This is a genomic window from Sphingomonas sp. ABOLE (assembly GCF_003950455.1).
GTDB classification, from domain to species: Bacteria; Pseudomonadota; Alphaproteobacteria; order Sphingomonadales; family Sphingomonadaceae; genus Sphingomonas; species Sphingomonas trueperi.
In genome coordinates this window covers 1-81580 of sequence record NZ_QQWY01000023.1, presented here as the reverse complement: position 1 = coordinate 81580, position 81580 = coordinate 1, and the positions used below count along the sequence as shown (strand labels likewise).

The window sequence follows — 81580 nt, the reverse complement described above, 5'->3', positions numbered from 1 at the left end:
CCCCTCCATCCCCGCCACCGCCGTCATCGCCGTCATCGCCGGAAACAGCGCCTTCGCCGTCTGCGCAGGGGCCAGTCCGAAATGCCGCGAGACCGCGCTCGCGATCAGCACGTCGAGCGCCGTCGTGGGCTTGAGGTCGCGCCCCTCGTACAGCGCCGCGTCGCTAAGCCCCGGCCAGTCGGCCTGCACCCGGCCGCCCTGCACCGCGCCGCCGAGCAGCATCGCGACCGAGCCGGTGCCGTGATCGGTGCCGCCGGTGCCGTTGGCCTTCACCGTCCGGCCGAACTCGGTCGCCACCACCACCAGCGTGTTGTCCCAATGCGGCCCCAGCCCGGCCTTGAGCGCCGCGACCATCGCGTCGAGGCCCTTGAGCTGCCCGCCCAGCCGCCCGCGCTGGCCCGAATGGGTGTCCCAACCGCCAGTCTCGATCATCGCGATCCGCGCGCCGCCCGGCGCCGAGAGCAGCTTGGCCGCCAGCCTGCCGGTGTCCGCCGCGCGTCGCCCCCCGTCGCTGCCGAGGTCGCCGGTGAGCATCCGCGTCGCCATCGCCTCCTGCCAGAGCGGGTGGAGCTGCTGGTCGCCTTCGTACATCGCGGTCACCCGGGCGAGCAGGTCGTCCGACGCCTTGGGCAGCGAGGAGGGCGCATAGCTCGCCACCTCGACGCTCCCGCGCAACGCCATCGGCACCGCGGCGGCGAGCGCGATCGCCTTGTCCTGCGCGGGCAGCTGGCGGAGCAGCCGGTTCATCCAGCCGTCCTTGAGCTGATAGGCCGAGGCGCCGCCGGTCTCGAGCACGTTCTGCCCGTCGAAATGCGAGCGGTCGCGATAGGGCGAGGCGACCGCATGGACGAACAGCGCCTGCCTCGCCTGGTAGAGCCCGAGCGTGTTCGCCATCGCCGGGTGCAGCGCGAACATGCCGTCCAGCCTGGGCGCGGTGGCGAAATCGGCGGCGAGGTCGCCGCGCGCGCCGGCATAGGCCGGGTCGCCCACGGGTGCCACGATATCCAGCCCATCGGCCGCGCCGCGCTGGATGAGGAAGACGAAGCGGCGCTCGGTCGGCGCGGCGGCGAAGGCCATGCGCGCGCCCAGCGGCGAGACCATCAGCGCGGTGGCGCCGGCGGCGAGCAAGTGGCGACGATGCAGCATCATGACGCTATCTCCGCAGGAACTCGGGCGCGACCAGCAGCAGTGCGACCCCCTGGCTGTTGCTTTCCGCCCGCGCGATCGCCTGAGTCGTGGCGGGGCTCAACGCCTCCGGGAACATCGCGGCGGCGCGGGCGCGCGGATCGATCTGGTCGCGGGTGCGCTGCGCCATCCGCTCGGCGGCCTCGACCCGGCGGAGCACCGCATCGGGCCCGGCCCAAGCGCCCGTCACGTCGTCCCACCCCGCCGGCGAGCCCGGCTTCCACACCGGCTGGCCGAGCTGGTTCATCAGCCCCGGCATGGCGTTCGGCTGGAGCTGCCGGGTGCCGAGCGCGCGCATCGCCGAAATCGACCATTCCCAGGGTGACTTGAACTTCACCGTCCCCGGCGCCCAGCATTCTGGCGAGGCAGTGAGGGTGCGATAGAGGCTCGGCAGGTCGCCCCCGGTCTTGCTGAAATTCGCCTCCAGCCGCGCGACGAGCTTTGGCGGCGGATCGTCGCCGGCGAAGTGGCGGGCGAGCTTGGTGGCGATGTGCCGGGCGGTGGCGGGATGCGTGGCGAGATGGTCGAGCACCGCGGCGGCCTGCGCCTCGCCCGCCTGCGGCCATGGCTGGCCGAGGATGGTACGCGTGCCCGGCTCGTGCAGCGCGTCGGCGAAGACGAAGTCGCCCGGGCGGCCGCTGGCACCGGTGAACTTGGCGACCGGTCCGCGACCGAAGCCGGCGACCGTCCAGCCGGTCATCGCGCGGGCGAACTCGGTGACGTCGGCCTGGCTGTAGCCGGTGCGGACGCCGAGCGTGTGCAATTCCAGGATCTCGCGCGCGAGATTCTCGTTGAGGCCGAGGTTGCGGCGCACGTTCGGGCGATTGGCGGCGCGGACCGCCAGCGGGCTGTTCGGCCCCACCGACACCGCCTGGTCGAGGAACAGCAGCATCGCCGGATGCCGCTCCACCGCGAACAGCATGTCGCGGAAGCTGCCCATCACATGCGGGCGGATCGCCTCGAACTCGAAGGCGCCGGCGAGGTTGGTCACCTCCATCTTGTCGCCCGAGAGGGCGAAGTGATTGGCCCAGAAATGCACCAGCCGCTCGGCAAAGGGCGCCGGAGACTGGAGCGCGGCCAACGCGCGGGCGGTGACGGCGCCATTGTAGAGCGCGCGGCTTTGCTGGGCGAACTGCTTGCGCAGCGCCTCGGCGGGATCGTCGCCGGTCTGGACGATCGGCGGCTGCGGCACCGGCGGCGCCATCGCCGCGGCAGGCCTGGAGGGTATCGATGGCGGCGGCGCTGAAGGCCCCGCGGTTTTCCGCAACTGCGAAATCTGCGCGCGATAGGCGGCGAATTGCGCGACCAGCGTGCCGCTGGCCGGCTGCCCCGTCATCGGCGGCGGCGCGGCGACATAGCGCTCCAGCTGCTGCACCAGCCACGCGCGCGGCTCGTCCCCCAGGCTATCGTCGGGGCGCGCACCCAAACCGAAGCGATTCAACGCGATACTCATACCCGCCATCGGCTACACTCCGCTGACCGGTGCGCCTTCTACCGCGCGATTGTCGCAGGAGTTTGCCAGCGCCGCTCCGCTCGTCGCATCGGCGAGCCGTTCGGCCCGTGCCCGAACAGTTGCGCAGACTGCAATCATGACCCCCGCGCTTTGCGGTTGCCGAATCTGCTGCAGCGCAACAAAACGTCTATCAAGAACATACGAAGGATGCCGATCTGGCTCTTTTGGCCCAACGAAGGAGAAAGATCGTGACCCGTTTCACCATCGCACTCGCCGCTACCCTGTTCGCCGCCGCGCCCGCTTTCGCAGCCGACAACGCTGACGCCCGCAGCTTCACCCGCGACGGCGTGACCTACACCTACACCTCGACCGTCAAGGGCGACGTGCAGATCCTCGAAGGCGTCGCCAAGCCGGGCAACCAGAACTTCCGCCTCGTCGTGCGCAACGGCTGGGTCGATGGCAACGCCGCCGGTACCCGCGTGTCGTTCCGCGTTCCCAAGGTGACCAAGGTGCAGGTCGCGTCGCGCTAAGCGACGCCCACCGGCTCCCGGAAAAACAAGAACCCCGCGGCCGCCTGGGCGACCGCGGGGTTTTCCGTTCTGGGGGGACGGAACTGAAACTTAGTGACGGGTGCCTGCGGTGCCGCGCCCGGCCTCGTCGGTCGCCGCCCTACGGGTCGGCAGATACGGGTGCTTGCCGGCCTGATGATGTGCCTGGGTGGCGGCGGGCTTGTGGTCCTTCATCCGCCAGGTAACGATCTGGCTCTTGCCGGCCGGCATCCAGACCCGCGCATGGGTTTCGTGGAGCGACTGGGCCGCCGCGGGCGTGACCACCATGATCGCGGACATCAGTGCGATGGGTGCAAGCTTCCCGATGACGTTGCTCATGATCGGTCGCATCCTCTCCTGCCCCGATCCTCTACCCGCCGGGCGTTGCGTCACACTTGCGCGGCTGTGACGAAAGATTGCCGCTGCTTCGGCCGCACGATCAGCAACACTTTATTACAATTCAGCCACGAATCGGCCATGCTGCAGCGCGAAGATGAAACATCGGCGCGACAGTCCCGTCCTCGAGAATGGGTCGCCGCACCGGCGCAGGCTGGAACTTTCACTCGCTACCGAGAGGGAAGTTTCCATGAAGATTCGTCTTGCCGCCGCAGCCCTGCTCGGCCTCTCCGCGCCCGCTTATGCGCAGGAAAACGCCCCGCCCCCACCGGTCACCGTCTCGGGCAGCGTCGCGCTCGTCTCCGACTATCGCTTCCGCGGCGTCTCGCAGACCGACAAGGAAATGGCGGTCCAGGGCGGTCTCACGGTCACCCATGAAAGCGGCCTCTACGGCTCGCTCTGGGGCTCCAACCTGTCGGGCTGGGGTACGTTCGGCGGCGCCAACATGGAGCTGGACGTGGTCGGCGGCTACAAGCTGCCGATCGGCGGCGGCGCCGCGCTCGACGTGGGCGTCACCTGGTACATGTATCCGGGCGGCGCCTCCAAGACCGACTTCGCCGAGCCTTATGTGAAGCTGAGCGGCAGCATCGGCCCCGTCTCGGCGCTGGCCGGCGTCGCCTATGCGCCGCCGCAGCAGGCACTCGGCAACTGGAGCAACACGCCCGAGAGCCGCGAGGGCGACAAGGAAGACAATCTCTATCTCTGGGGCGATGTCAGCACGGCGGTGCCGAAGACCCCGATCACGCTCAAGGCGCATCTCGGCTATTCGGACGGCAACAAGGGCCTCGGCCCGAACGGCACCAGCGTCGCGCCGACGGGCAGCTATGCCGACTGGCTGGTCGGTGCGGACCTGGCGCTGGGCAAGGTGGTGCTCGGCGTCGCCTATGTCGACACCAGCATCACCAAGCGCGACAGCGCATATCTGCTGCCCAATTTCTCCAGCACCAAGGACGGCTCGACGATCGCGGGCAGCCAGGTGGTGTTCTCGGTGAGCGCGGCGTTCTGACGGCAAAGGCACCCCTCCCGCGTGCGGGAGGGGACGGGGGAGGGACTGACGTGGCAGCATCGCTGCGGCGGAGCAGCCCCTCCCCTAGAGCATTTTCAAGTTGACCGTTTACGGTCAACGACTCGGAAAATGCGGCAATCGAAAACCTAGAGCGTCTTCGCCCAAGGTGAAAACGCTCTAGCCCCTCCCGCAAACGGGAGGGGAACGAACATCAGAACCCCTCCGGCAGGTCGATCGTGCCGCACACTTCCCGGTAGCGGGCGATAGCGTAGCGGTCGGTCATGCCGGCGATGAAGTCGCCGATGTGGCGGCTGCGCCAGGGCTCCTCCGCGGGCAGCGCCTCGCGCCATTCCGCCGGCATCAGGCCTGGGTCGGCGACATAGCCCGCGAACAACCCCGACACGACCTGCCGCGCCGAGGCCGCCGCCGCCAGCTGGCTCGGATGGTGGTAGAGATTGGCGTACATGAACCGCTTCAGCCCGCGCTCGGCGTCGCGCATCGCGGGCGAGAAGCCCGCCAGGCAGCGCCCGGCACTCCGCACGTCGTCGACCGTCTCCACCCCCGACTCCGCGATCCGCGCCCGAGTCTCGCCGATGAAGTCGTTGACCATCAGCCCGATCTGCGAGCGGATCAGCTCGCCGGTCAGCCGCTTGGCACCCACGCCGGGGAAGCGCGCCTGCACATCCGCCCAGGCCGCGGCGATCATCGGCACGGCCATGATCTGGTCGAGCGTCAGCAGCCCGGCGCGCAGCCCGTCGTCGATGTCGTGATTGTCATAGGCGATGTCGTCGGCGATCGCCGCGACCTGCGCCTCGAGCGAGGGCCAGCTGTCGAGCTCGAGCGGGAACTCGGCATCGGCCGCGGCCAGCGCCCATTGCGGTTCGTGGATCGGGCCGTTGTGCTTGGCCAGGCCCTCCAGCGTGTCCCAGGTCAGGTTCAGCCCGTTCCACGAGGGATAGGGGCTGTCGAGCAGGGTCAGCGTGCGCAGCGTATGGCCGTTATGGTCGAAGCCGCCCTTCCCCGCCAGCGCCGCCTCCAGCGCATCTTCGCCGGCATGGCCGAAGGGCGGATGGCCGATGTCATGCGCAAGGCACAGCGCCTCGGTAAGGTCCTCGTTCAGCCCCAGCGCGCGGGCGATCGCGCGGCCGATCTGGGCGACCTCCAGGCTGTGGGTCAGCCGCACCCGGAAATGGTCGCCATCGGGGGCGAGGAACACCTGCGTCTTGTGGCGCAGCCGGCGGAAGCTGATCGAATGGATGATCCGGTCGCGGTCGCGCTGGAAGGCGTCGCGCGGGCCGCGCGCACCGCCGCCCGCTTCGGGATGCAGGCGACCGCGCGTCCGTGCGGGCGTACAGGCCCAGGAGGAAAGCTGTTTCACCCGCGCGCCCTAGCCCAGCCGGACGGCCTTGCGAAGGGTCAAGGCGCGATCTTGCTGACCTTCTGCCCCGCCGCGCTGGTGACGACGAAGGCCGAGACCCCCTCCCCCGCCAGCTTGTTGACGAAGGCCTGCGCCTCGCCGCTCGTCTTGAACGGCCCGGTGACGATGCGGTTGGTCGCCTTGAACGGCATCCACCAGCCGCCGCGTGCCTTCAAGAGCTTGGGCGACTTGGCCGCGACGCCCTTCCAGGCACGGTCGACGGTGGATTCGTTGGCGCCGCTCGCCACCTGCACCCAGACGCGTTCGGGATCGGCCTTCTTCGGATCGGGCTTCTTGGGCTCGGACTTCTTGCCCTTGACCGGCTTGGCGTCCTCGTCGTCCGCGGGCTTGCCCCCCTTCTTCGTGCCGGGCCTGGTGGGCCTGGTGTCGGCCTCGTCCCCGGCCTTGGCGCCCTTGCGAGCGCCTGGCTTTGCCGGCCCGGCCTCTTCCTCGTCCGCGACGATCGGCCGCTTGGGCTCGGGCTTGGGCCGGACGGTGATCGTCGGCTTGGCCGCAACGATCGGCTTCGGCGCGACGGTACTCGGGCGCGCCGCCGGCGTCCGCTCGCTGGCCGGCACGTCGATAGTCGCGATGATCGAGGCGAGCGGCGAATTGGCGGGCGCGACGTAGCGGACCTCGGGCTGCGGCGCCGGGGTCGGCTGGACGATCGGCCGGGGCGCCGGGCTCGGCTGCCGCGTCGACGTCGGTTGCCGCACCACCGGCTGCGGCACGGGCTGGCTCGGCACGGTACGGGCGACGGGTGCCACGTCCGCCTTGGCGACCTGCACCGACGCGGTCTTCGGCGTCGAGGCACCGCGACGCCCGCGCATATCGGTGCGCACCGACATGGCGGCAGGCGTCACCGGCGCAGTCTGCGCGATCTGCACCGGCGCGGGGCCGGTATAGGCCGGCAGCGAGGGCGCCATCCGCGCATCGGCCAGCCGCGCCGGCGTCGGCGTCAGCTCGCCGAAATGCACCGCGAAGGCACGATCGGCGGGGCCCAGCGTCGCGATCCGGCGGAAGAAGGGCAGCAGGTTCTTGCCCGCCGCGCCCGGCAGCACCGTGCCCGCGATCTTCTCGGCCCCCGCGACATCGCCGTTCATCGCCAGGATGAAGGCGCGGTCACGCCACGCCGCGCGGTCCTGCGCCCGCAGCAGCGCATCGAGTTCGCGTTCGGCCCCGGCCCGATCGCCGCTGATGCCGAGCGACAGCGCATAGCGCCGCACCACGTCGTTCTCGCGCTTGGTCGCCAGCGCCAGCTTATAGTCGCGCTGGGCGAGCAGGGGCAGGCCGAGCAGGTCATAGGCGAAGCCGCGATCGGCGGCGAACTCGCGCGGATCGACACCGCGCTGCTCGGCCTGCTGGAACAGCTTGAGCGCCTCGCCCGGCCGCCCCTGCCGCACCAGCACCGCGGCGCGGTTGCTGGCGATCCGCGGGTTGGTCGCCTCGATGTCTTCCGCCCGCTGGAGCAGCGCCAGCGCGCCCGACAGGTCGCCCAGCCGCGTGCTCAGCCGCGCCGCCGCGACCAGCGCCTCGATGTCGCGCGGGTTCTCGGCGAGCACACGCATCTGGGTGGCGAGCGCGTCCGCATCGGGATTGTGCGCCTGCACCACTTCGCTCTGCGCGAACGCCGGATGTGCGCCGAGGAGCAGCGCCGACGCGAACGCGCCGATGCCGAGATGTTTCTTGCTGATCATGCTGGGCTAACCGCTAGTGCCGCGGCGCTGAACCGCCGCTGACGGGGCAAGGGGTGGCCCGGCGAACCGTGCCACCCCTGCGCCTTACTGGTTGTTCTGGCTGCGCAGGAACCGCGGGATGTCGAGCGGATCCTTGTCCTCTTCCTCGGTAGCCTTGCTGCCGCGCGAGGCCGAGGCCATGCGCTCGAACAGCGTGCCGCCGGTCTTGGGGCGCGGCCGGGTATCGGCATCCTCGTCGCCGCCGGTCAGCCAGCGACGGCGGCCGGCCGGTGCCTCGGACGCCGGAGCGGGCGCAGCGGCGGGAGCCGGGGCCGGCGCCGGGACCATCGCTTCGGCGCCGAGCAGCAGCTCGTCCGAAGCCGGGGCCGGCGGGGTCGGCTCGGGCGCCGGCGCAGGCGCGGCAGCGACCGGCTCGGGCGTCGGCGCGACGGGTGCCGGCGCGGGAGTGGCCTCGGCGACCGGGGCGGGTGCGGGTTCGGGCGCAGCAGGGGCCGGTGCGGGCGCCGCTACCGGCTCCGGCGCGGCAGCACCGGTGGTGCGGCGCGGGGTGGAGAAGGAGAAGACGCGCGGCTGCTCGGCCGGCGCCGCCGGGCGGTTCTCGACATTCGCGTCGATGCCGGTGGCGACCACCGACACGCGGATGCGGCCCTCCAGCTCCGAGTTGAACGCCGACCCCCAGATGATGTTCGCGTCCGGATCGACCAGCTCGCGAATGTGGTTCGCGGCCTCGTCCACCTCGAGCAGGCGCATGTCCTCGCCGCCGGTGATCGATACGATCACGCCCTTGGCGCCGTTCATGCTCACGCCGTCGAGCAGCGGGTTGGCGATCGCCTTCTGGGCGGCGATCAGCGCGCGGTCGTCGCCGTCCGCCTCGCCCGTGCCCATCATCGCCTTGCCCATCTCCTGCATCACCGAACGGACGTCGGCGAAGTCGAGGTTGATCAGGCCGGGCATCACCATCAGGTCGGTGATGCCGCGCACGCCCTGCTGCAGCACCTCGTCGGCCATCTCGAACGCTTCCTTGAAGGTCGTGTTCGCATTGGCGATCAGGAAGAGGTTCTGGTTCGGGATGACGATCAGCGTATCGACATACTTCTGCAGCTCTTCGATGCCCGCCTCGGCCGATTGCGCGCGGCGCTTGCCCTCGAAGGCGAACGGCTTGGTGACCACGCCGACAGTGAGGATGCCCATCTCGCGCGCCGCCTTGGCGATCACCGGCGCCGCACCCGTGCCGGTGCCGCCGCCCATGCCGGCGGCGATGAAGCACATATGCGCGCCTTCGAGCGACTGCTGGACCTGCTCGATCGTCTCTTCCGCCGCGGCACGGCCGATCTCGGGCCGCGAGCCGGCGCCGAGCCCTTGCGTGATCTTCGCGCCGAGCTGGATGCGCTGCGGCGCGACCGACTGCTTCAGCGCCTGCGCGTCGGTATTGGCGACCAGGAACTCGACGCCCTGCACCTCGGCGCGGATCATGTTGGCGATGGCATTGCCGCCAGCGCCGCCAACCCCGATCACCGCGATCTTCGGCGTCAGTTCGTCCACGTCGGGCGGAAGGAAATCGATACTCATTCTATGGTCTCCCGTGGCAGCGCACGCGCACGCTGCACAGCCTGATATTCTCTGATGCACGAAGCGAAGCGACGACTCCAGCCATCCCTAGCACCCCGGCATTCGCTTTTCTTCAATAATTCGCCCGGAACGCCGCGATCAACCGCTGGAAAAGCGCGCCCGGGCTCGCCCGCGTCACCAGCTGGTGCCGGCTGGGCTCCAGCGTGCGCAGGTCGATCGGATCGGCCGCGGCAAACTGGGTGAGCCCGGCCAGCGTCGAGAAGGCCGGGCCGGCATGCGCATTGGGCATGGCGAGCAAGCCCCGCGGGCGCCCGACGCGCACCGCGTTGCCCAGCGCCTGCTGAGCATAATCGGCGATTCCGGCCAGTTCGGCGCCGCCGCCGGTCAGCACGATCTGGCGGCCCACCGGCTCCTGGAAGTTGAGCTTCTTCAGCTCCTTGCTGATCTCGGCGATCAGCCGCTCCAGCCGCTGGCGGATGACCGTGTTGAGCGCCGCCTTGGTGATGCGCGGGCCTTCGGTGCCCTCGTCCGCGGTCGCCGGCGCGACGTCGATCGTCTCGCGATTGTCGCGCGGGGAGAGATTGGCCGAGCCGTGGAAGCATTTGGTCCGCTCGGCCCAGGCGCGCGCGGTGCCGAAGGCGGCGGCGATGTCGTCGGTAATGTCGGCCGAGCCCATCGGGATCGAGGCCAGCCCCGCCAGCACCCCTTGCGCGAAAACGGACACGTTGGTCACGCCCGCGCCGATCTCGACCAGCGCGACGCCCAGCTCGCGCTCCTCCTCGGTAAGGCAGGCAAGTCCGGTGGCGACGGGCGCCGCGATGATCGAGCGCACCTCCAGATGCGCCGAGCGGACGCACAGATCGAGGTTGCGGACCGGCGAGCCTTCGGTGGTGACGACATGCACGTCGACCCCCAGCCGATCGGCATGCAGCCCCAGCGGCCGCTTGACGCCGCCCAGCCCATCCACCGTGTAGCGGGTCGGCTGCGCGTGGAGCACCATCCGCCCCTGCGGATCGATCGCGCCGCGCCCGGCCTTGAGCAGATCGTCGATATCGGCCTGCTCGACCCGGTGCCCCCCCAGATCCGCTTCGACCTTGACGACGCTGGAGACCAGCCCGCCCGCCGAGAAGCTGACCCAGACATCCTCGATGTTGAACCCGGCGATCCGCTCGGCCTGCTCCACCGCCTCGCGGATCGCGATTTCGGTCGCGTGCATGTCGGCGACATAGCCGCGCTTGACGCCCCGGCTCTCACGCTGGCCGGTGCCGAGCACGATCAGATTGCCCTCGTCGGTGCGCTGCGCGATCAGCGCCGAGACCTTCGACGATCCCACGTCGAGCGCGGTGATCAACCCTTCGGGTGCAGCCTTCGCCATCAACCTTCCCCTGCGCCGGTGCCCGCCGGCGGCGGCGTTGTCGTCGTCGTCGTTGGCGCGGTCGGTGCCGCCGTCGGCGCGGAGGATACCGGCGGCGGCGGCTCGATCACGCCCTGCCGACGCACAACCAACTTGTTCGCGTCGCGCATGTCAAATCCGACATAGCCACGACCCAGCAGCCGCTGCGTGCCGTCGATCTGGACGAATTTCTTGAGCGCTGCGATCGCCTCGTCCTCGCCCTCGGGCAGCTGCAATTTCTCGCCCGAGGTGAAGAACAGGTCCCAGCGGCGATTGCCGACCCAGCTGGTCGCCTTGACCAGCGGCTTGAGGCCGGGCTGCGTCTCGAGCAGATGCTTGCGCGCGGCTTCCTGGGTGTTGGCGCCTTCGCCGATCAGCAACGGCAGATCGGGCATCGCCTCGAGGGAGACCGGCTCCAGCGGCACGCCCGAGGGATCGATCAGCATCAGCTGGCCATGGTTCTGCCAGACGGCGACCGGCGTGCGCTCCTCGATCGCGATGTGCAGCGTCGACGGCAGGCGGCGCGAGACGCGTGCGTCCTTCACCCAGGGGAACTTCAGCAGCCGCTGCCGCACCTCCTCCAGGCTGACCAGCGGCATCGCACGCGAGTCCTGGTCGAGCACCTGCTCATAGACCGTGGCGCGGTCCATCCGCTTCAATCCGTCGATCTGGATCTCGTCGACCTTGAGGCCGGCATCGCCCACCGCCTGCGCGAAGCCCACCCCGATCATCTGCGGTACGCCCGCGAGAATCCCGACGGTCAGCACCACCGCGGCGACCGCGCCGACGATGCTCCACGTGGTGACCTTGTGCAGCGTCTCCGGGCTGATCGGCAGCCCGGCGATCGCCTGGTCGAGCACGCCCACCCGCTGCGGCCGGCGCGCGGTGCCGCGCGGCTTCGGCTTCTCGCCGCGCCGGGTGGTCGCGCGCTGCGCTTGGGCGGGCCTGCGGCTCACAATGCCTCCTCGACGATCCGTTGCACGAGACTAGCATAGTCGATGCCCAGATGGCGCGCCTGTTCGGGCACCAGGCTGAGCGGGGTCATGCCCGGCTGGGTGTTGACCTCAAGCAGGAACAGCCCGTCCACGCCCTGCGTATCGTCCCAGCGGAAATCGGCGCGCGAGGCGCCCTTGCAGCCGAGCAGCCGGTGCGCGTCGAGCGCGATCCGCTTGCACGCTTCCGCCACATCGTCCGGGATCTTCGCCGGGAAGACGTGTTCGGTGAGGCCGTCGGTGTATTTGGATTCATAGTCATAGAAGCCGCTCTTGGGCTTCAGTTCGGTGACGCCCAGCGCCTGGTCGCCCAGCACCGCGGTGGTCAGCTCGCGCCCGCGGATGAACGGCTCGGCCAGCAGCTCCTCGAACTCCTGCCAGGGCCCGCGCGCATCCGGGTGAATCGGGTTGCCGACATTGCTCTCGGCGGTGACGATCGCCACGCCCACCGACGAGCCTTCGTTGACCGGCTTCAGCACATAGGGGCGCGGCAGCGGATCCTGCCGATACAGCTCCTCGCGCGACACCATCCGCCCGCCGGGCATCGGGATGCCGTGCGGCACCAGCGCCTGCTTGGTCAGCTGCTTGTCGATCGCGATCACCGAGGTCACCATACCGGAGTGGGTATAGCGGATGCCCATCAGGTCGAGCATGCCCTGCACGCTGCCATCCTCGCCCGGGGTGCCGTGGAGCGCGTTGAACACCACGTCCGGCTTGGCCTCGGCGAGCTTGGCGGCGACGTCGCGGTCCAGGTCGATCCGGGTGACGCGGTGGCCGAGGCTCTCCAGCGCATCGGCGACGCCGCCCCCCGACATCAGCGATACCTCGCGCTCGGCCGACCAGCCGCCCATCAATACGGCGATGTGGAGATTCTTCGTCATTTACCCGCAACACCCACGCGCTGAATCTCCCACTCCAGTTCGACGCCCGACTGCGCCTTCACGCGCGCGCGGACGTCCTCGCCCAGCGCTTCGATATCGGCGCTGGTCGCTTCCCCCAGGTTGAGGAGGAAGTTGCAATGCTTCTCGCTGACCTGCGCGTCGCCGCGGCGCAGGCCCCGGCAGCCGGCCGCGTCGACCAGCGCCCAGGCCTTGTGGCCCTCCGGGTTCTTGAAGGTCGAGCCGCCGGTCTTCGAACGCAGCGGCTGCGATTCCTCGCGCGCGGCGGCGATGCGGTCCATCTCGGCCTGGATTGCGTCCGAGGGCTTGGCGAAGCCGCGGAAGGTGGCGCTGACCACGATCGCGCCCTCGGGCAGGCTGCTGTGGCGATAGGTGTAGCCGAGATCGGCATTCCCTAGCGTACGCCGCTCGCCCGAGCGGAGGACGACTTCGCATTCGACGAGGATGTCGCAGGTCTCGCGGCCATAGGCGCCGCCGTTCATTCGCACGAAGCCGCCGACGGTGCCGGGGATCGAGCGCAGGAACTCGACGCCGCCGATGCCCCAGTCGCGCGCCCTGGACGAAACGAGGATGCCCGAAGCACCGCCGCCGCAGCGCAGGGTGGTGTCGTCGAGCTGCTCGACCGCGGCGAAGGCCTTGCCGAGGCGGATCACCACGCCGGGCACCCCGCCGTCGCGGACGATCATGTTCGAGCCGAGGCCGAGGCCCATCACCGGGGTGGCGGGGTCTAGCGCGGCGAGGAACGCGGCAAGGTCGTCGGCATCGGCGGGCTCGAACAGCCACTCCGCCGCGCCGCCGCTCTTGAACCACACGAGCGGCGCAAGCGGGGCGTTAGGGGTGAGTTTGCCGCGAACGGGAGGCATGTTCACAGACCGCGCTCCAGCACGCACGTTCCTCCCCGGGCGAAGCTCGGGGAGGGGGACCGCCGCCGCAGGCGGTGGTGGAGGGGCCGCGCCGTCAGGCGCGGAGCACGCTGCAACGGAAGGCCACCGCCGCTGTCGCGGCGGCCCCTCCACCACGCTGCTGCGCAGCGCGGTCCCCCTCCCCTGCGTTCGCAGGGGAGGAATGAAGTCATCGCCAGGCTCACGCTTCCCCCCGCGCAGCCGCGATCGCCGGTGCGAGACCCGCAGCCCATTTCGTGATGTCGCCCGCACCGAGACACACCACCATGTCGCCCTCGCGCACCACGCCGCCGAGTGCAGTCGCCAGCGCCGTCGCGTCGGTGGTCGCCGCTACCGCGCGGTGCCCGCGATGCGAGATCTGCTCGACCAGCGCATCGGCATGAACGCCCTCGATCGGCGCCTCGCCCGCCGGATAGACCGGCGCCACATACACCATGTCGGCGTCGTTGAACGCCTGGGCGAACTCGTCCATCAGATTGCCCAGCCGCGAATAGCGGTGCGGCTGCACCACCGCGATCACCCGGCCGCGCGTGCTCTCGCGCGCCGCCGCCAGTACCGCGCGGATCTCCACCGGGTGGTGCCCATAATCGTCGATGATCGCCGCGCCCGCGACTTCGCCGACCTTGGTGAAGCGCCGCTTGACCCCGCCGAACTTGGCGAAACCCTGCTGGATCGTCGCATCCGGAATGCCGAGCTCCAGCGCCACGCCGATCGCGGCCAGCGCGTTCTGGACATTGTGGCGGCCCGGCATCGGCAGCTCGATATTCTCGATCGAGCGGGTGGTGCCGTCGCGGTTGCGGATGATCGCCTCGAACCGGTTGCCCCCGGCATGCGGCGTCACGTTCACGCCGCGCACATCGGCGCTGGCAGCGAAGCCATAGGTGACGATCCGCCGGTCGCGAACGCGCGGGATGATCGCCTGCACTTCCGGGTGATCGAGGCAGAGCAGCGCCGCGCCGTAGAAGGGCACATTCTCGACGAACTCGACGAACGCCGCCTTGACCTTCTCGAACGAGCCATAATGGTCGAGATGCTCGGGATCGATATTGGTGACGATCGCATAGGTGCCGTCGAGCCGCAGGAAGCTGCCGTCGCTCTCATCGGCCTCCACGACCATCCAATCGCTGTCGCCCAGCCGGGCGTTGGAGCCGTACTGGTTGATGATCCCGCCGTTGATCACGGTCGGGTCCACCCCGCCCGCGTCGAGCAGCGCCGCGACCATCGAGGTCGTCGTCGTCTTGCCGTGGGTGCCGGCCACCGCGATGGTGGACTTGAGCCGCATCAGCTCGGCGAGCATCTCGGCGCGGCGCACCACGGGGATGCGGTTCTGATAGGCCGCTTCCACCTCGGGGTTGGTGCGGACGATCGCGGTGGAGACCACCACCACCGCCGCCTCGCCCAGATTCTCGGCGGCATGGCCGATCGTCACCGGAATGCCGCGATCGCGCAGGCCCTGGACGACGTAGCTATCGGCGACGTCCGAGCCCTGCACCTTGTAGCCGAGGTTATGCATCACCTCGGCGATGCCCGACATGCCGATGCCGCCGATGCCGACGAAGTGAATGGTACCGATGTCGGTGGCGACGCCCTTCATGCGTAAGCTGGCCTTCCGTTCTTGTTTGCTTTCTGCACCTTCCCCACCGGGGCGCGGGGTGCGTGGATCGATTCGACGAGATCGGCGAGGTCGCGCACCGCATCGGGCCGGCCGACGCCGCGGGCGCGCGCCGCCGCATTCTCCAGCGCCTTGGTGTCGAGCCCCAGCTTCTGCATCTGCTTGGCCAGTTCCTGCGCGGTGAAGGCGCGCTGCGGGATGGTCCGCGCGCCGCCGGCCTCGGTGATCTCGCGCGCATTGGCGGTCTGGTGGTCGTCGGTGGCGCTGGGCAGCGGCACCAGGATCGCGGGACGCCCGGCGGCGGTCAGCTCGGCGATGGTCGAGGCCCCTGCCCGCGCGATCACCAGATGCGCCCAGGCGAGCCGCTCGGGCATGTCGGGCAGATAGGTGGCGACCTCGGCGGGGATCTCGTGCTCCTGGTACTTGGCGCGGACCATCTCGATGTCCTCGATGCGCGCCTGGTGGGTCACCTGCAGCCGGCGGCGGAAATGCACCGGCAGCAGCGCAAGCCCGTCGGGCACCACCTGGCTGAGGATCGAGGCCCCCTGGCTGCCGCCGGTCACCAGCACGCGGAACAGCCCGTCTTCCTCCAGCATCGGATAGGGCTTCGCCCGCAGCGCCAGCACCGCCTCGCGCACCGGATTGCCGGTGAGATGCGTCTTGGCCTCCCAGCCGGGCTTCATCCGCTCGACCTTGTCATAGGACGTCGCGATCGCCGCCACGCGGCCCGCGACCAGCCGGTTGACCCGGCCCAGCACCGCATTCTGCTCGTGGATCACGGTGGGGATACGCGCGCCGAACGCCGCCAGCAGCGCCGGGAAGGCGGGATAGCCGCCAAAGCCGATCACCGCCGACGGGCGCAACTGCTTGTAGAGCTTGCGCGCCATCGCCCGGCCTGCCAGCATCTGCCGCGCCGCCTTGAGATAGCCGATCGGCCCGCCGCCCAGCCGTCCGGCGGGGAGCACATGCGTCTCGACGCCCTCGAACAGCCCCGGAAAGCGCACGCCACGCTCGTCGCTGACCAGCGCCACCTGATGCCCGCGCCGTGCGAGCTCCACCGCCAGCGCGGCCGCGGGCACCATGTGCCCGCCGGTGCCCCCGGCGGCGAGGACGTAACTACGGCGTTCGGTCATGCGGCTTTGCTCCAGCGGCCTGTGTAGGGCGAGCGCTTCAGATACGGGTTTCGGCGCGTGAAAGCGAGCAGCAGGCCATAGCCGATCGACAGCGCGATCATCGACGATCCGCCATAGCTGATGAAGGGCAGCGTCATGCCCTTGGACGGCGCGATGCCGGTGTTCACCGCCATGTTGATCAGCGCCTGCACGCCGAACTGCGAGGCGAGGCCGGCGGCGGCGAGCAGCCGGAACGGATCCTCCTCGTCGAGCAGCTTCATCAGTACGCGGACGACGATGGCGAGGTACAGCAGCACGATGATGCCGCAGGCGATCAGCCCGAACTCCTCGCCGATCACCGAGAAGATATAGTCGGTATGCGCCTCGGGCAGGCGGAACTTGATCTGGCCGCTGCCCGGCCCCGCGCCGAACAGCCCGCCGGCGGTCAGCGTGTCGTGCGCCATCTCCACCTGATAGCGATCGGCGAGCGCGGCTTCCTTGGTGGGGAACAGGAAATTGTCGATGCGGGTGCGCGCGGTGCCGTAGAACAGATAGGCCGCGACCACCCCCGCCACTGCCATGCCGCCCAGGCTCGCGATCGCAGCGGGCGAGATGCCGGAGAGCATCAGCAGGATCACCCACACCGTGCCGAACAATATGGTCTGGCCGAAGTCCGGCTGGAGCATCAGCAGCACCGCGATTAGCGCGGTGATCGCGCCGGTGACGATCATCACCGGCAGCTCGGGATCCTTGGCGCGGAACGAGAGGATCCACGCGGTCGAGACGATGAACATCGGTTTCAGGAACTCGGACGGCTGGAGATCCGAAATGCCCAGGCTGATCCAGCGCTTGGCCCCGTTCACCTCGTGCCCGATGATCGGCAGCAGCATCATCAGCCCGAGAAAGACGAGCGCGCCCGCCAGCGACAGCCGCCGCGCCAGCGAGGTGGGCAGCATCGAGACGAGGATCAGCACCGGCACGCAGATGCACACCCACATCAGCTGCCGCCAGAAATAATACATCGGCTGGACGATATGCGCCGCATCCGAATAGCGCCGCGCGGTCGCGGGCGAGGCGGCCGCGACCGCCACCAGCCCGATCGCGATCAGCAGCAGCGGCAGGAACAGCAGCACGCGGTCCACTTCCCAGAACCACATGCCCGCACGGGACTTGCTGGCGCGGCTGAGCTGGTTGGAGATGCGCGGTAGGCCGGCGTGCTTCTCTTCCACGTCCCCGGACTGGCGGCTCACCCGAGCGCCTCCACGGCGGCTCGGAAGGCGTCGCCGCGATGCTCGAAATCGCGGAACTGGTCGAACGAGGCGCAGGCCGGCGACAGCAGGACGGCGTCGCCCGACCGGGCCTGGGCGGCGGCGGCGTGCACGGCGGCCTCCAGCGTGCCGGACCGCTCGACGGGCATCTCGCCCTCCAGCAGGCCCGCGAACAGCGGCCCGGCCTCGCCGATCGTGTAGGCGCGCACGACATGGCCGAAGCCGGGGCGGCAGGCCTCCAGGCTGTCGGTCTTGGCGACGCCGCCGAGAATCCAGTGGATGCGCGGGAACGCCGCGAGCGCGGGGGCGGTCGATTCCGGGTTGGTCGCCTTGCTGTCGTTGACGAAGACCACGCCGTTCCGCGTCGCGATCCGCTCCATGCGGTGCGGCAGGCCGGGGAAGCTCTCCAGCCCCTTGTCGATCGCGGCGCGGTCGATGCCCAGCGCCTCGCAGGCGGCGATCGCGGCGAGCGCGTTCTGCGCATTGTGCGGCCCCTGCAGCGCCGGCCAGCGTGACTGGTCCATGCACACGCCGGGCGCGATCCTGGTCACGTCCTCGCTGCGGCCGGACAGCGCCACCTGCCGGGCGATGTTCGCCGAGGCCGCATCGCCGAGGCCGATGATCGCCGCATGCCCCTTGGACTGCATCGCGAACAGCCGCGCCTTGGACGCGGCATAGCCCTCGAAGCCGTCATAGCGATCGAGATGGTCCGGCGTGATGTTGAGCAGCACCGCGACGTCGCAGTCGAGGCTGTGGGTCAGGTCGATCTGGTAGCTCGACAGCTCCAGCACATAGACGCCGCCTGCGGGAAGCGGATCCTGGCCGAGGATCGGCAGGCCGATATTGCCGCCCAGCCGCGTGGGGATGCCCGCGGTCTCGATAATGTGGTGGATCAGCGCGGTGGTGGTCGACTTGCCGTTGGTGCCGGTGATGCCGACCACGCGGTGCGCGGGCAGATCGGCGCGCGCTTGCGCGAAAAGCTCGATGTCTCCGATCAGCGGCACGCCGGCCGCGCGGGCGTGCGCCGCGATCGGGTGCCGGTTGAGCGGCACGCCGGGGGAGACGACCATGCCGGCACAGTCGGTGAGATCGGTAGTCAGCGGATCGGCGAGCAAAAGCTCCCTCTCCCCTTCCGGGGAGAGGGTTGGGGAGAGGGGCAAGTGCGACGCGCCATCGACAGGCCCCTCTCCCCGACCCTCTCCCCGCAAGCGGGGAGAGGGAGACAAAGACTCCCGCGCCGCCTCGTTCGCATCCCACGCCAGCACCCCTGCCCCGCTGGCCAGCAGCGCGCGCACGGTCGCCGCGCCCGAGCGTGCGAGCCCGAGCACCGCGAAGCGTTTGCCGCGCCAGGCGGGGCTGGTGATCACCGCAGCTTGAGCGTCGCGAGACCGGCCAGCGCCAGCACGAAGGCGATGATCCAGAAGCGGATCACCACCGTCGGCTCCGACCAGCCGAGCTGTTCGAAATGATGGTGGATCGGCGCCATGCGGAACACGCGCTTGCCGGTGCGCTTGAAGAAGAACACCTGGATGATGACGCTCAGCGCCTCCATCACGAACAGCCCGCCGATGATGCCGAGCACCAGCTCATGGTGCGTGGTGACGGCAATCGTGCCGATCGCCCCGCCCAGCGCCAGGCTGCCGGTATCGCCCATGAACACCGCGGCAGGCGGCGCATTGAACCACAGGAAGGCGAGCCCCGCCCCGATCATCGCGCCGCAGAAGATGGCGAGGTCGCCCGCGCCCGGCACGTGCGGGATGCCCAGATAGGTCGCGTAGATCTTGTTGCCCGCAAGGTACGCGATCAGCATGAACGCCATGCCCGCGATCACCACCGGCATCGTCGCCAAGCCGTCGAGCCCGTCGGTGAGGTTCACCGCATTGCCGAACGCCACGATCGTGAACGCCGCGAAGGCGATGTAGAAATAGCCGAGATCCGGGTGCACCCAGCTGAGGAACGGCACGTAGAGCTGGGTATTGCCCTCGGCAAAGAGGATGATCGCGCTGGCCACGCCGGCGATCAGGAACTCGCCGATCAGCCGCACCTTGCCGGAGACGCCCGCGGTCTTCTGCTTCCGCACCTTGTCGTAATCGTCGAGGAAGCCGATCATGCCGAAGCCGAGCGTCACGAACATGCACGCCCAGACATAGGCGTTGCGCAGGTCCATCCAGATCAGCAGCGCCAGCGTCAGGCTGGTCAGGATCATCAGCCCGCCCATCGTCGGCGTGCCGCGCTTGGCGAGGTGGCTCTGCGGTCCGTCGGTGCGGATCGGCTGGCCCTTGCCCTGGCGCAGCCGCAGCCAGCCGATGAACTTCGGCCCGATCAGCAGCCCCAGCAGCAGCGCGGTCGCCACCGCCCCGCCGGTGCGGAACGACAAATACCGGAAGAGATTGAGGACGCCGGGAAAACCCAGCTGCTCCGCGATCAGATAGAGCATGATTGCCTTTCCGCCAGCGCCGCGACGATCGTCGCCAGCCGCACGCCGTTCGACCCTTTGATGAGAACCGCGTCGCCCGGCGCGAGCGTCGATTCAAGCGCAGCCTTCGCGGCCGCAGCATCGGCCACATGGACGAAATCCAGCCGTCCCTCAAGCGCGGCGGCCAGCGGCGCCATCGCTTCGCCCACCAAAATGGCACGACTCACCCCGGCATGCGTGATCGGATCGGCGAGTTCGGCGTGGAGGGCATCGGCGTGGGTGCCCAGCTCGCGCATCTCGCCGAGCACCGCGACCCTGCGCCCCGGTTCGGCGGCCAGCACCTTGAGCGTCGCGCGCATCGAGCTGGGATTGGCGTTGTAGCTTTCGTCGATGACGAGCGCGGTGCCGTCGCCGACGGACACGGTCATCCGCGCGCCGCGACCGGCAAGCCCGCCCATCTCGGCGAGCGCGAGCCCCGCGACTTCGAGGTCGCCGCCCACCGCATCGACTGCGGCGAGAATCGCCATCGCGTTGGACACCCAATGCTCGCCCGGCTGGGAGATGGTGAAGCTGAGCTCGCGGACGCCGAAGCGCGCCATCACGAAGGTGCCGCCGCTGCGCGCGCGCATCGTCTCGACGGCGCGATAGTCGGCGCCTTCGCCCAGCCCGAAGGTGACGATGCGGGTGGCATAGGGCCGCGCGGCGTCGAGCAGCCGGTCGCGATAGGGGCTGTCGAACGGCACGATCGCAGTGCCGCCGGCGGCCAGTCCCTGGAAGATCTCGCCCTTGGCGTCGGCGATCTTCTCGACGCTGTCGAAGAAGCCGAGATGCGCCGGCGCGATGGCGGTGACGATGGCGACATGCGGCCGCACCAGCCGGGTCAGCTGGGCGAGTTCGCCGGCATGGTTCATGCCCATCTCGAACACGCCGTAGCGGCTTTCGCGCGGCATACGGGCGAGGCTCAGCGGGACGCCGGTATGGTTGTTGTAGCTCTTCACCGAGCGGTGCGCGCAGCCGGGATCGATCCGGTCGAGCGCGGCGAACAGCGCCTCCTTGGTGCCGGTCTTGCCGACCGAGCCGGTGACGCCGATGATCTTGGCCGAGGACCGCCTGCGCGAAGCCGCACCGAGCGCGTTCAGCGCGCCGGTGGTATCGGCGACGCGGATGCCGGGACGATCGGTGGGGTCGGACACCACCGCACCGGCCGCCCCCTGCGCGAAGGCCTGGTCGAGGAAGCGATGCCCGTCGGTGCTCTCGCCCTTCAGCGCGAGAAACAGGTCGCCAGGGCCGACTTCGCGGGAGTCGAAGGCGACGCCGGAAACGGTGAAGTCGGCGGAGGCGGTGCCGTGCGTGGCAGCGGCGATCTCCGCGGAGGTCCAGAGCGTCGAGGTCACGCCGCGCACTCCCGCGCCACCGCGACATCGTCGAACGGCAGCACCATCTCGCCGACGATCTGGCCCTGCTCATGTCCCTTGCCGGCGACCAGCACGATGTCGTGCGGCTCGGCCATCGCGATCGCCGCCGCTATCGCCGCGCGGCGGTCGCCGATCTCGGTCGCCTCCGGTGCGCCCTTGAGGATCGCGCGGCGGATCTCGGCCGGATCCTCGGTGCGCGGATTGTCGTCGGTGACGATCGCCACGTCGGCGCCCGACGCCGCCACCTGCCCCATCAGTTCGCGCTTGCCGGGATCGCGATCGCCGCCGGCGCCGAACACCAGGATCAGCCGGCCGTCGGTATGCGGCTTCAGCGCCGCGATCGCCGCCTCCAGCGCATCGGGGGTATGGGCATAATCAACATAGACCGGCGCGCCATTGGCGGCGATCACCGCCCGCTCCAGCCGCCCGCGCACCGGCTGCAGCCGCGCGCAATTGGCGAGCGTTTCGCCCACGTCGCCGCCGGTCGCGATCACCAGCCCCGCCGCGGTCAGCGCGTTCGCCGCCTGATAGGCGCCGATCAGCGGCAGCCGTACAATGTGGACCTTGTCCTCCGCCTCGATCTCCAGCGTCTGGCCGAGCAGCGAGGGCGTGCGCGACACCAGCCGCAGCGTCTTGCCATGCTCGCCCACCGTGATCAGCCGGTTGCCGCGCATCCGGGCGAGATCCTCGACCTGCGGCGCATGCGGATCGTCGGCCCACACCACCGCGGTGCCGTCCTCGGCCAGCACCTCGGCGAAGAGGCGCAGCTTGGCGGTGAAATAGGTCGCCATGTCGCCGTGATAGTCGAGATGGTCGCGGCTGAGATTGGTGAACGCCGCCGCGCGCACCGGCAGCCCCTCGGTACGGTATTGCGACAGCCCGTGCGACGAGGCCTCGAACGCGACATGGGTCACCCCTTCGCGCGCGAGCCCGGCGACGTTGGACAGGAAGGTGACGATGTCCGGCGTGGTCAGCCCGGTCGAGACGCGCTCGTCCGCCGTGGTCACGCCCAGCGTGCCGATCGAGGCGGCGTGAAAGCCGGCCATCCGCCACAGCTGGCGGGTCATCTCGACGGTGGAGGTCTTGCCGTTGGTGCCGGTCACCGCCGCGGTGACCGCCGGGAACGGCGCAAAGAACTGCGCGGCGAGGTTCGCGAAGCGCGCGCGCGGATTGGCGTCGGCGATGTGCATCGCGCCTGCCACCTTCGCCTCGGGCCGCGCCACCACGGCGATCGCGCCCGCCTGAACGGCGGCCTCGATATAGTCCTCGCCGTTCACCCGCGCGCCTTCGAACGCGCCGAAGATCGTGCCCGGCGCCACCTTGCGGTGATCGATCGCGAATCCGGTGACGACCGCGTCGTCCGCGGTGCCGATCAGGGGTCCCAGTTTCATTCGGCAGTCGCTTTCGGCTCCGGGGAGCGATCGACGAGCGGCAGCAGGTCGCTTTCGTCGATGTCCTTGGCATTGTCGGGCGCGATGCCCAGAAGGGCGCCGGTCCGCGCGATCAGGCGCGAGACGACCGGCGCGACGGTCCAGGCCGCGGTGGTCCGCGGCGTAGTGGCATTGGCCTTGGGCGAGTCGAGCATGGCGACCACCACATAGCGCGGCGCGTCGACGGGGAAAGCCGCCGCGAAGGTGGAGACGTTGCGGTGATGGTCGTAGCCACCCTCGCTCGCCGCCTCGGCGGTGCCGGTCTTGCCCGCGACGCGGTAGCCGGGCGCCTCGCCCTTGCGGCCGGTGCCCTTGAGCACGATCAGCCGCAGCAGCTGGCGCATCCGGTAGCTGGTCGATTCCTGCAGCACCCGCCTGCCCTGCACCGGATGCTCGGCGTCCACCTTCATCAGCGTCGCCGGGTGCCAGATGCCGCCATTGACCATCGCGGCATAGGCAGCCGCGAGGTGCAGCGGCGTCACCGCGATGCCATGGCCATAGGCGGTGGTCATCACCGTGATCCGCCCCCAGTTCGCCGGCCAGAGCGGGCGCACCGCGCCGATCTCGATGCTCGGCCGCTGGTCGAAGCCGAGGCGGCGGAACATGTCCTGCATCTTCTCCGCGCCCAGCTCGTCGGCGATCCGCGCCGTCGCGATGTTGGACGAATAGATCAGCGTTTCCGGGATGTTGAGCCAGCGAAACTGCTCGTCGCCCGGATCGTCATGGATGGTGAAGCGGCCGACCTTCATCGGCGCGGTCGCATCGAAGCGCCGCGACATCGAGGTGATCGTGCCCGAATCGATCGCCGCTGCCACCGCGATCGGCTTGAAGGTGGAGCCGAGCTCGTAGACGCTCTGGGTCACGTTGTTGCGCGGCGGCGGCCCGACCAGCTGGTTGGGGTTGAAGCTCGGCAGCGAGGTCATCGCGACAACCTCGCCGGTGTGCACGTCGAGCACCACCGCGGCGGCGCCGCGCGCCTGCAGGTCGGTCATCGCGCGACCCAGCTCGCTCTCCAGCGCCGCCTGCACCCGCGCATCGAGCGACAGCGTCACCGGCTTGCCGCGCTGCGCCGGATCGCTCAGCCGCGCCTCCAGCACCTTCTCCATGCCGGTGACGCCATGGCCCTTGTCGTCGAGATAGCCGAGCACGTGCGCCGCCATGTCCGACTGCGGATAGAGCCGGTCGGTCTCGCGCTGGAACTCGATCGCCGGTTCGCCGAGCGCGTTCATCTGGTTGACCAGCTCGGGCAGCGCGCGGCGCTTGAGGAAGGCGAAGCTGCCGCCGGCCTTGAGCAGGGCATAATATTGCGCCTGGCTGCGCTCGGGAATCAGCTCGGCGAGCTTCTGCGCCAGCGCGGCCTTGTCGCCGATCACCTGGTTGGGATGGATCGCGATCGTCCAGGCATCGATGCTGCGGGCGAGCGGCGTGCCGTTGCGATCGACGATGTCGCCGCGCGCCGGGACCAGCGCGTTGGACAGGTCGCGCGGGCTGGCCGGCCCGGCCGACAACGCCAGAAAGGCGAGCTTGACGAGGATCGCCAGCACGCCCGCGCCGAACAGGATCGAGAGAATCATCAGGCGCAACTGCGCCACCGCGACGAGCGCCTCGCGCCCCCCGCCCGAACCCCGCGAACGCGCGGGAGGGGCGACGACGACGATCATCGCTGCGCCGTTTGCTCGCGCTTCGCCACCCGGCGGAGATCGCTGATCGTCGCGGCGCTGAGCAGCGGACGATCGGGCTGGGCCAGCCGGGCCTTGTCGATCTTGCGGATCAGCCGGTCGAGATCCTGGGCGGGCTTGGTATCGGACTGCGCCACGCGGACCACGGTCGACTTGACGGGTGCTGCCTTGACCGGCGCCGCCGACGCGGTCTGCACCGGCCTGGCCGCCACCGTCTTGACCGGTGCCGCCGCAGCGGTCGCCACCGGCTGGGCAGCCGCCGCCGTCTCCACCGGACGCTGCCCGGTCGGGATCACGAGCGCCGCGGTTTCCACCTTGGCATCACCGGGTACGGCCGGCACCGGCTGGTCGAGCGCCGCCAGCCCGCTGGCGCTCGCCAGATACTGCTGCGGCTGCGGCGCGTTCATCGCCAGCACGTCGCCGTTCCAGCGCTCGATCTGGGCCATGTTGGCGCGGGTGTCGAATTCGGTTTCGAGGCCACGGATGTCCTTGTGCGCCTGGACGATGGCGGAGTCCATCGCGCGCAGCTTCGCCCGTTCCGCCGCGCCGTGCGACGTCACCATATAGCAGGTCGGCGCAACGATGACGCCGCACAGGAACCAGCCAAGCCCCCGGAAGCCATAGACAGCCATCACACCTTATCCTCACCGGACCACGGCGCCGCCTCGGTCCGCCGCGCCGCGCGCAGCGTTGCCGAACGGGCGCGTGGGTTACGCACCAACTCCGCCTCGCCAGGGCGCACGGCCTTGGCGGGCGTTTCAAAACTCGGTTCCGCCCGCGGCCCCACCGCCGGGCGATGCCGCGAACCCGCCGGCGTGCTGCCGCTGCGTTCGCGGAAGAAGCGCTTGACCAGCCGGTCCTCCAGGCTGTGGAAGGTCACCACCACCAGCCGCCCGCCGGGCTTGAGCACGCGCTCGGCGGCCGCCAGCACGTCGGTCAGCTCGTCCAGTTCGCGGTTGATGTGGATGCGCACCGCCTGGAAGGTCCGCGTCGCGGGATCCTTCTTGTCGTGCGGGCGATGGCCGAGCGCGCGGCGCACCACCGCCGCCAGCTCCGCGGTGCGGGTCAGCGGCCGCGCCTCCACGATGAACTTGGCCACGCGGCGCGCGCGCGGCTCCTCGCCGAGGTGGAACAGCACGTCCGCGATCTCGCCCTCGTCGGCATTGTTGAGCCAGTCGGCCGCGCTCATCCCCTCCCCCGCCATCCGCATGTCGAGCGGCCCGTCCTGCTGGAACGAGAAGCCGCGCTCGGCCTGGTCGAGCTGCATCGAGGAGACGCCGATATCGAGCACGACGCCGTCCACCGGCGCCAGGCCGCGCGCCTCCAGCTCTTCGGCCAGCCGGCTGAACGGCGCATGGATCAGGGTGAGCTGCCCCGCGCTCTCCGCGACGATGCGGGCACCATTGGCGATCGCGGTCGGATCGCGGTCGAACGCCACAACGCTGGCACCCGCACCGAGCATGGCGCGCGTGTAGCCGCCGGCGCCGAAGGTACCGTCGACATGGGTTTCGCCGGGCGCAATCGCGAGCGCGTCCAGCACTTCGTCGAGCAGCACGGGGATGTGGGGCGCGTCGGTCACATCGCCCCCTTTTGCTGCATCAGGTACAGGCAGATTTCCTTGAGTTCGGGATCGGCGGTCTCGCTCGCGAGCAGTTCGTCGGGCGCCCAGATGTCGAACGTGTCGCCGCTGCCGACGAAGAACGCCCATTTCTGGATCTTGGCCTTGGCGCGGAAGAAGGGCGGCAGCACGAACCGCCCGCTGTCATCGTACGGCGCCTTTTCGACCATGCCGAAGGCGCGGCGCTTGGGGCGCACGCTGGGCTGCTCGCCACGATCGAGCGCCTGCTGGTCCAGCTTGTCAATGCGCTCGTACTTGGTCCGCGACCAGCCGGTATCGTGCGCGGAGAGGCACGGATCCTCCGCATGCACGCCGACGACGATCTGGCGGACGTCCGAATTGCGCTCGGCGGCAGCGCGCAGGTCTGCGGGTATGGCGACGCGACCCTTCTGGTCGACCGCCTGGAGCGCAAATCCTTCGAAGAGCTCCCTGTCCGCCACGCCAAACCCCAAGCCGGGCACGACTCTCCCGCCGCCGGAATCACGCGAAATCGTGTTCCTGCTGGTGCTGTTCGGGAGAAAGGGTTCGTGCCCCCCTTTAGTGTGCCCTTTTAATCACATTATAGGGCGGGAGACAACGGGACAGATGGGGACGGCACGGGAATTTCAGCCACTGATCGCCACCGCTGGGCGCTTTTCGCGATAATGTCCCTTTTTGTTCATGCTTCTCCCCTGCCCAAGCCATGCTTGATCCGGAAAAATGCTTAATGTGAAGGGGATGGCGCCAGCAGCCGGGAACCGATCAGGCCAACGCCGAAACTGTCATGCACGACCCGCAAGCACCGGAAACTGCGGCATTTTCGTCACCGCACCGAAAAGCCGGCGATATCGCGTCCCACGCCGTCCCCGAAAAGTGGGGCGATTTCCCCGGCGATCCCCGCGCTGCGATTCCGGTGGGGGCACCTCCCCGGCCGCGCCCGAGTCCCCGGCCTATTTGCCCGCGGCGGCGTCCTGCCGGTGGGCCTGCTCGCGCGCCTGGGCGGCGGGATCGTCGGTGCTGGGCGCGACGCCGAGCTCGGCGAGCGGTTCGTCATGGCTGCGATCGGCGGCGACATTGTCGACCCCGGTCAGGTTGGCGACCACCGCGGCGTTCGACGCGCCCGCCGCGCTCACCGGCGCCTCGCGGTTCGCCTGCGAGAACACCGCGTACGCCAGCACCATCAGCAGGACCACGGCCGCGAGTCCGGTCATGCCAACGCGGATGCGCTGCATGGCCTGGGCGTGATCCTGGGGTGGGCCGAGTTTCATGACTGTGGCATAAATGTAACGCGTGCAGCGGCGCTTGTCGAGCGGTGCCGCCGCGCGCGGCTCATGCCGCCGGTGCCGAGAGCCCCTTCGCGGCCAGCCATTCGTCGTTGTAGAGCGTCGAGAGATAGCGGAAGCCGGTGTCGCACAGGATCGTGGCGACGCGCTTGCCCGGCCCCAGCGCGCGGGCGAGCCGAACCGCGCCGGCGACGTTGATGCCCGAGGACAGGCCCAGGCACAGCCCCTCCTCCTTCAGCAGACGGCGCACCCATTCCATGCCTTCCTCGTCGGAGATGCGGAACTGGGTGTCGATCGGCGCGCCCTCCAGATTGCCGGTGATCCGCCCCTGGCCGATCCCCTCGGCGACCGACGAGCCCTCGCTGCGCAGCTCGCCACAGGCATAATATTCGTACAGCGCGGCGCCATGCGGGTCGCTGAGCGCGATGGTGACCTTCTCGTCCTTCGCCTTCAGCCCCAGCCCGACGCCCGCGATCGTGCCGCCGGTGCCCGCCGCGCAGGTGAAGCCGTCGATGCGGCCGTCCATCTGCGTCCAGATCTCCTCCGCGGTGCCATAGATATGCGCCTTGCGGTTGGCAGTGTTGTCGAACTGGTTGGCCCAGATCGCGTTGGGCGTCTCCTCGGCGATCCGGCGGCTGGTGTGGACGAAATGGCCCGGGTTCGAATAGGGCGCCGCCGGCACCAGCACCAGCTCGGCGCCGAGCGCGCGCAGCGTGTCCATCTTCTCGCGCGACTGGGTCTCGGGCATCACGATGATCGTGCGATAGCCCTTGGCGTTGGCGACCAGCGCGAGGCCGATCCCCGTATTGCCCGCCGTCCCCTCGACGATCGTGCCGCCGGGGGCGAGCAGGCCGCGCGCCTCGGCATCGTTGACGATGTAGAGCGCCGCGCGATCCTTCACCGAGGCGCCGGGATTGGCGAATTCGCACTTGGCGAAGATGTCGCAGCCGGTCTCGTCGCTGGGCCCCTTCAGGCGGACGAGCGGGGTATTGCCGATCAGCGCGAGCGTATTCTGGGAAACGTGCATGGCGGCTAGATAGGGCCCCGCCCCCGGCCCGTGCAAGCAACGCAATCTATCCGGCGACCCCGGCCTGCTTCAGATGCGGCCCCAGCCGCCCCGCGATCCACAGGAAGAACATCCGGTAATCGGAGACGAGCGACCAGAGCGGATAGGTGAAGGTCGCCGGGCGATTGCGCTCCACCCCGAAATGCGCCCCCCAGGCAAAGCCATAGCCGGCGAGCGGAATGGCGATCAGCCACCAGGCGTTCAGCAGCAGCCCGGCGGCGAGTGCCACGAAGGTCAGCGCGGTGCCGACATAATGCAGCCTGCGCGTCGCGGGCTTGGCGTGCTCGCGCAAATAATGGGGCCAGAAGTCCCGGTAGCGGGTGATCGTACGGGCCATGGGCGAAGCTTATGCCGTTTCCGCCACGGCGGGAAGCCCACCGATACGGAATGGGCATCGACGGCTTGCGCCCCAGTAGCGGACGCTATGCTTTCGGGTTATCGTGAGGCGTGCTTAAAAAGCTCGCCATAGCGATTCTGGTGACAACGTGGAGCTCTCCAGCTTCCGCGCTCTGTATTTATCGCGGCGCGGATAACGCAAAAACTACTATTGCTCAGGAGTTTAGAGACTCCCGATGGGTTGTACGTGCTCATGTCGTGTCAGTTGACTATCATTGGTCGGACGAAGATGAATCTTGGACACTCTACCGGCTTAAGGTTGTAAAATCATACAAGGGAAATCTAACGACTCGTTTCACGTTCTTCACTGAGCGTAACAGTGGTGGTTTTTACATGGATGGCAACGATGGCGGGCCAGACCTGGACAGGGATTATCTACTGTTCCTGACGCCGCAAGCTTTTGGAAAGGGCCAGCCAGCATCCGCTCGGGGCGCGTTGTGGGTCAATTACAACTGCGGCCAATCGAAGGTCTGGAACGAGGTTACAGCCCGTGAAGCTGCAGAGCTTGCTACGCTTTCTCGACACCGCTGATCGACGGCTTCCCACCCACTTCCCGCCCCGCGACACGCCGTCTACCCCCGCTCCCATGCCCGAACGCAAGCACAGCTTCCCGCCCGTCGTCGCGCCCGACACCCGGCTGCTCGTCCTCGGCTCGCTGCCCGGCGAGCGCTCGCTGGCGGCGGCGCGCTATTATGCGCATCCACAGAACCAGTTCTGGCAGCTGATCTCCCCAGCCGCCGGGCGCGACCTGGTGCCGCTCGCCTATGCCGACCGGCTCGACGCGCTGCGCGCCGCGCGGATCGGGCTGTGGGACGTCGTCGCCAGCGCGACTCGCCCCGGCAGCACCGACGCCGCGCTGCGCGACATCGAAGCGCACGACATCGCTGCGCTCGCCGCCACCCTGCCCGATCTGCGCGCGATCGCGTTCAACGGCGGCACCGCCCAGCGCCACGGCCTGCGCCAGCTTGGGACAGAAGCCGCACGCTACACCATCTTCGGGCTGCCGTCGTCGAGCCCGCTGCATACCGTGGGACTTGCGGCGAAGGCGCCCGCCTGGGCCGCACTTTCGGCCTATTCGCAGCCCCGTGGCCATGCGAACGCTTAGCAATAGCAGTACCAGCAGCGACTCCTTCGCAAATGGTCTGCGAGTCAGTAGCAATACGGAGTGGTGGCCCCAAGGGGCGAGGCATAGCCCTGTTGCACCACCATGCTGAACCGCCGCAGTGCCCTTTTCCGCTCCAGCGGCCCGGCCACCGACACGGCGGAGGATGCCCCCTCCTATCGCTTTCTCGAACTGCTCGCGGTCAGCGCCAGCGACCTGCTCCAGGCCGAGGATCTCGCCCCCGCGCTGGACCGCATCTTCGGGCTGATCCGCAACGAGGTCGAGCTCGACGTCTTCTTCCACTATGTCTTCGATGGCAACGGCCTCGATCTCAACGCCTGGGCCGGCATCACGCCCGAGCAGGTGACGGACTGGAGCCATGTGCCGATCGGCATCGCGATCTGCGGCGGCGTGGCGGAAAGCCTCACCCCGATGATCGCGCGCGACATCCAGCAATCGGACGATCCGCGGCTCGCCTATGCGCGCGACATGGGGCTCGATGCCTGTTTCTGCACGCCGCTGCTCCACAAGAATATGCTGCTCGGCACCCTGGCGTTCGGGCGCCGCGGGCGTGCCACCTTCACCGATGCCGAGGTCCAGTTCCTCCAGACGCTGGCCAGCTACGTCACCCTCGCCAAGCACCGGATTCGCGTCGATCGAGAATTGCGCGCTCGACTGCAGGAGCGCGACCGGATGCTCGCCGAGCGGGTGACGATCGAGCGCCAGATGCTCGAGCTCACCCGCGCCAGCGCGCTCGGCTCGATCGCGGCGACGGTGGCGCACGAGCTCAACCAGCCGCTCTCCGCCGCCGCCAACTACATGGCCGCGCTCCGGCTGTCGCCGGCGAGTGACGACCACACCCGCGACCTCACCGGCGCCGCCGAACAGCAGCTCCAGCGCGCCGGCGAGATCATCCGGCGCATCCGCCGGATGGTCCGCCAGAACGATCTGGTGCTGGAGGACCGCTCGGTGACCGCCAGCATCGAGGAGGCGCTCAACCTCGTGCGCGCCGCCGCGCCGCGGCTGCTGCCGCCGGTGACGATCCATGTCGCCGGCGCGGCCAATTGCGCCCGGTTCGACAATGTCCAGATCGTCCAGGTGCTCGCCAACCTGCTGCGCAACGCCGGCGAAGCCTGCCAGCGCCACGCGGACGCCGCGATCCGCGTCACCGCCGAGCGACAGGATCCGCACGAAGTCACCATCCGGGTGATCGACAACGGGCCGGGCGTGCCGCTCGCCCAGCGCGACCAGCTGTTCCAGCCGGGCCTGGGCAATGGCGGCAGCGATTCCGGCGGCGGGCTCGGCCTCGGCCTCGCCATCTCGCACCATCTGATCGAGGGGCATGGCGGCCGCATCTGGGCGGAGGAAACGCCCGGCGGCGGCGCGACCTTCGCCTTCACGATCCCGTCGGCGCTCGAAACCGGATCCTGACCGCAAGCGCGCCAGCGACGCCAAACCCCTTGCCGCAGGCGACGCCCGGATGGTAGCGCTATCTCGGATAGCAGCACGAGCTGCACATCACGACGAGAGGATAGGCTGTTGCGTCTTTCGCTGACATTTTCGACGGCTGCGGCCGCCATTGCGCTTCTTGCCGGCTGCTCGGGCGGCAATACGGCGCAGAACGAGACCGCGGCGAACGCCGCCGCCCCCGCCAACGCATCGGACGAAGCGCGCAGCCCGGACGGCAAGCGCTATCTCGCCCAGCCGCTGGTCAAGGACCTCTATTTCGCCGATCCCTCGGCGCACGTGTTCAACGGCAAGATCTATATCTATCCCAGCCATGACGTCGACATGGGCATCCCCGACGACGATCTCGGCAGCCAATATGCGATGCACGACTATCAGGTGCTGAGCATGGACCGCCCGGGCGGCCCGGTGACGGTCAATCCGGTCGCGCTCGACCTGAAGCAGGTCCCCTGGGCCTCGGAAAAGGCCTGGGCGCCCGACGCGGCGTTCAAGAACGGCACCTATTATCTCTACTTCCCCGCCAAGGATAAGCAGGGCGTGTTCCGCATCGGCGTCGCCACGTCCAAGTCGCCGGTCGGCCCGTTCAAGGCCGAGCCGCAGCCGATTCAGGGCAGCTATTCGATGGACCCGGCGGTATTCACCGACGACGACGGCCAGAGCTATCTCTATCTCGGCGGCATCTGGGGCGGCCAGCTCCAGCGCTGGGCGACGGGCAAATACGATCCCAATGCCGGCGACACCGACCTCAAGAAGGACGACCAGCCCGCCCTGTCGGGCAAGGTCGCGCGGCTCGCGCCGGACATGAAGAGCCTCGCCGAGCCGCTCCGCGACGCGGTGATCCTCGACGAGAAGGGCAAGCCCGTGCTCGGCGGCGACCATGACCGCCGCTTCTTCGAGGCGGCGTGGATGTTCAAGCGCGGCGGCAAATATTACTATATGTACTCGACCGGGGACACGCACTTCCTCGCCTATGCGATCGGCAGCAGCCCCTATGGTCCGTTCAAATACACCGGCCGCATCCTCGAGCCGGTGCAGGGCTGGACCAGCCATGGCTCGGTGTTCGAGTTCCAGGGCAAATGGTATCTGGCCTACCACGACACCCAGCTGACCAATAAGAACCACCTCCGCTCGGCCAAGATCACCGAGCTGACCTTCCGCCCGGACGGCACGATCGAGACGCTCAAGCCGTTCAAGGATTAAGGCGCGGCGCGCTGCCGGTCCATTCTTGGACCGGCAGCGGCCTGCGCGGCGGCGCCGACAACGCCTTGTTAAGCCGAGGCGTTTAGCAAAGCGGCATGATCGAAATCGCACCGCCGCGCCGCTTCGCCCATCACGCGCTTGCCGTGCTGGCCGCGGCGATGCTCGGCGCGACACTGTTCGCGGTGCTGTGGACGACGATGCTGGGCATCTCCGCGGGTGTCCGATCCCCCGGTCCGACCTGGCTCGCGACACTGGCCGTGGCGTTCTGGCTCGGCACCTTCATGATCATGCTGCCGAGCGCAACCATCGTCTTTTCGCTGCTTTGGCCGGTCACCCGTCGGCGGACGGCTGCCGCCGGCTGGATCTGCCTGCTCGCGGGCGCGGCCACCGGAATCCTCCTGGCGCCCTTGGCGAGCCCGAAGCTGCACGGCACCACGCCGTTGCAGCTCATCGCCTTCGCGCTGATCGGCGCGGGGGTGGCGGCGCTCTACCGGATACTGCTCGACCGGCTCGGGCGGAGCGGCTGATTTGTGGACACCCGAGCGACACCGACTGCGCTCGCGCGATCCATCGCGACGCTCCGATCATTCTCGCCGTATCCTAGCGGCCTTGCAATCAGACGATGACAGGCAGTCCAATGCTGTCCTCCTCGGAAACGATCACGTTCACCGGAAGTCGGTTGAAGCTTGTTCCTCAGGCAATCGTATTGATGGCCTTCATTCTTCCACTCGGCTTCCTCGGTGCTGGATTCGTGTTTGCAATTGGTCGCGAGGGCGCGACGCCGGCTTCGATCGGCGGAGGCGCATTGATGATGACGGCCTTGGCCTGGCTGATCTGGTTGGAGCTTGTGACACTTAGACGTATCGCGAAGCCAGATGTGCTCATGCTTGCTCCAACTGGCCTTCGCATGATCGTCGCTGGCAGAACGCGCACCATTCCACGAACGAAATTGGGGACGCCGGAGCTGCATAAACTTAGTGGTAGAAGTGCGGCCCGGTCGATCATCGTGCCCGTCGCCGGCGGTAGCAGAGTGGTGATCGCGGCAGAGGAATATGCAGTCGGGGTTCAGGATATCCTGAAAGCGCTAAACCAGACGAAAGCGGGGCTCCCGATCGATGCGCCCGAACATTCCTCTCAGGCGCCCTATCTTTACATCGCGATACCCGCCTCGACACTCGTCCTTGGTATTATGCTTGTCGGATTGACGGCCATTCTCGCCAACTGATCTCACCTTGGAGAGAAGCATCGCGCGGCAACGAACGGTACTGGCACACAACGCGCCCACAGCCGGCCATAACGTCCAGCCCTACGTTGCGTGGCCACCTCTGGCCTCTATTCCGCGCTGCTGTTGTTCCCCGCCTCGTACGGCACCGCCATCGCTTCGTTGTACATCTCGCGGCGGACGTCATCGATGTGCATCCTGTGCGCGCAGCCCTTCAGCACCTGCGCCCCGATCCGCACCTCGGCCGCCAGCGGCGCGCGCTCGGCGCAAGGTCCGGGGCGCAGCGTGATCGTCACCGGCGCGCCATCGGGGGTCTGGGTGGGATAGGTTGCAACGCCCTGCGCCAGCCGCGGCGAGACGGGATAGAAGGGCATCTCCTTGGCGCCCTCCTGCTGGAACTGGATGCGGCCGGGAGCGAGGTCGAGCGCCCAGTCGCGGCCTTCCAGCGGACGGATCTGCAGCGGGGTCGACAGGTCGACGCCGCCCAGCATCGGGCCGGGCTGCACCGCGGCATTGGCGGGGTCCTCGGCGACATTCTCGGTGGGCGTGCCGCCACAGGCCGCGAGCAGCGCCAGCGGCATCAGGGTCCAGCCCCGCATCCAACGGATCCTCCGCTTCATGTGCATGCTCTCCTCGGCCCTTCTTCCTGCGCAGTCGCGCGCGGCGGGTCAAGCACGGTAAACGTCCCCTTTCCGATCGCCTCTGCAACCTCCACGAATGTCCCGCATGTCCCATAGCGCGCAATCATGCGTCTGTTTCGTTGCGGCGCACCATTTCGTGTGACTCTGTACCCCCTTTTCACTTGACGATGATTACCACCTAAGGAAAAGCACCCTACGCTATGAAAAACCCCTCCCCGATCGCACTCTCCGCCGTGGCGCTGCTTTCGCTCGCCGCTTGCAACAACAAGCCCGAAGTGGTCGACAGCCGCGCGCCGGATCCCATGGCTTCGCAGCTTGCGAACGCCGCGCCGGTCGAAACCCCGCCGTCGATCGAAAGCTCGGTGAGCTTCCGCTGCCAGCCGGGCAACACCCTGCTGTTCGTCGACTTCTTCTCCGGCGGCAAGATGGCCAGCCTGCGCGAGAAGAAGGACTCGATGAAGTCGACGCTGCTGAAGGCGCCGGAAGCCGGCAAGCCCTTCACCGCCGAGGGCGGCTACGTGATCGACGGCAACGCCAAGGCGGCCAAGATCACCCTCGCCGACGGTTCGACCCACAGCTGCAAGGCGTAAGCCTGCACCTCCGCCCCGAAAACAAAGCCCGGCGGCTATTTCCGCCGGGCTTTTTTCATGCCAGCTAGAGGCCGGAGGTAAAGCGTGGCAACGATCGCAGTGTACAGCCTGAAGGGCGGCGTCGGGAAGACGACGCTGACGGTCAACCTGGCCTGGGCGTCCGCGATCCGCTCCTCGCGCCGCACGCTGCTCTGGGACCTTGATCCCCAGGCCGCCGCCACCTTCCTGCTCAGCGGCGACGAGGCCGGCCGCCATCAGGCGCAGGCGATCTTCTCCAAGGACGTCGCCGCCGCCAAGCTGCTCCGCGCGACCGCCATCGACCGGCTCGCGCTGCTGCCCGCCGATACCTCGCTGCGCCAGCTCGACCATCTCTTCCATGCGCTCGACAAGAAGAAGCGACTGCGCAAGCTGCTCGACGAGCTGGCGCAGGATTTCGACCGGATCCTGCTCGATTGCCCGCCCGGCCTCACCGAGACGAGCGAGCAGGTGATGCGCGCCGCCGACCTGATCGTCGTCCCGGTGGTGCCCTCCCCGCTCTCGCAGCGCGCCTTCGCGGAGGTCGCCGCGCACCTCGCCCAGCGCGGCGCCAGGGTGCCGCTGATGCCGGTGCACGCGATGGTCGATCGTCGCCGCAAGCTCCATGCCGAGGCACTGGCGCGCCAGCCCGACTGGCCGGTGATCCCGATGGCGAGCGTGATCGAATCCGTCGCGGTGCGGCGCGCGCCGGTGGGCGCCTTCGCACCGCGCAGCGCGGCGACGCGGGCCTTCGCCGAGCTGTGGCAGGCGATCGAACGAACCCTGGCCCTGCGCGTTCGCTGACCATGGTCCAGCGCCGCTCGCCCCCCAAGGAGCTCGACCCCGCGCTGGTGCTGCGCGCCTATGCGATGGGCGTGTTCCCGATGGCCGATGCCCGCGACGCCGGCTCGGTCTATTGGGTAGAGCCCAAGCTGCGCGGGGTGCTGCCGCTCGACGGCTTCCACCTCTCCCGCTCGCTGCGCAAGGTGGTGCTGTCGGATCGCTTCACCGTCACCGTAGACCGTGATTTCGCTGGCATGATCCAACTTTGCGCCGAAAGCGCGCAGGACCGGCCCGAGACCTGGATCAACGGCGCGATCGAACGCGCCTTCATCGAACTCCACCACCTCGGTTACGCGCATTCGATCGAATGCTGGGAGGGCGACCGCCTCGCCGGCGGGCTCTACGGCCTGGCGCTCGGCCGCGCGTTCTTCGGGGAATCGATGGTCACCCGCGTGCGCGACGCCTCGAAGGTCGCGCTGGCCCATCTCGTCGCGCGGCTGCAGGCCGGCGGGTTCCGCCTGCTCGACTGCCAGTTCATCACCGATCACCTCGCCTCGCTCGGCGCGATCGAGATCCCGCGCGACGATTATGTGGCGTTGCTGGGTGCAGCGCTCGGCGATTCGACCGGCGCGGTGTCGTTGCCGCCCTCGGCCTCGGGCGACCTCTTCGCGCTCGACGCACCGGGCGACGACGCCGGCACCGTGTCCGGACCGCTGTCGCGGAAGGTCATCGCGCAGCTCTTGGGCCACACATCGTAGATCGGGTGCTGGACGACGTTGAGCGCCGGCTGTTCCTTGTAGAGCCAGCCGGAGAAGACGCGGTGCCAGCGCTGGTCCTCGCGGCGCACGTCCATCTGCACGAAGGCGCCGGTCAGCCGGTCCCGTTCCCAGGGGGCGGTGCGCTCGCAGGCGCGCAGGCGGACCGTCACCTGCCCGTCGATGCGCGCGGCCTGGCCGGGCTTGAGCGTGATCTCGCGCTCGACGCCGTTGCGCTTGTTGAGCACGCCGAGCACCGCGACGCGCGCGTCCATCGGCGTCGCGGCGGCATCCATGGTGGCATTGTCGGGGCCGGTCGTGACGGTATCGACGCCCTGCGCGTCGCCGCTGCCAGTAATCACCAGCTCGTCACCGGCATTGTCGCTGGCAGCGCCGTTGCCGCTTCCGCTACCCGAACATCCGGCCAGCGCGAGCGCGAGCAGCGCCGCCGCAGCCTTCATGCGTCGGGGGTCCAGGCCTCGTAATCGCCGGTGGCCTTGGCGCGGTGCGCACCCTTTTCGAGCGCGCCCGGCGGACGATAGGCCAGCTCGGTACCGGTGAGGTTCGGCTCGGCAGGCTTTTCCCAGGCGCGGACCGGCGGCAGCGACTCATCGGGCGTGCCGTCGATCTGGTGGGCCAGCCAGCTGAACCATTCCGGCGGGATGCGGCTGGCGTCGTTGGATCCCTTGTAGATCACCCAGCGGCGCGGAATGCCGTTGGGATCGCGCCCGCCCTCGAAATAGAGGTTGCCGAGCGAATCCTCGCCGACGCGCTTCTTGCCGCGCAGTCCCATGCGAGTGCCGAACGTGGCGCCGTTCCACCAGGTGAAGATCGGAAAAGGAAGTCCCATGGCTCTGCCCGATACCGCCAAGCGCAGCGCTCGGCAACTCCCCTCAGCGGCTCAAAGCGGTCTTTCGACCGCGACCGCCAGCGGGCCCTTTTCGCCGTCGACGATGCGGGCGCGCAGCGGCTGGCCGGGCTCGACTTCCTCGACGCCGGCGCGGCGCAGCGTTTCCATATGGACGAAGATGTCCGCGGTGTCGCTCGCGCGGACGAGAAAGCCGTATCCCTTGAGCCGGTTGAACCATTTGACCGAGACCGGCTCGAACGGCCCCGCCTCGCCGATCAGCTTGAGCCGCTCCACCCGCTCGGTGGGGCGCTTGACCGGCTCGACCGCGGTGCTGAGATCGACCGAAAGAACCGACTTTGCCTGCAGCCCCCGCTGCCGCTGCACCGCCACGCATTCGATCCGCGCGCCTTCCGGCACGCTGCGCCGGCCATGGTCCTGCAGGACCGAGAAATGGATCAGGATGTCGCCGACACTGGGATCGTCCGCGACCAGAAAACCGAAGCCGCGCGTCACATCGAACCATTTGATGACGCCGCGATAGACCCGTTCGCCCGCCTCGGAATCGTCCCCGAACCGAAGTCCGCCTTCGGATGTCTCCGGAAAGTGTTCAGACGCTAGCTGTTTTTCAGCACGCATTATCGTTACCCCCACGCCCGTAACATTAACACAGCATTAGCGAGGAGGGGAATCGCTTTGTGCGATCAGGAATGTCCCTCCCCGGGCAGCTCGTCCGGCTCGTCCCCCGGCTCCATGGTCAATATTCTATGCACAATCTCAGGCGGATGGCCCGCCCGTAAAAATGCAGCGACTTGCTTTTTGCGAAGATCGCGATCCGCAGGGGTAGCAGCAAAAGGTCCGAATCGGCGGCGACGTGCAAAAATGATCGCGCTGCGGTACGCCTCCGCCTCGATCGCCTCGGCGAGATCGGCACTGTCCTCGGCGTCGATGCCGTCGTGGCGCAGCGCCATCTCCACCCGGCGAACGCCCAGCCCGCGCCGCCCCATCGACCGCACCCGCGCCTCGGCGAAGCTGCGATCGTCGACATAGCCGCGCGCGGCCATCCGCTCGGCCACCGCCATCGGGTCGGGCGGGCACTCCCCTTCCCATCCGCGCTCGCGCAGCTTACGCGTGAGATAGGCGGCGAGGCGCGCGCGCGTGGTGGCGAAACGCTCGACATAGCGGAGCGCCAGCCGGTCGAGATCGGCGGCGACGAGCGGTGGCTTGGAACGGGACGGTTGGGGCATGCGCCTTGATTGTGCCACACTGCCAACCGATTTTGAACGATACTGCGTAGCAGAGCGCATACGGAAAACTGCGTTGTGGGGGCACAACGACCTGCTACCTCACAGGGGCATGAGAAAAAGAATGGTATTGGACGAAACGGGATCGCTCGAAACTGTGGAACTGGCAGCGCTTGCGCCCACGCCCACGCAAGACCGTCTCCCGCGCCGTTTCGCTGATTTCGAAACGCTGGGTGCCGCGCTCGATTACGCGGCCCAGGGTGTGCGCGGACTGAACTTCCACGATGCGCGGGGCAAGCTGGTGCGGCCCTATCGCTTCGCCGAACTGCGTGCCGACGCGCTCGAACAGGCGCGCCGCCTGATCGCCGCCGGCATCCAGCCGCAGGACCGCATCGCGCTGATCGCCGAGACCGGACCGGAATTCGCATCGCTGTTCTTCGGCGTGATCTATGCCGGCGCCTGGCCGGTGCCGCTGCCGCTGCCGACCAGCTTCGGCGGCGCGCAATCCTATATCGACCAGCTCCGCGTCCAGCTCGAAAGCTGCGACCCGACGCTGCTGATCTACCCGCCCGAAATCGGCAGCATGTGCGCCGAGGCCGCACGGCTGACCGAGGTCGCCGCCACCGACTGGGACGCCTTCTCGGCCAAGCCGGCGCCCGAGGCACCGCTGCCCCAGGCCAAGCCGGACGACATCGCCTATCTGCAATATTCGAGCGGCTCGACCCGCTTCCCGCACGGCGTCGCGATCACGCACCACGCGCTGCTCAACAATCTCGCGGCGCACAGCCATGGGATGGAGCTGGTCGACGCCGATCGCTGCATCTCCTGGCTGCCCTGGTACCATGACATGGGCCTGGTCGGCTGCTTCCTGTCGCCGGTCGCCAACCAGGTCTCGACCGATTACATGAAGACCGAGGATTTCGCCCGGCGCCCGCTCGCCTGGCTGGACCTGATCAGCCGCAACGAAGGCAACAGCATCTCCTACTCGCCGACCTTCGGCTACGACATCTGCGCCCGCCGCATGTCGAGCCAGACCAAGGCGAGCGAGCGGTTCGATCTCGCCCGCTGGCGCATCGCCGGCAACGGCGCCGACATGATCCGCCCGGACGTGATGCAGCGCTTCGTCGATGCGTTCGCCGATGCCGGCTTCAAGGCGACCGCCTTCATGCCGAGCTACGGCCTGGCCGAGGCGACGCTGGCGGTCTCGATCATGCCCCCGGGCGAAGGCATCGTCGTCGAGCTGGTCGAGGAAACCCAGCTCTCCGGCGGCACCGCCCGCGCCGATCGCCCGCAGCGCTACCGCGCGGTGGTCAACTGCGGCAAGCCAGTGCGCGACATGGCCGTGGAGATCCGCGAGGAAGACGGCACGCCGCTGCCCGAAAAGGCGATCGGCAAGGTCTGGTGCAAGGGCCCGTCGGTGATGGTCGGCTATTTCCGCGACGAAGCCGCCACCGAGGCGTGCATGTCCGACGGCTGGCTGGATACCGGCGACATGGGCTATATGTCCGACGGCTATATCTACATCGTCGGCCGCGCCAAGGACATGATCATCGTCAACGGCAAGAACCACTGGCCGCAGGACATCGAATGGGCGGTGGAGCAGCTGCCCGGCTTCAAGCAGGGCGACATCGCCGCCTTCGCGATCACCACGCCCGGTGGCGAGGAGACTCCGGCGGTGCTGGTCCAGTGCCGCACCTCGGACGAGCAGGAGCGGCTGCGCCTGCGCGAGGAGATTCGCGAGCGCGTCCGCTCGGTCACCGGCATGAACTGCGTGATCGAGCTCGTGCCCCCGCGCACGCTGCCGCGCACCAGCTCGGGCAAGCTGAGCCGTGCCAAGGCACGCAACCTTTATCTGAACGGCGAGATCAAGCCCTACGCGGTCGCCGCCTGAACTGCCGGTCCGGCCGGGCTTCACGCCCGGCCGCCCTCCGCTCCCGCGGGTCGATCGGGGCCGCACCGCGAAAATGGACCTATTCACCTCCATTTTAGCGCCACCCTAACTTCTCGCTAACCTGGCGCCGCTATGCAGCCGGCGTGAGCAGCTCCTCCACGACACCGTTGATTCAGCCGCGAGTCGACGCGCGTGCGATGCTGGGCCTGCGCGACCCCGGCGACACCATCGACTGGTCGCGGATCCGCGCGGCGCAGCTGCATGCCGGCCGCCGCTCGGCGCTGCTGTTCTTCTCGGCGCAAGTCGGCGGCGCGGCGCTGTCCGCGCTCGCCCTCATGCCGCTGGCGCCGCACGGCCTGCTGTTCTGCTGGATGCTGCTGACGCTTGGCGCCGCCACCTGGGTGACGGTGCGCCGACTCGGCTGGCGCGACCCCAACGCGCTCACCGCCACGCTCGCCGATGTCCGCCGCACCGGCCCCGAGGGCGTAGTGATGGGCCTCATCTGGTCGATCCTCCCGCTCGCCTTCGGGGCGATCGCCACGGACCGCGCAAGCCTCGACCTCTGGGCCGCCACCACCCTCGTGCTGATCACCGCGGCGATGACCATGGGGATGCTGCCGCTGGCCAGCCTGTCCTTCATCGCGATTCTCGGCATCCCCTGCATCGTCACGCTGGCGCTGACCGGCGCGCCGCTGCTCGCCGCCACCGCCGCCTTCCTCGTCGCGCTGATCGGCGTCGCCAGCTATAGCCGCGCGCGCGCGCTGGTGCTGCTGCGCGCAAACGAGATGGCGCTGGCCGAGCGCGACCAGACGGTGAGCCTGCTGCTGCGCGAGTTCGAGGACGCCTCGTCCGACTGGCTGTGGGAAGTCGATGCCCAGCGCCGCGTGGTGCGCGCGAGCCCGCGGCTCGCCGCCTCGCTCGGGCTGGAACCCGGCACGCTGGCCGGGCTGCCGCTGCTCCAGCTGCTCGCCGGCCCCGCCTGGGAGACCGGCAAGTTCACCCAGGAACTGCACGAGCTCGCCGAGAAGCTGAAGCGCCGCGAGCCGTTCGCCGACCTGCCGATCCCGATCGAGGTCGAGGGCGATCGCCGCTGGTGGCAGATCTCCGCCAGCCCCAAGTTCGACGAGCGCGGCGCCTTTGCCGGCTTTCGCGGGGTCAGCTCGGACGTCACCGAGCAGCGCCGCGCGACCGACCAGATCCACCGCATGGCGCGGTTCGACACGCTCACCGGCCTGCCCAACCGCCTCCACATCAACGAGGCGCTCGCCACGGCGCTGGCAGAAGCGGACAAATGGGGCGCGCGCTGCGCCTTCATGATGATCGACCTGGATCGCTTCAAGGCGGTCAACGACACGCTCGGCCACCCCGTCGGCGATCGGCTGCTCCAGCGCGTCGCGCGGCGGCTGCGCAGCCTGGTCAGCGAGACCGAGATGATCGGGCGGCTGGGCGGCGATGAGTTCGCCGTGGTCGTCCGCGATGCGCGCGACACCGCGCGGGTGGAGGCACTGGCCCAGACGATCATCGACACCGTCTCGCGGCCCTATGAGCTCGACCAGCACACCCTCTATATCGGCGCCTCGGTCGGCCTGGCCCTTGCGCCCCGCGACGGCCGCACCGCGGAGACGCTGGTCCGCTCGGCCGATCTCGCGCTCTACCGCTCGAAGGACAAGGGCGGCGGCGTGTTCCACGCCTATGAGCCGCAGCTCCATGTCGCCGCCGAGGAACGCCGCGTGCTCGAGATCGCGCTGCGCGCCGCGGTCGAGAAGGGCCAGATGCAGCTCGCCTATCAGCCGGTGGTCAATGCCCGCACCGGCGGGCTGCTCGGCTTCGAGGCGCTGCTGCGCTGGACCCATCCCGAACTGGGCGCGATCCCGCCCGCCAAGTTCATCCCGCTGGCGGAGGAAGCCCGGCTGATCGGCGCGATCGGCGAATGGGTGCTGCGCACTGCCTGCGACGAGGCCGCCCGCTGGGAGGAGCCCGCGCGGATCGCGATCAACGTCAGCTCGGAACAGCTCCACAACCCCAGCTTCGCGACGCTGGTGGCGCAGGCGCTCGCCGCCTCGGGGCTGGCGCCGGAGCGGCTCGAGCTGGAGGTGACCGAAAGCGTTTTCCTGCGCGAAGGCACCGCGGCGGTGAGCGTGCTCGAACAGATTCTCGATCTCGGCGTGCGCCTCAGCCTCGACGATTTCGGCACCGGCTATTCCTCGCTCGGCTACCTCGCCCATACCCGCTTCAATTCGATCAAGATCGACCGCAGCTTCGTCCAGAACGCCGCGCGCGGCACCCGCGAGGCGATCGCGATCATCCGCGCCGTGGTCGCGCTCGCCGACAGCCTGGGCATGGCGACGACCGCCGAGGGGGTCGAAACCGAGCAGGAGCACGAGATGGTGCAGACGCTCGGCTGCACCCGTGCGCAGGGTTTCTACTTCGGTCGACCGCTCCCCGTGCACGAAGCCCGACTGATTGTGTCGCGAAACGGTAACGAAACGATCCGCGCCCGTGCGTGAGTTGCGCTGAGCTGTTCCCGGATTGGGACATAACCCACTTTTTTCATTCGGAACTTTGGAACCGTCCAAGGGTCTTCGCTGCACTGCAATGGTTCACTTGCCGTTAAGGGAGACACCCCGAATGTATCGTACGCTTATGGCGGCGGCTGCCACCGCCGCAGCGCTTGTCGCTGTCGCACCCGCTCAGGCCGCAACCTATTTCGGTCCGGCCGACATGAATATCTCCACCGCCGCGGATGGCTCGATCTCGACCAGCTTCGGTCAGTCGGGCATCACCGCGGGCAACTTCACCCACATCTATCAGTTCACCCTGCCGCAGGACGGCGTGGCGAGCGGGTCCCTGATCACCAGCGCGGTGACGTTCAACGGCCCGACCGACCTCGACCTGACGTCGGTCTTCTTCAACGGCGTCCAGCTTGCCGGCTTCTTCGGCAGCGGCGTCAACGAGTTCGTCTTCGCGAACGCGGTGCCGATCAAGGCCGGCATGCAGAATGAAATCACCATCAACGGCTTCTCGCGCGGCAACGGTTCGTACGGCGGCCAGGGCGTGTTCGTGCCGTCGGGCGTGCCCGAGCCGGCCGCCTGGGGCATGATGATCGGCGGCTTCGGCCTCGCCGGTGCAGCCATGCGCCGCACGCGCCGCACGCGCGTCACCTACGCGAACGCCTAAACCAAAAACCATCCTCGCCGTTGCAGAGGGGGCGCCGCCGCGGAACACCGTGGCGGCGCTTTCTTTTTGGCCGCGCAATTCGCGGCAAGCTGCATCTTGGCTCTTGCCCGAAGCGGAATCGGCCGATAAAGGGGCGGACCGCACAGGGGTGTAGCTCAGCTGGTTAGAGCGTCGGTCTCCAAAACCGAAGGCCCTCGGTTCGAATCCGAGCTCCCCTGCCATCGCTGCCGCTGCCGATCCGTCGCCGGGGCGCTTTCAATCTCGCAGGTCGGGCCTTGCCTCCTCCACCACGTCGCTGCGCGGCGCGGTTCCCTTCCCCGCTTGCGCGGGCGAGGGCCTCAAGCCGGCTGGTAGCCCAGCCGTTCGGAGATCCGGGCGCAGGCCGCGCGCAGTTTCTCGCGCGCTGCGTCGCGGTCCATCACCTGCGATCCGTCGATCAGCGCGAGGAAGGGAATCGTCAGCGCCGCGACGATGCGGCGATCGAAGCCGAACACGGGGAAACTGATGTCCGTCACCCCGAAGGTGACCGGGCTCTCGCGGCTGTCATGGCCCTGCCGCTGCACCGTCACCAGCCGCTCGGCGAGCCAGTCGCGATCCACCGGCGCCCCCTGCTCCGCCTCGGCGGCAGCGACCATCCGCTCGACGAGGTCGGGATTGGAGAAGGCGAGCAGCACTTGCCCCGAGCAGCTGCGCAGCAGATCGATATGCGCGCCCACCTTGAGCGCGAAGCCGCGCGTGGCGGGCGATTCCTCGCGCGCCACCACCAGCCCGTGCCCATCGCTCGCGACGACGAGATGGCACGACTGCACCGTGTCGCGCGCCAGCATCTGCATCTCGGGCATCGCCGCGCGGACGAGGTCCTGCGAGGGCGTGGCGCGCAGCGCCACGTCGAGCAGCTTGTAGGCCACCGCATAGCGATCGGTCGCCTCGGAGCGGCGCAGATAGCCGAGCTGCTCCATCACCACGACGATGCGGAACAGCTCGCCCACCGAGCGGCCGAGATCCGCCGCCATCTCGCTGACCAGCGCGCCCTCGGGCCGGCCGGCGAGCAGTTCGATCACCTCGAAGCCCTTTTCGATCGCGGGGGCGGAATAGGTCTTCTTCGACCCGGGTCGCGCCATGATGCCTCCTGTTGCGTGCGCCCCCTCCCTTGCCCGAAAGCCGGACCGGCGCAACGGGGCTCGGTTCGTCCTTCAAAGCACGGGTCTCGTCGCGCCAGCATTGTTCTCGCGCGGCACCTGCGCATTATCCACCGCGACCGCCACGAACCAGCGTAAATGGCTGGAAACTTTCGATGAAGCGAACGTTGGATCAAGGTTAGTTCTGGGAATTGGATTTGTCGCAACATGCCTGAAGGGGAACCCGTGGTGGCCATAGCCCTTCTTACCGAACGCGACATCGAGCGGTACGGCAACAATCTCAGCCGTTGCTATCGGATCGAAACCAGCGCCGAGTTCGACAATCTCCTCCACATGATCGACAAGGCCGATGCCGCGCTGATCGCGCGATCTCGGGATCGCACCTCCTAACGCCAGACTGTCACGCCAGCTTCATCCAGAGCCGCTAGCCCTGCGCGAAACGCGGGCGATCTCAGGATGAAAGGGGGCGAATCGCCATGGCGACAAGCGGGTTGTGCGCCCCGAATCCGCCCTTGGGCAGGATGGGGCGATGAACGAGCTGACCAGCCTGGCCGCGCACCGCCGCGCGGTATCGGAGGAAGTGGCGCTGCGCGACGCGCTGTTCCGCTTCGTCCAGGCGCGGCTGCGCGACTCGCAGGACGGTGAGGACATCGTCCAGGAAACCTATATCCGGCTGTACGATTATCGCCGCTCGCGCAGCGTCGCCGATGTCGGCGCCTTCTGCTTCGCGGTCGCCCGCAACCTCGTCTTCGACCATTTCCGCCGCCTGCGTGCCGCGCCCCGCCCCGCCGAGCTCGCCGAGGACATCCCCTGCGCCCAGCCGCGCGCCGAGGAAGTGCTCGACTATCGCCAGCGCGTCGACATCCTCGTCCGCGCGCTCAAGGTGATGCCGCCGCTCCGCCGCGAGATCTTCCTGCGCCGCCGGCTCGACGGCGTGGCGGTGGCGATCATCGCCGCCGATCTCGACATGACCCCCGCCGCGATCGAAAAGCACTGCGTCCGCGCGGTCGCCGATCTCCGCGCGGCGCTCGAGCGCCGCGGCCTGCCGGGCGGCGCCGCGCGATGAGCCTCAACCCCACCCGCCGCGCCGCGCTGCACGACGCCGCCCGCTGGGCGATGCGCGAGGACGAGGCCGTGCTGCGCGAGGCCCCGCCCCCCGCCGCCGCCGAGGTGCAGGCGATGCTCGACGATCGCGCGCTGTCCGATGCGATGGCGCAGCTGCCGCGCCTGTCCGACGCCGAGATCCGCGCACTGCGCACCCGCCGCCGCACCGCGATCGGCACCGGGGGCCTGCTCGGCATCGCGGCAGTGCTCGGTATCGGCGGCTGGCAGGCGGGCTGGTACCGCGCCGCCGCGCCTGCCCCGCTCCATTACGAAACCGCCCGCGGCCAGATGCTCGACGTGAAACTGGCCGACGGCTCCTCGGTCCACCTCAACGGCGCGACCAGCCTCGACGTGACGCTGGAGGAGGATCGCCGCAGCGTGACGATGCAGCGCGGCGAGGCCTATTTCGACGTCGCCCACCTGCCCGATCGCCCCTTCACGGTGCACGCGGGCGGCGCGGCGACCCAGGTGCTCGGCACCGCCTTCGATATCGACATCGCCGCGGGCGGCGTCCGCCTCGCCGTCTATCGCGGCAGGGTGCGCTTCGGCGATGCAGCCGCGGCGGTGATCGTCCCTGCCGGCTGGCGGACCCGCTTCGCCGATGGCCGTGCCCAGCCGCCGACCCGCTTCGACGCCGCGCAGAAGGACTGGCGCGACGGCTGGCTCGACATCGACGCGATGCCGCTCGGCGACCTGGTCGACGCGCTCAACCGCCGCGGCGGGCCGCTGATCGCCCCGCCCCCGCCCAGCCTGCGCGGCCTAGCCGTGTCGGGCCGGTTCCGCCTCGATTCGCCCCAGGCGCTGCTCGACGCGATGGGGCTCGCCTATGGCTTCCGCACGACGCGCACCGGCGGCGAGCTGCGGCTGGAAGCCACCGTCGACGACGCCAATCCGTCACGTCCATGACCTTGAACCGTAACAAAATTCTTTTGTCCGGAAGCTGATCTGCCCTCGTCTTCCTCGCTAGCGGCGCACGTGCGCCGGAGCGGAGGGAAGACCAACCATGACACGCATCCAGGGGATTTCACGCATGGCACTCGCCATCTTGCTGGCAGCGCCCGCGATCGCGCAGGCGCATGCCGCCGATGCGACGATGGCGGCGCAGCGCCGGTTCGACATCGGCCCAAGCGATCTGCGCACGGCGATCTCGCAATTCTCGCAGGCGACCGGCCTGCAGGTGGTGGTGGCGCCGAGCGCGGTCGCCGGCCGCCGCACCGCCGGCGTCCGCGGCGCGCTGAGCGTTCGCGCCGCGCTCGACAAGCTGCTGCGCGGCTCGAACCTCAGCGCCGCGGTGCATGGCGGCATCGTCGTGCTGACCCCGTCGCGCGCCGCCGCCCCGGCCCCGCGCCGGACCGTCCGCAGCGAAGCGCCCGTCGCCGTCGCCGCGGCGCCGGTGCAGGCCGCGCAGGCCGACACGCAGGATCCGGATAACGCCGAGATCGTCGTCTCCGGCTATCGCGAAAGCATCGCCGCCGCGCAGGAGCTCAAGCGCCGCGCGGTGGGTGCGGAGGACGACATCGTCGCCACCGATATCGCCGCCTTTCCCGACCTGAACCTGGCCGAATCGCTCCAGCGCGTGCCGGGCATCACCATCACCCGCGACACCGGCGAGGGCCGCCAGATCGCGCTGCGCGGCCTCGGCGCCGACTTCACCCGCACCCAGCTCAACGGCATGGAAGTGCTGGGCAACACCGCCTCGGGCATGGACAATCGCGGCTCGGTCAGCCGCTCGCGCTCGTTCGACTACAGCCTGTTCGCCTCGGAACTGTTCAACCGCGTCTCGGTGCAGAAATCCTATGCGGCCGAGCAGGACGAGGGCGGTCTGGCCGGCACGGTGCAGCTCACCACCGCCAAGCCGTTCGACTATAGCGGCAACAAGTTCGTCGTCTCGGCCAAGGGCCAGACCAACAGCAACGCCACCGGCGTGACCCCGCGCGCGGTGGCGCTCGCCTCGGTCCGCTCGGGCGATTGGGGGGCTTTGGTTTCGGTCGCCTACAGCAAGATCAAGAGCAACGAATACGGCTATCGCAACTGGGGCTGGGGCCCGACCAAATATGCCGCGAAGAACATCGGCCCCGAGATCGACGCCGATACCCGCGCCAAGCTGCTCGCCGGCGTCTACCAGCCGACCGCGCAGTCGCCCTCGACCTGGTACACCGATCGCCAGCGCCTCGGCGTCACCTCGTCGGTCCAGTACCATCCGGGCGAGAATTTCAAGCTCGACGTCGACTTCCTCTACGGCCGCCTGTGGGACCATCGCGACGATTATGCGCTGGCCACTGCGGGCAGCAACCCGCTGACCGGCGCGACGGTCAACGGCACCCAGGTGATCCGCAGCGCGGTGATCGACAGCACCAACACCCTGCGCGCGGCGAGCTATACCGGGATCGACCTGCGCTCCGAGCATCACATCGTCGAGAACCACACCGATTTCTACCAGGGCGTCGCCAACCTCAGCTGGAAGCTTAGCGACCGGCTGACGCTGCGCGCGCTCGGCGGCTATGAGGAATCGGATTTCGGCCAGCCGGTGTTCGACAAGGTCTTCATGGAGGCCAAGCAGACCGCGTTCAGCTACGACACCCGGCCGCAGATCCCGGTCAACAGCTATGGCATCACCCTCACCGACCCCAACCTGTGGACCGTCCAGCGGCTCGACGTGCAGGAAAACAGGATCGTCAACCGCTACGCCAACGGCAAGCTCAGCGCCGATTATGACCTTGGCGACGGGCTAATCCTCAAGGCGGGCGGCGCCTACAAGCACTTCACCAACAGCGGCTATACCTGGGCCAACAAGGTGTTCCACAACGTGCCGGCGAACATTCCGATGTCGAACGACCTCAAGCAGCTGGTCGGCCCCAAGACGCTGCTCCAGTACATCGTCGGCAATGTCGACGGCGTCTATGCCGCGATCGGCGACAAGCGCGATCTCACCGCCGCCAATCTCCAGGCCGGCAGCGACTACGAGGTCGACGAGAAGACCTGGAACGGCTTCGCCCAGCTCGATCTGGACACGATGCTGGGCGGCATGCGCCTGCGCGCCAATGCCGGGGTGCGCTATTTCTCGACCGACCTCACCTCGTCGGGCAATCTCGCGGTCGGCACCGCCTTCGTGCCGGTGGTGATCAAGGACAACAACCATGGCTGGCTGCCCGCCGCCAACCTGGCGCTCGACCTGACCAGGACGCTGGTGTTCCGCCTCAGCGCCGATCGCAACATCAACCGCCCGGGCCTGGGCGACCTCGCCGCGGCGGGGTCGATCACCACCCGCCCCAATGGCGGCAGCCTCAGCCTCGGCAACCCGTTCCTCAAGCCCTTCAAGGCGACCTCGGTCGAGACCTCACTCGAATGGTACATGGACAGCAAGGGCTTCGCCTCGATCGGCTTCTTCTACAAGAACATGGACACCTATATCTCGCCGAGCACGACGACGATCCCCTATGGCCAGACCGGCCTGCCGCTGTCGCTGCTGATCCAGGGCCAGGACGCCAACACCCCCTATGACGTGAGCCAGCCGATCAACGGCCCGGGCGCGGACATCAAGGGCGTCGAAGTGGCCGTGCAGCACGACTTCACCTTCCTGCCGGCGCCGTTCGATCACCTCGGCGTCACCGCCAACGGCACCTGGTTCGACGGCAAGCAGCAGGGCAAGGTGGGCAACACGTTTGTGACGCTGCCGCTGTTCAACCTCTCGAAATGGGCGGCGAACGCGACGCTCTATTACGAGGACAAGGATTGGGGCATCCGCGTCTCCGACGCCTATCGCAGCAAATATTATACCGGCCTCGGCACGGTGGGGAATGTCGGCGACTGGATCGAGGGCACCCACAATATCGACTTCCAGGCGCATGTGAACCTGCGCCCGGGCATTCGCCTGATTGCCGAGGGCATCAACCTCACCAACCAGCCGATCCAGCAGTTCGCCGGCGGCGCGATCGCGCGGCGGGTGGTCTACACCACCAGCGGCCGCACCTTCACCTTGGGCTTCAGCGCGGAGTTCTGAGGCACGGAGGCGAGCCGGTACGGACGCCCCATCCCTTCGTCATCCCGGCGAAAGCCGGGATCCATTGGGGGCTCCGTACCGGCGCTTGCCGACACCGAGAGGCGACTGGATCCCGGCTTTCGCCGGGATGACGGCCCAGAGCGGGGCGCTGGCAAAAGGGCGGCAGCGGACACCCCGCTGCCGCCCTTTGCCGTTCAGCCGCGCGGGCGTCCCTGCGCGACGGCCAGCCGGATGTGGAACAGGTTTTCCGAGACCTCCTCCATCTGCACCGGTCCGCTGGCGGCATAGCCCAGCGCCTCGACCGTGTGCGCCAGCCCGCCGAGCAGCATCGCCTGCCGCTTCTCGAGAAAGGCCTCGTCGGTCGGCGGCGGGATCGTCGCGGTGATCGCGCAGCCGCGCGCGTCGCAGCCGAACGCCACGTCGCGCAACAGCGGATAGGCCAGGCGGACCTGCGTCTCGACCTGCGCGGGCGCCGCGCCGATCGCGATGGGAGCCGCCGCCAAAGGTGGCACGCGCGGCGCCGCTTCGGGCCGGGCGGAAACGGCGACGACGCCCTGCGCCACCGGCGGCGGCGCCGACCCCGCCTTGCCGAGCAGCCCATAGCCTATCGCCAAAGCCGCGAGCGCGGCGCCGGCGACCAGCAGCCGCATCTGTTTCATGTCATCTTTCCCATGCCGGAGTTCCCCGCGCCGCCCGAAGGCGACGCGGGGGACCGTCCCGATCAGCAGATCGTCGAGCCCGCCGGGCAGCCCGGCGAGTTGGACCCGGAATCGACGTCCGGGTTGAAGCCCGGGGTGATGCCGGTGTTGAGCGCCGCCTTCAGCGATCCGGCGAAGCGCGCATCCTTGATCTCGAAATTGCCGCTGCCGAAATCGTAGTTCGCCACCGCGTTGCGCACGGCGAGCGAGGGATAGCCGTTCCAGCTGACCAGCGGCTGCACCACCCAGCTGCCGGTGCCGTTCTCGGGCGGCTCGTCGCCGCTGTCGGTCTTCGAGAAGCGGAACAGGTGCGAGAAGCCCCAGGTCTCGTAATGGAAGACCATCTTCACATGCTGGCCGCCATTGGCATCGGTCTGGAAGCGGAGCTGGCCGTCCTTGGTCGCGCGCGTCTCCCATTTGCCATGCGCGCCGCGGGTGACGCCGACGACGGCGCTGTTGGTGCCCGCATCGGTGGTCCAGACGATGATCGTCTCCCAGTCATAGGCGTGCGAGAAGTCCGACTGCCAGAAATAGGCATAGACCCGCGCGCAATAGCCGTTGTTGCAGCGGGCGCGGACATAGGCGTTGCTGGTGCGCAGATAGTCGGGGTTGCGGCACGAAGCCGGCGGCTTGGTCGCGTAGGTCGAGGCCTTGGCGCTGATCGCGCCCGACGCGTTCACCGCAGGCACGTTGAAGCAGACATCGGTGTCGAAATCGAGCGCCGGCTGGAAGCGCTTGTCGAGCGAAGTGGCCAGCTCCGGCAGCGGCGCGACGGGTGCGGGCCAGCCCTGCGCATGCGCCGCCTGGAAGGGCAGCACGGCAAGCGCGGCGAGCGCCGCCCTGGGCAGAAGATGACGGGTGGTGGCGGTTGTACGTCCCTTGGTCATACGATCTCCATGCAGGTCCCAGAGCGGCTGCGCGTTACGTTCGTCCGGCCGCGAGGGACCGCCCGCGACCTGGAAGTTCAGGAAATCGAGGCGTACGGGCGTCGCGCCGATGCGCGGCCCGTCTCCGTGCTCAACAGGAAGACGGACCGAGGTGCAGATCCGGACAATTTAATTTCGCGTGGGAGGCGCTACGGGCGCGAAGCGCGCACATCGCGGCTTCGTCTGCGGAACATCGCCCAAGCGACTAATGACGTTACCGCTTGCGTGTCGGTTATGGTAAACGCCGACGCGTGGCCAGCACACCGCGCCGATCCCCGGACATCGTCATGAGGATTCGGCAGATATAAGTGGCCAGGCCTGTGCACCAACCTGCGTCGTCATTGGGGGGAAATATGATACGAAGCATAGCAGCGCTGGCTCTGGCCTTGCTCTCAACACCCGCTGTCGCCACCACCTATGTCGGCACATCCTCGAACGGCACCCTGATCGATATACCGGGCCTCTCCACGCCAGGTACATATCGCTTGGATTTCACCTTTAGCCGTCCGCTTTATGTGTATTTCGAGGCTTATATTTACCGGGAGTTTTGGTGGTATCGGGATGGAGAGTATATCGCGAGCAACGACGGCCCTGATTTTTTCAGCTACCTGCCAGATGACCGGGTGCAGTCGAATTCGCGATGGTGGACTGTTTCCGGACCCTTCAGCGGATGGCGGGGCGACATCTTCGAGATAGGCTATTACCGGGTCGACGGAAACCGGATCTCCTTTGGCGACCCGGACGATTCGAGCCCGTACAGCTATCGGATTGACATCACCGCCGTGCCCGAGCCTGCACAATGTACGCTGCTGATCGCCGGCTTCGGCCTCGCCGGCGCGGCCTTGCGTCGCCTCCGCGCCAGCACCCGTTCGGCAGCGACTGCCTGATCGCGCAGCGCGCCGGCGCCGGCATCACGCCGGCGTCGGCGCGAGCTTCCAATAGGTCGCGTAGCGCTCGTGCGCGATGCGGTGATAGGGGATCAGCCGCACCGGGGCGCCGTCGGCCGCGGCGAGGGTGAACTCCAGCGGTTTGGCGCCCGGCCGGATCGCCGCCGCCAGCGTGGCCGGATCGCCCGCCAGCACCGGCACCTGCACCGGCCCGTCATTGTAGCGGCCATATTCGCGCTCGTTGACGACGATGTCCGCCCCCTTCGCCAGCCCCTGCGCCCCCAGCGCGCCCGCCAGCACCAGCGGGCCATAGGTGAACGCGACCACGTTGGGCGCGGCGGGGGCGCTCTCGAAGCCAGGCTCCATCACCAGCTGCAGCTCCACCGTGTCGCCATCCTGCCAGCGCCGCGCGAGTTCGATCCGGCTGCCCGGCGCCGCCGAGCGCGCCGCGACCGCGCCGTTCACCCGCACCGTGGCGGTGCGGCTCCAGCGGGGATGGCGCAGGTTGAGCGTGAGGTCGGTCGGCTTGGCCAGCTTCCAGCGCAGCGTCGTGCGCGGCTCTTCGGGGAAGCGGGTTTCCTGCACCAGCTCGGCGCCCTTCTCGCGCCAGCGCACCGTCGAGGGCAGGAACAGGTTCACGTAGAGCGCACGATCGTCGTGGAAGTAGATCGAGTCCCGATATTTCACATGGTTTTCCATGCCGGTGCCGGTGCAGCACCAGAAGCTGTGCTCGGGGGTGTGATAAAGCTTCATGTAGCCCGGCCGCGCGCCCTGGAAATAGGTCGCCATGCCGCTGTCCGGGTCCTGCGAGGCGAGGATGCCGTTGAACAGCGTCCGCTCGTAATAATCGGCATATTCCGGCTTCGGCTCGTGGAGGAACAGGCTGCGGGTGAGCTTGAGCATGTTGTGCTGGCAGCAGGTCTCCGATCCCTTGGCCGAGAAGACGTGGCTCTCGAAATCGGCCATCGCGAAGAAATGCTCGTTGTCGCCGTGCCCGCCGGTGGCGAAGGAGCGCGTCTCCGCCACCGTCTTCCAGAAAAAGGCCGCGGCGTCGCGGTACGACGCATCGCCGGTGGTCTCGTAGACGCGGTGGAAGCCGACCACCTTGGGCACCTGGGTATTGGCGTGGAGCCCGTCGAGATGGTCGCGCGCCTTGGCCAGCGGGGTCAGCAGCGCCTTGTGCGAGAAGCGTTCGGACAGCGTGCGATAGTCGGCCTTGCCGGTCATCGCATAAAGATCGGCATAGATCTCGTTCATCCCGCCATGCTCGGTCTCGAGCATTGCCTCGAACTGCGCGTCGGAGAGCGGCCGGCACGCCACCACGCCCCAGTCGGCGAGCCGGAGCAGCGTCGCGCGGGCGGGGGCGCTGTCGGCGAGCAATGCGCCGTCGCGCAGCCCCGCATAGACCTTGTGCAGCGTGTACCATGGGACGCCGCTGATCTTTTCCCCGCGCAGATGCGCCGCGACCAGCGCCGCGCCGTCCGGAAAGGCGGTGACGAGGCCGCTCTTCGCCGCGTCCTGGCAGGCGCCGAGCTCGGTCGCGATAAAGTCGATGCGCTGGCGGTACTCGGGCTTGGCCGTGGAGCGGAACGCCAGCGCACAGGCCGAGAGATAATGGCCGAGCGTATGCCCCTGGCAGTGGATGTCGGCCCAGAGCGGGTCCGATTCCCACCCGCCATAGGCCGGCGCCTTGGGGCTGAGCCCGGCATTGACGCGGAACTGGTGGAGCAGCCGGTCGGGCTCGAGCCGGAGCAGATAGGCCTCGGTCGCGCGCTGGGCATGAAGGAAGGGCCCCTCGCCCAATGTCACGTCCGCCATGTCGAACGGCTGGAGCCTGGCCGGTGCCGCCAGCGCGGGGGCCGCCTCTGCCGACGCCGGAAGCGACACGCCCAGCCCGCCGCCAAGCCCGCCGCCAAGCCCGCCGATCGCGACCGCGCCGCTGCCCGTACCGGCAAGAAACCCCCGTCGCGACGTTTCGATCGTCATGCGCGCTTACCCTCTCCGTTCGTCCGATTTACTCCGGGTTATCAGACCCCTTCCCCCACGCCAACCCCGGCGCGCTTTTCGCTGCACCGCGCAAAAAAAGCGGCTTCCCAAAATCGCCTGCCTGCCCCAACCACACGCACATGGTCGAAAAGATTCTGGGCATCCTTGCCACCTTCACCATCTGGGTCATCTCGAGCGGGGGCTATCTCGGCATCGCCGTGCTGATGGCGATCGAATCCGCGTGCATCCCGCTGCCGTCGGAGATCATCATGCCGTTCGCGGGCTATCTGGTCTCGACCGGCCGGTTCGATCTCTACCTGGCGGCGACCGCCGGTGCGATCGGCTGCAACCTCGGCTCGATCGTCGCCTATGAGGTCGGCAAGCATGGCGGGCGCCCGCTGGCGCTGCGCTGGGGCAAATATCTGCTGATCGGCCCGGGCGAGATCGACGCCGCGGATCGCTTCTTCGCGCGCTATGGCAGCATCGCGGTGCTGATCGGCCGGCTGCTGCCGGTGATCCGCTCGTTCATCGCCTTCCCGGCGGGCGTCGCGCGGATGAAGCTGGTGCCGTTCCACGTCTACACCTTTATCGGCAGCTGGCCCTGGTGCTTCGGCCTCGCCTGGGTGGGCATGACCCTCGGCGAAAAGTGGGACAGCGATCCGCGCATGAAGGCCGCGTTCCACAGTGCCGATGCGCTGATCGGCGTAGTGCTGGTCGGGCTGGTGGCGTTCTACATCTGGCACCGCGTGCGGGGCCTGAAGCAGCGCTGAGCGCTTCGTTTGCGCCACGCTTGCACAACTAGCGCCGATCCTCTAGATACAGCCCCCTAGCCGAAAGCGTGGGTGGATTGCACCGGTTCCTGGGAAGGACCGGGCAGCGGACCCATGCCCGAAGCGCCATTTTTCACACGAGGATAGCCCCAGTGGCGAAGACCAGCCCCGTCGAATTCGTGAAGCAGGTCCAGGCCGAGACCCGCAAGATCGCCTGGCCCACCCGCCGCGAGACGATCATGACCGGCGTGATGGTGATGATCATGACGACGCTGCTCGGCAGCTTCTTCCTCGGCATCGACTCGCTGTTCGACCTGATCGTCAACGCCCTCCTCCGCCTCGCGCAGTAAGGAAAGACCAACAAGCATGTCGCGCTGGTACATCATCCACGCCTATTCCGGTTTCGAGGGCAAGGTCCGCGACCAGATCCTGGCCGACGCCACCCGCCTGGGCCTCGATCGCCTCGTCGAGTCCGTCGAAGTGCCGACCGAGACGGTGACCGAAGTGCGCCGCGGCAAGAAGATCCAGTCCGAGCGGAAGTTCTTCCCCGGCTATGTGCTCGCCAAGCTCGAGATGAACGACGACGTCTATCACCTGGTGAAGAACACGCCGAAGGTGACCGGCTTCCTCGGCAGCTCGGGCAAGCCCCAGCCGATCAGCGAGGCGGAAGCCGCGCGCATCCTCAACACCAAGGAAGAAGCGGCCACCGCGGCACCCAAGGCCAAGCTGAAGGTCGATTTCGACATCGGCGACACGGTCAAGGTGATCAGCGGCAACTTCGCCACCTTCTCGGGCGTGGTCGAGGAGCTCGACTACGACAAGAACCGCGTGAAGGTCTCGATCTCGATCTTCGGCCGCGCGACCCCGCTGGAGCTGGGCTTCGAGGACGTCGAACGGGTGAAGTGATCCGGGCCTGCGAGCCTCGCCACCACACGAACAAAAAAGCCGGGGCGCAAACCCCGGCTTTTTTTTCTTTCGGTCGACGCTGCCCGGATCAGAGCACCGTCGGCTCGCGATAGGCGCTACGCTCGCGCTCGATCTCTTCGCGGGTATAGGCCGGCGCCTTGTCGTCGAACGCGGTCCAGCCCGACTGACGATAGGCCGCGCCGCGCGTCGCCGCATTCACGCCGCGACGGTTGAGCACCGCCTCGGCTTCCGGCGCCAGCGAGTCCTCCACACGCGCGCTCACCAGCGTGCCGCCGCGGCGGACGCCTTCGGAATAGACATGCGCGTCCTCCTCGCTCTCGCCGGCATTCTTGAGCGCGCCGACGATGCCGCCCGTGGCCGCGCCGCCGATGCCGCCGATCGCAGCACCCGCCGCGGTCGAGGCGAGCCAGCCGGCCGCCACGATCGGGCCGAGGCCCGGAATGGCCAGCAGGCCGAGGCCCGCAAGCAGGCCGCCGACGCCGCCCAGCGCCGCGCCGGTCGAGGCGCCACGGCTGACGTCGCCATGTGCGTTGACGTCGCTCACGTCATGGTCGCCATGCGTGTTGTTGGCGACGATGCTGAGATCGCTGTGCGGCACACCCAGCCGCTCCAGCTCGTTCACCGCGGCCTTGGCATCCGAATAATCGTCGAACAGACGGGTAATGGTCCGGCTCATCGCATTTCTCCTGCAGATCTCGTGGGGTTAGCGCGCGGTGATGTTGCCCTTGTAGTCGAGCGTCACGGTCACCTTCTTGCCGTTCTTCATCGCCATGCCCTGCCAGGCGCCGTTCTCGGTGCCCCTCAGGCCGGCGATGTCCGTATACCCCGCCTTGGCGAGCCGGCCCTTGGCCTGGTCTTCGGTGAAGGAGCTGCGGCCCTTGGCGGGCGCCGCGACATGGTGCGCCGTGCCGTCCTTCACCACCGGGTTGTGCGAGCCGGACTGGCCGCTGCTCTGCGCAGCCGCCCCCGTCGTCGCGAGCCCGAGCGCCGCGACGGCCATGATGATGCGTTTCATGCCCATTCCTCTCATATACTGACGTCCCACGCCCGCCGATCCCTCCCGGCGGCGTGGAGATTTGTTAAACCCCTGAAGGACTTGATTGGTTCATCGCGGCGACGCACGGCCCACCGCTTGCCAGCGCCGCCGCGGCTCGCCACTGTCCGCGCCGAACCTCGGGGGACCCAATGCAGCACACGACCAAAGCCCAGACCCGCGCGCGCGTGGTGCTCGCCGCCGCCATCGCCGCTGCCGCCTTGTGGATCGGCATGGCGTTCGTGCCGGCGATCCTCTGGGCCGGCGTGCTCGCGATCGGGGTCGAGCCGCTGCGGGTGTGGCTGAGCACCCGCCTGCCCCGCCCCACGCTGGTCGCCGCGCTGCTCACCTTGGCCATCCTGCTGGTCGTGCTGATCCCGCTGTCGATCGCGATCAGCCAGGCGCTGGTCGAGGCGCAGTCGGTCGCCGCCTGGATTTCGGATGCGCGCGCGCACGGCGTGCCGCTGCCCGACTGGGTCGCGCGCCTGCCCTGGGGCCGCGAGCAGGTCACCGCCTGGTGGAACCTCCACCTCGCCACCCCCGAGGCCGCCGCCGCCGAGTTCGGCCGGCTCGACCAGTCGCTATGGCGCAGCCATTCGCAGGCCTTCACCCACAGCCTGATCCGCCGGGTGGTGGTGTTCGCCTTCACGCTGGTCGTGCTGTTCTTCCTGCTGCGCGACCGCGACAACATCGTCCGCCAGCTCGAGCGCGGCGCCACCCGCGCCTTCGGCGATGCGGGCGACCGGCTGGGCCGCCAGATCTTCGCGGCGGTGCGCGGCGCGGTCGACGGGATGGTGCTGCTCGGGCTCGCGCAGGGCATCCTGATGGCGATCCTGTTCGCGATCGGCGGGGTGCCGCACCCGATCCTGCTCGGGCTGTTCTCGGGCTTCGCCTCGATCATCCCCTTCGGCCTCGCGGTGGTACTGGTGCTGGCGCTGCTGCTGCTGCTCGCCAAGGGCGCGGTGATGGCGGCGATCCTCGTCGGCGCGATCGGCTATGCGCTCAATTTCGTGATCGACCATTTCCTGCGGCCGAGCCTGATCGGCGGCACCACCCGCCTGCCCTTCGTCTGGGTGCTGATCGGCATCCTGGGGGGCGTGGAGACGATCGGATTGCTCGGCCTGTTCGTCGGCCCGGCGGTGATGGCGGCGCTGGTGCTGCTGTGGCGCGAATGGGTGGCCGAGGGCGATATCGGCGGGGCCGAGGCGGGGCACACGGCGGAGCTGCGGCCGTGAGGTTCAGAAACTGAAGGCTGCGATGCGGTGCTAACGGCCTCCTGCAGGAGCAGCGAATGACTTAAGGTGGGTGGATTGCAGACATTCGCCGGAAAGATAGGATGCGGGTGTGAATGACGATCCATCAACGATTGTGCGCGAGCTGCTGATCGCGGGACAGGGACTGCCCGAGGTCAAGGTCACGCCTGATGCTCGGATACTGCATGACCTCGGCGTCGACGGCGACGACGCTGGTGAGCTATTCCAAGCCCTGCACGAACGGTTTGGCACAGACTTCACAGAGCTAACCTATCAATGGCGTGTGTTCTTCAATACCGAAGGCGCGAGTCCGCGAGCGATCCTCTTCGGTATCCTTGCCATCATCGTCTTAGGTGGTGCAGCGGGTGCGCTGGCGGCTGCGTTGCATTGGCCAGCGATTGCGGCGTGGGGATTGGCGATGGCGCTGTTGGTAGGTGCCGGGTGGCTGTTTTCACGATGGTTCGGACGAGAGTTGAGGCCTCTTACGGTGGCCGGTCTTGCGGAGATTGTTCAAACCGGTCGGTGGCCGTCTGATCCATCTGATGTCCGCTAATGGGGCGGAAGCAGACGAGCCGCCCACCGCTCTCGCCCCCTTGCCCCGCGCGCCCCTTTCCGCTAAGGGCGCCGGCTTCCAACGCATTCGTGGTGGAACCATGCGGGAGGCGGCTTCTGGCCGTCGCTTGTACCGCTCGACTTGAAAGAGAGTGACATGGCTAAGAAGATTACCGGCTATATCAAGCTGCAGGTGGCTGCCGGCGCCGCAAACCCCTCGCCGCCGATCGGCCCTGCTTTGGGTCAGCGCGGCGTGAACATCATGGAATTCTGCAAGGCGTTCAACGCCGCGACCGGTGACGTCGAGAAGGGCACGCCCCTCCCCACCGTCATCACCGTCTATGCGGATCGTAGCTTCTCGTTCGAGACCAAGACGCCCCCGGCGACCTATCTGCTCAAGAAAGCCGTCAACCTGAAGTCGGGCTCGAAGGAGCCGGGCAAGGTCGTCGCAGGCAAGATCAAGCGTTCGCAGCTGTCGGAAATCGCCCAGGTCAAGATGAAGGACCTGAACGCGAACGACATCGAAGCCGCGACGAAGATCATCGAAGGTTCGGCCCGCGCGATGGGCCTCGAAGTGGTGGAGGGCTGATTCCATGGCAAAGCTGACCAAGAAGCAGAAGACCTGGAGTGTCGATCCCCTGAAGCTGCACGGCGTCGATGAAGCGATCGCGCTGGTGAAGCAGTATGCGACCGCCAAGTTCGACGAGTCGATCGAAGTCGCGCTGAACCTCGGCGTCGATCCGCGCCACGCCGACCAGATGGTCCGCGGCGTCGTGACGCTCCCGGCCGGCACCGGCAAGACCGTGCGCGTGGGCGTGTTCGCCCGCGGCGCCAAGGCCGAGGAAGCCTTGGCCGCCGGTGCGGACGTCGTCGGTGCCGAAGACCTGATGGAAGCCATCCAGGGCGGCAAGATCGACTTCGATCGCTGCATCGCCACCCCGGACATGATGGGCCTGGTCGGCCGTCTCGGTAAGGTGCTGGGTCCGAAGGGCCTGATGCCGAACCCGAAGCTCGGCACCGTGACCATGAACGTCGCCGAAGCGGTGAAGGCCGCCAAGGGCGGTCAGGTGGAATACCGCGTCGAAAAGGCCGGCATCATCCACTCGGGCATCGGCAAGGTGAGCTTCTCGAACGAAGACCTGCGCCGCAACTTCGACGCCCTGGTCGACGCGGTCGTCAAGGCCAAGCCGGCGGGCGCCAAGGGCAAGTACCTCCAGAAGGTCGCGCTGTCCTCGTCGATGGGCCCGGGCGTGAAGGTCGACACGGCGGAAGTCGCCGCCGCCTGATCCTTCGGGACAAGACAAACGGAAAGGGCCGGGGCGCGATCCCCGGCCCTTTTTGCATGCAAAGCCCGCTCCCGCCTGCGGGAGAGGGTTGGGTGAGGGTGGCAAGGGCGAGTGCGGCGGATCACGCCTCCTCGCCCCCCCCAACCGTCATCCCGGCGAAAGCCGGGATCCATTGGGGTCACCGACGTGGCGCTTGCTGGATCGGCGTGGCGAATGGATCCCGGCTTTCGCCGGGATGACGGCGGGAAGGGACATCCCACCAGAAACCACAAGCAAACGTTTGCAAGACTACGTCACCACCGTAACGCCACGGTAACAAATCCGCGCTCCCGTTTCACCACATTGCAATCAAACCGACACGGCGTCGTTCCGACTCTTCGTTAGGGGCGCTCCCACAAGACCAATAAGGGTCCAGGGAGATTCCATCATGCAACCGCATCCCGCGCTGCTTCGCGCGACCTCGGCGCTCGCCCTCATGCTGGCGACGCTCGCCCCGGCCTATGCCCAAACGACCCCGCCGCAGGACGACACCGCCGGCACCGACGAGATCGTCGTCAACGGCAGCTATGCCCGCAGCCTCGCCGCCGCGACCGAGGCGAAGCGCCGCGCCGAATATGGCCTCGATTCGATCAGCTCGACCGACATCGGCAAGTTCCCCGCGCAGAACGTCGCCGAAGCGCTCCAGCTCGTCACCGGCGTCGCGATCACGCGGCCGCGCGGTGAAGGCCTGTACGTCAGCGTCCGCGGCCTCGGGCCGCAGTTCCAGAGCACGCTGCTCAACGCCCGGTCGCGCTCAACGACCTGATCGAGAATGGCGGCGCCAACGGCCGCCAGTTCCGCTTCGAAATGCTGCCCGCCGAGTTCGTGGCGAACATCGACGTGGTGAAGACCCCCACCTCGGACATGACCGAGGGTGCGCTGGGCGGCAATATCGACGTGCGTACCTTCCGCCCGTTCGATGTCGGCAACAAGGTCACCGCCAACCTCCGCGGCACCTACACCACCCAGACCGAGAAGGTGAAGCCCAACGCCACGCTGATCGGCAGCCACACCTTCGGCGACAGCTTCGGCATCCTCGTCGGCGCGCAATATTGGGGCAAGGCGGTCCGCAACGATCGCTTCATGAACTTCGGCTGGAACAAGGACAAGTATCTGACGGACGCGCAGGGCAAGCTCCCCGCCGGCCTCTACACCCCCACCCGTACCCGCCCGACGATCGAGACCGAGGATCGCAAGCGCATCTCCGGCATCGTCTCCGCGCAGTGGCGCCCGACCCCCGAGCTCGAGACCAGCCTCGACGTGCTCGCGACCCGGCTCGACGTCGCCTATGACGAGTTCGGCATGGACATCTATCCGGACGATCCCGGCACCGTGATCCAGCCCGGCTACAAGATCAGCGGCACCACCGTCACCGGCGCGACGATCAACAATGTCCGCTTCATGGCCAGCCGCGAATACAGCCTCAACCGCCACGACCTGCTGACCATCGGCCTCAAGCAGAGCTGGAACCACGATCGGTTCCACGTCACCGCCAACCTCAACTGGTCGTCGGCGCACAGCTTCCACCCGAGCAACGCCGAAGGCACCGTGCGCAGCCGCGCCTTCCTGACCGCGCCGCTCACCTACGATGCCTCGGGCGGCTACAAGGTCCTGCCGACCCTGACGACCCCGGTCGACCTCACCAACCCGGCGAACTACAAGCTCTACACCTTCAACATCGCGCCGAAGAACAGCAAGGACTGGGACAAGTTCGCCCGGCTCGACACCGCCTATGATGTCGGCGGCTTCCTCCGCAAGGTGGCGGTCGGCGCCGAATATCACTGGCGCAAGCGCGATTACTGGCGCCGCGACTATAACATCACCCCGGCCGCCGGCACGCCGCTGACCTCGCTCGGCGCCGGCGCGTACCAGCAGCTGCCGTATGACGACTTCCTCTCGGGCGTGAGCGGCAACCTCCCCCGCACCTTCCTGGTGCCGGTCACCGCGGGCTATTACAACGCGCTGTTCAACGACACGATCGCCAACGCGCCGCTGACTGCCGGCGACAAGGCCTCGCTGTTCAAGACCACCGAGAAGACCGCCTCGGCCTATGCCCGGCTCGATTACGGCACGATGCTGGGCGGCGTGGACATTCTCGGCAATGTCGGCATCCGCTACGTCCATACCGACCAGAACGCGACGGGCTATCTGCGCACCGGCAACAACACCAGCCCGGTCGCCTATCCGAAGACGTTCAACGACTGGCTGCCGAGCTTCAACCTGAAGGCCGAGCTGACCAGCACGCTGGTCGCCCGCTTCGCCGCGAGCCGGGTGCTCACCCGCCCCAACGTGACCGACAGCGCGCCGCGCATCACCGTCTCCACCGACGCCCCGACGGCGGGCGGCGGCAACCCGCAGCTGCTGCCCTTCCTCGCCACCCAGTTCGACGGCGGCCTGGAATGGTATTTCAATCCGCGCGGCGCGCTGACCGGCGCGGTGTTCTACAAGGCGATGGACGACTATATCACCGCGCAGAACGTCAATATCGACATTCCGGGCCGCGGCACCGTGCTGCTCTCCACCCAGGTCAATGGCGGCAACGCCAAGGTGTACGGCGTCGAGGCGGGCTACAACCAGGTGTTCACCTTCCTCCCCGCGCCGTTCGACGGGCTGGGCATGCAGGCGAGCTATACCCACACCTCGGTCAAGGCCAACTACACCGCCGGCGCGCGCCCGATCGTCGACCAGCTGATCGGCCTGTCGAAGAACAGCTTCAACGTCGTCGGCTTCTACGAGAAGGGCCCGCTGGCGACCCGCCTCTCCTATGTATGGCGCGACCGCTATCTCTCGGGCACCGGCAGCACCACCCAGGCACCGAGCTACACCGCGCCGTTCGGCACGCTGGACGGCAGCATCTCCTACAAGCTGCTGCCCAACGTCCAGCTGAGCGTCGAGGCGATCAACCTGTCGGGCGCCAAGCTCTACACCTATAACGACGATCCCAACCGCTTCGGCGAGATCAACTATTACGGCCGCACCTTCCTGTTCGGGGTGCGCGCCGAGTTCTGATCGGGCACGCGATCGGAGAAAAGCGAAAGGGCCGGGCGCGATCCCGGTCCTTTTGGCGTGTTGCTTGCGCTCCCGCGGGCGGAGGCGAAGGCATGGCTGCAGCATGCCCATCGCCAGTGCTGCGACACCTCCTGCGGCCGGCTAAAGCGTTTTCACCATGGGTGAAGACGCTCTAGATGTTTGTTTGCCGTATTTTCCGAGTCGTTGACCGTACACGGTCAACTTCAAAATTCTCTAGCTGCCCAGCAACGCGCGAAGGAGCGTGAGGCCCGCCTTGTCCCTGCGGACAAGGGCAGCATCGATCAGCCCGATGCGTGCGTTGCACACGCCCATGGCCGGCCCCTTGCGCTGCATGGCACGCGCGAATCCGGCGCGATCCAGATGCGCCCGCTGCATGGCATCTTCGATAATGTCGGGCGGCGCCGTGAACGTTCCGGCTTTCCAGGTGCCCTCCGCCGGCGGCGTGCCGGTGCGCACCGCACGCGTGAGGAGGCGGCTCCACGCCACGAGAAGCTGCGTCGGGGTGGTACCGACCGTCTGGCCCGAGAGCACCGCGACGCATTCCTCGGGCGAGGCGCGCTCCGCCCAGCGAAGACGGGACTCGTAGTGACCGGCATAATCGAGCAGCAACGCGTCGTCGCGCGTCACCGCGCGCCCCAGCAGATCTCTCAGCACGCCGCCGGTGGCCGTCATCAGCACCTGGAATGCGACCGCGGGTCCGGCCTGTTGCTGCCCCTTGGCCGCCGTCCATTCGCGCGTGAGACGCGCGTACAGGGCCGGGTTGACGTTGCGCACCTCGGCCGCGGTCAGATCCCCGCCACTATACTGATACAGCACCATGTCGAGATCATGGTCCACATCCTCGAAAGGCGGCACCGGAGTCGCGGCTACGGGGCGCAAGACTGTCGGCTGCTCCCCGGTGAGGCTGGCGGAACGCAGTGGGTGGAACAGCGCGTAGAGGTAAACGCCGCCAACCAGAAGGGGGACAACGAGGAGACTCAGGCTTTTCATCGCCGCACGATAGATCCGCTTGCTGCGGATCTCGTCGCTGCGCGTGCGATAGAGGACGCCGAACGGGAACCCGGCATCGTGCTGCTGCTGGATGCGGCGCATCCACCAGGCATAGGATTCCTGGTTCAGGCTATGCAGCGCCGTGGGATGATAGACCTGCAGCTGCAGGATCGTCCGTTCGACGTGCGGCGCGGCGAACCAACTCTCGATCCGGCCCGACAGGCCCTTGAGCGGCGGCTCGCGAAGCCGGCGTAGGCAGCGGTGGATCCTGCTATCCTGAACGCGCTGTTCGACCTCGAAATACCGGTCCTGCGCGCGCTGCAGTATCCACCTGACCGCATCCGGGCGGCGCAGCTCCAGCGCGGGCGCGTCCCAGTGGAAATAGCCGATCACCCGATCGAGCATCGGGTCACTGCGCGGCACCCCGTTTACGATGATGTCAGCGAAGAAGCGCTCGACCTGTTCGGCATGTTCGAGGTTCTGCATCGCCGGGTCGCCGAGGATCTGCTCGACAAGCGCCATCATCTTGACGTGGGAGAACAGCGGGGCACGATCGAACACCAAGGCGCGCAGCGCCCGCATCGCATCGGAAGCGGCGCCGGGGCGCCGGTCCAGCGAGGCTCCCGCCGGTGCGGGATGATCGACGGCGTCGTCCATCGCCGCACGGATCGCGTCCTCGGACGGTGTCATCACCGGCGGGGACGGCAGTGGCACGGTTACCGGCGCCGCGGCATCGTTCCTGGCTGCGCGGACCGCCGCCTCGGACGGCTCCAGCGGCGCTCGCGGCGGTTCGGGTACGATAGGAGCGGGCGCAGCCTCGGCCTGCGCACCCGAAGCTGCCGCCGCTGGCGCCTGCGCGTCCTCGTCGGCCCCGAACATGCCGGCGGAACTGGCTTCATCGGGCGCAGCCGCGTGCAACTCGGCGAGCTGCATCGCGCGGTCGTGCGCCTGCCGGAGGGCGTTGAAGCCCTCCGGGTCGCTGTCCGGGTCCATGGTCTTCAGCAGCCGCGCATAGGCCTTGCGGACCGTCCGCACGTCGCCGGTCGGCGGAATGCCCAGCGTTTCCCACGGGCTCGTCACAGGTATCTTTCCCCTTCCATGGCATCCAGCTTGCGGGTGATCATCGCCGCCGCTTCCGCGATCGCGTGGCCGTCCTGGGTTTCGAGCACCCCTTCGAAATGGGCGAGGAGGTCACCGGCCGTCGCGCGACGATCGCCGATGAATGCCTCGTAGCAGCGCTCGGCGCGCGCGATCAGCGCCTGGCTTGCCGCCTGGTCGCGCGGGTGGATCTTCAGTTCCGCGAGCGCCGCGCGGCGCGCCTCCGCCTCGCTAGGATCCACCTCCTGGTCGGCAATGACGAGCTGCCGCGTCTCCCCCGTCTCCGGCACGATCACGTCGACTTCGAGCAGCCCACTGACATCATATGTGAAGCGGCAGTCGATCATCACTTCCCCGGCGGCGCGTGGCGGCACGGGAATCTCGACCTCCCCCAGCTTGATGTTCGCCGCCACCAGCCGGGCCTCGCCCTGGTAGATCTCGAACTGCACCTTGCGCTGCTGGGCGTGTACCGTCTGGAAGCGGTGGACGCGGCTTGCCGGCAGCACGGTGTTGCGCTCGAGGATCGGCGCGAAGCGCCCGCCATGCAGCCTGCCATGCGCATCGCGCGTCATCACCTCGATGCCCAGGCTGAACGGGCAGACGTCGGTCAGCCGAATTTCGTCGAGATCCGCCCTGCGTTCGCGCAGGCCCGCCTGCACCGCCGCGCCCAGCGCGATGGCGTGATCGGGGTGGATACTGGCGTTGGGAAAGCGCGCGAACATCCGCGTCACCGCCTTGCGGACGACCGGCATCCGCGTCGCACCGCCGACGAGCACGATCTCGCGCAGCGTTTCGGCGCGCAGATTGCTGTCGCGCATTGCCCGCAGCACCGGCTCACGCAGCCGGTCGAGCAGCGGCGCGGCAGCGGTCTCGAACTGCTCGGCGGTGATCGTGGTCGACAGCAGCTCGTCCTGCCAGACGATGTCGAAGGTGGCGGCCTCGGCCTCGCTCAACGCGCGCCGGGTGCGCTCGGCCGCCGCCCGCGCCTGCTCGCGCAGCTTCGGGTGCGCCGCGCCGAGCGGCAGCCGCAGCCGCTCCTTGGCGATGCCGACGATCACCTCGTTGAAATCCTCGCCGCCCAGCCGGTTGTCGCCGGCCGAGGCGCGGACCTCGATCACCCCGTCGAAGATCTCGACGATCGAGACGTCGAAGGTGCCGCCGCCCAGATCGAAGACGAGAAAGGGGTCGCGGTCCTCGCGGTCGGCGATGCCATAGGCGAGCGCGGCGGCGGTGGGCTCGTTGACCAGTCGCTCGACCTTGAGCCCGGCCAGTTCACCCGCGCGGCGCGTCGCCTTGCGCTGGCGGTCGCTGAAATAGGCGGGCACGGTAATCACCGCGCTGGTCACTTCCTCGCCGCAGTGGCGCTCGGCATCGGCCTTGAGGCTCTTGAGCACCAGCGCCGAAACCTCCTCCGCGGTGAACGCCGTGCCGCCGAGCTGGATCGGCTTCTGGGTACCGATCAGCCGCTTGAACGCAGTGGCGGTGCGGTCCGGATAGACCGGCTGGCGATCGCGCGCGGCACGGCCGACGAGCACCGCGCCATCCTCGGTCAGGCTCACCGCCGAGGGGGTCAGCACGTCGCCCAGGCTGTTCGGAATCAGCTCGGGTCCGCCCTCCCCCCAGCGCGCGATCGCGCTGTTGGTCGTGCCAAGATCGATATCTACGATCACGAAAGTCCCCCGCGCCCCCTGACGAACAGAGCCATTCTAGAGCGATTTCGTCGCGAGAACCGCGATTTGCCGCCATCATCTCGACCAGGTCGGGGTGCCGGCACTGCCGTCGCGGCCGGCGGCCGGGTGCCGGCGCGCGCGACCTAATCGATTCGTTGATGGGGCGCTCGGGCGAGGCCTTGTATCGAAGGGCTTCCGCAGACGGGAAGAGTAGGTCCGAGCATGTTGCAAGCAACCGCAGCCACGCGCACCGGCAATCAAGGGGCGCCCAGCGCGCCGACGCCGCCGACGGCGGAGACGGGTGCCCATCCCCTTGATCGCCTGATGGCGGGCGGCTCGCCGCTCGACCGGCTGGTACCGCCGCCGCGCTATACGGTTCGGCAAGGCGACACGCTGTCCAGCATCGCGGCAGCGCTCGGCACCGATTGGCAGACGCTCGCTCGGATCAACGGGATCAGCAATCCGGACCGCATCGCCGCGGGCCAGACCCTCCGTCTGCCGGACAGCGCCGCCACCGCCGCTACCCACCTTGTGCAGCCGGGCGAGACGCTGTCGGGCATCGCGGCACGCACCGGCACCGATGTCGCGACGCTGGCGCGGATCAACGACATCGACAATCCCAACCGCATCCAGCCCGGCCAGGTGTTGCGCCTCGGCGGCGGCGCGGCCGCAGCGGTTCCGCACCCCCAGCCCACCGGCCAGCGTGCGAACCCCAGCGGCGCCCCCGTGCCGCTCGGCAGCGTCTCCGAGCGCTACGAGAGCGGCGGGCGCGGCCCGGGTACCGTGTCCAGCGGCAACGGCGATCCGGGCGGCGTCTCCTACGGCGTCTACCAGCTGTCGTCCAGGGCCGGCACGCTCCAGTCGTTCCTGCGCCACGAAGGCGCGCGCTGGTCGGCGGCGCTGGGCCCGAACATCGGCAGCGCAAGCTTCAACCAGCAGTGGAACGCGATCGCGGCGCGCGATCCGCAGGGTTTCCGCGCGGCGCAGCACGCCTTCATCGAGCGCACCCATTACGATCCCGCGGTCGGCAAGGTACGCGACGCGACCGGCCTCGACCTGCGCACGCGCCACGAAGCCGTGCAGCAGGCGACCTGGTCGAGCGCGGTCCAGCACGCCCGCGCGCCCCAGCTGCTCGAGGCCGCCATCCAGCGCACCGATCGCGAGGTCGGGCGCGCCTCGCCCGACTATGATCGCGCGCTGGTTTCCAACATCTATGCCGAGCGCACCACCTATCTGCAGGGGCTCGCGGCCAGCGGCAGCTACACCCCCGCCGAGGCGGCCCAGCTGCGCTCGATCACCCAGGAACGCTATCCCAACGAACGGCGCGAGGCGCTCGCGCTGTTCGATCGCCCGGCGCCCGCGACCACCGGCGGCACCGCGCCGGTCGCGGGCACGACGGCAGGCGCGCCGCGCACCGGGGCGGACTTCGCGGCGGTCATCCACCGCTCGGGCGATGCGCAGGCGCGCGCCGATCTCGCGGCGGGCCGCGCGGTGCTGGTGGCGGTGCGCCATGACTCGACGCTGCAGGCCGGCGGCGGCCGGGGGGAATATGACGACACCATCGCCCTGGTCTCGCGCCAGGCCGATGGCAGCTACCGCGCGCAGGTCTTCCAGGGCAACACCGAGCCGGCGGGCGTCTATGCGGCGCGCGGCTACGGCGTCGACGTCAATGGCGACGGTCGCAAAGAGCTGGGCCGGCTGGTCGAGGGCAATTACCGCTACGAACGGCAAGCGGGCACCTTCGCCGGCAACCGCTTCTTCCGCGCGACCGCGACCCAGACGGCGCTGCGCGACAGCAACCAGGACGGCCGCTTCACCGGCGCCGACACGCTCGACCGTCGCGGCGCGGGCCGCTCGATGCTGCTCCATCAGGGCGGCAACGGCGGGACCGGGTCGGCGGGCTGCCAGACGCTGCGGCCGAGCGACTTCAACGCGCTGCTGGCCGGCCTTGGCCGCCAGTCGTCGGTTAGCTATGTGCTGGTAAACGCCAGCCGGTAAGGACTTCGCATGCGTATCGTCTTCGCTCCCCTGCTGGTGCTCGCGGCCTGCGGCGCGGCGAACGGCGACGGCGCCGGGGAGCGCCAGGCACCCGCCGCCGCTGCGGCCAACGCCGCCCGTTCGGCGCCCGCAGCACCGGCGACCCCGGCGCCCGCCACATCCCCGCCGGCGGCCGCCGCGGACTGCGATCCCGGCGCCCCGGAAAGCCCCTGCCAGATCGTCGGCACATGGCGAGTGATCAAGGTATATAATCCCGGCAACCAGGATCCGCTCGAGGACGAGATGGGCATGGTCGGGTCGAGCTTGACCGTCACCGGCAACAGCGACGCCTCGGGCGCGATCCGCTGGGACGGGCCGGACAATGGCCAGTTCGACCATAGCGACGTCTGCACCGGCCCCTATCTGAGCCCCGCCGCCGCCCCGCGACCAGCTGCCGCGCGGGCAACGCTGGCCACGGCGCTGAAGGCCTGGGGCGTCGCCGGCGACGCGGGCAAGGCGCGGCATCTCGGCTGCGACGAGGGCCATTGGGCGGTGCCGAGCGACGCCAGCGGCAAATGGTTCGGGCTGGTGCTGCCGATGGGCCGCCGGATGGCGTTCGAATGGTTCGACAAGCGGATGGTGCTCGCCGAACGCATCGGCTGACGCGCCGTCCGGCGCACCCGAACCCCCTCCCCGCTTGCCATCGCCGGCCAAGCTTGTAACACCGCGCGCTTCCTTCACCCACGGAGCCGCTCGCCATTCGCCAGATCGCCGCCTTGCCCTATCGTACCCTCGGATCGGGGGCCGACGCGTCCACCCAGGTGCTGCTGGTCACCTCGCGGGGGACCGGGCGCTGGGTGATTCCCAAGGGCAATCCCGGCGCCGGGCTCAGCGCGCACGCCGCCGCGGTGCGCGAGGCCGAAGAGGAAGCGGGCGTGCAGGGCGTGATCTGCCCCACCCCGCTCGGCTCCTATCGCTATCGCAAGAAGCGCAGCAACGGCGCCTCGCTGATGGCCGATGTCGAGGTGTTTCCCTTCTCGGTCACGCGCGAGCTCGATGCGTGGAAGGAACAGGGCGAGCGCCAGCGCCGCTGGTTCGATCTGGCCGACGCCGCCAATGCCGTCGACGAGCCCGATTTGCGCGAGCTGATCCGCTCGTTCGGGCCCGAGGAATTTCGCGCCGCCACCCGGCGCATGGGGGTGCTCGGCACCGTCGTTCACAAATCAAAGGTCAATCGCATGTTCGCGTGGTTCCAACGCCTGTTGCCCAAATCGGGCAATTTCTTCGAGATGTTCGAGGCGCATGCCGCCACGGTGGTCGCCGGCGCCGATGCGCTGGCGCGGGTGCTGCAGCATGGCGGGCCCGACCATATCCGCGAAGTGATCGAGCGCGAGCATGACGCCGACGAGATTACCCGCCAGGTGCTCCAGACGGTGCGCGTCACCTTCCTCACCCCCTTCGATCGCGGCGCGATCACCGCGCTGATCGGATCGATGGACGATGCGATCGACGAGATGCAGGCGACGGTACGCGCGATCGACCTGTACGAGATCCGCCATTTCGAGCCCGAGATGAAGGACATGGCCGGCATCGTCCTCGACGCCGCCCGCCTCACGCTGGAGGCGATGCCGCTGTTGCGCGACGTCGCGAAGAATGGTCGCCGGCTGCACGAGCTGACCGAGCGCCTCGTCCGCATGGAAAGCCATGCCGACGACATCCACGCCGCCGGCCTCAAGCGCGCCTACAAGGAACTGGCCCCGCAGGATCCGCTGCAGTTCGCGGTGATGCGCGAACTGTACAAGCATCTCGAGCGGATCGTCGACGCGTTCGAGGATGTCGCGAACGAGATCGACGGCCTCGTCATCGATCACGCCTGATCCATCATGCACGAACTTGCCCTGCCGCTGCTCATCGGGCTGATCCTGGTCGCGCTGGCGTTCGATTTTCTCAACGGCCTGCACGATGCGGCGAACGCGATCGCCACGGTGGTCGCGACGCGGCTGCTCAAGCCGGTCCATGCGGTCGCCTTCGCGGCGTTCTTCAACTTCGCCGCCTATTTCGTCACCATCGCCTTCCCCAGCATGCATAAGGTGGCCGAGACGATCGGCAAGGGCCTGATCGACCAGGATCTGGTGACCCCGGGCGTGGTGTTCGGCGCGCTGGTCGGCGCGATGTTCTGGAACGTCGTCACCTGGATGAAGGGCATTCCCTCCTCGTCGAGCCATGCGCTGGTCGGCGGCATGGTGGGCGCGGGCGTGGCGCATGCCGGGTTCGAGGGCATCCAGTGGACCGGGCTCAACAAGACATTGCTCGCGATCGTGCTGTCGCCGACGCTCGGCATGATCCTGGCGATGGCGATCATGCTGCTGACCAGCTGGCTGTTCCGCCGCGCCTCGACGAACCGGGCGGAGCGCAGCTTCCGGGTGCTGCACCTGATCTCCTCGGGCGCCTATTCGCTGAGCCACGGGCTCAACGACGCGCAGAAGACGATGGGCATCATCACCGTGCTGCTCTACTCGACCGGCTATCTCCAGGGTGATTTCGAGGTGCCGCACTGGGTGGCGATCAGCTGCTATGTCGCGATCGCGCTGGGCACGCTGAGCGGCGGCTGGAAGATCATCGAGACGATGGGCTCGCGGATCACCAAGCTGTCGCAGCACCAGGGGTTCAGCGCGTCGATGGGCGGCTCGATCATCCTGTTCGCAGCTTCCTGGCTGGGCATCCCGGTCTCGACCACGCACACCATCACCGGCGCGATCATCGGCGCGGGGACGGCGCGGCGGGCCTCGGCGGTGCGCTGGGGGGTAGCGAGCAACGTCGTCGTCGCCTGGGTGATCACCATCCCCGCCTCGGCGGCGGTGGGCGCGCTGTTCTACGCGCTGACCCGGCTGTTCTGAGGGGCGGCGGGCTGGGGCTGTCTTTAGCGCCCATGCCGCCATTTTTGTGCGGTGCCGCCGTGCCACGCCGCTGCGCCCCCAGGGCACGGGATGATCGGCGAGGCGTTCGGCAGCGCACGCTTTTCCTGAAAATGCGGAGCGTACCGGCGAGGATGCGGGGTTCGCATCCTCGCCGGTCGCCAGCCGCCGTGCCGGACGGTACGCACCTAGCGGAGGCTAGGCACGCACGCCCGGCGCGCGCTTACCTGCCGATCACGCGGCGGTGACCGACGGATTGAGCAGGCCGCAGTCGTTCTTGAGGAGGATGGTGTCCCCCGCCGCGAAGGCCACCGCGCCCCCGGCCGAGGTCTGACCCGCCGGGATGGTGATCGCCACGCCGGTCGCGGCACCGTTGCGGACCACGTCGCAGATCACGTCGACGCCGAGCACCCGCGACAGCGTCGCGCTCACCTGGCCGGCGGTCGCCGAGACGGAGAGCGTCGCGGTGCCATACTGGTTGCGCTTGGCCGGCGCGCCGTTGCGGCGAACGCAGAATGCGCCGACAACCCGCCCGTCACCGCGATCGTTCAGGCCGCCGGCCTTGGTGGCGTACATATCGCGAATAATCGCATATTGCTCGGCAAGCGTGTAGATCGACCAGTCCGGAACAATCCGGTTCGGGTCGTCGAACCGGTCGCTGTTGTCGTTGATTTGGGCTGGCGTGAGACCAACCGGGTCCACGCTCGACGGCCTGCGCCCCTTGAACATGGCTTGCGACACGTCAACACCGCCGTCCGGGGCGACGCCGTCATAGTAGGAGTCGATGACCTGCACGGCGGCGTTGGCCGCAAAGGTGCGCCCCATACCAGGATAAAGTTGGTTGTTGTTCGGGATCGAAACCGTGCCCGAGTCATCCCAGGTTGTGAAGCCCTGGGCGCCGGACGCCTTCCCGCCACCGATGGAGCCGGTAACGCCCGTCAGCTGGCGCACGTTGGTATTGCCGCGCACCTGCATGCCCTGGCCGTTCGTCCAATCGGCGTTGGTCATGGCGCCAATGCCGTAGAAGGTCAGGCTTGAATGGAAGTTTCCGGCCACGTCGATCACACACTCGATGCGCGGCGGGGCGCTGCCGGCGCCGGTGAATACCGGCCCGTTGAACGAGGTCTGGGACGCACCACCAAAGGTGAAATTGTCGTACATCTTGTACGACCCGGTGTGCAGCTGGCCCGGGCCTGCCGCGACGATAGTTTGGAACTGGCCGGTGTCCGGGTGAATATAGGGGTTGTCCAGCGCACTCGCCCCGACAAGATTTCCTTCATATAGAAATCCGCGAAGTTCCAGGTAGCTGGAACCGCCATGGGCAAGCGAATCTCGCGTCCATCGTGTCCAGGTGTTGAACGCGACGACGATGTCGACACCGGCGCGCACGCCGCCGGTAGCGATACCGTCAAAGCTGTTGTGCGCGACGAACACACCGCCCGACATGCCCGCCGATGTGTCGGTCCCGATCACAACGCGAGGAAAGTTGTTTGCTGCCGTGCCATTCGGCACGCCGAAGCGGCACCGCGTGACACGAACGTCGTTCGACTGCCCCTGCAGATTAAGAATCTGATCCTGGCCGTTGCCCATAGCGATGAGTTCGGAAGCCGAGGCGGAAACATCCAGACTGTCGATGCGCCAATGGCTGTTGTTGTTGCAGTGTACGCGCGCAACCTTGGTCGGCCGAGAAAGATTTTCGGATTGGATCAGCGCGGGTGTGGCCGGCGATTTTCCATAGCTGGGCCACGTCGAAAAGCCGAGACGCGTGCTCCCCAGTGCGAGCAGGATCGTCGCGCCGCTCGCTTCGCTGGCAGTGATCGCTTGCAGTTCGCCGACGCTCGACGCGGTATAGCACCTGGCAGTGAACGTCTCGGCCGGCAGCGTGCGTGCGCCGCGGTCGAAGGTGTAGGCCGGGACCGACCGCCCCAGATCGCGCTGGATCGTCAGCGTGCCGCTGACCGTGCGGCCGTCACCGGTCGCCGTGAAATCGAGGACATAGTCGCCGCCGTTCAGCCGGTTGGCCTTGCCGGACTCGCTCGGCGTCGGCGAGCGGCCGTCGGTGGGAAGGGTGAGGTGCGTCGAAGTACCGCTGCGCCAGGTGAACTGGGTGCTGGTGGCATTGAACGGCGCGTCGATGAAGCCGCGCTCGAACAGCAAATTGCCCATGTTCACCGCGCCCGCACCTACCTTGGTGTCGGCGCCGCGCACCATGACAAGGTGATAGACGTCGCTGGACGACGCCGCGCCGGTGACGTTGAGCGCATAGGCGATCTGGCGGAAGCTGGCGCCGCTCCCGTCGGTCTCGGCGACCAGCGCGGTGACCGTCTCGCCGATCGCGAGCGCGGCGGAAAGCGTGAGGCTGTCGCTGTCGAGCGCGACGGCGGCGTTCGAGCCCTGGAGAAGCGAGAATTGGGAAGTCGCGCTGAGCTGGCGTTGCAGCGCGATGGTGTCGCCGACGAACCCGGCGTTCGTCGTCACATTCTGCACGGACAAGTTGATCATCGTCATTTTCCTCTACGACGCGCACGAAAAGCCCGGGCGAACCGCTAGGGCTCGTCCGAAACAGGGCGCTTTGAAGGTTGGGTCATGCACGGCAGCGCGCGGACCCGAGGGGGGCCGCGGCTGAATTGAACGTCGCTAGTCTGGCCCGCGCGCGCGCTGTCTGCGCGGCACAGGCGTTACGCTGCCGGACTCCTCACGAGCCAGGATGCGATCTCGCCCGGAATTGGGCGCGATTCGGGAGCGTTCTTGTTTTGTACCGAAGCATCGTCGCGATGTCAAGTGCCGCGAACCGATCTGGAACATTAACGGCGGCGCGCCGCGTCGCGCGGGCGCGAAAAAGGGGCCGGGATCGCGCCCGGCCCCTCCTCCCCTCCTCAGAAGCCGAACGACAGGCGCAGATAGCCGAACTGGCCCGGCAGGTCGTAGGTCGTCGGGTCGAAATTGGCGCTCTGGCAGGTGAAGCAGGCGGGCGGCGCGCGGTCGAACAGGTTGTTCACGCCCAGCGTCAGCCGGGTGCGATGGTTCATCCAGGCCGGCGAGAAATAGGCCTGGAAGTCGCCATAGAACACCGCGCCGAGCCGGTGCACGTCGTCGCGCTCGTCGACCCCGCTGATGTAGCGCGCGGTGAACGCAATGCCGTAGCCCGGGCTCGACCAGTCGAGCGTCGCATTGCCCTTGAAGCGCGGATAGGCCTGGTCGGGGCTGCCCCGCTCGGTGCCGGCATAGCGCAGCGCCGGCGCGCCGAGATCGGCGGGCGGCACCACGTCGTAGCGCAGCAGATAGGCGGCGTTGGCGTTGAGGCCGATCGTGCCCTCGCCGATCTTGTGGGTGCGGAAGGTCAGCGTGCCGTCCAGCCCGTCGGTGCGGATGCCGTTGAGGTTGAGCAGCCGCCCGCTGATCCCGGCGATGGTGCCGCTGCTCGTCCGGCGGATCGCCGCGCAGCTGACCGGATCGGCGTTGAACGCGCAGCGCCGCAGCGTCAGCGTCGCGGGCACCGAGTCGATCGCGTTGTCGAGCTTGATGTTGTAGTAATTGACCTCGAGGCTGAACGCGCTCGACCAGCCGCGCGCCCAGTCCGGGCTGTACACCCCGCCCGCGGTCCAGGTCTTCGCCGTCTCCGGCTTGAGCGCGGTGTTGCCCTGCGAGAAGACGCCGAGCTGGCCGCCGGTCGGCTCGTTGTAGCTGCCGTTCGCCGGCACGCCGTTGGCGATGCAGTTCGCCCGCACCGTCGCGTTGCTGGCGAACGCCCCCCCCGCCGCACTCGTGCACGGATCGTCGATCGTCGCGTCGAAGCGCGACAGCCCGGCATAGAGCTCGCCGATGCTCGGCGCGCGCAAGCTCTCGGCATAGCCGCCGCGCAGCAGCAGGTCGGCCACCGGCTTCCACAGCCCCGAGGCGGTGAAGGTGGTGTTGCTGCCGAACGACGAATAGTTCGAGTGCCGCACCGCGCCGTCGAGCTCGAGCTTGTGGAAGAACGGCGTGTTCGCCAGGATCGGCACGCGCAGCTCGCCATAGATTTCGTCGACGTCGAAGCCGCCGCGCGCCGGGCTGGTCGGCACGTCCGCGCCGAGCCCGGCGGTGATCACCGGATCGGGATCGTAGCTCGCATATTGGTCGCGATGCTCATAGCCGATCGCGACCCCCACCGGCCCCGCCGGCAGGTCGAACAATGTGCCCGACAAATTGGCGGTGGTGTCCCACATCCGCTGGCTGCTGCGGTCGCGCTCGTCGAACGCGACATAGTCGAGCATCGCCGGGGTGATCGAGCCGAGCCCGCCGAAGAGGTTGAACGGCACGCACGCCCCCGTGCACGCGCTCACCGGCCCCAGCGCCTGCGCCAGCCGCGCCGCGTTGAGGTTGCCGGTGAACAGCTGCTTGGCGTCGTTGATCCCGAAGGTGCCGTTGACGTCCCAATACCATTTGCGCCCGCCGACATCGAACGACCCGTCGAAGGTGACCGTGCCCGACATGGTGTCGACATTCTGGGTGAACACGCGCTGCCCGGCCTCGACCATGCGCCGCGCGATGAACGAGTAATTGGCCGTGCCGCCGTCCGCCCCCGAGGAGAGCGTCACCCCGAACGGGTTGTACGGGTTGGTCACGTCCACCGAGATCGTGTCGAGCAGGTTGCCGTTGCCCGCGTCCGGCCCGATGTTGAGCGGCAGATAGGCCGCCTGGGTGCGCGAATAGCGGTGGTTGTACAGCAGCTTGACCCGCATGTTGACGCTGTCGCTCAGCGCCTGCTTGAAGTTGACGAAGCCGCCATAGCGCTCGGACGGGGTCAGCAGATAGTTGAGCGGCGCGAAATTATAGCGGTCCGCCGCGGTGAACGGCTTGAAGTCCGCCGGATAGCTCGGCCGCCCGGAGACCGGCGCGCGCAGCGCCAGCGTCTGCCCCAGCACGGCGAAGCGACCATTGGGCGGCGTGCCGCTGCACCCGCCGATCGGATCGGTGCACGCGGTCTGCCCCGGATTGGGGAATTGCGAGATGGCGCGGTCGCCGGTCGAGACGCCGCCCTGCTTCACATAGCTCGCGCCGAACACCAGCGAGGTGCCGGTCTCGCGCGACTGGATGCCGTAGCTCGCCTCGTACTGCTGGGTATCGCCGTCCCCCTGGCGATACATGCCGTACTGGGCCGAGGCGCGCAGCCCTTCCTGCGCCTGCTTGGTGATGATGTTGATCACCCCGGCGACCGCGTCCGAGCCATAGAGCGGCGACGCGCCCGACTGCAGCACCTCGACGCGCTCGATCAGGTTGACCGGCAGCGTGTTGAGGTCGACCGAGGCGGGGATGCCGCCCGCCGCCGAGCCGTTGACGAAGCGTAAGCCATCGACGAGGATCAGCGTGCGCTTGGCGGCGAGATAGCGCAGGTCGACCTCGGCCGAGCCCGAGCTGACCCCGGTCCCGTCCGGCGGCCCGCCGACATTGCCGGCATTGTTGACCTTGGTGTTGAGCCCGCCCGCGGCGCTGGGCAGCCGCTGGAGCACGTCGGCGATGGCGGTGAGGCCGGTGCGCGCAATCTCCTCCTGCCCGACGGTGACGACGGGCTTGTCCTGATCGAGCGGGCTGCGCCGGATGCGCGAGCCGGTGACGACGATGTCGTCCTGCGGCGCCGCGGCGGAGGCGCCGGTGGTGCCGTCCTGGGCGAAGGCGGGTGCCGCTGCCATCCCCATGGCGAGCGCGAGTGCGGCGAGACTGCAGGCGGTTCGTCGGTACGATACGTGCATGTGGTTCCCCTCGATCCAAGCCGTTTCCGTGGCGCACCCTCTCGGTCATTGTTTGCAACAAAACTGACGCATGGGGCGGGCTTGGCAAGGGGGCGATTGCGCAATTCGGTTAAAGATTGAAATTGTGTTGCCGTGGGGACACGGGTGGGAAAACAAACGTCGTACGCCGCCGCCTATCTGCGGCGCTTAGGCCCGCAAGATATCGAGTCTCCGGACCATGCGGAATTCAATGCTCAGTCTGACGTCTGCTGGCAGTATGGTGACGTTCCGGCGCCCCCCGACACGCTGGTGCGACATAGTAAATTGAGTATCGGTTTTCTTCCCTACGCAGTATGCGTGACCCATGGCCACAGATCGCGATAACGACTGGCGGGACAAAGACGCGGCTGGTAAGGTGCGCGCGCGCTTCGATTTCGAGATTGAGCCAATTCGATCGGATGACGCGACTCGGATCGTTACCGTTCGCGTTCAACCTCACAGGAGGCGCTACGCGCTTGTGGAGGTGAACGGCGAGCGTCACTATCTTGACAAGTTTCTTCGCATGATAATCCCAGAGAAGGCCGTTGAGGAACTTGCCGTCGCGCAATTCGGCGACTTACCCGTGTTTTACAATCCACCGGCCATTGAATCTGCCCGCGAATATGCCTCTGTAAGACAAGGGGCGATCGCCGGCGAGCTTCGCGGCGAAAGTTACGTTGCGCCACCAGAAAAGGCGCGCGCGCAAACGCAACTCTCATTCGCAGGAGGCACGCGGTTCTTAACGTTTCTATCTGTGGACATTTGCGGAAGCAGTGGCCTGCGCCGCCGCGACCCCGTGGGCTTCGAGCGTGCATACGAAATTTTTCTGAGGGAGCTTGCTACCTCCGTCGGTCACTTTCATGGCGCGATTCTGAAGACGACCGGTGACGGCTTTATCGCCACCATCGACTGCGAGGGCTACACAACGCAATGCGACAATACCGTTGATCTTGGACTTACATTCCTTGCTATCCTGCGGGGGTCAGTAAACCCTGCCTTAGAGGCGGCTGGTTTGCCGTCACTTAGCATTAGAGTGGGAGCCGATTGTGGCGCGGCGCGTCTGCGAAAAATCACTGTACCAGCAACAGGGTTTGAAGCGCCGGAAGTGGCAAGCGATGCACTCAACCGCGCAGTCAAAATCGAACAATCCGCCGCCGCAAACGAATTGCGGATCGGGCGCGGTCTCTACGAACTGGTGCACGTACAATGGCTGGAGCGGTGTGAAGAAGTGGAATTCAACGGGAAGGACGTCGGTATAGAGGGCTATCAGGTATACAAGGTGAAATAGCTGTGTCTGATCCAAACAAGCTGACTTGGGCGTACCTTGTAAAACAGATGGCGCGAAATCTCGACGCGGTGGAAAAAATTCGCGAGCGCAGCGAGGTTGCGGCAGGTCGGGTTATCCCTTCCAGCGGCGACCTCCCACTTCACTCGGGCCGTCGCATTGATGCTACAGTGATGTTTTTGGACATCAGCAAATTTTCGACTCGCCCGTCTTGGACAGATATGGAGCAGGAGAACAACCTCCGCGTCCTATCGTTGTTTTTCAGCGAGATGATCCGCATCGTTCTCGACTATGGCGGCACCGTGGAGAAGAACACGGGGGATGGCCTGATGGCCTACTTCACCCGCAACACGGCTAGCGGCGTTACCTCACAGCAGACAGCCGTCGCTGCCGCCCTCACGATGTTCAGCGCGGCGACGACCATTGTGAATCCGCTGATCCAAAAGGCAGGGCTTGCCCCCCTAGATTTCAGAATTTGCCTCGATCACGGACCGATCACTGTCGCGCAAGTGGGGGTCCCCCGTAGTTTCAACGGTATAGTTGCCATCGGAACGACAGCAAATATCGCGAGCAAGATGCTGGCTTTCGCCGATCCGAATACAATATTGATCGGAACGAAAGTGTACGAGGGCCTACCTCCACTATGGCAATCTGAGTACGCTACTTTTAAAACGGCAGAGACGGGCTGGTTCTACACCGGCAGCAACGTGCCTTACGCCTTCTGGCTTTACCGCGGACGATGGATCATTCCGACAGCATGACCAATCAAAACCAATCGGCCAGCGCCGAACATACTCCCAGACTGATAGTGGAAAAGGTCCAAAGCGCGCCGTCGCTGGCTGTACCTGAAACAGGCCATGGAGAAATTGTACCATCCCCCGCTCCTACTCTAGAGGAACATCACAAGAATTTTGCAGAATTTCATGAATCTTACGTCAGAAATTACATATCTTTGGCTGATACAAAGGCCGCGTGGGCGTTCGCAATCGTCTCCGGTGCACTAGTTTATCTGATCGGAACTGATAAAACAAAAACCGCGCTTTTGGCACCTGCATTGTCATTGTCTTACGCCTCGCTTATCGCCGCCGCTCTTCTTCTCGTGGTTTCAGCGTTCTTTTCTTTCCGCGTAGTCGCGCCAAGGCTAACTTCAAAATCGGGCGACGGAATCGTGTTCTTCGGATCGGTCGCCGCAAAAAACAATGCCGCGAGCTATGTCAGCGAAGTGGCCGCACATGATTTTGCAGAAATCACGGAAGCGCGTTTGAAACACTGTTTCGACGTTTCCAAGGTCTGCGCCGAGAAATATGCTTCTCTCAAGAAGGCGATCTGGTTTGGGCTGCTCGCGTTGGCAGTGACCTTGGCGGCCGTGCTCTTGAATAATTAAAGGTGCGAGGTGTCGCCCTTAGCGCCCTACAAGAATTTCCTGCCGGTCCTCACTCGGCAGCTTTCGTCGATATTAGACGTTCGCGAGGCACGGTTAAACGCCCCCCCCCCCAGTCACAAGCTATTAGGCCGAATTAAACGGCAGTGCCGCACCCCTCGCAAGGGGGACCCTGCGGCACTGCCGGAGACGCGACGCGCCGGGCCCTGCGCGCCGCCCCTACCCCTTGTCCCGCTGCAACCGCCGCTCCACCCGGTCCAGCTCGCGCGACAGCCGCGCCAGCGCCTCCTCGCGGGAGACGCGCTGCACCCCAAAGCCGGTGTGGGGCCGCCCCTCGACGATCTCCGGGCGGCGATAGCCGAGCAGCAGCAGCGCCTCGCGCGGAGTCATCAAGGTGAGCGGGTCGGTCTCGTCGACGGTCTCGCACCACGCGCCCAAATCCTCGCCGGTGGGGTCCAGCGATCGCAGCGCATTGTCGAGCAGCGCGAGTTCGAGCCGTTCATAGCCCTCGGCCAGCGCCGCCTCCATTGCCCGAGCAAAGGCCGCCGAGCGCCGGCGCCGGGCATAGATGGCGTTCCAGCCGATGCCGGTCGCCGCTGCCGACAGCCGCACATTGGCGGTGGCGGCGAGATGGGCGAGGAAGCGGCGCTCGCCCTCGGTGGTCAGCACCCCCTTGGGGGCGCGGCGCACCTGCACCATGCGGCCGCGCGAGGCGCGCACGCTATACTCGCCACCGCCGGTGCGCGCGGCCTCGCCCTCGGGCGTGGGCGACGGCGCGCCGGCGGCGAGCTGCGCCTGGGCATAGGCGAGGGCTGCGTCCCACTGGCTCGCGAAATCGGGGTTGCGCGCGCGGCGCTTCTGGAAGGTCTTGCGCGTCTGCCCCGCGGCCTCGGCGGCGAGGGTCACGTTGGCGGTGCGGCGCAGCGCTTTCAGGAAGCGCTGGTTCTCGCGGGTACGATCGGCCTTGGTGCCGCGCATGGGCGTGCCCTCCCCCCTGGGTGTGACGGACGCTGGCGGAGATGGGTGTTCCGTTTTTGTTCTGCAAGGGCCGCCGCAAGATCCTCCCCGGTACGGGGAGGGGGACCGCGCCGCGCAAGGGGCGTGGTGGAGGGGCCGCGCCGCGAGGCGCGGTGCCCGATTTCAGCGCAGGATCCCGCCGCGTGCCGCGGCGGCCCCTCCACCATTCGCTGCGCGAATGGTCCCCCTCCCCGTGCCGGGGAGG

The 81580-nt window shown here is 68.0% G+C and carries 74 protein-coding genes, 1 tRNA gene and 1 pseudogene; 36 read left to right on the top strand and 40 right to left on the bottom strand.

What is annotated here, in order from left to right; translation table 11 throughout:
* Window positions 1-1149, bottom strand: a 1149-nt coding sequence (locus CA234_RS15105; protein ID WP_206431209.1) for a DUF1501 domain-containing protein, incomplete at its 3' end; no start/stop codon positions are given.
* A 4-nt stretch (window positions 1150-1153) separates the two neighbouring features.
* Complete coding sequence (locus tag CA234_RS15100; protein ID WP_126002094.1) at window positions 1154-2647, bottom strand: DUF1800 domain-containing protein; 1494 nt, start codon at window positions 2645-2647, stop codon at window positions 1154-1156.
* A 239-nt stretch (window positions 2648-2886) separates the two neighbouring features.
* Between CA234_RS15100 and CA234_RS15095 the strand changes: the two genes are divergently transcribed.
* The gene (locus CA234_RS15095) at window positions 2887-3168 is read left to right on the top strand and encodes a hypothetical protein (protein ID WP_084580441.1); all 282 of its coding nucleotides are present in this window, start codon (window positions 2887-2889) and stop codon (window positions 3166-3168) included.
* A gap of 90 nt (window positions 3169-3258) precedes the next feature.
* On the opposite strand, the gene CA234_RS15090 is transcribed toward CA234_RS15095, so the two are convergent.
* Window positions 3259-3525 (bottom strand): hypothetical protein, encoded by a 267-nt coding sequence (locus CA234_RS15090; RefSeq protein ID WP_126002093.1) that lies wholly within the window; start codon window positions 3523-3525, stop codon window positions 3259-3261.
* Window positions 3526-3772: 247 nt separating this feature from the next.
* Here CA234_RS15090 and CA234_RS15085 point away from each other — a divergent pair, with 247 nt between their 5' ends.
* A complete protein-coding gene (locus CA234_RS15085; RefSeq protein ID WP_125972149.1) occupies window positions 3773-4588 on the top strand; it encodes a TorF family putative porin in 816 nt (271 codons plus the stop codon).
* Window positions 4589-4799: 211 nt separating this feature from the next.
* Here the strand turns inward: CA234_RS15085 and CA234_RS15080 are convergent, their stop codons facing one another.
* From CA234_RS15080 to CA234_RS14980, 21 genes are all read right to left on the bottom strand, one after another.
* Window positions 4800-5966 (bottom strand): deoxyguanosinetriphosphate triphosphohydrolase, encoded by a 1167-nt coding sequence (locus CA234_RS15080; RefSeq protein ID WP_126002092.1) that lies wholly within the window; start codon window positions 5964-5966, stop codon window positions 4800-4802.
* Between the two features lie 38 nt (window positions 5967-6004).
* A complete protein-coding gene (locus CA234_RS15075; protein WP_126002091.1) occupies window positions 6005-7702 on the bottom strand; it encodes an SPOR domain-containing protein in 1698 nt (565 codons plus the stop codon).
* Window positions 7703-7786: 84 nt separating this feature from the next.
* Entirely contained in the window at window positions 7787-9271 is a 1485-nt protein-coding gene (gene ftsZ, locus CA234_RS15070) for a cell division protein FtsZ (RefSeq protein ID WP_126002090.1), read from the bottom strand.
* Between the two features lie 112 nt (window positions 9272-9383).
* Window positions 9384-10646 (bottom strand): cell division protein FtsA, encoded by a 1263-nt coding sequence (gene ftsA, locus CA234_RS15065; RefSeq protein ID WP_126002089.1) that lies wholly within the window; start codon window positions 10644-10646, stop codon window positions 9384-9386.
* Window positions 10646-11620, bottom strand: coding sequence for an FtsQ-type POTRA domain-containing protein (locus CA234_RS15060; RefSeq protein WP_126002088.1), 975 nt, complete (start codon window positions 11618-11620; stop codon window positions 10646-10648). Before CA234_RS15060 ends, ftsA begins: the two co-directional genes overlap by 1 nt.
* Window positions 11617-12537, bottom strand: coding sequence for a D-alanine--D-alanine ligase (locus tag CA234_RS15055; RefSeq protein ID WP_125972137.1), 921 nt, complete (start codon window positions 12535-12537; stop codon window positions 11617-11619). The genes CA234_RS15060 and CA234_RS15055 overlap by 4 nt, the downstream gene beginning before the upstream one ends.
* The gene (gene murB / locus CA234_RS15050) at window positions 12534-13418 is read right to left on the bottom strand and encodes a UDP-N-acetylmuramate dehydrogenase (RefSeq protein WP_126002096.1); all 885 of its coding nucleotides are present in this window, start codon (window positions 13416-13418) and stop codon (window positions 12534-12536) included. Before murB ends, CA234_RS15055 begins: the two co-directional genes overlap by 4 nt.
* A 220-nt stretch (window positions 13419-13638) precedes the next feature.
* Window positions 13639-15051, bottom strand: a complete 1413-nt coding sequence (gene murC, locus CA234_RS15045; RefSeq protein ID WP_125972135.1) for a UDP-N-acetylmuramate--L-alanine ligase — start codon at window positions 15049-15051, stop codon at window positions 13639-13641.
* Window positions 15048-16202: an undecaprenyldiphospho-muramoylpentapeptide beta-N-acetylglucosaminyltransferase gene (gene murG, locus CA234_RS15040; RefSeq protein ID WP_126002087.1), complete on the bottom strand. Its 1155-nt coding sequence runs from the start codon at window positions 16200-16202 to the stop codon at window positions 15048-15050. The genes murC and murG overlap by 4 nt, the downstream gene beginning before the upstream one ends.
* Window positions 16199-17431 carry a putative peptidoglycan glycosyltransferase FtsW gene (locus CA234_RS15035; RefSeq protein ID WP_126002086.1) on the bottom strand — a complete coding sequence of 411 codons (1233 nt, stop codon included), beginning with the start codon at window positions 17429-17431 and terminating at the stop codon, window positions 16199-16201. The genes murG and CA234_RS15035 overlap by 4 nt, the downstream gene beginning before the upstream one ends.
* The gene (gene murD, locus CA234_RS15030; RefSeq protein ID WP_126002085.1) at window positions 17428-18816 is read right to left on the bottom strand and encodes a UDP-N-acetylmuramoyl-L-alanine--D-glutamate ligase; all 1389 of its coding nucleotides are present in this window, start codon (window positions 18814-18816) and stop codon (window positions 17428-17430) included. The genes CA234_RS15035 and murD overlap by 4 nt, the downstream gene beginning before the upstream one ends.
* Entirely contained in the window at window positions 18813-19886 is a 1074-nt protein-coding gene (mraY, locus tag CA234_RS15025) for a phospho-N-acetylmuramoyl-pentapeptide-transferase (RefSeq protein ID WP_126002084.1), read from the bottom strand. The genes murD and mraY overlap by 4 nt, the downstream gene beginning before the upstream one ends.
* Entirely contained in the window at window positions 19874-21259 is a 1386-nt protein-coding gene (gene murF, locus CA234_RS15020) for a UDP-N-acetylmuramoyl-tripeptide--D-alanyl-D-alanine ligase (RefSeq protein ID WP_126002083.1), read from the bottom strand. The genes mraY and murF overlap by 13 nt, the downstream gene beginning before the upstream one ends.
* Window positions 21256-22671: a UDP-N-acetylmuramoyl-L-alanyl-D-glutamate--2,6-diaminopimelate ligase gene (locus tag CA234_RS15015; protein ID WP_126002082.1), complete on the bottom strand. Its 1416-nt coding sequence runs from the start codon at window positions 22669-22671 to the stop codon at window positions 21256-21258. The genes murF and CA234_RS15015 overlap by 4 nt, the downstream gene beginning before the upstream one ends.
* Window positions 22668-24371, bottom strand: a complete 1704-nt coding sequence (locus tag CA234_RS15010; RefSeq protein WP_125972120.1) for a penicillin-binding protein 2 — start codon at window positions 24369-24371, stop codon at window positions 22668-22670. Before CA234_RS15010 ends, CA234_RS15015 begins: the two co-directional genes overlap by 4 nt.
* On the bottom strand, window positions 24368-25021 hold the full coding sequence (locus CA234_RS15005) for a hypothetical protein (RefSeq protein WP_126002081.1): 654 nt from the start codon (window positions 25019-25021) through the stop codon (window positions 24368-24370). The genes CA234_RS15010 and CA234_RS15005 overlap by 4 nt, the downstream gene beginning before the upstream one ends.
* Window positions 25021-25968: a 16S rRNA (cytosine(1402)-N(4))-methyltransferase RsmH gene (gene rsmH / locus CA234_RS15000; protein WP_125972116.1), complete on the bottom strand. Its 948-nt coding sequence runs from the start codon at window positions 25966-25968 to the stop codon at window positions 25021-25023. The genes CA234_RS15005 and rsmH overlap by 1 nt, the downstream gene beginning before the upstream one ends.
* Window positions 25965-26447: a division/cell wall cluster transcriptional repressor MraZ gene (locus CA234_RS14995; RefSeq protein WP_121078307.1), complete on the bottom strand. Its 483-nt coding sequence runs from the start codon at window positions 26445-26447 to the stop codon at window positions 25965-25967. The genes rsmH and CA234_RS14995 overlap by 4 nt, the downstream gene beginning before the upstream one ends.
* A gap of 489 nt (window positions 26448-26936) precedes the next feature.
* The gene (locus CA234_RS14990) at window positions 26937-27197 is read right to left on the bottom strand and encodes a hypothetical protein (protein WP_342449841.1); all 261 of its coding nucleotides are present in this window, start codon (window positions 27195-27197) and stop codon (window positions 26937-26939) included.
* 118 nt (window positions 27198-27315) lie between these two features.
* Window positions 27316-28296: a cysteine synthase A gene (locus CA234_RS14985; RefSeq protein ID WP_126002080.1), complete on the bottom strand. Its 981-nt coding sequence runs from the start codon at window positions 28294-28296 to the stop codon at window positions 27316-27318.
* 46 nt (window positions 28297-28342) lie between these two features.
* Window positions 28343-28672, bottom strand: a complete 330-nt coding sequence (locus tag CA234_RS14980; protein ID WP_126002079.1) for a DUF962 domain-containing protein — start codon at window positions 28670-28672, stop codon at window positions 28343-28345.
* Window positions 28673-28782: 110 nt separating this feature from the next.
* On the opposite strand from CA234_RS14980, the gene CA234_RS14975 reads away from it, so the two are divergent.
* The 6 genes from CA234_RS14975 (at window position 28783) to CA234_RS14950 (ending at window position 33725) form a co-directional block, all read left to right on the top strand.
* Complete coding sequence (locus CA234_RS14975; RefSeq protein WP_125972108.1) at window positions 28783-29262, top strand: hypothetical protein; 480 nt, start codon at window positions 28783-28785, stop codon at window positions 29260-29262.
* A gap of 55 nt (window positions 29263-29317) precedes the next feature.
* Window positions 29318-29836: a DNA-deoxyinosine glycosylase gene (locus CA234_RS14970; RefSeq protein ID WP_126002078.1), complete on the top strand. Its 519-nt coding sequence runs from the start codon at window positions 29318-29320 to the stop codon at window positions 29834-29836.
* A 102-nt stretch (window positions 29837-29938) separates the two neighbouring features.
* On the top strand, window positions 29939-31264 hold the full coding sequence (locus CA234_RS14965) for an ATP-binding protein (RefSeq protein WP_126002077.1): 1326 nt from the start codon (window positions 29939-29941) through the stop codon (window positions 31262-31264).
* A gap of 108 nt (window positions 31265-31372) precedes the next feature.
* The gene (locus CA234_RS14960; RefSeq protein WP_126002076.1) at window positions 31373-32500 is read left to right on the top strand and encodes a glycoside hydrolase family 43 protein; all 1128 of its coding nucleotides are present in this window, start codon (window positions 31373-31375) and stop codon (window positions 32498-32500) included.
* Window positions 32501-32595: 95 nt separating this feature from the next.
* Window positions 32596-33027, top strand: coding sequence for a hypothetical protein (locus CA234_RS14955; RefSeq protein ID WP_125972100.1), 432 nt, complete (start codon window positions 32596-32598; stop codon window positions 33025-33027).
* 110 nt (window positions 33028-33137) lie between these two features.
* Complete coding sequence (locus tag CA234_RS14950; protein WP_126002075.1) at window positions 33138-33725, top strand: hypothetical protein; 588 nt, start codon at window positions 33138-33140, stop codon at window positions 33723-33725.
* A 107-nt stretch (window positions 33726-33832) separates the two neighbouring features.
* Here the strand turns inward: CA234_RS14950 and CA234_RS14945 are convergent, their stop codons facing one another.
* Complete coding sequence (locus tag CA234_RS14945; protein ID WP_241213531.1) at window positions 33833-34321, bottom strand: hypothetical protein; 489 nt, start codon at window positions 34319-34321, stop codon at window positions 33833-33835.
* A 242-nt stretch (window positions 34322-34563) separates the two neighbouring features.
* Between CA234_RS14945 and CA234_RS14940 the strand changes: the two genes are divergently transcribed.
* The 3 genes from CA234_RS14940 to aat all read left to right on the top strand — a co-directional run bounded on the left by CA234_RS14940 (window position 34564) and on the right by aat (window position 36509).
* Entirely contained in the window at window positions 34564-34953 is a 390-nt protein-coding gene (locus tag CA234_RS14940) for a hypothetical protein (protein ID WP_125972094.1), read from the top strand.
* Between the two features lie 84 nt (window positions 34954-35037).
* Window positions 35038-35772 (top strand): ParA family protein, encoded by a 735-nt coding sequence (locus CA234_RS14935; RefSeq protein WP_126002074.1) that lies wholly within the window; start codon window positions 35038-35040, stop codon window positions 35770-35772.
* A 2-nt stretch (window positions 35773-35774) separates the two neighbouring features.
* Window positions 35775-36509 carry a leucyl/phenylalanyl-tRNA--protein transferase gene (aat, locus tag CA234_RS14930; protein ID WP_126002073.1) on the top strand — a complete coding sequence of 245 codons (735 nt, stop codon included), beginning with the start codon at window positions 35775-35777 and terminating at the stop codon, window positions 36507-36509.
* 35 nt (window positions 36510-36544) lie between these two features.
* On the opposite strand, the pseudogene CA234_RS24985 reads toward aat, so the two are convergent.
* The 4 genes and pseudogenes from CA234_RS24985 to CA234_RS14910 all read right to left on the bottom strand — a co-directional run.
* Window positions 36545-36781 (bottom strand): annotated as a pseudogene (locus tag CA234_RS24985) (DUF2155 domain-containing protein); the annotation flags it as partial.
* A gap of 182 nt (window positions 36782-36963) precedes the next feature.
* Window positions 36964-37356, bottom strand: a complete 393-nt coding sequence (locus CA234_RS14920) for an NADH:ubiquinone oxidoreductase subunit NDUFA12 (RefSeq protein WP_125972088.1) — start codon at window positions 37354-37356, stop codon at window positions 36964-36966.
* Window positions 37357-37407: 51 nt separating this feature from the next.
* Window positions 37408-37992 (bottom strand): cold shock protein, encoded by a 585-nt coding sequence (locus CA234_RS14915; RefSeq protein ID WP_126002072.1) that lies wholly within the window; start codon window positions 37990-37992, stop codon window positions 37408-37410.
* Window positions 37993-38057: 65 nt separating this feature from the next.
* Window positions 38058-38600, bottom strand: a complete 543-nt coding sequence (locus CA234_RS14910; protein ID WP_125972184.1) for a RecX family transcriptional regulator — start codon at window positions 38598-38600, stop codon at window positions 38058-38060.
* A gap of 121 nt (window positions 38601-38721) precedes the next feature.
* Here CA234_RS14910 and CA234_RS14905 point away from each other — a divergent pair, with 121 nt between their 5' ends.
* The 4 genes from CA234_RS14905 (at window position 38722) to CA234_RS14890 (ending at window position 43886) form a co-directional block, all read left to right on the top strand.
* A complete protein-coding gene (locus CA234_RS14905; RefSeq protein ID WP_125972084.1) occupies window positions 38722-40488 on the top strand; it encodes a fatty acyl-AMP ligase in 1767 nt (588 codons plus the stop codon).
* A 197-nt stretch (window positions 40489-40685) separates the two neighbouring features.
* Window positions 40686-42995, top strand: a complete 2310-nt coding sequence (locus CA234_RS14900; RefSeq protein ID WP_126002095.1) for an EAL domain-containing protein — start codon at window positions 40686-40688, stop codon at window positions 42993-42995.
* Between the two features lie 121 nt (window positions 42996-43116).
* On the top strand, window positions 43117-43665 hold the full coding sequence (locus CA234_RS14895; protein WP_125972082.1) for an FxDxF family PEP-CTERM protein: 549 nt from the start codon (window positions 43117-43119) through the stop codon (window positions 43663-43665).
* Window positions 43666-43809: 144 nt separating this feature from the next.
* Window positions 43810-43886, top strand: a tRNA-Trp gene (locus CA234_RS14890).
* A 117-nt stretch (window positions 43887-44003) separates the two neighbouring features.
* Here CA234_RS14890 and CA234_RS14885 read toward each other — a convergent pair.
* Window positions 44004-44786 carry an IclR family transcriptional regulator gene (locus tag CA234_RS14885; RefSeq protein WP_125972080.1) on the bottom strand — a complete coding sequence of 261 codons (783 nt, stop codon included), beginning with the start codon at window positions 44784-44786 and terminating at the stop codon, window positions 44004-44006.
* A 246-nt stretch (window positions 44787-45032) separates the two neighbouring features.
* Between CA234_RS14885 and CA234_RS24395 the strand changes: the two genes are divergently transcribed.
* The 4 genes from CA234_RS24395 (at window position 45033) to CA234_RS14870 (ending at window position 49908) form a co-directional block, all read left to right on the top strand.
* Window positions 45033-45194: a hypothetical protein gene (locus tag CA234_RS24395; protein ID WP_164521827.1), complete on the top strand. Its 162-nt coding sequence runs from the start codon at window positions 45033-45035 to the stop codon at window positions 45192-45194.
* A gap of 139 nt (window positions 45195-45333) precedes the next feature.
* Entirely contained in the window at window positions 45334-45870 is a 537-nt protein-coding gene (locus CA234_RS14880) for a sigma-70 family RNA polymerase sigma factor (protein ID WP_125972078.1), read from the top strand.
* Window positions 45867-46814, top strand: a complete 948-nt coding sequence (locus CA234_RS14875; RefSeq protein WP_125972076.1) for a FecR domain-containing protein — start codon at window positions 45867-45869, stop codon at window positions 46812-46814. Before CA234_RS14880 ends, CA234_RS14875 begins: the two co-directional genes overlap by 4 nt.
* Window positions 46815-46938: 124 nt before the next feature.
* Window positions 46939-49908: a TonB-dependent receptor gene (locus tag CA234_RS14870; RefSeq protein ID WP_241213530.1), complete on the top strand. Its 2970-nt coding sequence runs from the start codon at window positions 46939-46941 to the stop codon at window positions 49906-49908.
* A gap of 194 nt (window positions 49909-50102) precedes the next feature.
* Here the strand turns inward: CA234_RS14870 and CA234_RS14865 are convergent, their stop codons facing one another.
* Together CA234_RS14865 and CA234_RS14860 are read right to left on the bottom strand one after the other, a co-directional pair.
* Window positions 50103-50567 (bottom strand): hypothetical protein, encoded by a 465-nt coding sequence (locus CA234_RS14865; RefSeq protein WP_125972072.1) that lies wholly within the window; start codon window positions 50565-50567, stop codon window positions 50103-50105.
* A gap of 62 nt (window positions 50568-50629) precedes the next feature.
* Window positions 50630-51493, bottom strand: coding sequence for an NPP1 family protein (locus CA234_RS14860; protein ID WP_126002070.1), 864 nt, complete (start codon window positions 51491-51493; stop codon window positions 50630-50632).
* A gap of 392 nt (window positions 51494-51885) precedes the next feature.
* On the opposite strand from CA234_RS14860, the gene CA234_RS14855 reads away from it, so the two are divergent.
* A complete protein-coding gene (locus tag CA234_RS14855; RefSeq protein ID WP_126002069.1) occupies window positions 51886-52419 on the top strand; it encodes a PEP-CTERM sorting domain-containing protein in 534 nt (177 codons plus the stop codon).
* A gap of 24 nt (window positions 52420-52443) precedes the next feature.
* On the opposite strand, the gene CA234_RS14850 is transcribed toward CA234_RS14855, so the two are convergent.
* Window positions 52444-54405, bottom strand: coding sequence for a glycoside hydrolase family 127 protein (locus tag CA234_RS14850; RefSeq protein ID WP_126002068.1), 1962 nt, complete (start codon window positions 54403-54405; stop codon window positions 52444-52446).
* A 140-nt stretch (window positions 54406-54545) separates the two neighbouring features.
* Between CA234_RS14850 and CA234_RS14845 the strand changes: the two genes are divergently transcribed.
* From CA234_RS14845 to nusG, 3 genes are all read left to right on the top strand, one after another.
* Entirely contained in the window at window positions 54546-55175 is a 630-nt protein-coding gene (locus CA234_RS14845) for a DedA family protein (protein ID WP_126002067.1), read from the top strand.
* 152 nt (window positions 55176-55327) lie between these two features.
* Window positions 55328-55525, top strand: coding sequence for a preprotein translocase subunit SecE (secE, locus tag CA234_RS14840; protein WP_125972064.1), 198 nt, complete (start codon window positions 55328-55330; stop codon window positions 55523-55525).
* 16 nt (window positions 55526-55541) lie between these two features.
* Window positions 55542-56081 (top strand): transcription termination/antitermination protein NusG, encoded by a 540-nt coding sequence (gene nusG, locus CA234_RS14835; protein WP_121078389.1) that lies wholly within the window; start codon window positions 55542-55544, stop codon window positions 56079-56081.
* Between the two features lie 88 nt (window positions 56082-56169).
* Here nusG and CA234_RS14830 read toward each other — a convergent pair whose 3' ends face one another.
* Together CA234_RS14830 and CA234_RS14825 are read right to left on the bottom strand one after the other, a co-directional pair.
* On the bottom strand, window positions 56170-56778 hold the full coding sequence (locus CA234_RS14830) for a general stress protein (protein WP_126002066.1): 609 nt from the start codon (window positions 56776-56778) through the stop codon (window positions 56170-56172).
* Window positions 56779-56805: 27 nt separating this feature from the next.
* Entirely contained in the window at window positions 56806-57117 is a 312-nt protein-coding gene (locus CA234_RS14825; protein ID WP_241213529.1) for a hypothetical protein, read from the bottom strand.
* A 170-nt stretch (window positions 57118-57287) separates the two neighbouring features.
* Between CA234_RS14825 and CA234_RS14820 the strand changes: the two genes are divergently transcribed.
* The 6 genes from CA234_RS14820 to CA234_RS14800 all read left to right on the top strand — a co-directional run bounded on the left by CA234_RS14820 (window position 57288) and on the right by CA234_RS14800 (window position 63274).
* Window positions 57288-58370 carry an AI-2E family transporter gene (locus CA234_RS14820; protein WP_126002065.1) on the top strand — a complete coding sequence of 361 codons (1083 nt, stop codon included), beginning with the start codon at window positions 57288-57290 and terminating at the stop codon, window positions 58368-58370.
* Between the two features lie 109 nt (window positions 58371-58479).
* Window positions 58480-58941: a DUF1493 family protein gene (locus CA234_RS14815; protein ID WP_126002064.1), complete on the top strand. Its 462-nt coding sequence runs from the start codon at window positions 58480-58482 to the stop codon at window positions 58939-58941.
* 156 nt (window positions 58942-59097) lie between these two features.
* The gene (gene rplK / locus CA234_RS14810) at window positions 59098-59529 is read left to right on the top strand and encodes a 50S ribosomal protein L11 (RefSeq protein WP_125972052.1); all 432 of its coding nucleotides are present in this window, start codon (window positions 59098-59100) and stop codon (window positions 59527-59529) included.
* A 4-nt stretch (window positions 59530-59533) separates the two neighbouring features.
* Window positions 59534-60226, top strand: coding sequence for a 50S ribosomal protein L1 (rplA, locus tag CA234_RS14805; RefSeq protein WP_126002063.1), 693 nt, complete (start codon window positions 59534-59536; stop codon window positions 60224-60226).
* Window positions 60227-60653: 427 nt separating this feature from the next.
* Window positions 60654-61031, top strand: a complete 378-nt coding sequence (locus CA234_RS24980) for a TonB-dependent receptor plug domain-containing protein (RefSeq protein ID WP_241213528.1) — start codon at window positions 60654-60656, stop codon at window positions 61029-61031.
* A 41-nt stretch (window positions 61032-61072) separates the two neighbouring features.
* The gene (locus CA234_RS14800; RefSeq protein ID WP_241213527.1) at window positions 61073-63274 is read left to right on the top strand and encodes a TonB-dependent receptor; all 2202 of its coding nucleotides are present in this window, start codon (window positions 61073-61075) and stop codon (window positions 63272-63274) included.
* 234 nt (window positions 63275-63508) lie between these two features.
* On the opposite strand, the gene CA234_RS14795 is transcribed toward CA234_RS14800, so the two are convergent.
* Window positions 63509-65365, bottom strand: a complete 1857-nt coding sequence (locus CA234_RS14795; protein WP_126002062.1) for a J domain-containing protein — start codon at window positions 65363-65365, stop codon at window positions 63509-63511.
* Window positions 65362-67053, bottom strand: a complete 1692-nt coding sequence (locus CA234_RS14790) for a molecular chaperone HscC (RefSeq protein WP_126002061.1) — start codon at window positions 67051-67053, stop codon at window positions 65362-65364. The genes CA234_RS14795 and CA234_RS14790 overlap by 4 nt, the downstream gene beginning before the upstream one ends.
* A 222-nt stretch (window positions 67054-67275) precedes the next feature.
* Here CA234_RS14790 and CA234_RS24390 point away from each other — a divergent pair, with 222 nt between their 5' ends.
* From CA234_RS24390 to CA234_RS14770, 4 genes are all read left to right on the top strand, one after another.
* Window positions 67276-69051, top strand: coding sequence for a LysM domain-containing protein (locus CA234_RS24390; protein ID WP_164521826.1), 1776 nt, complete (start codon window positions 67276-67278; stop codon window positions 69049-69051).
* A gap of 9 nt (window positions 69052-69060) precedes the next feature.
* A complete protein-coding gene (locus CA234_RS24625) occupies window positions 69061-69693 on the top strand; it encodes a hypothetical protein (RefSeq protein ID WP_206431208.1) in 633 nt (210 codons plus the stop codon).
* Between the two features lie 113 nt (window positions 69694-69806).
* Complete coding sequence (locus CA234_RS14775) at window positions 69807-70907, top strand: DUF47 family protein (protein ID WP_206431207.1); 1101 nt, start codon at window positions 69807-69809, stop codon at window positions 70905-70907.
* A gap of 6 nt (window positions 70908-70913) precedes the next feature.
* A complete protein-coding gene (locus tag CA234_RS14770; protein ID WP_126002060.1) occupies window positions 70914-71927 on the top strand; it encodes an inorganic phosphate transporter in 1014 nt (337 codons plus the stop codon).
* Window positions 71928-72179: 252 nt separating this feature from the next.
* On the opposite strand, the gene CA234_RS14765 is transcribed toward CA234_RS14770, so the two are convergent.
* Window positions 72180-74453: a hypothetical protein gene (locus CA234_RS14765; protein ID WP_126002059.1), complete on the bottom strand. Its 2274-nt coding sequence runs from the start codon at window positions 74451-74453 to the stop codon at window positions 72180-72182.
* A 368-nt stretch (window positions 74454-74821) separates the two neighbouring features.
* The gene (locus CA234_RS14760; protein ID WP_126002058.1) at window positions 74822-77674 is read right to left on the bottom strand and encodes a TonB-dependent receptor; all 2853 of its coding nucleotides are present in this window, start codon (window positions 77672-77674) and stop codon (window positions 74822-74824) included.
* Between the two features lie 343 nt (window positions 77675-78017).
* On the opposite strand from CA234_RS14760, the gene CA234_RS14755 reads away from it, so the two are divergent.
* The 3 genes from CA234_RS14755 to CA234_RS14745 are packed head-to-tail and all read left to right on the top strand — an operon-like array spanning window position 78018 to window position 80361.
* Entirely contained in the window at window positions 78018-78980 is a 963-nt protein-coding gene (locus CA234_RS14755; RefSeq protein ID WP_126002057.1) for a hypothetical protein, read from the top strand.
* A 2-nt stretch (window positions 78981-78982) separates the two neighbouring features.
* A complete protein-coding gene (locus CA234_RS14750) occupies window positions 78983-79738 on the top strand; it encodes an adenylate/guanylate cyclase domain-containing protein (protein ID WP_126002056.1) in 756 nt (251 codons plus the stop codon).
* Window positions 79735-80361: a Pycsar system effector family protein gene (locus tag CA234_RS14745; protein ID WP_126002055.1), complete on the top strand. Its 627-nt coding sequence runs from the start codon at window positions 79735-79737 to the stop codon at window positions 80359-80361. The genes CA234_RS14750 and CA234_RS14745 overlap by 4 nt, the downstream gene beginning before the upstream one ends.
* 216 nt (window positions 80362-80577) lie before the next feature.
* Here CA234_RS14745 and CA234_RS14740 read toward each other — a convergent pair whose 3' ends face one another.
* The gene (locus CA234_RS14740; RefSeq protein ID WP_126002054.1) at window positions 80578-81336 is read right to left on the bottom strand and encodes a hypothetical protein; all 759 of its coding nucleotides are present in this window, start codon (window positions 81334-81336) and stop codon (window positions 80578-80580) included.
* Window positions 81337-81580 lie beyond the last annotated feature (244 nt).

Excerpts from the sequence above, each read along its gene's own strand:
- CA234_RS14885 (WP_125972080.1), bottom strand. The coding sequence starts at position 44,786 with ATGGCGCGACCCGGGTCGAAGAAGACCTATTCCGCCCCCGCGATCGAA.
- CA234_RS14950 (WP_126002075.1), top strand. The coding sequence starts at position 33,138 with ATGCTGTCCTCCTCGGAAACGATCACGTTCACCGGAAGTCGGTTGAAG.
- CA234_RS24980 (WP_241213528.1), top strand. The coding sequence starts at position 60,654 with ATGCAACCGCATCCCGCGCTGCTTCGCGCGACCTCGGCGCTCGCCCTC.
- CA234_RS14985 (WP_126002080.1), bottom strand. The coding sequence starts at position 28,296 with ATGCACGTTTCCCAGAATACGCTCGCGCTGATCGGCAATACCCCGCTC.
- murG (WP_126002087.1), bottom strand. The coding sequence starts at position 16,202 with ATGACCGAACGCCGTAGTTACGTCCTCGCCGCCGGGGGCACCGGCGGG.
- CA234_RS14825 (WP_241213529.1), bottom strand. The coding sequence starts at position 57,117 with ATGAAACGCATCATCATGGCCGTCGCGGCGCTCGGGCTCGCGACGACG.
- CA234_RS14765 (WP_126002059.1), bottom strand. The coding sequence starts at position 74,453 with ATGACGATGATCAACTTGTCCGTGCAGAATGTGACGACGAACGCCGGG.
- CA234_RS14740 (WP_126002054.1), bottom strand. The coding sequence starts at position 81,336 with ATGCGCGGCACCAAGGCCGATCGTACCCGCGAGAACCAGCGCTTCCTG.
- CA234_RS15055 (WP_125972137.1), bottom strand. The coding sequence starts at position 12,537 with ATGACGAAGAATCTCCACATCGCCGTATTGATGGGCGGCTGGTCGGCC.
- CA234_RS14865 (WP_125972072.1), bottom strand. The coding sequence starts at position 50,567 with ATGAAACAGATGCGGCTGCTGGTCGCCGGCGCCGCGCTCGCGGCTTTG.
- CA234_RS14850 (WP_126002068.1), bottom strand. The coding sequence starts at position 54,405 with ATGACGATCGAAACGTCGCGACGGGGGTTTCTTGCCGGTACGGGCAGC.
- aat (WP_126002073.1), top strand. The coding sequence starts at position 35,775 with ATGGTCCAGCGCCGCTCGCCCCCCAAGGAGCTCGACCCCGCGCTGGTG.
- murC (WP_125972135.1), bottom strand. The coding sequence starts at position 15,051 with ATGAAGGGCGTCGCCACCGACATCGGTACCATTCACTTCGTCGGCATC.
- CA234_RS14915 (WP_126002072.1), bottom strand. The coding sequence starts at position 37,992 with ATGCGTGCTGAAAAACAGCTAGCGTCTGAACACTTTCCGGAGACATCC.
- CA234_RS14830 (WP_126002066.1), bottom strand. The coding sequence starts at position 56,778 with ATGAGCCGGACCATTACCCGTCTGTTCGACGATTATTCGGATGCCAAG.
- CA234_RS14910 (WP_125972184.1), bottom strand. The coding sequence starts at position 38,600 with ATGCCCCAACCGTCCCGTTCCAAGCCACCGCTCGTCGCCGCCGATCTC.
- CA234_RS14860 (WP_126002070.1), bottom strand. The coding sequence starts at position 51,493 with ATGACCAAGGGACGTACAACCGCCACCACCCGTCATCTTCTGCCCAGG.
- CA234_RS14800 (WP_241213527.1), top strand. The coding sequence starts at position 61,073 with ATGCTGCCCGCCGAGTTCGTGGCGAACATCGACGTGGTGAAGACCCCC.
- CA234_RS14900 (WP_126002095.1), top strand. The coding sequence starts at position 40,686 with ATGCTGGGCCTGCGCGACCCCGGCGACACCATCGACTGGTCGCGGATC.
- CA234_RS14845 (WP_126002067.1), top strand. The coding sequence starts at position 54,546 with ATGGTCGAAAAGATTCTGGGCATCCTTGCCACCTTCACCATCTGGGTC.
- CA234_RS14770 (WP_126002060.1), top strand. The coding sequence starts at position 70,914 with ATGCACGAACTTGCCCTGCCGCTGCTCATCGGGCTGATCCTGGTCGCG.
- mraY (WP_126002084.1), bottom strand. The coding sequence starts at position 19,886 with ATGCTCTATCTGATCGCGGAGCAGCTGGGTTTTCCCGGCGTCCTCAAT.
- CA234_RS14945 (WP_241213531.1), bottom strand. The coding sequence starts at position 34,321 with ATGCGGGGCTGGACCCTGATGCCGCTGGCGCTGCTCGCGGCCTGTGGC.
- CA234_RS14895 (WP_125972082.1), top strand. The coding sequence starts at position 43,117 with ATGTATCGTACGCTTATGGCGGCGGCTGCCACCGCCGCAGCGCTTGTC.
- CA234_RS24390 (WP_164521826.1), top strand. The coding sequence starts at position 67,276 with ATGTTGCAAGCAACCGCAGCCACGCGCACCGGCAATCAAGGGGCGCCC.
- CA234_RS14875 (WP_125972076.1), top strand. The coding sequence starts at position 45,867 with ATGAGCCTCAACCCCACCCGCCGCGCCGCGCTGCACGACGCCGCCCGC.
- CA234_RS14990 (WP_342449841.1), bottom strand. The coding sequence starts at position 27,197 with ATGACCGGACTCGCGGCCGTGGTCCTGCTGATGGTGCTGGCGTACGCG.
- CA234_RS14755 (WP_126002057.1), top strand. The coding sequence starts at position 78,018 with ATGGCCACAGATCGCGATAACGACTGGCGGGACAAAGACGCGGCTGGT.
- CA234_RS14870 (WP_241213530.1), top strand. The coding sequence starts at position 46,939 with ATGGCACTCGCCATCTTGCTGGCAGCGCCCGCGATCGCGCAGGCGCAT.
- CA234_RS14980 (WP_126002079.1), bottom strand. The coding sequence starts at position 28,672 with ATGGCCCGTACGATCACCCGCTACCGGGACTTCTGGCCCCATTATTTG.
- CA234_RS14940 (WP_125972094.1), top strand. The coding sequence starts at position 34,564 with ATGAAAAACCCCTCCCCGATCGCACTCTCCGCCGTGGCGCTGCTTTCG.
- rplK (WP_125972052.1), top strand. The coding sequence starts at position 59,098 with ATGGCTAAGAAGATTACCGGCTATATCAAGCTGCAGGTGGCTGCCGGC.
- CA234_RS14920 (WP_125972088.1), bottom strand. The coding sequence starts at position 37,356 with ATGGGACTTCCTTTTCCGATCTTCACCTGGTGGAACGGCGCCACGTTC.
- ftsZ (WP_126002090.1), bottom strand. The coding sequence starts at position 9,271 with ATGAGTATCGATTTCCTTCCGCCCGACGTGGACGAACTGACGCCGAAG.
- CA234_RS14955 (WP_125972100.1), top strand. The coding sequence starts at position 32,596 with ATGATCGAAATCGCACCGCCGCGCCGCTTCGCCCATCACGCGCTTGCC.
- CA234_RS24625 (WP_206431208.1), top strand. The coding sequence starts at position 69,061 with ATGCGTATCGTCTTCGCTCCCCTGCTGGTGCTCGCGGCCTGCGGCGCG.
- CA234_RS14905 (WP_125972084.1), top strand. The coding sequence starts at position 38,722 with ATGGTATTGGACGAAACGGGATCGCTCGAAACTGTGGAACTGGCAGCG.
- CA234_RS15085 (WP_125972149.1), top strand. The coding sequence starts at position 3,773 with ATGAAGATTCGTCTTGCCGCCGCAGCCCTGCTCGGCCTCTCCGCGCCC.
- CA234_RS15015 (WP_126002082.1), bottom strand. The coding sequence starts at position 22,671 with ATGAAACTGGGACCCCTGATCGGCACCGCGGACGACGCGGTCGTCACC.
- CA234_RS14820 (WP_126002065.1), top strand. The coding sequence starts at position 57,288 with ATGCAGCACACGACCAAAGCCCAGACCCGCGCGCGCGTGGTGCTCGCC.
- CA234_RS14745 (WP_126002055.1), top strand. The coding sequence starts at position 79,735 with ATGACCAATCAAAACCAATCGGCCAGCGCCGAACATACTCCCAGACTG.
- CA234_RS14965 (WP_126002077.1), top strand. The coding sequence starts at position 29,939 with ATGCTGAACCGCCGCAGTGCCCTTTTCCGCTCCAGCGGCCCGGCCACC.
- CA234_RS14880 (WP_125972078.1), top strand. The coding sequence starts at position 45,334 with ATGAACGAGCTGACCAGCCTGGCCGCGCACCGCCGCGCGGTATCGGAG.
- CA234_RS15075 (WP_126002091.1), bottom strand. The coding sequence starts at position 7,702 with ATGATCAGCAAGAAACATCTCGGCATCGGCGCGTTCGCGTCGGCGCTG.
- ftsA (WP_126002089.1), bottom strand. The coding sequence starts at position 10,646 with ATGGCGAAGGCTGCACCCGAAGGGTTGATCACCGCGCTCGACGTGGGA.
- CA234_RS15010 (WP_125972120.1), bottom strand. The coding sequence starts at position 24,371 with ATGATCGTCGTCGTCGCCCCTCCCGCGCGTTCGCGGGGTTCGGGCGGG.
- CA234_RS15090 (WP_126002093.1), bottom strand. The coding sequence starts at position 3,525 with ATGAGCAACGTCATCGGGAAGCTTGCACCCATCGCACTGATGTCCGCG.
- CA234_RS14970 (WP_126002078.1), top strand. The coding sequence starts at position 29,318 with ATGCCCGAACGCAAGCACAGCTTCCCGCCCGTCGTCGCGCCCGACACC.
- murB (WP_126002096.1), bottom strand. The coding sequence starts at position 13,418 with ATGCCTCCCGTTCGCGGCAAACTCACCCCTAACGCCCCGCTTGCGCCG.
- CA234_RS14760 (WP_126002058.1), bottom strand. The coding sequence starts at position 77,674 with ATGCACGTATCGTACCGACGAACCGCCTGCAGTCTCGCCGCACTCGCG.
- CA234_RS15100 (WP_126002094.1), bottom strand. The coding sequence starts at position 2,647 with ATGGCGGGTATGAGTATCGCGTTGAATCGCTTCGGTTTGGGTGCGCGC.
- rplA (WP_126002063.1), top strand. The coding sequence starts at position 59,534 with ATGGCAAAGCTGACCAAGAAGCAGAAGACCTGGAGTGTCGATCCCCTG.
- CA234_RS14855 (WP_126002069.1), top strand. The coding sequence starts at position 51,886 with ATGATACGAAGCATAGCAGCGCTGGCTCTGGCCTTGCTCTCAACACCC.
- nusG (WP_121078389.1), top strand. The coding sequence starts at position 55,542 with ATGTCGCGCTGGTACATCATCCACGCCTATTCCGGTTTCGAGGGCAAG.
- CA234_RS15005 (WP_126002081.1), bottom strand. The coding sequence starts at position 25,021 with ATGGCTGTCTATGGCTTCCGGGGGCTTGGCTGGTTCCTGTGCGGCGTC.